Origin of the sequence: Cupriavidus nantongensis, assembly GCF_041726985.1 — a bacterium.
Lineage (GTDB): Bacteria > Pseudomonadota > Gammaproteobacteria > Burkholderiales > Burkholderiaceae > Cupriavidus > Cupriavidus nantongensis_A.
The window spans coordinates 2,312,933-2,425,566 of record NZ_CP168303.1 but is presented as its reverse complement, the minus strand read 5'-3'; the positions used below and the strand labels follow the sequence as shown (position 1 = coordinate 2,425,566).

103 protein-coding genes and 2 tRNA genes (2 of these 105 running past the window's edge) are annotated in these 112,634 nt (G+C 68.0%); 58 read left to right on the top strand and 47 right to left on the bottom strand.

What is annotated here, in order from left to right:
* The 4 genes from ACEI37_RS22430 to dnaG all read left to right on the top strand — a co-directional run.
* Nucleotides 1–905, top strand: the 3' portion of a protein-coding gene (locus ACEI37_RS22430; protein ID WP_373378208.1) for an NAD(P)/FAD-dependent oxidoreductase. It extends 355 nt beyond the left edge of the window; only the last 905 of its 1,260 coding nucleotides appear in the window; the start codon falls outside the window, past its left edge; its stop codon occupies nt 903–905.
* A gap of 134 nt (nt 906–1,039) precedes the next feature.
* Entirely contained in the window at nt 1,040–1,252 is a 213-nt protein-coding gene (gene rpsU / locus ACEI37_RS22425) for a 30S ribosomal protein S21 (protein WP_012353470.1), read from the top strand.
* Nucleotides 1,253–1,376: 124 nt separating this feature from the next.
* Nucleotides 1,377–1,826 carry a GatB/YqeY domain-containing protein gene (locus ACEI37_RS22420; RefSeq protein WP_265921439.1) on the top strand — a complete coding sequence of 150 codons (450 nt, stop codon included), beginning with the start codon at nt 1,377–1,379 and terminating at the stop codon, nt 1,824–1,826.
* Between the two features lie 201 nt (nt 1,827–2,027).
* A complete protein-coding gene (gene dnaG, locus ACEI37_RS22415; RefSeq protein ID WP_062801286.1) occupies nt 2,028–3,839 on the top strand; it encodes a DNA primase in 1,812 nt (603 codons plus the stop codon).
* Nucleotides 3,840–3,945: 106 nt separating this feature from the next.
* On the opposite strand, the gene ACEI37_RS22410 is transcribed toward dnaG, so the two are convergent.
* Entirely contained in the window at nt 3,946–4,353 is a 408-nt protein-coding gene (locus tag ACEI37_RS22410; RefSeq protein WP_231909593.1) for a hypothetical protein, read from the bottom strand.
* Between ACEI37_RS22410 and rpoD the strand changes: the two genes are divergently transcribed.
* Complete coding sequence (gene rpoD / locus ACEI37_RS22405) at nt 4,343–6,616, top strand: RNA polymerase sigma factor RpoD (RefSeq protein WP_373378207.1); 2,274 nt, start codon at nt 4,343–4,345, stop codon at nt 6,614–6,616. The genes ACEI37_RS22410 and rpoD overlap by 11 nt on opposite strands.
* A gap of 10 nt (nt 6,617–6,626) precedes the next feature.
* Nucleotides 6,627–6,705: transfer RNA gene (locus ACEI37_RS22400), tRNA-Ile, on the top strand.
* A 62-nt stretch (nt 6,706–6,767) separates the two neighbouring features.
* Here the strand turns inward: ACEI37_RS22400 and ACEI37_RS22395 are convergent.
* The 5 genes from ACEI37_RS22395 to ACEI37_RS22375 form a co-directional block, all read right to left on the bottom strand.
* Nucleotides 6,768–7,307, bottom strand: a complete 540-nt coding sequence (locus ACEI37_RS22395) for a glycoside hydrolase family 19 protein (protein ID WP_373380301.1) — start codon at nt 7,305–7,307, stop codon at nt 6,768–6,770.
* Nucleotides 7,308–7,358: 51 nt separating this feature from the next.
* Nucleotides 7,359–8,153 carry a DUF4239 domain-containing protein gene (locus tag ACEI37_RS22390; protein ID WP_373378206.1) on the bottom strand — a complete coding sequence of 265 codons (795 nt, stop codon included), beginning with the start codon at nt 8,151–8,153 and terminating at the stop codon, nt 7,359–7,361.
* A 3-nt stretch (nt 8,154–8,156) separates the two neighbouring features.
* Entirely contained in the window at nt 8,157–9,047 is an 891-nt protein-coding gene (locus tag ACEI37_RS22385) for a hypothetical protein (RefSeq protein ID WP_373378205.1), read from the bottom strand.
* A gap of 63 nt (nt 9,048–9,110) precedes the next feature.
* Entirely contained in the window at nt 9,111–10,778 is a 1,668-nt protein-coding gene (locus ACEI37_RS22380) for a S8 family serine peptidase (protein ID WP_373378204.1), read from the bottom strand.
* 128 nt (nt 10,779–10,906) lie between these two features.
* Nucleotides 10,907–11,662, bottom strand: a complete 756-nt coding sequence (locus ACEI37_RS22375) for a hypothetical protein (protein ID WP_373378203.1) — start codon at nt 11,660–11,662, stop codon at nt 10,907–10,909.
* A 125-nt stretch (nt 11,663–11,787) separates the two neighbouring features.
* Here ACEI37_RS22375 and ACEI37_RS22370 point away from each other — a divergent pair, with 125 nt between their 5' ends.
* The 5 genes from ACEI37_RS22370 to ACEI37_RS22350 all read left to right on the top strand — a co-directional run bounded on the left by ACEI37_RS22370 (nt 11,788) and on the right by ACEI37_RS22350 (nt 14,465).
* Nucleotides 11,788–12,069 (top strand): hypothetical protein, encoded by a 282-nt coding sequence (locus tag ACEI37_RS22370; RefSeq protein ID WP_373378202.1) that lies wholly within the window; start codon nt 11,788–11,790, stop codon nt 12,067–12,069.
* Nucleotides 12,070–12,168: 99 nt separating this feature from the next.
* Complete coding sequence (locus ACEI37_RS22365; RefSeq protein ID WP_373378201.1) at nt 12,169–12,444, top strand: response regulator transcription factor; 276 nt, start codon at nt 12,169–12,171, stop codon at nt 12,442–12,444.
* Nucleotides 12,420–12,611 carry a response regulator transcription factor gene (locus ACEI37_RS22360; RefSeq protein ID WP_373380300.1) on the top strand — a complete coding sequence of 64 codons (192 nt, stop codon included), beginning with the start codon at nt 12,420–12,422 and terminating at the stop codon, nt 12,609–12,611. The genes ACEI37_RS22365 and ACEI37_RS22360 overlap by 25 nt, the downstream gene beginning before the upstream one ends.
* A gap of 157 nt (nt 12,612–12,768) precedes the next feature.
* Nucleotides 12,769–13,830 carry a poly(3-hydroxybutyrate) depolymerase gene (locus ACEI37_RS22355; RefSeq protein ID WP_373378200.1) on the top strand — a complete coding sequence of 354 codons (1,062 nt, stop codon included), beginning with the start codon at nt 12,769–12,771 and terminating at the stop codon, nt 13,828–13,830.
* A 56-nt stretch (nt 13,831–13,886) separates the two neighbouring features.
* Entirely contained in the window at nt 13,887–14,465 is a 579-nt protein-coding gene (locus ACEI37_RS22350) for a hypothetical protein (RefSeq protein ID WP_373378199.1), read from the top strand.
* A 110-nt stretch (nt 14,466–14,575) separates the two neighbouring features.
* Here ACEI37_RS22350 and ACEI37_RS22345 read toward each other — a convergent pair whose 3' ends face one another.
* Nucleotides 14,576–15,085, bottom strand: coding sequence for a nucleoside deaminase (locus ACEI37_RS22345; RefSeq protein WP_373378198.1), 510 nt, complete (start codon nt 15,083–15,085; stop codon nt 14,576–14,578).
* 192 nt (nt 15,086–15,277) lie between these two features.
* Between ACEI37_RS22345 and ACEI37_RS22340 the strand changes: the two genes are divergently transcribed.
* The gene (locus tag ACEI37_RS22340) at nt 15,278–15,631 is read left to right on the top strand and encodes a DUF1428 domain-containing protein (RefSeq protein WP_373378197.1); all 354 of its coding nucleotides are present in this window, start codon (nt 15,278–15,280) and stop codon (nt 15,629–15,631) included.
* A gap of 524 nt (nt 15,632–16,155) precedes the next feature.
* Here ACEI37_RS22340 and ACEI37_RS22335 read toward each other — a convergent pair.
* Nucleotides 16,156–16,935, bottom strand: coding sequence for an IclR family transcriptional regulator C-terminal domain-containing protein (locus tag ACEI37_RS22335; protein ID WP_373378196.1), 780 nt, complete (start codon nt 16,933–16,935; stop codon nt 16,156–16,158).
* Between the two features lie 206 nt (nt 16,936–17,141).
* Between ACEI37_RS22335 and ACEI37_RS22330 the strand changes: the two genes are divergently transcribed.
* Together ACEI37_RS22330 and ACEI37_RS22325 are read left to right on the top strand one after the other, a co-directional pair.
* A complete protein-coding gene (locus ACEI37_RS22330) occupies nt 17,142–18,779 on the top strand; it encodes an acyl CoA:acetate/3-ketoacid CoA transferase (protein WP_373378195.1) in 1,638 nt (545 codons plus the stop codon).
* 63 nt (nt 18,780–18,842) lie between these two features.
* A complete protein-coding gene (locus ACEI37_RS22325; RefSeq protein WP_373378194.1) occupies nt 18,843–19,841 on the top strand; it encodes a Bug family tripartite tricarboxylate transporter substrate binding protein in 999 nt (332 codons plus the stop codon).
* 34 nt (nt 19,842–19,875) lie between these two features.
* On the opposite strand, the gene ACEI37_RS22320 is transcribed toward ACEI37_RS22325, so the two are convergent.
* Nucleotides 19,876–20,031: a hypothetical protein gene (locus ACEI37_RS22320; RefSeq protein ID WP_373378193.1), complete on the bottom strand. Its 156-nt coding sequence runs from the start codon at nt 20,029–20,031 to the stop codon at nt 19,876–19,878.
* A gap of 326 nt (nt 20,032–20,357) precedes the next feature.
* Here ACEI37_RS22320 and ACEI37_RS22315 point away from each other — a divergent pair, with 326 nt between their 5' ends.
* On the top strand, nt 20,358–21,881 hold the full coding sequence (locus ACEI37_RS22315; RefSeq protein ID WP_373378192.1) for a DEAD/DEAH box helicase: 1,524 nt from the start codon (nt 20,358–20,360) through the stop codon (nt 21,879–21,881).
* Nucleotides 21,882–21,940: 59 nt separating this feature from the next.
* Here the strand turns inward: ACEI37_RS22315 and gluQRS are convergent, their stop codons facing one another.
* Both gluQRS and ACEI37_RS22305 read right to left on the bottom strand, forming a co-directional pair.
* On the bottom strand, nt 21,941–22,873 hold the full coding sequence (gene gluQRS / locus ACEI37_RS22310) for a tRNA glutamyl-Q(34) synthetase GluQRS (RefSeq protein ID WP_373378191.1): 933 nt from the start codon (nt 22,871–22,873) through the stop codon (nt 21,941–21,943).
* A 10-nt stretch (nt 22,874–22,883) separates the two neighbouring features.
* A complete protein-coding gene (locus ACEI37_RS22305) occupies nt 22,884–23,804 on the bottom strand; it encodes a LysR family transcriptional regulator (RefSeq protein ID WP_111521403.1) in 921 nt (306 codons plus the stop codon).
* 152 nt (nt 23,805–23,956) lie between these two features.
* Between ACEI37_RS22305 and ACEI37_RS22300 the strand changes: the two genes are divergently transcribed.
* Together ACEI37_RS22300 and ACEI37_RS22295 are read left to right on the top strand one after the other, a co-directional pair.
* Complete coding sequence (locus ACEI37_RS22300; protein ID WP_373378190.1) at nt 23,957–24,655, top strand: pirin family protein; 699 nt, start codon at nt 23,957–23,959, stop codon at nt 24,653–24,655.
* Between the two features lie 190 nt (nt 24,656–24,845).
* Entirely contained in the window at nt 24,846–25,850 is a 1,005-nt protein-coding gene (locus ACEI37_RS22295) for a CobD/CbiB family protein (RefSeq protein ID WP_116337499.1), read from the top strand.
* 55 nt (nt 25,851–25,905) lie between these two features.
* On the opposite strand, the gene ACEI37_RS22290 is transcribed toward ACEI37_RS22295, so the two are convergent.
* Genes ACEI37_RS22290 through ACEI37_RS22280 form a run of 3 tightly spaced genes read right to left on the bottom strand, consistent with a single transcriptional unit; the run spans nt 25,906 to nt 28,459 of the window.
* Entirely contained in the window at nt 25,906–26,211 is a 306-nt protein-coding gene (locus ACEI37_RS22290; RefSeq protein ID WP_373378189.1) for a putative signal transducing protein, read from the bottom strand.
* A 32-nt stretch (nt 26,212–26,243) separates the two neighbouring features.
* Nucleotides 26,244–27,215, bottom strand: coding sequence for a ribosome small subunit-dependent GTPase A (rsgA, locus tag ACEI37_RS22285; protein WP_373378188.1), 972 nt, complete (start codon nt 27,213–27,215; stop codon nt 26,244–26,246).
* Entirely contained in the window at nt 27,212–28,459 is a 1,248-nt protein-coding gene (locus tag ACEI37_RS22280; RefSeq protein ID WP_373378187.1) for a M48 family metallopeptidase, read from the bottom strand. Before ACEI37_RS22280 ends, rsgA begins: the two co-directional genes overlap by 4 nt.
* A 221-nt stretch (nt 28,460–28,680) precedes the next feature.
* On the opposite strand from ACEI37_RS22280, the gene orn reads away from it, so the two are divergent.
* Nucleotides 28,681–29,319 (top strand): oligoribonuclease, encoded by a 639-nt coding sequence (orn, locus tag ACEI37_RS22275; protein ID WP_373378186.1) that lies wholly within the window; start codon nt 28,681–28,683, stop codon nt 29,317–29,319.
* An 81-nt stretch (nt 29,320–29,400) separates the two neighbouring features.
* Nucleotides 29,401–30,282, top strand: coding sequence for an AEC family transporter (locus ACEI37_RS22270; protein WP_115680734.1), 882 nt, complete (start codon nt 29,401–29,403; stop codon nt 30,280–30,282).
* A 45-nt stretch (nt 30,283–30,327) separates the two neighbouring features.
* Here ACEI37_RS22270 and mog read toward each other — a convergent pair whose 3' ends face one another.
* Together mog and yjgA are read right to left on the bottom strand one after the other, a co-directional pair.
* Nucleotides 30,328–30,966: a molybdopterin adenylyltransferase gene (gene mog / locus ACEI37_RS22265; RefSeq protein WP_111521409.1), complete on the bottom strand. Its 639-nt coding sequence runs from the start codon at nt 30,964–30,966 to the stop codon at nt 30,328–30,330.
* On the bottom strand, nt 30,963–31,577 hold the full coding sequence (gene yjgA, locus ACEI37_RS22260) for a ribosome biogenesis factor YjgA (RefSeq protein WP_373378185.1): 615 nt from the start codon (nt 31,575–31,577) through the stop codon (nt 30,963–30,965). The genes mog and yjgA overlap by 4 nt, the downstream gene beginning before the upstream one ends.
* A 58-nt stretch (nt 31,578–31,635) precedes the next feature.
* Here yjgA and pmbA point away from each other — a divergent pair, with 58 nt between their 5' ends.
* On the top strand, nt 31,636–33,003 hold the full coding sequence (gene pmbA / locus ACEI37_RS22255; RefSeq protein WP_373378184.1) for a metalloprotease PmbA: 1,368 nt from the start codon (nt 31,636–31,638) through the stop codon (nt 33,001–33,003).
* A 62-nt stretch (nt 33,004–33,065) separates the two neighbouring features.
* On the opposite strand, the gene ACEI37_RS22250 is transcribed toward pmbA, so the two are convergent.
* The 3 genes from ACEI37_RS22250 to ACEI37_RS22240 all read right to left on the bottom strand — a co-directional run bounded on the left by ACEI37_RS22250 (nt 33,066) and on the right by ACEI37_RS22240 (nt 35,204).
* Nucleotides 33,066–33,566 (bottom strand): dihydrofolate reductase, encoded by a 501-nt coding sequence (locus tag ACEI37_RS22250; RefSeq protein ID WP_373378183.1) that lies wholly within the window; start codon nt 33,564–33,566, stop codon nt 33,066–33,068.
* Complete coding sequence (locus ACEI37_RS22245; protein WP_373378182.1) at nt 33,563–34,357, bottom strand: thymidylate synthase; 795 nt, start codon at nt 34,355–34,357, stop codon at nt 33,563–33,565. The genes ACEI37_RS22250 and ACEI37_RS22245 overlap by 4 nt, the downstream gene beginning before the upstream one ends.
* Before the next feature lie 139 nt (nt 34,358–34,496).
* On the bottom strand, nt 34,497–35,204 hold the full coding sequence (locus ACEI37_RS22240; protein ID WP_373378181.1) for a TerC family protein: 708 nt from the start codon (nt 35,202–35,204) through the stop codon (nt 34,497–34,499).
* A 576-nt stretch (nt 35,205–35,780) separates the two neighbouring features.
* On the opposite strand from ACEI37_RS22240, the gene egtD reads away from it, so the two are divergent.
* Together egtD and ACEI37_RS22230 are read left to right on the top strand one after the other, a co-directional pair.
* The gene (gene egtD / locus ACEI37_RS22235) at nt 35,781–36,875 is read left to right on the top strand and encodes an L-histidine N(alpha)-methyltransferase (RefSeq protein WP_373378180.1); all 1,095 of its coding nucleotides are present in this window, start codon (nt 35,781–35,783) and stop codon (nt 36,873–36,875) included.
* Between the two features lie 129 nt (nt 36,876–37,004).
* Nucleotides 37,005–38,258, top strand: coding sequence for an SUMF1/EgtB/PvdO family nonheme iron enzyme (locus ACEI37_RS22230; protein ID WP_373378179.1), 1,254 nt, complete (start codon nt 37,005–37,007; stop codon nt 38,256–38,258).
* 80 nt (nt 38,259–38,338) lie between these two features.
* On the opposite strand, the gene ACEI37_RS22225 is transcribed toward ACEI37_RS22230, so the two are convergent.
* The 5 genes from ACEI37_RS22225 to ACEI37_RS22205 form a co-directional block, all read right to left on the bottom strand.
* Complete coding sequence (locus ACEI37_RS22225) at nt 38,339–40,252, bottom strand: DEAD/DEAH box helicase (RefSeq protein ID WP_373378178.1); 1,914 nt, start codon at nt 40,250–40,252, stop codon at nt 38,339–38,341.
* An 808-nt stretch (nt 40,253–41,060) separates the two neighbouring features.
* Complete coding sequence (locus ACEI37_RS22220; RefSeq protein ID WP_373378177.1) at nt 41,061–41,303, bottom strand: hypothetical protein; 243 nt, start codon at nt 41,301–41,303, stop codon at nt 41,061–41,063.
* 102 nt (nt 41,304–41,405) lie between these two features.
* Nucleotides 41,406–41,678: a hypothetical protein gene (locus ACEI37_RS22215; protein ID WP_115661581.1), complete on the bottom strand. Its 273-nt coding sequence runs from the start codon at nt 41,676–41,678 to the stop codon at nt 41,406–41,408.
* Between the two features lie 85 nt (nt 41,679–41,763).
* Nucleotides 41,764–42,033: a hypothetical protein gene (locus ACEI37_RS22210; RefSeq protein ID WP_373378176.1), complete on the bottom strand. Its 270-nt coding sequence runs from the start codon at nt 42,031–42,033 to the stop codon at nt 41,764–41,766.
* Nucleotides 42,034–42,088: 55 nt separating this feature from the next.
* Nucleotides 42,089–42,358, bottom strand: coding sequence for a hypothetical protein (locus ACEI37_RS22205; protein ID WP_062801216.1), 270 nt, complete (start codon nt 42,356–42,358; stop codon nt 42,089–42,091).
* 408 nt (nt 42,359–42,766) lie between these two features.
* On the opposite strand from ACEI37_RS22205, the gene ACEI37_RS22200 reads away from it, so the two are divergent.
* Complete coding sequence (locus ACEI37_RS22200; RefSeq protein WP_373378175.1) at nt 42,767–44,863, top strand: protein kinase; 2,097 nt, start codon at nt 42,767–42,769, stop codon at nt 44,861–44,863.
* Nucleotides 44,864–44,912: 49 nt separating this feature from the next.
* Here the strand turns inward: ACEI37_RS22200 and ACEI37_RS22195 are convergent, their stop codons facing one another.
* Entirely contained in the window at nt 44,913–45,995 is a 1,083-nt protein-coding gene (locus ACEI37_RS22195) for a formylglycine-generating enzyme family protein (protein ID WP_373380299.1), read from the bottom strand.
* A 435-nt stretch (nt 45,996–46,430) separates the two neighbouring features.
* Between ACEI37_RS22195 and ACEI37_RS22190 the strand changes: the two genes are divergently transcribed.
* The 9 genes from ACEI37_RS22190 to ACEI37_RS22150 all read left to right on the top strand — a co-directional run bounded on the left by ACEI37_RS22190 (nt 46,431) and on the right by ACEI37_RS22150 (nt 59,110).
* Entirely contained in the window at nt 46,431–46,856 is a 426-nt protein-coding gene (locus tag ACEI37_RS22190) for a DUF4399 domain-containing protein (RefSeq protein ID WP_373378174.1), read from the top strand.
* A 58-nt stretch (nt 46,857–46,914) separates the two neighbouring features.
* Nucleotides 46,915–47,343 carry a DUF4399 domain-containing protein gene (locus ACEI37_RS22185; RefSeq protein WP_092307142.1) on the top strand — a complete coding sequence of 143 codons (429 nt, stop codon included), beginning with the start codon at nt 46,915–46,917 and terminating at the stop codon, nt 47,341–47,343.
* Between the two features lie 305 nt (nt 47,344–47,648).
* The gene (locus ACEI37_RS22180; protein ID WP_115680719.1) at nt 47,649–47,915 is read left to right on the top strand and encodes a hypothetical protein; all 267 of its coding nucleotides are present in this window, start codon (nt 47,649–47,651) and stop codon (nt 47,913–47,915) included.
* Nucleotides 47,916–48,098: 183 nt separating this feature from the next.
* Nucleotides 48,099–49,559 (top strand): efflux transporter outer membrane subunit, encoded by a 1,461-nt coding sequence (locus tag ACEI37_RS22175; protein ID WP_373378173.1) that lies wholly within the window; start codon nt 48,099–48,101, stop codon nt 49,557–49,559.
* A gap of 228 nt (nt 49,560–49,787) precedes the next feature.
* Nucleotides 49,788–52,469, top strand: coding sequence for an FHA domain-containing protein (locus ACEI37_RS22170; RefSeq protein WP_373378172.1), 2,682 nt, complete (start codon nt 49,788–49,790; stop codon nt 52,467–52,469).
* Nucleotides 52,466–53,848: an HlyD family efflux transporter periplasmic adaptor subunit gene (locus ACEI37_RS22165; protein WP_373378171.1), complete on the top strand. Its 1,383-nt coding sequence runs from the start codon at nt 52,466–52,468 to the stop codon at nt 53,846–53,848. The genes ACEI37_RS22170 and ACEI37_RS22165 overlap by 4 nt, the downstream gene beginning before the upstream one ends.
* A 78-nt stretch (nt 53,849–53,926) precedes the next feature.
* Nucleotides 53,927–54,679 carry a peptidylprolyl isomerase gene (locus ACEI37_RS22160; RefSeq protein WP_373378170.1) on the top strand — a complete coding sequence of 251 codons (753 nt, stop codon included), beginning with the start codon at nt 53,927–53,929 and terminating at the stop codon, nt 54,677–54,679.
* Entirely contained in the window at nt 54,660–57,773 is a 3,114-nt protein-coding gene (locus ACEI37_RS22155; protein ID WP_373378169.1) for a peptidase domain-containing ABC transporter, read from the top strand. The genes ACEI37_RS22160 and ACEI37_RS22155 overlap by 20 nt, the downstream gene beginning before the upstream one ends.
* On the top strand, nt 57,770–59,110 hold the full coding sequence (locus ACEI37_RS22150) for a sigma-54 interaction domain-containing protein (protein ID WP_373378168.1): 1,341 nt from the start codon (nt 57,770–57,772) through the stop codon (nt 59,108–59,110). Before ACEI37_RS22155 ends, ACEI37_RS22150 begins: the two co-directional genes overlap by 4 nt.
* Before the next feature lie 27 nt (nt 59,111–59,137).
* On the opposite strand, the gene ACEI37_RS22145 is transcribed toward ACEI37_RS22150, so the two are convergent.
* A complete protein-coding gene (locus ACEI37_RS22145) occupies nt 59,138–59,914 on the bottom strand; it encodes a PP2C family serine/threonine-protein phosphatase (protein WP_373378167.1) in 777 nt (258 codons plus the stop codon).
* Nucleotides 59,915–59,980: 66 nt separating this feature from the next.
* Nucleotides 59,981–60,274, bottom strand: a complete 294-nt coding sequence (locus ACEI37_RS22140) for a hypothetical protein (protein WP_115680712.1) — start codon at nt 60,272–60,274, stop codon at nt 59,981–59,983.
* A gap of 313 nt (nt 60,275–60,587) precedes the next feature.
* On the opposite strand from ACEI37_RS22140, the gene ACEI37_RS22135 reads away from it, so the two are divergent.
* Together ACEI37_RS22135 and ACEI37_RS22130 are read left to right on the top strand one after the other, a co-directional pair.
* Nucleotides 60,588–60,662 (top strand) — tRNA-Arg (locus tag ACEI37_RS22135).
* A gap of 181 nt (nt 60,663–60,843) precedes the next feature.
* Nucleotides 60,844–61,122, top strand: a complete 279-nt coding sequence (locus ACEI37_RS22130; RefSeq protein ID WP_373378166.1) for a DUF2188 domain-containing protein — start codon at nt 60,844–60,846, stop codon at nt 61,120–61,122.
* On the opposite strand, the gene ACEI37_RS22125 is transcribed toward ACEI37_RS22130, so the two are convergent.
* A complete protein-coding gene (locus ACEI37_RS22125) occupies nt 61,070–61,402 on the bottom strand; it encodes a multidrug efflux SMR transporter (protein WP_012353408.1) in 333 nt (110 codons plus the stop codon). The genes ACEI37_RS22130 and ACEI37_RS22125 overlap by 53 nt on opposite strands.
* Nucleotides 61,403–61,634: 232 nt before the next feature.
* Here ACEI37_RS22125 and ACEI37_RS22120 point away from each other — a divergent pair, with 232 nt between their 5' ends.
* Nucleotides 61,635–62,153: a hypothetical protein gene (locus ACEI37_RS22120; protein ID WP_373378165.1), complete on the top strand. Its 519-nt coding sequence runs from the start codon at nt 61,635–61,637 to the stop codon at nt 62,151–62,153.
* A gap of 19 nt (nt 62,154–62,172) precedes the next feature.
* Here ACEI37_RS22120 and ACEI37_RS22115 read toward each other — a convergent pair whose 3' ends face one another.
* The gene (locus ACEI37_RS22115) at nt 62,173–63,351 is read right to left on the bottom strand and encodes a benzoate/H(+) symporter BenE family transporter (protein ID WP_373378164.1); all 1,179 of its coding nucleotides are present in this window, start codon (nt 63,349–63,351) and stop codon (nt 62,173–62,175) included.
* Between the two features lie 343 nt (nt 63,352–63,694).
* On the opposite strand from ACEI37_RS22115, the gene ACEI37_RS22110 reads away from it, so the two are divergent.
* Nucleotides 63,695–65,629, top strand: coding sequence for an ATP-binding cassette domain-containing protein (locus tag ACEI37_RS22110; protein ID WP_373378163.1), 1,935 nt, complete (start codon nt 63,695–63,697; stop codon nt 65,627–65,629).
* A 168-nt stretch (nt 65,630–65,797) separates the two neighbouring features.
* Here ACEI37_RS22110 and ACEI37_RS22105 read toward each other — a convergent pair whose 3' ends face one another.
* Complete coding sequence (locus ACEI37_RS22105; RefSeq protein ID WP_373378162.1) at nt 65,798–67,009, bottom strand: MFS transporter; 1,212 nt, start codon at nt 67,007–67,009, stop codon at nt 65,798–65,800.
* Between the two features lie 346 nt (nt 67,010–67,355).
* Between ACEI37_RS22105 and ACEI37_RS22100 the strand changes: the two genes are divergently transcribed.
* From ACEI37_RS22100 to parC, 3 genes are all read left to right on the top strand, one after another.
* Complete coding sequence (locus ACEI37_RS22100; protein ID WP_373378161.1) at nt 67,356–69,347, top strand: DNA topoisomerase IV subunit B; 1,992 nt, start codon at nt 67,356–67,358, stop codon at nt 69,345–69,347.
* Nucleotides 69,348–69,443: 96 nt separating this feature from the next.
* Nucleotides 69,444–70,265, top strand: coding sequence for a lytic transglycosylase domain-containing protein (locus ACEI37_RS22095; RefSeq protein ID WP_373378160.1), 822 nt, complete (start codon nt 69,444–69,446; stop codon nt 70,263–70,265).
* 79 nt (nt 70,266–70,344) lie between these two features.
* Nucleotides 70,345–72,687 (top strand): DNA topoisomerase IV subunit A, encoded by a 2,343-nt coding sequence (gene parC, locus ACEI37_RS22090; RefSeq protein ID WP_373378159.1) that lies wholly within the window; start codon nt 70,345–70,347, stop codon nt 72,685–72,687.
* Nucleotides 72,688–72,853: 166 nt separating this feature from the next.
* On the opposite strand, the gene ACEI37_RS22085 is transcribed toward parC, so the two are convergent.
* Both ACEI37_RS22085 and ACEI37_RS22080 read right to left on the bottom strand, forming a co-directional pair.
* Entirely contained in the window at nt 72,854–74,683 is a 1,830-nt protein-coding gene (locus tag ACEI37_RS22085; RefSeq protein ID WP_373378158.1) for an ABC transporter ATP-binding protein, read from the bottom strand.
* 180 nt (nt 74,684–74,863) lie between these two features.
* Nucleotides 74,864–76,546 carry an L-lactate permease gene (locus ACEI37_RS22080; RefSeq protein ID WP_373378157.1) on the bottom strand — a complete coding sequence of 561 codons (1,683 nt, stop codon included), beginning with the start codon at nt 76,544–76,546 and terminating at the stop codon, nt 74,864–74,866.
* A gap of 413 nt (nt 76,547–76,959) precedes the next feature.
* Between ACEI37_RS22080 and ACEI37_RS22075 the strand changes: the two genes are divergently transcribed.
* Nucleotides 76,960–77,613 (top strand): LysE family translocator, encoded by a 654-nt coding sequence (locus tag ACEI37_RS22075; protein WP_373378156.1) that lies wholly within the window; start codon nt 76,960–76,962, stop codon nt 77,611–77,613.
* A 28-nt stretch (nt 77,614–77,641) separates the two neighbouring features.
* Here the strand turns inward: ACEI37_RS22075 and ACEI37_RS22070 are convergent, their stop codons facing one another.
* The 7 genes from ACEI37_RS22070 to ACEI37_RS22040 form a co-directional block, all read right to left on the bottom strand.
* A complete protein-coding gene (locus ACEI37_RS22070) occupies nt 77,642–78,286 on the bottom strand; it encodes a glutathione S-transferase family protein (protein ID WP_373378155.1) in 645 nt (214 codons plus the stop codon).
* Between the two features lie 49 nt (nt 78,287–78,335).
* Entirely contained in the window at nt 78,336–79,520 is a 1,185-nt protein-coding gene (locus tag ACEI37_RS22065; RefSeq protein WP_373378154.1) for a PLP-dependent aminotransferase family protein, read from the bottom strand.
* 75 nt (nt 79,521–79,595) lie between these two features.
* Complete coding sequence (locus ACEI37_RS22060) at nt 79,596–80,063, bottom strand: RidA family protein (protein ID WP_012353394.1); 468 nt, start codon at nt 80,061–80,063, stop codon at nt 79,596–79,598.
* 11 nt (nt 80,064–80,074) lie between these two features.
* Nucleotides 80,075–81,073: a DMT family transporter gene (locus tag ACEI37_RS22055; RefSeq protein WP_373378153.1), complete on the bottom strand. Its 999-nt coding sequence runs from the start codon at nt 81,071–81,073 to the stop codon at nt 80,075–80,077.
* Between the two features lie 38 nt (nt 81,074–81,111).
* A complete protein-coding gene (locus ACEI37_RS22050; RefSeq protein WP_373378152.1) occupies nt 81,112–81,774 on the bottom strand; it encodes a LysE family translocator in 663 nt (220 codons plus the stop codon).
* Nucleotides 81,771–82,484: an alanyl-tRNA editing protein gene (locus tag ACEI37_RS22045; protein ID WP_373378151.1), complete on the bottom strand. Its 714-nt coding sequence runs from the start codon at nt 82,482–82,484 to the stop codon at nt 81,771–81,773. Before ACEI37_RS22045 ends, ACEI37_RS22050 begins: the two co-directional genes overlap by 4 nt.
* 31 nt (nt 82,485–82,515) lie before the next feature.
* Entirely contained in the window at nt 82,516–83,193 is a 678-nt protein-coding gene (locus tag ACEI37_RS22040; RefSeq protein ID WP_373378150.1) for a VOC family protein, read from the bottom strand.
* A gap of 84 nt (nt 83,194–83,277) precedes the next feature.
* Between ACEI37_RS22040 and ACEI37_RS22035 the strand changes: the two genes are divergently transcribed.
* The 6 genes from ACEI37_RS22035 (at nt 83,278) to ACEI37_RS22010 (ending at nt 90,032) form a co-directional block, all read left to right on the top strand.
* A complete protein-coding gene (locus ACEI37_RS22035; protein WP_373378149.1) occupies nt 83,278–84,831 on the top strand; it encodes a PLP-dependent aminotransferase family protein in 1,554 nt (517 codons plus the stop codon).
* A gap of 118 nt (nt 84,832–84,949) precedes the next feature.
* The gene (gene htpG / locus ACEI37_RS22030) at nt 84,950–86,851 is read left to right on the top strand and encodes a molecular chaperone HtpG (protein ID WP_373378148.1); all 1,902 of its coding nucleotides are present in this window, start codon (nt 84,950–84,952) and stop codon (nt 86,849–86,851) included.
* Between the two features lie 102 nt (nt 86,852–86,953).
* Nucleotides 86,954–87,457 carry a DNA-deoxyinosine glycosylase gene (locus ACEI37_RS22025; protein ID WP_373378147.1) on the top strand — a complete coding sequence of 168 codons (504 nt, stop codon included), beginning with the start codon at nt 86,954–86,956 and terminating at the stop codon, nt 87,455–87,457.
* 231 nt (nt 87,458–87,688) lie between these two features.
* Nucleotides 87,689–88,126 carry a universal stress protein gene (locus ACEI37_RS22020; protein WP_373378146.1) on the top strand — a complete coding sequence of 146 codons (438 nt, stop codon included), beginning with the start codon at nt 87,689–87,691 and terminating at the stop codon, nt 88,124–88,126.
* Nucleotides 88,127–88,350: 224 nt separating this feature from the next.
* A complete protein-coding gene (locus ACEI37_RS22015; RefSeq protein WP_373378145.1) occupies nt 88,351–89,103 on the top strand; it encodes a hypothetical protein in 753 nt (250 codons plus the stop codon).
* Nucleotides 89,104–89,159: 56 nt separating this feature from the next.
* Entirely contained in the window at nt 89,160–90,032 is an 873-nt protein-coding gene (locus ACEI37_RS22010; RefSeq protein ID WP_373378144.1) for a spermidine synthase, read from the top strand.
* Between the two features lie 55 nt (nt 90,033–90,087).
* Here ACEI37_RS22010 and ACEI37_RS22005 read toward each other — a convergent pair whose 3' ends face one another.
* Nucleotides 90,088–91,728: an ABC transporter substrate-binding protein gene (locus tag ACEI37_RS22005; protein ID WP_373378143.1), complete on the bottom strand. Its 1,641-nt coding sequence runs from the start codon at nt 91,726–91,728 to the stop codon at nt 90,088–90,090.
* A gap of 117 nt (nt 91,729–91,845) precedes the next feature.
* Between ACEI37_RS22005 and ACEI37_RS22000 the strand changes: the two genes are divergently transcribed.
* The gene (locus ACEI37_RS22000) at nt 91,846–92,532 is read left to right on the top strand and encodes a tRNA (guanosine(46)-N(7))-methyltransferase TrmB (protein ID WP_373378142.1); all 687 of its coding nucleotides are present in this window, start codon (nt 91,846–91,848) and stop codon (nt 92,530–92,532) included.
* A gap of 62 nt (nt 92,533–92,594) precedes the next feature.
* Here the strand turns inward: ACEI37_RS22000 and ACEI37_RS21995 are convergent, their stop codons facing one another.
* The 7 genes from ACEI37_RS21995 to ACEI37_RS21965 form a co-directional block, all read right to left on the bottom strand.
* A complete protein-coding gene (locus ACEI37_RS21995) occupies nt 92,595–93,797 on the bottom strand; it encodes a DUF2863 family protein (protein ID WP_373378141.1) in 1,203 nt (400 codons plus the stop codon).
* 109 nt (nt 93,798–93,906) lie between these two features.
* On the bottom strand, nt 93,907–94,062 hold the full coding sequence (locus ACEI37_RS21990; RefSeq protein ID WP_165835099.1) for a hypothetical protein: 156 nt from the start codon (nt 94,060–94,062) through the stop codon (nt 93,907–93,909).
* A gap of 217 nt (nt 94,063–94,279) precedes the next feature.
* Complete coding sequence (gene acnA, locus ACEI37_RS21985) at nt 94,280–96,985, bottom strand: aconitate hydratase AcnA (protein WP_373378140.1); 2,706 nt, start codon at nt 96,983–96,985, stop codon at nt 94,280–94,282.
* Between the two features lie 214 nt (nt 96,986–97,199).
* Nucleotides 97,200–97,760 carry a hypothetical protein gene (locus ACEI37_RS21980; protein ID WP_111521456.1) on the bottom strand — a complete coding sequence of 187 codons (561 nt, stop codon included), beginning with the start codon at nt 97,758–97,760 and terminating at the stop codon, nt 97,200–97,202.
* Nucleotides 97,761–97,936: 176 nt separating this feature from the next.
* Nucleotides 97,937–99,145, bottom strand: a complete 1,209-nt coding sequence (gene prpC, locus ACEI37_RS21975) for a 2-methylcitrate synthase (protein WP_373378139.1) — start codon at nt 99,143–99,145, stop codon at nt 97,937–97,939.
* Between the two features lie 61 nt (nt 99,146–99,206).
* Nucleotides 99,207–100,187 (bottom strand): CoA ester lyase, encoded by a 981-nt coding sequence (locus tag ACEI37_RS21970; protein WP_373378138.1) that lies wholly within the window; start codon nt 100,185–100,187, stop codon nt 99,207–99,209.
* 128 nt (nt 100,188–100,315) lie between these two features.
* Nucleotides 100,316–101,299: a malate dehydrogenase gene (locus ACEI37_RS21965; RefSeq protein WP_012353375.1), complete on the bottom strand. Its 984-nt coding sequence runs from the start codon at nt 101,297–101,299 to the stop codon at nt 100,316–100,318.
* Between the two features lie 414 nt (nt 101,300–101,713).
* Here ACEI37_RS21965 and ACEI37_RS21960 point away from each other — a divergent pair, with 414 nt between their 5' ends.
* From ACEI37_RS21960 to livG, 11 genes are all read left to right on the top strand, one after another.
* Entirely contained in the window at nt 101,714–102,628 is a 915-nt protein-coding gene (locus ACEI37_RS21960; protein ID WP_373378137.1) for a GntR family transcriptional regulator, read from the top strand.
* A gap of 278 nt (nt 102,629–102,906) precedes the next feature.
* Entirely contained in the window at nt 102,907–103,317 is a 411-nt protein-coding gene (sdhC, locus tag ACEI37_RS21955) for a succinate dehydrogenase, cytochrome b556 subunit (RefSeq protein ID WP_111518060.1), read from the top strand.
* An 11-nt stretch (nt 103,318–103,328) separates the two neighbouring features.
* The gene (gene sdhD, locus ACEI37_RS21950) at nt 103,329–103,694 is read left to right on the top strand and encodes a succinate dehydrogenase, hydrophobic membrane anchor protein (protein ID WP_012353372.1); all 366 of its coding nucleotides are present in this window, start codon (nt 103,329–103,331) and stop codon (nt 103,692–103,694) included.
* A 3-nt stretch (nt 103,695–103,697) separates the two neighbouring features.
* Entirely contained in the window at nt 103,698–105,476 is a 1,779-nt protein-coding gene (sdhA, locus tag ACEI37_RS21945) for a succinate dehydrogenase flavoprotein subunit (RefSeq protein WP_111517512.1), read from the top strand.
* Nucleotides 105,477–105,510: 34 nt separating this feature from the next.
* Nucleotides 105,511–106,212, top strand: a complete 702-nt coding sequence (locus ACEI37_RS21940) for a succinate dehydrogenase iron-sulfur subunit (protein ID WP_011298473.1) — start codon at nt 105,511–105,513, stop codon at nt 106,210–106,212.
* A 78-nt stretch (nt 106,213–106,290) separates the two neighbouring features.
* Nucleotides 106,291–106,578: a succinate dehydrogenase assembly factor 2 gene (locus ACEI37_RS21935; RefSeq protein ID WP_012353370.1), complete on the top strand. Its 288-nt coding sequence runs from the start codon at nt 106,291–106,293 to the stop codon at nt 106,576–106,578.
* A gap of 43 nt (nt 106,579–106,621) precedes the next feature.
* Nucleotides 106,622–107,923: a citrate synthase gene (gltA, locus tag ACEI37_RS21930; protein WP_018005206.1), complete on the top strand. Its 1,302-nt coding sequence runs from the start codon at nt 106,622–106,624 to the stop codon at nt 107,921–107,923.
* Between the two features lie 535 nt (nt 107,924–108,458).
* Nucleotides 108,459–109,574, top strand: a complete 1,116-nt coding sequence (locus ACEI37_RS21925) for a branched-chain amino acid ABC transporter substrate-binding protein (RefSeq protein ID WP_062800981.1) — start codon at nt 108,459–108,461, stop codon at nt 109,572–109,574.
* A gap of 85 nt (nt 109,575–109,659) precedes the next feature.
* On the top strand, nt 109,660–110,586 hold the full coding sequence (gene livH, locus ACEI37_RS21920) for a high-affinity branched-chain amino acid ABC transporter permease LivH (RefSeq protein WP_012353367.1): 927 nt from the start codon (nt 109,660–109,662) through the stop codon (nt 110,584–110,586).
* A 34-nt stretch (nt 110,587–110,620) separates the two neighbouring features.
* Nucleotides 110,621–111,880, top strand: coding sequence for a high-affinity branched-chain amino acid ABC transporter permease LivM (locus tag ACEI37_RS21915; RefSeq protein WP_373380298.1), 1,260 nt, complete (start codon nt 110,621–110,623; stop codon nt 111,878–111,880).
* 23 nt (nt 111,881–111,903) lie between these two features.
* Nucleotides 111,904–112,634, top strand: the 5' portion of a protein-coding gene (gene livG / locus ACEI37_RS21910) for a high-affinity branched-chain amino acid ABC transporter ATP-binding protein LivG (RefSeq protein ID WP_373380297.1). The gene runs 43 nt beyond the window's last position; the window shows 731 of its 774 coding nt (coding positions 1–731); its start codon is at nt 111,904–111,906; its stop codon lies off the right edge, out of view.

The following is a 112,634-nucleotide window of genomic DNA, read 5'->3' as shown; positions in this document are numbered from 1 at the left end:
TCGCCATGCTGCGCGCCGAATGCGACGCCGGGCAGGTGCACTGGCAGACCGGCTGCGCGGTCGCGGAAGTCCGGCGCGAGGGCGACGACTTCCTGCTGCTCACCGCCGCGGGCACGGTGCGGGCCGGGGCGCTGGTGGTGGCCACCGGCGGCCTGTCGATTCCCAAGATCGGCGCCACCGACTTCGGCTACCGCATCGCCCGGCAGTTCGGGCTGGGCATCGTCGAGACCCGTCCGGCGCTGGTGCCGCTGACCTTCGATGGCAAGGACTGGGCGCCGTTCGTGCCGCTGGCGGGAGTCTCGCTGGAAGTGGATATCGCCACCGGCAGCGGCAAGGCCGCCGGCGCGTTCCGCGAGGACCTGCTGTGGACGCACCGCGGCCTGTCGGGCCCGGCGGTGCTGCAGATCTCCAGCTACTGGCATCCCGGCACGCCGGTCGCCATCGACCTGTTCGATGGCGAGGACGCCGCCGCCTGGTTGCTGGAGCAGAAGGCCGGCAGCCGCAAGCACCTGGGCAACCTGCTGGCGCAACGGCTGCCGTCGCGGCTGGCCGAGGCCTGGTGCGCGGCCGCGGGCGTCGCGGCGACGATGCCGCTGCATGACGTGACCGACAAGGCGCTGCGCAAGCTCGGCGCCGCGCTCAACGACTGGCGCTTGGTGCCGTCCGGCACCGAGGGCTATCGCAAGGCCGAGGTCACGCTGGGCGGGGTCGACACCCGGGCACTGTCGTCGACCACCATGATGGCGCGCGACGTGGCCGGCCTGTATTTCATTGGCGAAGTGGTCGACGTGACCGGCTGGCTCGGCGGCTACAACTTCCAGTGGGCCTGGGCCTCCGCGGTGGCGGCGGGGGAGGCCGCGGCAGAGGCGGCGCGGCACGGCCGGGCCGGGCAATCGGCAGCCTGAACCAGTCTGTAGTTATGATGCTGGAGGCACATTCAGTATGTCCTTAGCACGCCACTTCCGCGCCGGATTGTTGGTGCTACAATCCAGAACTTCGTAACGCCGCCATCCTGAAAATACTTTCATTTTCCGGCCAAATGACTACGATCCGCCTCAAGGAAAACGAGCCTTTTGAAGTTGCACTGCGCCGTTTCAAGCGCACCATCGAGAAGAACGGCCTGCTCCCGGAACTGCGGGCCCGCGAGTTTTACGAAAAACCCACCGCCGCGCGCAAGCGCAAGAAGGCTGCGGCAGAGAAACGCCACTACAAGCGCATCCGCAGCCAGATGCTGCCGAAGAAGCTGTACTGACACCGGCTTCGCGCTTGCCCTGACCCGCTGTGGCGTATGCTCGGCGGGTTTTTGCGTTATGGGCCTTGCAGCAGCGGCATCCCCCGCCATGTGTAAGTGCCCGCCCACTTTCTGGAAGATCACGATGTCCCTCAAAGCCCGTATCAGCGAAGACATGAAGACCGCCATGCGCGCCCGCGAGACCGAGCGCCTTGGCACCATCCGCTTGCTGCTGGCGGCGATCAAGCAGCGCGAAGTCGACGAGCGCGTCGAACTGGACGACAGCGCCGTGCTGGCCGTGGTCGAAAAGCTGATCAAGCAGCGCAAGGACTCGATCGCGCAGTTTCAGCAGGCCGGCCGCAATGACCTCGCCGACAAGGAACTGGCCGAGGTCGATGTGCTGAAGGTCTACATGCCAGCCGCGCTGTCGGATGAGGAAGTGGCCGCCGAGGTCCAGCAGGCCGTGGCCGCCACCGGCGCCGCCGGCCCGCAGGATATGGGCAAGGTCATGGGCGTGCTCAAGGGCAAGCTGGCCGGACGTGCCGACATGACCGCCGTATCGGCCCTGGTGAAGGCCGCGCTTGCACCAAAGTAAATACTGATTTAATCGGTTGTAAGCGCGATGCGCTCAAAATCCTGATGAATTAACAGGAGTTGCGCGCAGATGTGAAGCAATCCGGGCAGCCGTTCCGCGCTGCACTACAATATTCCGATAGCAGCCGGGCGCCGCACCGGTCACGCATTCCAAAAAGGGCCGCCCGCCGTGGGACGCCCAAGCCTCAGGACGGTCAGTCGGGTGATTCCGCAATCCTTTATTCAGGACCTGCTCAACCGTGTCGACATTGTCGATGTGGTGGGCAAGTATGTGCAGCTGAAGAAGGGCGGCGCCAATTTCATGGGACTGTGCCCGTTCCATAACGAGAAATCCCCGTCGTTCACGGTATCGCCGACCAAGCAGTTCTACCACTGCTTCGGCTGCGGCGCCCATGGCTCGGCCATCGGCTTCCTGATGGAATTTTCCGGCCAGTCCTACCCGGAGGCGGTGCGCGAGCTGGCCCAGTCGGTCGGCATGACCGTGCCCGAGGAACGCGATCGCCTGCCCCCCGGCCAGCGCGCCGAGCAACAGGCGCGCTCGGTGGCGCTGTCGGACGCCATGACGCGCGCCACCGACTTCTATCGCCGCCAGCTGCGCGGCGCCCCGCAGGCGATCCAGTACCTGAAAGGGCGGGGGCTGACCGGCGAGATCGCCGGCCAGTTCGGCCTTGGCTATGCGCCGGACGACTGGCAGGGCCTGGAAGCGGTGTTCGGCAGCTACCGCGACGACAACGTGGCCGCACCCCTCGTCGAGGCCGGCCTGCTGATCGAAAGCGACAAGCGCGACGCGGACGGCAAGCCGCGGCGCTACGACCGCTTCCGCGACCGCATCATGTTCCCGATCCGCAACACCAAGGGCGCGGTGATCGGCTTCGGCGGCCGCGTCATGGGGCAGGGCGAGCCCAAGTACCTGAACTCGCCCGAGACCCCGCTGTTCAGCAAGGGCACCGAACTGTATGGCTTGTTCGAGGCCCGCCATGCGATACGGGAAACCGGCTATGTGCTGGTGGTCGAAGGATATATGGACGTCGTGGCACTGGCCCAGCTCGGTTTTGCCAACGCCGTCGCCACCCTGGGCACGGCGTGCACGCCCGTGCACGTGCAGAAGCTGCTGCGCCAGACCGACGCGGTAGTGTTCTCGTTCGACGGCGATTCGGCGGGCCGGCGCGCCGCCCGGCGGGCGCTCGAAGCCTGCCTGCCGCACGTGGCCGACAACAAGACCATCCGCTTCCTGTTCCTGCCGGCCGAGCACGACCCCGACAGCTATGTGCGCGAAGAGGGCACCGAGGCCTTCGCCGCGCAGGTGCGCAATGCCATGCCGCTGTCGCGCTTCCTGCTGCAGTCGGTCACCGAGGAGCTGGACCTGCGCCAGCCCGAGGGTCGCGCCCGCGCCCAGTACGAGGCCAAGCCGCTGCTGCAGGCGATGCCGGCAGGTGGGCTGCGGCTACAGATTGTGCGCGAACTTGCCGATGCCACCGGTACGACACCCGCGGAGATCGAAGCGATCTGCGGCCTGCGCAGCGACCCGGCCCGGGTCGGCCGCTTCGCCCAGCCGCGCCCGCGCGCGCGCCGCCAGGCTCCGACCGGGCTGGAGCAGCGGGTGATCCAATTGCTGATGTGCTATCCGGCGCTGTCGGCACGGCTGGACGAGGATGCCCGTGCGTTGCTGCTGGAAGGCGAGGGCGGCGACAGCGAAGTGCTGGCGCACCTGGTCAGCGCTTGCGACGGGGTCCAGGGCGAGGTGAATTTCGCGGCCTTCAGCGAACACCTGGCCCAGTCGCCGTATGCCGAGGTCTATGCCGCGGCGCGCACGGCGGTATTGCGCGAAGAGATTGAAGAGGCACCTGCAACACAGGAATTCGATGCGGCCATCACCAAGCTGCTGGCCGAGCCGCTGCGGCGCGAGCTCGATAGCCTGCAGGCGGAAGTGGTCGCCGGCACGGCCGACGAGGCGGCCAAGCAGCGCATGCGCTGGCTGGTGGGCGAAATCCACCGGCGGCGCCAACTGGGCTGAGGCGCCGGCGGGCGCCATGGCCTTCAACCGGGAGGCGGCAACAAGCGTTGGACAAGCAGTGGATCAGGGACCGGGCCCGGCCGCGCCGAGCTTAAGCCTTGATTTTTCAGGTGAAAACCTCACCTGACAGGGAGCCGGCTATGCGTGGCGTGCTACAATAGCCGGTTTGGATTGCGAAATCTTTCTCTCCAGTTCTGGTGAAAGTGAGCGTGCCAATGGCAAAGGCCAAAGCAACCGAAAGGGTTACCTCTAAAGCTCCCCAATCAGGGAGCGGCAAGGCGTCTGTGAAAACCACGGCGGCGAAGACATCGACCGCGACCGTCAAGACGCCAGCCCGGTCTGCGCCATCAAAGTCCGTGCGCCGCGCGCAAGCGCCCGCCGTGACGACTCCCACCAGAACCCGCACATCCGAAAAGACAAAGGCCTCGACTTCGGCACGCGAGAGCGGCAAGAGCGCCAGTACGAGCGGCAAGGTCGCCGCATCTGCAGCAGCATCTGCACCAGTGAAAGGCAAGAGTATCACCGTGGCGAAACAGCAGAATACCGAAGTCGAGAGCAAGCGAGCGGCAGCCGCCGGCGCCAAGAGCGGAGGCGCCAAGCAAGGCGCGGCCGCGACGGCCGCCAAGGCGCGTGCCGCGACACCTGCATCCGTTGCATCCGAGCGTCCCGCTGCGCCGGCAATCAAGCCGGAGCCGAAAAAGCGTGGCCGCAAGCCCAAGGCCGAGATGCAGCACGACGACAGCACAACAGACGACGTGACCGAAGAGTTTTACGAGAACGATACGCGCGCGCCGGCAACCCCGGCGGCGCCGAAGACCGAAAAGCAGAAGGCCAAGGACCGCAAGGCCAAGGAAAAGGCCCTGCTCAAGGAGTTCGCCTCGACCCAGCAAGGCACCGAGGAAGAGCTCGAGCTGCGTCGCCAGAAGCTCAAGGCGCTGATCAAGCTGGGCAAGTCGCGCGGCTACCTGACCTACGCGGAAATCAACGATCACCTGCCGGACGACATGGTCGATTCGGAAACGATCGACACGCTGGTCGCCACGCTGAACGACATCGGCATCGCCGTCTACGAACAGGCGCCGGATGCCGAGACGCTGCTGCTCAACGACAATGCCCCGTCCGCCACCAGCGAGGAAGAAGCCGAGGAAGAGGCCGAGGCGGCCCTGTCCACGGTCGACTCCGAGTTCGGCCGCACCACCGACCCGGTGCGCATGTACATGCGCGAGATGGGCACGGTCGAGCTGCTGACGCGTGAAGGCGAAATCGAGATCGCCAAGCGCATCGAGGCCGGCCTGAAGGACATGGTGATGGCGATCTCGGCGTGTCCGGTCACCATCTCCGAGATCCTGGCCCACGCCGAGCGCGTGGCCAACGACGAGATCAAGATCGACGAGTTCGTCGACGGCCTGATCGACCCGAACGCCGATGAAACCCCGGAATCCCCCTCGGCCCAGGCCGCAGCGGCCGACGACGAGGACCTCGAGTCCGACGACGAAGAAGAAGGCGACGAGGACGATGACGACGAAGGCGGCGCCGGCGCCGCCGCGTCCGCGCGCCAGCTGGAAGAGCTGAAGCAGAACGCGCTGGAGAAATTCCGCGTGATCGCCGAGCAGTTCGACAAGATGCGCCGTGCGTTCGAGAAGGAAGGCTACAAGTCCAAGCCCTACGTCAAGGCGCAGGAAGCGATCCAGGCCGAGCTGATGGGCATCCGCTTCACCGCCCGCAACGTCGAGCGCCTGTGCGACACGCTGCGCGGCCAGGTTGACGAAGTGCGCAAGCTCGAGCGTGCCATCCTGAACATCGTGGTCGACAAGTGCGGCATGCCGCGCGCGGACTTCGTCGCCCGCTTCCCGGGCAACGAGACCAACCTCGACTGGATCCACACCGTGGTCGCCGACGGCAAGGGCTACAGCACCATCGTCGAGCGCAACGTGCCGGCCGTGCACGAGCTGCAGCAGAAGCTGATCGACCTGCAGGCGCGCGTGGTGCTGCCGCTGAAGGAACTGAAGGACGTCAACCGCAAGATGTCGGAAGGCGAGCGCCGCGCGCGCGAAGCCAAGCGCGAGATGACCGAGGCCAACCTGCGCCTGGTGATCTCGATCGCCAAGAAGTACACCAACCGCGGCCTGCAGTTCCTCGACCTGATCCAGGAAGGCAATATCGGCCTGATGAAGGCGGTGGACAAGTTCGAATACCGTCGCGGCTACAAGTTCTCGACCTACGCCACGTGGTGGATCCGCCAGGCCATCACGCGCTCGATCGCCGACCAGGCGCGCACCATCCGCATTCCGGTGCACATGATCGAGACCATCAACAAGATGAACCGCATCTCGCGCCAGATCCTGCAGGAAACCGGCAACGAGCCGGATCCGGCAACGCTGGCCGAGAAGATGGAGATGCCGGAAGACAAGATCCGCAAGATCATGAAGATCGCCAAGGAGCCGATCTCCATGGAAACGCCGATCGGTGACGACGACGACTCCCATCTGGGCGACTTCATCGAGGACACCAACACGCTGGCACCGGCCGAAGCGGCGCTGCACGGCTCCATGCGCGATGTGGTCAAGGACGTGCTGGACTCGCTGACGCCGCGCGAAGCCAAGGTGCTGCGCATGCGCTTCGGCATCGAAATGAGCACCGACCACACGCTGGAAGAGGTCGGCAAGCAGTTCGACGTCACGCGTGAACGGATCCGCCAGATCGAAGCCAAGGCACTGCGCAAGCTGCGCCATCCGAGCCGCTCGGACAAGCTGAAGAGTTTCCTGGAAGGCAACTAAACGCTTCCAAGGGCCTCTAGCTCATGCCTGGTTAGAGCAGCGGACTCATAATCCGTTGGTGCCGTGTTCGACTCACGGGAGGCCCACCAATGCAGTGAAATGGGGTTACGGTAAATGCCGTAGCCCCTTTTTTCATGGTGCCGTGCCACCCTCAGCCCAGCGCCGCGGTGGCGACTTTCCAGCGCCGCATCCGGTCTTCCAGTCCGTTGGTCCCGCCGTTGATGCGCCGCGTCAGCCCGATGAAGTCGCCGCTGTCGGCCAGCGCGTTGCAGCCGTGGGCGCGCCACCACCATGCCGCCGAGCGCGCGGCCCAGCCGTCCTGTTCGAGCAGCTCCGGCGCGGCGGTCAGGTCGGCGCCGAGGGCGGCGCCGCACACTGCGTAGTTGGCGCGGCCGGTGATCTGGATCAGGCCGCGGCCACGGAAGCGCTTGCCGTCGCCCGGCCGCACGTTGCCGAGCGCCATGGCCTTGCGCGATGGCGGTTCGTACAGCGCCTGCGCCGGCGTCGGCCCCCACAGCTCATGCGTGAACTGGTAGCCCAGCGACTCATGCCCGGTCTGCGCCAGGAACGCGGCGATGCGCGCCGCGCCGGTGATGTCGTACGCCTGCATCGCTTCGCTCAGGCGCGGGAACCAGCGCGCGCATTGCGGCTCGCTGAGCCCGGTGGCGGCACGGAATTGTTCCGGTGTGATCTGCATGTTGCGGGTCTCCTAGTTGTGGTTGACATTGCCTTGCGGTGCGGCCTAGGGCGCCGGCCACGTGCCATTGGCCACCAGGGTGTCGATGGTGTGCTGCAGCGGCTCGGCGCTGACGCTGAATTCGCCGGCGAACGGCCGGTCGACCGCCAGGAGGAAGAAAAACGCCAGGCCGATGGTGATGGCCCATGCGGTGATCAGCGCCAGGTTGAAGGGCGTGGCCGGCAGCACGTACAGCAGCGCGAACGACAGCGCGCTGACGATCACGATCACGCCCCACAAGGTGTTCGGCATCGCCGCGTGCAGCGTCAGGATCCGTTGTTGGCGGTACTTGACCATCTCGTTGACGCGCATCAGCACCTCGCCCAGCAGCACGGTCTGGCGGCTGTCAAGCGGACGGATCCGGTTGGCCAGGTCGAACATCGTGTCAAAGCGCTGTTCGGTGCGCGGATCGGGCTTGCCCTGGCGCTGCATGCGCGGCCATTCGTCGTGCACCACCATCACCAGGTAGGCACGCAAGGCCGCGGCGGCGGCGTCGGCGGCGCTGCTGTCGAATGCGGCCAGGTCGCGCGCGAGTTCGCCGGCCGCGGTGGCTTCCGCCGCGACGGTGCGGTCGGCGGCGTTGTAGGTGTCCCAGACGTTGATCGCGGCAAAGGCCACCAGCAGCGAGTTGATGGTGGTGATGATCGAGACCATCGACACCGCCATCGCGCGCTGCTCGGCATCGAGCTCGATCAGCGCGAAGCGGCGTGCCACCGCATAGCCGGCCAGCACCACCGCGACGATGGCCGAGACCACGATCGCGGCCATGCCGGTGCTGGGCAGGCTGTAGAGGAACAGCATGGCCTACTCCTTGCGCGGCTCGCGCGGTGCGTTGCCGCGCACCGCAGTTTCGACGATCTCGACGATGCGCTGCAGCAGCCGATGCACCGCGGTCGCGGAGAAGCCGCCCAGCATCGACAAGGCCGGCTTGCCGAAGCTGCGCATGCCGGCCGAGTCGAACAGCTGCGGCGGCAGCATCTCGACCAGGATCAGGCCGGACATGACGCCAAGGATCAGTTGCGCGGCATAGGCGGCGTCGTACTTGGGGTCATAGGTGCCCTTGGCGATATAGCCGTGCACCTGGAACAGCGAGGCAAACGAGGCCCCCAGCCCGGCGCAGAACAGCAGGAACAGCATGTTGAATAGCAGCGTGCGGCCCGACGAGGCCAGGATGCCGGAGCGCATGTTGTCCATCGATACCTCGGCCGGCAAGCCGGTCAGCACTACCGCCAGCAGGCAGCACACCGCGGTGCCGGTCAATGCGCGCACCAGCGGCACCGGCCCCAGGAACGCCAGCGGATGGGTGCGGCGGCGTTCGTCGTCGAGCAGCGTGATGCATTGCGGCGTCGCCGGCGCGATCGCGCCGGCCAGGTCGTGGTGCAGTTGCGCGAGCTGCTGCACGGCAAGGCCCGCACCCGCCGGCGGCAGCGATGCGGGCACGGCCACGCCGGCCGCGGCTGCCTGGTGATCGCAGACGAGCAGCATGGTCCAGCCGCCCGGCATCGGCAGGCCCAGGCGCAGCGCATGGCTGGCCATGGCCTCGCATTCGCGGCGCAGCTGCGCGTCGAGCGGCAACTGGAGGGCCTTGGCCGGGGCCAGTGCCGGCGGCGTGGCCGCGGCGGAATTGGCGGCGCCGGCATTGGCCGCGGCGGCGGCGCGCCGTAGCGGCGCGGCGGTGAAGTCGAGCGTGCGCATGATGTGGGGAAGGAAGAGGGCGGCCCGGTGGCCCGGGCCGCGTTGCCCGCGCAGCGGGAGGCGCTACAGCGGCCGGCCGAGCAGACGCTGCAGGTTCTGCAGCTGCGGCAGGCCGCCGCCGAAGCGGTTCTCGGGGTCGTGTGCCACGATCGGCGAACTGATGGCGCGGATCAGCTGGAACAGCGCCGCGACGCGGCGCGGTCCGCGCGGGCCCATCCAGGCCGCCAGCTGCGGATCGGACAGCAGCAGCGCGGCCAGCCCGGCGATATGCGGCGCGGCCATCGAGGTGCCGGAGTCGGGCATGAAGGCGGCGCCAGGCACCGTCGAGATGATGCCCACGCCCGGGCCGCATACCGCGATCTGCGGACCGAAGCACGAGAACGTCGGCGCGAACAAGCCGGCGCGCGTGGCTGCGTGCTGCACCACCTGGGTACGTTCCCACACGTCGTGCGGCAGTTCGCTCTGCAGGCCTAGCGCCGAGACCGCCAGCACCGACTGCGATGCCGCCGGGTACTGCACCGGCCCGCCCGAGTTGCCGGCCGCGACGATGCAGGCCACGCCGCTGTGCACCGCTTCGATCAGTTTCTGTTCCACCGCCTGCGAAGGCTGCGCTGCGCCCAGGCTCAGGTTGACCACGTCGATGTCGTGGTCGATGCAGTAGTCGAGCGCCCGCAGCAGCGTGCTGAACTGCCCGCCCGGAAAGATCTTGAGCGCATGCATTTCGGCCTCGGGCGCGAAGCCGAGCATGGTGGCCTGGGCTTGGGCCTGCGCGGTGGCGCCGCCCGGTTCGGCCGGCCGCGGCCGGGCGCCGATCACGCCGGCGCAGTGCGAGCCATGGCCGATGGTGTCGAGGCGCCAGGTGTCGCTGGCGCCGGTGCCAGTCAGGTCGATACCATGGCGAATATGCGCCAGCAGCGGGTGCGCCGCGTCGGCGCCCGAATCGACCACCGCCACGCGCACGCCGCGGCCACCGAAGCTGCGCGTGAGCCGGTCCAGCCCCATCAGCCGCTGGCCCCAGCCAAAGCGGCCGTGCGGCGGCACGTCGGGATTCGGCTGCGACAACGGTGTCACGCGTATCACGTTAGGCTGGCCCGACACCACATTGGGCGACAGCAGGTACTTGTTCCAGTAGCCGCTCAGCGGCCGCACGAACAGCGAACGCGCCGGCCCGGGCTGCTGCTGCACCAGCGTCAGCGTCGCTTCGCCGCTGGCGTCGGTGGTGGCGGTCGCGGGGAAGCCGTCGCCGGCCAGCGTGATCGCCACGCCCGGCAGCGGCGTGTCGCCGGTGCCCAGCACCCGCACCCGCACCTCGCGCGAGACCGGGCCGTCGAACGCCGATTGCGGATGCAGCCGGTCGGAGGTCTCGAGTTCGGCCTTGCGGCCATAGCCGAGCGGATGGTCCTCCTCGACGATCATGTGCGGCGGCGCCGTGGCCTGCAGCATCTGCGCGTGCGCGGCGTCGAGCTTGACCACATAGGTATGGGCGGCCTCGTCGGGGCGTACCGAATGCAGGTGCGTGTTCTTGTGCCCTTCGACCACCTGCACCACTTCAACGCCTGGCAGCTGCGTCACCGTGCTGTGCAGTTCCCCGGCCGACATCGGCGTTACGCCCGCCTGCTGGGCCAGCGCATGGCGCCGCGGCGCGATCAGGTACTGCTTGCGGCCGGCCTCCAGCGCCACCGCATCGCCGCTGCCGGCGCGCGCGGCCTCGCCTTTCTTGTCTCGTTCCATTTGCTTTCTCCACCGCGGCGCCAGCGGGCGCGCGTGATCGATGCGGGCAGGCCGGCGCCGTGGCGCGGGCCCGCGGCGAGGCGCCGCCAGGCGCCCCGGGTTGATGCGCAGACCTTATCCGCGCGGGCTCATGCGTAGACCACTTGCGGCTGGGCCGAGAACGGCAGCAGGCCGCCGAGGTGGCCTGCCACGGTGCCGATCTGCTGGCCCACGCCGGCATTGCCCAGCAGGCCGCCGACGGCATGGCCCAGCGTCGGCGCCACGGCGCCGATCAGCGAACCGAACACGCCCTGCGGTGCCAGCGCAACCTGCGGCTGGGCCGAGAACGGCAGCAGGCCGCCGAGGTGGCCGGCCACGGTGCCGATCTGCTGGCCCACGTTGGCATTGCCCAGCAGGCCGCCGACGGCATGGCCCAGCGTCGGCGCCACGGCGCCGATCAGCGAGCCGAACACGCCCTGCGGTGCCAGCGTGACCGCGGGCATGGCGGAAAACGGCAGGTAGCGTGCGCCTTCGCGAACGATGTTGGCGCCATGGACGGCGGCGGTCGGATAGCCCGCGGCGGTGCCGGCCGCCTGGATGAAACCGGGCGCATGCACCGCGATGGCGGTACCGATCGGGCCGGTATGCCCGGGCTCTGGGAACGGGATATGCTGGGCCAGCGCACCGGCGGCTGCACCTGCCGCATGGCCGATCACCGGGTGCACATAGTGCGTGACCACGGCCTGCACGCCGTCTCGCACCGCCGGCGCGACCGCGTTGGTCATCGCGCTTTGGGGCACCAGCATCGGCTGCGCGGCGAACGGCAGCAGGCTGCCGATACCGCTGACGAGATTGCCGAGTACACCTTGCGGCGCCAGGACGGCGGCGTGGATGGGGTAGGTCATGACGACTCCTTCGAGTAACTGCGTGGATTGAGGAAACACGGGCGGCGGGCCGCGCAAGGCGGGCCAGATGCCGCACCTGCCGCGTTGCCGCGCATGGTGCGGCGCCGGGACAGGTGGAATCATTCTTGGTTTTCGGGCTGCGCCGCCGCCATTGGGCAAATGCGGTATTGGCAGTGGATAATGCCGGGCAACAATCAGAATTAAAAATCGCGCAGCATGAATTGGCTTTTAAATCCAAAAGCCAGCACCTAGAATTCGCCTCTGCTGCCCGCATCCGGATATTCCGGATCGCACTGTCGGGAAGTGCGAAATACCTGCCGGCGCAACACCGCAAGAGTTCGAAAACAAAAGCAGTGATCTGGAGCCCGACCGGGCTGTCCCCGGTTCCGCTCGTAGGTCCGCACTAGCCTTGCACGAAGGGTCCTGTGATGCACTGATGCACAGATAGACGCGCGGCTGCCGCTCCTGCGAAGGAACCACTCGTTCCATCGCATGGAGCCTTCCGCATGAACCTCACCACTCGGGAAGAGACGGTGCTCGCCTGCATTGCCCGCGGCCTGAGCGATCGCGAGATCGCCGCACGTCTCGCATTTTCCGTATCCACGGCCCGCAAGCACCGTGAGCATCTGCTCGCGAAAATGCAATTGCGAAAATCCTCGCAATTGACCATGTACTATCTCGCGCGCCAGCATGAGCTGTTTAAAAAAGCGGGTCGCCGGCCGCGGATAATCCATTCTCGCAACGCGAGCGCGAATATCTGGAATGGCTCGGGCGCGGCCTGAGCGACAAGGAAATCGCGCGCGCACTCGGCATCAGCGACCAGACCGCGCGCACGCATCGGGCGCGGCTGTTGCAGAAGGCCGGCGCGGGCAATGTCTGCGCCTTGCTGTTCCTGTGCGTGCAGAAGGGATGGCTGGAACTGCCGCAGGAACAGGCATGCGGTGCGTAGGGGTGATAGACACTGTGGCGCGCTACCGCATTTGCCCAATGGCACGGCGCGGTGGTGGCTCCGGACAATGGACGTGCAGCCGCCGCTTGGCGACCAGCGCGCTGCGGGCCGCGACGCGTCCCGGCTTTCCGATCCCTGTCGCCATGCAGGAGCCATCATGATTCGATGCAAGCCAACCGCCCGCTACGGGGCACTCGCCGCAGCCTGCGCGCTCGGCGCCAGCGCGGGCGCCGCCGCGCAGGCACTGCCCGCGCTGGGCGCGGACCTGGCGCAGACCTCGGTGTCGGGGCTGTCGTCCGGCGCGTTCATGGCCACGCAGTTCCACGTTGCGTATTCCGGCACCATGGTCGGCGCCGGCGTGGTCGCGGGCGGACCGTTCTACTGCGCCGGCCTGTTCGCGCCCACGCCGCCCGCGACCGCCGCCGCGACCCAGTGCATGCAGCCGGTCGGCGATACCGGCCCCGATGCGCAGGCGGCGCTGGACGCGGCACGCACCTTTGCCCGCGACGGCCGCATCGACCCGGTGCAGAACCTCGCGCGGCAGCGCGTCTACGTGTTTTCCGGCACGCGCGACCAGACCGTGCTGCCGCGCGTCGCCGCGCAGGTGGGGCGGTTCTATACGCTGGCCGGTGTACCGGCGTCGCAGCTGCAATACGTGGCCGATGTCGCGGCCGGACATGCCTTCATCACCAGCCAGGCGGGCGACGCCGCGTGCGCGGTCAGTGCGTCGCCCTACATCAACAACTGCGGGCTCGAGCAGGCGCGGCAGATCCTGCAGTGGATCTATGGCGCGCTCAAGCCGGCGGCGCGGCCGACGGGCGAACTGTTGCGCTTTGACCAGCGCGCGTTCGATCCGGGCGGGAAGGCGCTGCTGGCCGACAGCGGTTATGCCTACGTGCCGCGCGAGTGCGGCGCGGCCGCCGAGGGCAATGCCGCGGCTTGCCGCGTGCACGTGGCCTTCCATGGCTGCCTGCAGGGCGCGGGCGCCATCGGCGAACGCTTCGTGCGCGGCGCCGGCTACCTGGAGAGTGCCGAAGCCAACCGCATCGTGGTGCTGTTCCCGCAGGTCGGCGCGTCGCGCCATAACCCGCTCGGATGCTGGGATTTCTGGGGCTATACCAGCGACGACCCGGCCCAGCCGGACTTCTTCTCGCGCGAGGCGCCGCAGATGGCCGCGGTCATGCGCATGGTCCGCCGGCTCGGCGCGGCGTCCCAGTGAACGCCGCCCGTCTGGTCCCACCCGATCCACTGCCCCATCCCGCAAGGAGATCCGCCATGCTGTCCATCCTGCAAGCCCAATGGGAAAGCGCCAGCCGTACCGCGCTGGAACTTGCCCTGTGCCAACTGCAAGCCGCCACCGCGCTCGCGCAGGCGCCCTTTAGCGCTGCCGAGCCCGCTACGGCGCGTGCGCTGTCGCGCCAGACGCTGGCCGTGCTGAACCGGTATGCCGAGCAACGCGGCGCGCAGCAGTCGCAATGGTGGCGCGCGCAGCGCGACCGCCTCGACCTTGCCGGCGTCGCCCACGCGTGGCGCGGCCTGGATGCGATCGAGGCCGATCTTGCCGCGCGCGCATCGCAAGCCATGGCCGGCTATCAAGACGCCGTGCGCGAAGCGCTGGCGCGCTACCTCGAAGACGTGGGCGAGGCGCGCGACGGCAACGATTTCGGCCTGGCGCTGCTGCGCGCGTTGACGGACTGTCAGGAGGCCGGCAAGACCTGCGCTGCGCAAGTTGCGGCAATGAGTGCCGCGATGATGCCGGCCTGGACGCAGTGGCTGCAGTCGGCGCTGGCCGAACCCGGCGCATCGCGCGCCGTCGCGGAAGCGGCGGGGCAGCGCGCGGCGCTGGACGGCTGAACCACACGGCGCAGCTGGTCGGCGTCGCTGCGTGTAGTGGCGATGACAGGCTCCGATGCCTTCCCGATGCCGTCCGCCGGGGAGGCGGATGGCAGACGGCGGATACCGCGCTACTGCCAGAAGCCCGCGTGCGGTGCCGCGGCTTCGTCTTCCAGCACCGGCCCGACCACCTCGACCCTGCGCTGGCCGCGCGCAAACACTTCGCGGCATGGCAGCGAGAAGGTCGGGTTCTCCGGGTGGTCGCCGGTCAGCCCCAGCAGCTTGTGTTCCGACAGCGCATAGACCACGCGCCCGATGCCGGTCCAGTAGACCGCGCCCGCGCACATGCAGCACGGCTCCGCGCTGGTGTACAGCGTGCAACCGCCAAGCCGTTCGGGCGGCAGCGCGCGCGCGGCCTGCGCGGCGGCGACCAGCTCGGCATGCTGGGTCGGGTCGCCCTCGGGCGGCATCGAATTGTTGCCGGCGCTGGCGATGACGTTGCCGTCCGCGTCGGCCACCAGCGCGGCGAACGGATGGCGGCCGCGGGCCCGGGACTGGCCGGACAGCGCAATCGACTGGCGCAGCAGTTCCAGGTCAAGCGGCGACAGTTCGGCGCCGGACGGATCGGTGATTCGGGTCATGCGGGGGTCTCCGGTTACTGCGCAGGCCGCCCGGGGCAGTGGCCGCGGCGGCGCTTGCGCGACCCCATGGTAGGCGAGGTGGAGCGCGCGCGCAGCACATGCGCGCCGCGCCTGTCGCGATCGACTATGGTAGTCAGACGTCTTCGCGTCCGGGCGGACGCGACCCATTACCCAGACCCCAGGAGGATGCCCATGTCCTATATCGATGGCTTTGTGCTCGCTGTTCCCCAGGCCAACCGCGACCGCTATCGCGAGGTGGCGCAAAAGGCCGCTGCCGTGTTCAAGGAATACGGCGCATTACAGGTGGTGGAATGCTGGGGCGACGATGTGCCGGAAGGCAAGGTCACGTCCTTTACGATGGCAGTCCAGCGCAAGGACGATGAAGCGGTGGTGTTCTCGTGGATCCTGTGGCCGTCGCGCGAGAAGCGCGACACCGGCATGAAGGCGGCGATGGCGGACCCGCGGCTGAAGGAGGGCATGGATCCGATGCCGTTCGACGGGCAGCGGATGATCTTCGGCGGCTTCGAGGTGATTGTCGAGGCTTGATCGGGCCGGGCGCCGCTGCGGCCGCGCCCGGGCCGACGGCTCAGATCAGGTGGAAGACCATGCCCAGGGCGATCGCGCCGCCCAGGGTTTCCACTGCGGCAAGGGCGAGAAGGTTCTTCAGTACGAAAGCCTCTTCTTTCTTCGTCACCATGGTCTGTCTCCCGGTCATTGGACTAGTTTTACAGCACCATCGGCGGTGGCAATCCGGCTTGTGGCGGTGCCAGGGGCGTCGATGTGAGACCAGTAGACCGCATCCTGCCGCCTACCGGAAGCTGGCGAAAACCCGCTCGGCGAAAACCCGGATTCCTACAAGCGTGTGACAGGGCCATGATTGACTGGCTTTGCAGGGCGCGCCTGCGGCCTGCCAGCCACGGCCCATGCAATGGCCCACATTCGGGGGATGCCCCAGTCGGCGCGATGCGCCAAGATCGACGGCGTGGGTGGTCGAACCGATTGCCCCGCTACCGCTTGAGCCCCGCTGCCTCCCCGGCACGCGGGGCTTTTCTACATGGGCCCCGCGCGGCTCAGCGCGCCTGCAGGATGGCTTCGATGCGGGCCGCGGCCTCGCGCAGCGGCGCCAGGAAGCGCGCTTCCAGGTGGGCACGGTCGCGGCTGCCCAGTACCATGCTGAAGCCCAGACCGGCCACCACCTTGCCGTCCTGGTCGCGCAGCGGCACCGAGATCCCTGCGTAGCCGTCGACCAGTTCGCTGACCAGCACGCAGTAGCCGTCGGCGCGCACCTGGCGCAGCGTGCGCGCCAGCGTGGTGCGCGAGCTGACCGTGAACGGCGTCAGCTTGCGCAGCGTCGCGCCGGCCAGGTAGGCCTGCAGCGCGCTGTCGTCCAGGCCGGCCAGCAGCACCCGCCCCAGCGAGTGCGCATAGGCCGGCATCCGCCGTCCCAGCGCCATGTCCACGCGCAGCAGCTGGCGCGGCTCCTCGCGCGCCACCAGCACCACCGATTCGGCATCGAGCACGCCCAGCGAGCAGCTTTCGCCCAGGGTCTCGCAAAGCTGCTGCAGGTAGGGCCGCGCCATCTGCGGCAGGCTCATCGAGGCAAAGTAGGCGTAGCCCAGCTCCATCACCCGCGGCGTCAGCGCAAAGTGGCGGCCGTCCTGCGCCACGTAGCCGTTGTGCTCCAGCGTCAGCAGCAGCCGGCGCGCGGCGGCGCGGGTCACGTCGAGCTGGTCGGCGACCTCCTGCATGGTCAGGCGCTCCGCGCCCGCGCCCAGCAGGCGCAGCAGCGCCAGGCCCTTGCTCAGCGATTCCAGCAGTTCTTCCTTCTTGGCGGTTTCGGCTTGCGGCATAGAGGGTCTGTGAGGGAGCGGTCGTGAGATGAACGATCAGGCACGTGCGGATCGGTGCCTTTGAGGAGGGCTTGCGCCGACCGGCAGCATCTCCGTATGATAGCGTTTTCCGAACAAATGTTCGCAAAACGAAGTTCGCAAAAACGAATTCACGGAAAGCGTGCCGCCTGCGATGCGGGACGGCACGACGAAAACCGGAGACAGCAATGAAGGTAATCACCGCGCGTGAAGCGGCGGCGCTGGTGCAGGATGGCTGGACCGTGGCCAGCGCAGGCTTTGTCGGCGCCGGCCATGCCGAGGCCGTGACCGAGGCGCTGGAGCAGCGCTTCCTGCAGAGCGGCCTGCCGCGCGACCTGACGCTGGTGTACTCGGCCGGGCAGGGCGACCGCGGCGCGCGCGGCGTGAATCATTTCGGCAATGCCGGCATGACTGCCACCGTGGTGGGCGGCCACTGGCGTTCGGCCACTCGGCTGGCCACGCTGGCGATGGCCGAGCAGTGCGAGGGCTACAACCTGCCGCAGGGCGTGCTGACGCACCTGTATCGCGCCATTGCCGGCGGCAAGCCCGGCGTGATGACCAAGATCGGCCTGCACACCTTTGTCGACCCGCGCACCGCGCAGGACGCGCGCTACCACGGCGGCGCCGTCAACCAGCGCGCGCGCCGCGCCATTGCCGAAGGCAAGGCATGCTGGGTCGATGCGGTCGAGTTCCGCGGCGACGAATACCTGTTCTACCCCAGCTTCCCGATCGACTGCGCGCTGATCCGCTGCACCGCCGCCGACGCGCGCGGCAACCTCAGCACCCATCGCGAAGCCTTCCACCATGAATTGCTGGCGCTGGCGCAGGCGGCACACAACTCGGGCGGCATCGTGATCGCGCAGGTCGAAAGCCTGGTCGATCACCACGAAATCCTGCAGGCCATCCACGTGCCCGGCATCCTCGTCGACTACGTGGTGGTCTGCGACAACCCCGCCAACCACCAGATGACGTTCGCGGAGGCCTTCAACCCAGCCTACGTCACGCCGTGGCAAGGCGAAGGCGCTGCCGCCGATGCCGCCGCTCCGGCGCCCGAGGCCGGGCCGCTCGACGCGCGCACCATCGTGCAGCGCCGCGCGGTGATGGAACTGGCGCGGCGCGCGCCGCGCGTGGTCAACCTCGGGGTCGGCATGCCGGCCGCGGTGGGCACGCTCGCGCACCAGGCCGGGCTGGACGGCTTCACGCTGACGGTCGAAGCCGGCCCCATCGGCGGCACGCCCGCGGATGGCCTCAGCTTCGGTGCCTCGGCCTACCCGGAGGCGGTGGTGGACCAGCCCGCGCAGTTCGATTTCTACGAAGGCGGCGGCATCGACCTGGCGATCCTCGGCCTGGCCGAACTCGATGGCCAGGGCAACGTCAACGTCAGCAAGTTCGGCGAAGGCGAGGGCGCGCTGATTGCCGGCGTCGGCGGCTTCATCAACATCACCCAGAGCGCGCGCGCGGTGGTGTTCATGGGCACGCTGACGGCGGGCGGGCTGGAAGTGCGGGCAGGCGACGGGAGCCTGGAGATCGTTCGCGAAGGCCGCGTAAAGAAGATCGTGCCGGAGGTGTCGCACCTGAGCTTCAACGGCCCCTACGTGGCATCGCTGGGCATCCCGGTGGTGTACATCACCGAACGCGCGGTGTTCGAGATGCGCCCCAGTGAGGACAGTGAGGGCGGCGAAGCGCGCCTCACGCTGGTCGAGATCGCTCCCGGCGTCGACTTGCAGCGCGATGTGCTCGACCAGTGCGCCACGCCGGTGGCGGTGGCGCCCGACCTGCGCCAGATGGATGCACGGCTGTTCCAGGCCGGCACCATGCGCCTGTAACCGCCGCCGCACCAGAAAACCGATCCTGATTCACCGCGATACACTGGAGGACACAGTTACACCATGCAGAACACCAGCCGCCGTACCTTCCAGCGCCGCCTCGGCGCCGTGCTCCTGAGCGCCACGCTGCCGCTCGCCGCCGCACCGGCTTTCGCCGAGACCTACCCCAGCAAGCCGATCCGGCTGGTGGTGCCGTTCCCGCCGGGCGGCCCGACCGACACCGCCGCGCGCATCATCGGCCAGAAGATGAGCGAGACGCTGAAGCAGCCGGTGGTGGTAGACAACCGCCCCGGCGCCTCCGGCACCATCGGCGCCGAAAACGTCGCCAAGAGCCCCGCCGACGGCTACACGCTGCTGGTGCTGGCCACGCCCACGCTGCTGGCGCCGCACCTGATCAACCGCAAGGGCTATGACCTCTTCAAGGACTTCACGCCGATCGGCGCGGCCTATGACCTGCCGATCGTGATGGTGGTCAATCCCCAGGCGATGCCGGACGTGACCAGCCTGCAGCAATACATCGCCAAGGCCAAGGCCAGGCCGGGCGCGCTCAACTACACCAGCGCCGGCAACGGCAGCTTCGGCCACCTGTCGACCGAGCTGCTGAAGAACCTGGGCCACTTCGACGTGCAGCACGTGCCCTACAAGGGCAGTGCGCCGGCGATCTCCGACCTGCTGGCCGGCCAGGTGCCCATGATGTTCTCGGACATGATCGCGGCGCTGCCGCATATCAAGGCCGGCAAGCTGCGCCCGATCGCGGTCGGCTCGGGCAAGCGGGTCAGCTTTACGCCGGAGGTCAAGACGGTGGCGGAACAGGGCTTCCCGGGCTTCGATGCCACCGCATGGGGCGGGCTGCTGGCGCCGGCCGGCACGCCCAAGGAAGTGGTGGCGACGTTGTCGGCCGAGCTGAAGAAGGCGCTGGCCGATCCGACCGTGCAGCAGAAGATGCTGGGCGCCGGCACCGTGGCCGCCTATATGCCGCCGGAGCAGCTGGCCGCGCGCATGAAGGCCGACTACAGCAAGTGGGGCAAGGTGATCCAGGACAACGGCATCCGCGGCGACTGAGCGTGCGGATGACGAGTCGGCGGCCCGCTGCGGTTCAGGCGGGCTGCCGGCTCTGGGGCTGGTTCGCCGGCAGGGCGGGCCGCGTGGGCATCGGCAGCGTGGCCTGGCGGCCGGCCGCGGCCAATCCCAGGAACTGGCTGGAGGTGCGCAGGAATTGCTGGCAGGTCTGGCGAAACAGCTCGAAGTCCATGTCGGTCTCGGTGTGAAGAAGCCGCGCGGTCCGGGCAGGGCCGCCGCGCCGCCGGCATCTTGCTTGGCCGATATGACAATGTCTTGACAATGCGCGCGCCGGCCCGCCGCTGGCGCCGGCTTGTCGCGCCCGCCGCACGGCCGCGCCGGACCGCCCACTGCGCTGGCAGAGGTGCTAAAATCTAAGTCTTTGATTCTCTTGGCCAAATGCTGTAGGCAGCAGGGCCGCGCCGGAACCCTCCCGGCGCCGGGCGAGATTCAGGGCGAGATGAGTTCCAGACGCGTATCCGTTTGTGCCGGGTTCGCCTCCCGCCAATACCGATACCCATGACCACTACGAACGCACCAGAACCTACCACCGCGGTTCCGACCGCCGTGCAGACCTTCGACAGCTTCGGCCTGGACGCGCGCATCCTGCGTGCCTTGTCCGAGCAGGGCTACAGCTCTCCCACGCCGATCCAGGCGCAGGCCATTCCGGTCGTGCTGCTGGGCAAGGACGTGATGGGCGCCGCGCAGACCGGCACCGGCAAGACCGCCGGCTTCGCGCTGCCGATCATCCAGCGCCTGCTGCCGCTGGCCAATGCCAGCGCTTCGCCGGCGCGCCACCCGGTGCGCGCGCTGATGCTGACCCCCACGCGCGAGCTGGCCGACCAGGTCTACGACAACGTCGCCCGCTATGCCAAGCACACCGACCTGCGCAGCACGGTGGTGTTCGGCGGCGTCGACATGAACCCGCAGACCGACGCGCTGCGCCGCGGCGTCGAGATCCTGGTGGCCACGCCCGGCCGCCTGCTTGACCACGTGCAGCAGAAGTCGGTGAACCTGTCGCAGGTGCAGATGCTGGTGCTGGACGAAGCCGACCGCATGCTCGACATGGGCTTCCTGCCCGACCTGCAGCGCATCATCAACCTGCTGCCGGCGCAGCGCCAGACGCTGCTGTTCTCGGCGACGTTCTCGCCGGAAATCAAGCGGCTGGCCTCCAGCTACCTGAAGCAGCCGGTCACCATCGAAGTGGCACGCAGCAACTCGACCAACGAGAACGTGCGCCAGGCGGTGTACCAGGTCGAGGACGGCCACAAGCAGGCCGCCGTGGTGCACCTGCTCAAGCAGCGCGCCGCGCAGGGCATGTCGCGCCAGTGCATCGTCTTCGTCAACAGCAAGATCGGCTGCTCGCGGCTGGCGCGCCACCTGGAGCGCGAAGGCATCAACGCCGCCGCGATCCATGGCGACAAGACCCAGACCGAGCGCATGCAGACGCTCGACGGCTTCAAGAGCGGCACCATCGATGCGCTGGTCGCCACCGACGTGGCGGCGCGCGGGCTCGACATCCCCGACATGCCGTGCGTGATCAACTTCGACGTGCCGTACAGCGCCGAGGATTACGTGCACCGCATCGGCCGGACCGGCCGCGCCGGCGCCAGCGGCGACGCGCTGTCGATCTACGTGCCGGGCAATGACGAGCGCCTGCTGTCCGATATCGAAAAGCTGATCAAGCGCAGCATCCCGCGCGGCAAGCTGGAGGGCTTCGACCCGACGGGCGAACGTGCCCGCCAGGCCGACGGCGAGCGCCGCCGCGAGCGTAGCGACGTGCGCCGCGAGCGTAGCGACGTGCGCCGCGCGCGCGGCAGCGCCGACAGCGAAGACCGTCCGCGCCGCCATGACCACGGCGCCAACCGCCAGGTCTTCCGCGCTTCGGACGACCCGTTCTTCTCGCGCCCGTATGAGCCCAGCCCCGCCAGCCCGGCGCAGGCCAAGGCCGCCGACGAAGTCGCCGCCGCGCTCACGCGCGGCCGCCAGGCGCCCAAGCGGCCGGTGGCAGCCTTGCTCGGCGGTGTGCCGCGCAAGTCCTGAACGGATTGTCGTTTCGATGAATGGCCCGCCTGCGCGGGCCATTTGTTTTTTTGCGGTGGCTAGACCGATGCTGGCAGGGGCAGCGTGGCGAGCCGCTCGCGCCAGCCGTCGGTGGCCCGCGCCAGCCAGTCCTGGACCGTGCCGGCAGGATTCGACAGACCCAGGTGCGCGCCAGCCTCGCGCAGCGCGTCCAGCGGGGCGCCGGTGTCGATCGCCTGTGCGCCGCTCTGCTTGCTGAGCTTCTCGCCGGCCTGGTTCACCACCACCGGCACGTGCAGGTAAGCCGGCGTGGGCAGGCCCAGCAGGTGCTGCAGGTGGATCTGCCGCGGCGTGGAGTCGAGCAGGTCGGCGCCGCGCACGATATGCGTGATGCCCTGCAGGCCGTCGTCGACCACTACCGCCAGCTGGTAGGCCCACAGTCCGTCGGCGCGGCGCAGCACGAAGTCGCCCAGCTCGGTTTCCAGGTTCTGGCACTGGCGTCCCTGCCAGCGGTCGTCGAAGCACACGACGGCGGCAGGGCCGTCCGGCACGCGCACGCGCCATGCGCGCGGCAGCTTGCCGTTCAGCCCGTGGCGGCAGGTGCCGGGATAGCCGAGGGTCTGGTGGCGCTCGCGCACGTGCACCAGCGAATCGGCGATCTCCTTGCGCGAGCAGCCGCACGGATAGAGCTGCCCCGCGGCATCGAGCCGGCGCAGCGCCTCGGCATAGTGCGGCTCGCGCCGGCTCTGCCACACCGGTGGCTCGTCGGGCGTCATGCCGACGCGCTCCAGCGTGCGCAGGATGTCGTGGTCCGCGTCGCGCACGCAGCGCGGCGTGTCGATGTCCTCGATGCGCACCAGCCATTGCCCGCCATGCGCGCGCGCGTCCAGCCAGCTCGCCAGCGCGGTGACCAGCGAGCCCATGTGCAGGGGCCCGGTGGGCGACGGCGCGAAGCGGCCGCGATAGCCGCCCGCGGCACTCTTGCGCACTGCCGTTGCAGCCCTCTCTGCCATCGGCCCGTCCTCAGCCGGCGAAGTCGGGTTGCTGCAGCAGCGCCTGCGCCAGGCGCGGGTCTTCCAGCTTGCCGGCCCACCACTGCAGCGCCTTGCCGCGGTTGCTGGTGCGCCATGCCACCTTGAAGTTGCCCGGCGCGCGCACCTCGACGGTTTCGCGCGCCTGCAGCACGCCGCTTTCGATATGCGGCTGCGCCATCGGCGCAGGCAGCCAGCCGCAGCCGAGGCCGCGGATCTGCGCTTCGAGCTTGTCGCGCATGGTCGGCACCACCAGCACGTCCTGCCCGGCCAGCACGCCATGGGTGCGGGCCGGCAGGTTGCGCGAGGTGTCGCCCACCGCCACGATGCGGTGTTTGGCGATCTGGATCGTGGTGAGCGGGCCTTCCTCGGTGGCGAGCGGGTGGTGCGCGGCCACGGCGAAGACAAAGGGCACCGACCCCAGCGGCCGGATCTGGAAGCCCTGCGTGCTGGGCGCGTCGTAGGCGCCGCCGATCACCAGGTCGGCGCGGTTGCTGACCAGCGCGTCCCACGCGCCGCCCAGCACTTCCTTGGAAAAGCGCAGCCGGGTCGCGGTGTTTTCGGCGTAGAAGTCGTGGATCACCGGCAGCAGCGCGCGGAAGTTGATCAGGTCGTCGACCACGATGGTGAGGGTGGCCTCCCAGCCGGTGGCCAGGCGCTTGACGCGCCGCGCCAGGTCGTCGGCGGCGTGCAGCAGGTGGCGGCCCTCGTCGAGCAGGGCGCGGCCGGCGGGCGTCAGCTCGGCGCGATGGCGGCGCCGGTCGAACAGCAGCACGTCGAGGTCTTCTTCCAGCTTGCGCACCACGTAGGTCAGCGCGGAGGGGACCTTGCCCATCTCGTGGGCGGCGGCGGCAAAGCTGCCCTTCCGTTCGATGGCGTCGAGGACTTCGAGGGATTCTAGTGACAGGGCCATGTTCAGAAATTCTGAATGACTGCTTCTAAGGTGATCCCCGTAAATATACGCCTGAAGGCCTAAACTGCCTAGCATCCAAAGCGAAAACGCATGCCGCAACACGGTTCTCCAGACGGTGCTGTCGGCGAAAAGGCTCAAGGAGGGCCATCAAAATGATTGAAATCAGAAAGTCCGCAGAGCGTGGTTACGCCGATCACGGCTGGCTGAAGTCCTATCATTCGTTCTCATTCGCCGACTACTACGACCCGCAGCATGTGCAGTTCGGGCCGCTGCGCGTGATCAATGAAGACCGCGTCGCACCGGGCATGGGCTTTGGCACCCATGGCCACCGCGACATGGAAATCATCAGCTACGTGCTCGAAGGCGAGCTGGCGCACAAGGACAGCATGGGCAACGGCAGCGTGATCCGCCCGGGCGACGTGCAGCGCATGAGCGCCGGCACCGGCGTGCGCCATTCGGAGTACAACCACGCCGCGCACGACACCACCCACTTCCTGCAGATCTGGATCGTGCCGGCCGAGAACGGCATCGACCCCGGCTACGAGGAAAAGCACTTCGACGCGGCCGACAAGCGCGGCAAGCTGCGCCTGGTGGCCAGCTCTGACGGCGCCGACGGCTCGGTGCTGGTACACCAGGACATCCGGCTCTACGCCGGCCTGTTCGACGGCGACGAAGCCGCCACGCTGGCGCTGGCGCCGGGCCGCCGCGCCTATGTACACGTGGCGCGCGGCCGGGTCACGGTCAATGGCAAGGCGCTCGAGGCCGGCGACGCGGCCAGGCTGGAAGACGTGGCCGAGGTCGCGCTGTCCGGCGGCGATGGCGCCGAGGTGCTGGTGTTCGACTTGCCCTGACACCGTTCGCGGCCCGATGCGAGAGCCCGCCCCATGGCGGGCTTTTGCTTTTGCGCGGCGCACCGGGGTGCCCGCGCGTAGCGCTGTGCTATCTTCTCGCTATGCATTGCGCCTGCGCCGGCACATCGCTGGCGAGTCGCGTCGGCCAGCCCGAACGGGCCGGCGTGCCCTTGGAGCACCCCGTACCAAGATGACCTTTGTTTCCATTCTCCTGGCGCTGATTGCCGAGCAGTTCCGCGCCCTGGGCCGCAACAACCCGATCTACGAGATCGTGCGCGCGCTCGGCGACCGCGCCGAGCACGCCTTCGACACCGGCCGCCCGCGCGACGCCGCGCTGGCCTGGCTGACGGTGGTGCTGCCCCTGACCCTCGCGGTGATCGTGGTGCACTACCTGCTGGCGTCGATCAGCGTGGCGCTGACGCTCGCGTGGAATGTGCTGGTGCTGTATATGACGCTGGGCTTCCGCCAGTTCAGCCACTACTTCACCGACATCCATGAGGCGCTCAACCGCGACGACCTCCATACCGCGCGCACGCTGCTGCACGAGTGGACCGGGCTCGACACGGTCGAGATGCCGGTGTCCGAAATCGTGCGGCATACGCTGGAAGCGGCGATCATCGCCGTGCATCGGCACGTGTTCGGCGTGTTCTTCTGGTTCCTGGTGCCGGTCGGCCCTGGCGGCGTGGTGCTGTACCGCACCGCCGAATACCTGGGCCGCCACTGGAACCTGCCGTCGACCGAGCGCAGCCCGGCGCTGGGCCGCTTCGCCGCGCGCGCCTTTTACCTGCTGGACTGGATCCCGTCGCGGCTGACCTCGATCGGCTTTGCCATCGTCGGCAACTTCGAGGACGCGGTCTACGCCTGGCGCAACCATGCCCGCAAGTGGAACGATGCCGTCAACGGCATCCTGCTGGCGAGCGGCGGCGGCGCGCTGGGCGTGCGGCTGGGCACGCCGCTGGCCGAGGACGATTCCACGGTGGTGCTGCGCGCCAGCGTGGCCGGCCCGGCGGTGGACTATGCGCCCGGCATGGAAGACGCCGACGGCGCCAACGGCGGCCCGGAACCGGCGCCGCCCGAGTTCGGCACCGAGCCCGGCGTGCGCACGCTGCAGTCGGCGGTGGGCCTGGTATGGCGCGCGGTGGTGTTGTGGATGCTGCTGCTGGCGATGCTGTCGCTGGCGCTGTGGGTGGGTTGAGCAGCGCCTGGCCGTCAAGCGCAGCCGGCGAGTGTGGCCAGTTGAGCAAGTCAGGTTAGCCGCGCGACGCGCCGCAGCGCCAGCATGCGCCGAACTGCGCCTCGTGCCATTCGCCGCAACGGTCGCATTGCCAGCTGGGCCCTGGCACCGGGTTGGCCGCGGCATTGAGCACCGCCCACGCCTGCGCCTCCATCTCGTCATCGACGAGCCACACCTGCGGCGCGCTCTCGCGGAACGGGATCTCGCCGGTCGCGCCGGCCAGCCACGTATTGCGCAGTTCCGCCCGGATGCCGGCCGCGCGCAGGACGTTCTGGCAATGGGCCGCGTGGACGAGGGACGTGGCGGACAGCAACAGTTTCATGACAGCGCACCGGGAAGCCAGGTGCGCTTACCTTACCACGGCTTCTGCTGGCTGGATTCGTGCAGCAGCTGCGTGTAGAGCTGGTGCCGGCGTTCCGAGATATCGCCGGAAGCCACCGCGGCCAGCACGCCGCAGCCGGGCTCGTTGACGTGATGGCAGTTGTAGAAGCGGCACGCCGTCAGCAGCGGGCGGAACTCCGGGAAGGCGCGTTCCAGCATGCCCTCGCTGAGGTGGTAGAGGCCGAATTCCTGGAAGCCCGGCGAATCGATCAGCGCCCCCTGGCGGCCATCGACGGTACCCCAGTCCTGCGGCAGGTGGTAGAGCCGGGTGAAGGTGGTGGTGTGCTTGCCCGAATCGAGCTTGGCCGAGATTTCGCGCGTCTGCGCGTCGACGCCCGGGATCAGCAGGTTCAGCAGCGACGACTTGCCCATGCCCGATTGCCCGATCAGGATGCTGGCCAGCCCCGCCACGCGCGGCCGCAGCGCGGCCAGCGCCTGCGCCGGATCGGCGCGCACCGACAGCTCCAGCGTGTCGTAGCCGAGCCCGCGGTACAGCGCCAGGCGACCGCGAGCCTCTTCCAGGCGTTCGGGCAGGTCGGTCTTGTTGAGCACCACCAGCGGCCGGATCCCGAGCGCCTCGGCCGAGACCAGCGCGCGCCCGAGCAGGTCTTCGGAGAAACCCGGCTCGGTGGCCAGCACGATGATGACCTGGTCGATATTGGCCGCGAGCAGCTTGGACTTGAACTGGTCCGAGCGGTGCAGCAGGTTCTTGCGCGGCGAGACTCCGGTGATCACGCACTGGTCGGCGGCGGCGCGCTCGACGCTGACGTGGTCGCCCACTGCGCAGTCGCTCTTCTTGCCGCGCGGAAAGGCGTGCATGCGCGCGCCGTCCGCCAGCTCGACCACGTAGTGGCGGCCGTGGGCGGCGATGACCAGCGCGGTTTCGGCAGTGGTGCCGGCGTGGCTGCCGCCGCCGGCGTTGCGGTGACGCGTGGCGCGGCTCATGCGTGCGCCAGCAGGCGGTCGATCCGCTGTGCCGCGGGCGGATGCGAGTAGTAGAAGGCGCTGTAGAGCGGGTCGGGCGTTAGCGTCGAGGCGTTGTCCTTGTACAGCTTCACCAGCGCCGACACCAGGTGGCTGGCGTCGGTCTGGTCGGCGGCAAAGGCATCGGCCTCGAATTCATGGCGGCGCGACGACTGGCTCGACAGCGGCCCCAGCAGGAAGGTGAAGACCGGCAGCGTCAGGAAGAACAGCACCAGCGCCAGCGCGCTGTTGGACACGCCCAGGTTGGGCGCCACGCCCAGCCCGGTGTAGAACCAGCTGCGCGTGGCCAGCCAGCCCAGCAGCGCCAGGAACACCAGGCTCAGCGCGAAGGTCACCGCGATGCGCTTGGCCACGTGGCGGCGCTTGAAGTGGCCCAGCTCGTGCGCCAGCACCGCCTCGATCTCGTCGCCCGACAGGCGCGACAGCAGCGTGTCGAAGAAGACGATGCGCTTGGCCGCGCCGAAGCCGGTGAAGTACGCATTGCCGTGCGCGCTGCGCTTGCTGCCGTCCATCACAAACAGCCCCTTGCTGGCAAAGCCGCAGCGTTGCATCAGGCTCTCGATGCGCTGGCGCAGCGACGCGTCGTCGAGCGGCTCGAACTTGTTGAACAGCGGCGCGATAAAAGTCGGGAACACCACCAGCAGGAACAGGTTGAACGCCATCCACACCAGCCAGGTCCACACCCACCACAGCTCGCCGGCGCGATCCATCAGCCACAGCACCGCCAGCAGCAGCGGCAGGCCCAGCGCGCTGGCCACCAGCAGCATCTTGACCACGTCGGCCAGCCACAGTCCGAAGGTCATCTTGTTGAAGCCGAAACGCTGCTCGATGCCGAACTGGCCATACAGCGAGAACGGCAGGTCGACCAGGCCGCCGATCAGCGCCACGCTGGCGACCAGCGCCACGCCGTACGCATAGCCGGGGCCGAAGGCCTCCAGCCAGAACTGGTTCAGCCACTGCAACCCGCCCAGCATGGTGAAGCCGATCAGCACCGCGGCGCCGGCCAGTACCTCCAGCATCGACAGCCGCGTGCGGGCGATGGTGTAGTCGGCGGCCTTCTGGTGCGATTCCAGGCTGATGGTGTCGGCAAAGCGCGCCGGCACGGCATGGCGGTGCTGCGCGACATGGCGCACCTGGCGCGCGGCCAGCCACAGCTTGGTAAGCACCATCAGCACCAGGGCGGCGAGAAAGACAATCGTGAACATCGGCAAGCGCCTTGTGGGTGCGGGCGCCCGCCGTTGCAGGCGACGGGCTGCCCGTGGGGACCGCGCCGCGGGGTGGGGCGGGCGGCGGTCCGGGAATTCCGGAAACGGCGCCGCGCTGGTGCGCAGTCAGCCATCCCGGACGGATATGCGAGAATTATAAATTGTTCGCGCCCGGCGCCGCCGCGGCCGCTTTCCCCAAATCCCTATCTCCCGCAGTCCCGATGACAAGCCAAGCCGCCGCCAAATCCGTCAAAAGCGAAAACAACCTGATCTGGCTGGACATGGAAATGACCGGCCTGCAGCCGGATACCGACCGCATCATCGAAGTGGCGGTGGTGATTACCGACTCCGAGCTCAATATCCTGGCCGAAGGCCCGGTGCTGGTGATCCACCAGAGCGATGCCGTGCTCGACGGCATGGACAACTGGAACAAGGGCACCCACGGCCGCTCGGGCCTGATCGACAAGGTCAAGGCCTCGACCCTGACCGAAGAGCAGGCCGAGGCCGAGCTGCTGGCCTTCCTCAAGCGCTGGGTGCCGGCGGGCAAGTCGCCGATGTGCGGCAACTCGATCTGCCAGGACCGCCGCTTCATGGCGCGCTACATGCCCAAGCTGGAAGCGTTCTTCCACTACCGCAACCTGGACGTGTCGACGCTCAAGGAACTGTGCAAGCGCTGGGAGCCGGCCGTCCACAAGGGCTTCGTCAAGCGCCAGCTGCACACGGCGCTGGCCGACATCCTGGAGTCGGTCGAGGAGCTGCGCTACTACCGCACCCACTTTATCCGCCACGCCGCGCCCGGCGCGTCCGACACGTCCGCGGCGTCCCCCGAGGCGCCGGCCGCCGGCACGCCGGCGCAGTAAGCGGAGCGCGGCTCCCGCAAGCATCCCACCATTCCCGGCGCGCCGCCCCGTGCAGGCGGCGCGTTGCCCGTCCGCCTGCCCATGTTCGAGCGCATCGTTTCCATCATCACGCCGGTCATCCTGATCATCCTGGTCGGGTGGCTGTACGGGCGCAAGGCCCATCCGGACATGGCCGGCATCAACCGCGCCACGCTGGACGTGATCGCGCCGCTGCTGGTGGTGTCGGCCTTCGTCAGCAAGGACTTCGTGCTGGCCGACCAGCTGGTGCTGCTGGGCTGCGCGGTGGCAGTGGTGCTGGGCTCGGGCGTGCTGGCGTGGGGGCTGGCGCGCTGGATGAAGGTCGATCCGCGCACCTTCGTGCCGCCGATGATGTTCAACAACTGCGGCAACATGGGTTTGCCGCTGTCCGTGTTCGCCTTCGGCCCGGCCGGGCTGGCACCGGCGGTGGCGCTGTTCGCGGCATCGAACCTGATGCACTTCACCATCGGCATGAAGATCGTCAACCGGCATGCGTCGCTGGCGCAGATCGCGCGCAACCCGATGGTGCTGGCCACCGTGGCGGGCGTGGCGCTGGCGCTGGCGCGGCCGTGGTTCACGCTGCCGGACCCGGTCTACCAGTCGGTCAAGCTGCTGGGCGATGCCACCGTGCCGCTGATGCTGTTTGCGCTGGGCGTGCGCATGAAGGATGTGAGCCTGCGCAACTGGGGCATGGGGCTGGTCGGAGCGGCGGTGTGCCCGCTGACCGGCATCGCGGTGGCGCTGGCGCTGGCGCAATGGGTGCCGCTGACCGAGCTGCAGCGCGGCCTGCTGTTCGTATTTGCGGCGTTGCCGCCGGCGGTGCTGAATTTCCTGGTGGCCGATCACTTCCGGCAGGAGCCGGACCAGGTGGCGTCGATCGTGCTGCTCGGCAATATCGCCGCCGTGGTGTTCGTGCCGGTGGGACTGTACCTGGGCCTGCGCTGAGGCGGCATGCCCGCGTGGCGCGTGCCGGCGGGCGGGCAGTTCGAATCAGGCCGCGGGTTTGGCCCGCACGGCGTTCTTGGGGCGCCAGGCCTTGACGATGGTCTCGTCGGTTTCCATGTAGGGGCCGCCGATCAGGTCGATGCAATACGGCACCGCGGCAAAGATGCCTTGCACCACCGGCTTGCCATCGGCGTCGCGCAGGCCTTCCAGGGTTTCGCGGATCGCGCGCGGCTGGCCGGGCAGGTTGATGATCAGCGCTGCGCGGCTGGCGGTCTCGCGGATCACCGCGACCTGGCGCGACAGGATCGCGGTCGGCACGAAATGCAGGCTGACCTGGCGCATCTGCTCGCCAAACCCCGGCATTTCCTTGGTACCCACTGCCAGCGTGGCCTCGGGCGTCACGTCGCGGCGCGCCGGGCCGGTGCCCCCGGTGGTCAGCACCAGGTCACAGCCGGCCACGTCGACCAGCTCGATCAGCGTGCGCGAGATCTGCGCCTGCTCGTCCGGGATCAGGCGCTCCACCGCCTGCCAGGGCGAGGTCAGCGTGCGCCCGAACCAGTCGCGCAGCGCCGGGATGCCCTCGTCCTGGTAGGTGCCGGCCGAGGCGCGGTCCGAGATCGATACGAAGCCGACGACGAGTTCGTCGGGATGGTGGCGGACAACCGGCTGGGTGGTCTGGGTCATGCCTCGGGCTCCGGATGGTCGGGGGTGGGTTCCTCGGCGGCGCGGCCCTTGCCGTCCTTCAGGTCCAGCGCCGTCTTGATCGCCTGGAACAGCTCGCGGAAATAGCGCGGCGGCTTGCCCAGCTCTTTTTCCTTGCGCGCGTTGCGGATGGTGTTGCGTAGCGCCTGCACGTCGATGCCGGGATGCTCGCCGAGAAAGCGCGTCAGCGCCGCGTCGTCGGCCAGCAGCAGCTCGCGCCAGCGCTCGATCAGATGCATGCGGGCGGTTTCGGCCTTGCTGGTGCCCTTGAAGCCTTCCAGCGCTTGCCGGATCACCTCGACCTCTTCGTCCTCGAGGCCGCGCATGATCTTGCCGACGTACTGCATCTGGCGGCGCTTGCCTTCGTGGCTGTTGATGCGGCGCGCCTGATGGATGGCATCGGCGAGCGCCTCGGGCATCGGCACGCGCGCCAGGCGGTCCTTGGCCAGCGCTTCGAGTTCGGCGCCAAGGTCCTGCAGGGCGGTCATGTCGCGCTTGCGCTGCGACTTGCTTTTCGGTTCGTCGTCTTCCGGTTCGGGCGCAAAGCCTCCGGGAAAGCGCGAGCCTTGTGAGTTACGGGAATTTCGCGTCATGCCCGGCATTTTATCTTGCTATGATTGCCGCTTGGACTTTTGATGACACCCGCCCAGCATGGACCAGATCGCCGAACAGACCGCGCATTTCACCTACACCCAGGCCCAGCTCAGCGAGATGGCCGCCGATGTGCTGCGGGTGGCACGCGAACTGGGGGCGACCGACGCCGCCACCGAGATCTCGGAAGGCAGCGGCCTGTCCGTGTCGGTGCGCAAGGGGCAGGTGGAAACCATCGAGCAGAACCGCGACAAGGTGGTCGGGGTCACGGTGATGATCGGCAAGCGCCGCGGCAACGCCAGCACCTCGGACTTTTCGCCGGCGGCGCTGCGCGCCACTGCCGAGGCGGCCTACAACATCGCCCGCTTTACCGCGGAAGACGACTGCGCCGGCCTGGCCGAAGAGGAACTGCTGGAGCGCGCGCCGCAGGACCTGGACCTGTTCCACCCGTGGGCGCTCGACGCCGAAGCCGCCATCGACATCGCCACCCGCGCCGAGGCCGCGGCGTTTGCGGTATCGCCGCGCATCCGCAACAGCGACGGCGCCAGCGTCTCGGCCCAGCATTCGCAGTTCGTGCTGGCGACCACGCGCGGCTTCAACGGCGGCTATCCGTATTCGCGCCATTTCATCTCGTGCGCGCCGATCGCCGGCAGCGGCAGCGGCATGCAGCGCGACGACTGGTATTCGTCCAAGCGCTCGCCGCTGGCGCTGGCCGCGCCCGAGGACATCGGCCGCTACGCCGCCGAGCGCGCGCTGGCGCGGCTGCAGGCACGCAAGCTGTCCACGCGCCGCTGCCCGGTGCTGTTCGAGGCGCCGCTGGCAGCGGGGCTGCTGGGCGCCTTTGTGCAGGCGGTGTCAGGCGGCGCGCTGTACCGCAAGTCCACCTTTTTGTGCGATTCGCTGGGCCAGGCCGTGTTCGCCCCGCATATCCAGATCCATGAGCAGCCGCATACCCCCGGCGCCATGGGCAGCGCCCCGTTCGACGAGGAAGGCGTGCGCACGCGCGAGCGCGACGTGGTCAAGGACGGCGTGGTGCAGGGCTATTTCCTGTCCACCTACTCGGCGCGCAAGCTTGGCATGCAGACCACCGGCAATGCCGGCGGCTCGCACAACCTGACGCTGTCGAGCAGCCTGACCCAGCCCGGCGACGACTTCCCCGCCATGCTGCGCAAACTCGGCACCGGCCTGCTGGTGACCGAGCTGATGGGGCAGGGCGTCAACTACGTCACCGGCGACTATTCGCGCGGCGCGTCGGGCTACTGGGTCGAGAATGGCGTGATCCAGTATCCGGTCGAGGAAATCACCATCGCTGGCAATATGGCCGAGATGTTCCAGCAGATCGTCGCGATTGGCGCGGACGCGCTGGTGCGCGGGACCAAGGAAACCGGCTCGATCCTGCTCGAGCAGATGACGATCGCGGGGAACTGAGCGGCATCGCCCGGTCAAAAAAGAAAGCGGGCCGCGGCCCGCTTCTTTATTTCATGCGCCGGTCACGATTCTTCCGAAGGCGGCCGCTCATACGTGACGAAGGCGTAGTCGAAGCCGTTCGCCGCCGAATGATGGGTCTCGCGCGCGGTTTCGATCCACTGCGTGCGGTCGATCTCCGGGAAGAAGGCATCGCCTTCCACGTCGGCGTCGATCTCGGTCACCACCAGCCGGTCCGCGCTCGGCATGGCCTCGGCATACAGCTGCGCGCCGCCGATCAAAAAGATCTGCTCGGCGCCCACGCACAGGCGCTGGGCTTCTTCCAGCGAAGGCGCCACCTCGGCCCCCTCGATGCGCAGGTCCGGGTTGCGGCTCACCACGATATTGCGGCGCCCCGGCAGCGGGCGGCCGATCGAATCCCAGGTCTTGCGCCCCATGATCACGGGCGCGCCCATGGTGGTGCGCTTGAAGTGCGCCAGGTCTTCCGGCAGGCGCCACGGCAGCGTGTTGTTGCGGCCGATGGTGCCGTTGCGGGCGCGCGCTACAACCAGTGTCAGCAGCGTCATACGGCCACCGGTGCCTTGATCGCGGGGTAAGACTGGTAGCCGGCCAGTTCGAAGTCTTCGTAGCGGTAGTCGAAGATGCTGTCGGGCTGGCGCAGGATCTTCAGCCGCGGCAGCGCCATCGGCTCGCGCGCCAGCTGGGTCTGCACCTGTTCGAAATGGTTGTTGTACAGATGGCAGTCGCCGCCGGTCCAGACGAAGTCGCCCACTTCCAGTCCGGTCTGCTGCGCCATCATGTGGGTCAGCAGCGCATAGCTGGCGATATTGAACGGCACGCCCAGGAAGATGTCGGCGCTGCGCTGGTACAGCTGGCACGACAGTCGCCCATCGGCCACGTAGAACTGGAAGAACGCATGGCAGGGCGGCAGCTTCATGCGCGGGATGTCGGCCACGTTCCACGCCGACACGATCAGCCGGCGCGAATCCGGGTTGGCGCGGATCTGCGCTACCAGCTCGGAGATCTGGTCGATATGGCGGCCGTCCGGCGCCGGCCACGAACGCCATTGCGAGCCGTAGACCGGGCCCAGTTCGCCGTGCTCGTCGGCCCACTCGTCCCAGATGGTGACGCCGTGCTCCTGCAGCCAGCGCACGTTGGTCGAGCCCTGCAGGAACCACAGCAGTTCATAGATGATCGACTTCAGGTGCAGCTTCTTGGTGGTCACCACCGGGAAGCCTTCGCGCAGGTCGAAGCGCATCTGGTAGCCGAACACCGAGCGCGTGCCGGTGCCGGTGCGATCGGCCTTGTCGGTGCCATGCTCGTAAACATGGCGCATGAAGTCGAGGTACTGTTTCATCGGCGCGGGGCGGGATGGAAGGTGGCGCGGGCGCCTGGGCCCGCGAAGCTGGCATTTTAAAGCAAGACGGGCCGCCCCTCAGGGCGGCCCGTCTTTTGCGGCAGCGCCAGGGCACAGGGCCCTGGCGCAGGCGGCAGGCTTAGTGGCTGCCGGCCGGCTCCTGCTGCTGCACGCGGCGCTTCTGCACCAGGTAGCCGGCGCCCAGCACGCCGCCGACGATCAGCACGTACAGGCCCCAGTTGACCACCGGGTTGGCTTCGAAGAACGCCTTGATCAGCGGCTCGTGCACGATCATCTTGACCGCGGTGAACGCCAGCACGCCGGCGCCCAGGTAGATGATGACCGGGAAGCGGGCCATCAGCTTGAGCACCAGGCTCGAGCCCCACACCACGATGGGGATGCTGATCAGCAGGCCCAGCACCACCAGCAGGAAGCTGCCGTGCGCGGCACCGGCCACGGCCAGCACGTTGTCCACGCCCATCACCGCGTCGGCGATGATGATGGTCTTCATGGCGCCCCACAGGGTCGCGGCGCCGGCGCCGTGCCCTTCTTCGCCGCTGTCGTCGGACAGCAGCTTGTAGGCAATCCACACCAGCGCCAGGCCGCCCACCAGCATCAGCCCCGGAATCTTCAGCAGCCAGACCACGCCGATCGTCATGGCCGAGCGGACCACCACGGCACCCACGGTACCCCAGATAATGGCCTTCTTCTGCAGGTGGGGCGGCAGGTTGCGTGCCGCCAGCGCGATCACGATGGCATTGTCCCCGGCCAGCACCAGGTCAATGACGACGATGGACAGCAGCGCTGTCAGGAACTGCATCGTGAACAGATCGGTAAACCACTCCATGAACTCTCCTCAGGTACGAATCAGCGCATGCGCGCGCATTGGGTTCGCCTGGATTCACGTGCACGGGAGCGTGGGGGCGCCTTTGCAAACCATGAAGTCCAGGTTGCAAAGGTCTTGCTCGACCACTGGCGCGGTATGCGCGCCGGTTGTCAGCACAACCGGGGACTGCGGTCCCGGAATGACGATTGTGCTAAGGGCAAAGCCCCGGAGCTACTCCCCTTTGAGGGACACGGCCCGTTCAGGGGCCGCGCTGGGCGGGATTATAAACGAACTGCAAGCGACATGCCGAATTAGGAAAGATACTGACTCAAGTTCGCCGGGGTGCCGTAATCGTCTCGCCCAGGCGCGCCATGCCGCCGCTGAGCTGCGACGTGGCTGGAGGGCGATTTTGTATCGGGCCTTGCCAGGGGCTGCGCGATCCGACGGATCGGCCTATCCTTGAGGTTCGGCTCCGACCGATGCGTCCCGGACAGCACAGGCGCGCATTGCGGAGACCGGCGCGCACGACATGCACAGCGCGGCCTTGGGGAATACGCAGTGAAGCAGTGCCCATTTGCGACCACACAAGGAAACGACATGCCGGTTGTCCCGAACCCGCCCAACCCGCCCTCGCACCACAAAGCCCCGCAGACCCCCCTCCCGCCCCTGAACCACCATAACGGCCATGCCGTGGCGCCGCCCGCGCTGGTGGCGCTGGCCAACGGCCGCGCGCAGCGCCCGCCGCAGCCGGAGTTGGTGCAGCAGTACCGCGAAGACAGCGGCGCGCTGCGCGAGCAGGTGCTGTCCGGCCTGCGCGCCACGCAGGCGGCCATCAGTCCCAAGTTCTTCTACGACGTGCTGGGTTCGCGCCTGTTCGAAGCCATCACCGACCTGCCGGAGTACTACCCGACCCGCACCGAGGCCGCCATCTTTGCCAGCGCGGCGCCCGCCATCGCCGCGCGCGCGGGCAGCGGCTGCGTGCTGGTGGACCTGGGCGCGGGCAACTGCGAGAAGGCGGCGCGGCTGTTCGGCAGCCTGCGCCCGGCGCAGTACGTGGCGGTGGATATCTCGGTCGAGTTCCTGCGCGCGACGCTGTCGTCGCTGCAGCAGCAGCATCCCGAGATCCCGATGCTCGGGCTGGGCGCCGACCTGTGCGCACCGTTCGACCTGCCGGCCCGGGTCAGGCGCGGCAGGCGCCTGTTCTTCTATCCGGGCTCGAGCATCGGCAATTTCGCTCCCGTCGAAGCCCTGGCGCTGCTGCAGCGCCTGCGCGGCGCGGCCGGTCGCGGCGACGGCGTGCTGATCGGCGTGGACCTGCACAAGGACGAAGCCACGCTGGTATCGGCCTATGACGATGCGCTGGGCGTCACCGCGGCCTTCAACCGCAATGTGCTGCGCAATGTGAACCGCATCGTCGGCACCGATTTCGCACTGGACGACTGGCGCCACCGGGCCAGCTTCGACCGCGCGGCCTCGCGCATCCAGATGCACTTGCAGGCATGCCGCGACGTGCGCGTGCAATGGGACGGCGGCGCGCGCGAATTCGCCGCCGGCGAGCGCATCCATACCGAGGATTCGTACAAGTACCGCCCGGAGGACTTCGCGCTGCTGCTCGAAGCCGCCGGTTTCGACGACCCGGTGTACTGGTCCGACCCGCGCGGCTGGTTCGCAGTGTTCCACGCGCGCGGCTGACCGGCCCGCAGGTCGGCTAGTGTCATAATGGCCGCAGTCCGGCGCGGCATGCCATGGCGCGCCATGTCCGGGCCACGGCTGCCCAGATCGCTGCCTGTCCACCCTCCATTCCCTGCGCGGATTTCCCCGATGAGCGGCTTTCCCATGCTTCCCGATCTCTACTTCACCGGCGGCAAGGCGACGTGGTCGGACCCGCGCAGGCTGCCGCGCGAAGGGCTGGCGCAGGCCCTGGTCGACACGCGCAGCCGCACGCTGGCGTGGCTGGCGCCGTTCGGGCAGACCCGCCGCGCCTGGGACGTGCCGCGCCAGTACGATGCCGACCCGCCGCTGTGGACGCTCGGCCACGTCGCCTGGCATGCGGAGTGGTGGTGCCTGCGCGGCGTGCGCCAGGTCGAGCGCGGCGGCGTGCCGGTGCCGGTGGCGTCCGAGCCTTCGTTGCTGGACGGCGCCGACGAGTGGTTCGACCCCGACCGCATCGGCCCCGACGAGCGCTGGGAGATCGCGCTGCCCGATGTCGCGGTGGTCAAGCGCTATGCGGCCGAGGTGCTCGACGGCGTGCTGCGCCGGATCGCGCTGCTGTCCGACGACACCGACCTGACCCTGTACCCGTACCGCCGCGCGCTGCTGCATGAAGACGCACAGGGCGAAGGCGTGGCCGCGCTGCTGCAGGCGCTTGGCATGGCCCCCGCGGAGGCGGCCGGCGCTGCGCCAGCGCCTGCCGGACATGGCGGCACGCTGCATTTCCCGGGCGGGCGCTTCACGCTCGGCTGGAGCGATGCCGACGGCTTTGCCTGGCCAGACGAATTGCCGCCCCAGCCGACCTACGTGCCCGCATTCGAAATCGACATGGCGCTGGTCAGCAACGCGCAGTTCCTGGAGTTTGTCGAAGACGGCGGCTACGAGCACCCGGCCTGGTGGTCGTCGGCGGGACGGCAATGGCTGATGACGCAGGAACGCTCTGCGCCGCGCTATTGGTCGCGCCATCCGGAGTCGCGCGCGTGGATGCTGGAACGCTTCGGCACGCTGCGCACGCTCAATCCCGATGAAGCGGTGCGCCATGTGACGCTGTACGAGGCGCAGGCGTGGTGCCTCTGGGCCGGGCGGCGCCTGCCGGCGGAATCGGAATGGGAACTCGCCGCGACCCAGAACCGCGGCCTGCAGTGGGGCGCGCTGCGCGAGTGGACGGCCACGCCGTACGAGCCGTATGCGGGCTTTGTCGCGGCGCCGTCCGACGGCGACATGGTGGGCCGCTTCGGCACGCACCAGGCGGTGCGCGGCGTGTCGCTTGCCAGCCCGGCGCGGCTGCGGCATGTGCGCGCGCGCTGGGCGCGGCTGCCCGAGGACGACCTGTCCTTCATGGGCTTCCGCACCTGCGCGATGTAGCTCCGCGCCGGCACAAAAAAACAGGGCACCCGAAGGTGCCCTGTGTTGTTTCCGGCCGGTGCGCTCAGCGCACCGTGCCATCAACGCTCGTAGCGCGAGCGGCTGTTGCGGTTGCCGCCGGCGTTGCCGCCATTGCCGCCGAAGCCGCCGCCAAAGCTGCGGTTGCCGTCACGGTTGCCGTCACGGTTGCCGTCGCGGTTGCCGAAGCTGCGGCCTTCGCCGTTGCCGCGATAGCCGCCGCCGGTGCCGCGGTTGGCGTCGCCGAAGCCGCGGTTGCCATCACGGTTGCCGAAGCCGCCGCGGTTATCGTCGCCAAACGTGCGGCCGCCTTCACGGTTGCCGAAGCCGCGGGCGCCGTCGCTGGCGCCGCGGTAGCCGGTACCCTGGCCGCCCTGGCCACGGTAGCCGCCTTCACGGTTGCCAAAGCCGCCGCGGTTGTCGTCGCCGAACGGGCGCGCGCCTTCCGTGCGGTTGCCGAAGCCGCGGCTTTCGCCGCTGAACTTGCGCTCGCCGAAGCCGGTGCGGTTGTCGCCGCCGAACTTGCGGTCGCCGAAGCTACGTTCGCCGCCACGGTAGCCGCCATTGCCGCCGCCGTTGCCACGGAAGTCCCCGCGGCCGCCGCCCGGCTTGCCGCCGAAGTTCGAACGCGGCTTGGGCGAGCGGCGCGGCTCCAGGCCCTCGATCACCGAAGCGTCGATGCGCTGGTTAGTAAAGCGCTCGATGCGCTTCCACTGGAACATGTCGTTGTGGTTGACCAGGTTGATCGCGGTGCCCGAGCGGCCGGCGCGGCCGGTACGGCCGATGCGGTGCACGTAGTCCTCGGCCTGCTTGGGCAGGTCGAAGTTGACCACGTGGGTGATATCGGGCACGTCGATGCCGCGCGCCGCCACGTCGGTGGCCACCAGCACGCGCAGGTTGCCACGGCGCAGCGCGGTCAGGGTGCGGTTGCGCGCGCCCTGGGTCATGTCGCCGTGCAGCGCGCCGGCCGAGAAGCCGGTGTCGGACAGGCGCTCGGCCAGCGAATCGGCATCGCGCTTGGTCGCGGTGAAGACGATCGCCTGCTTCAGCGACGCGTCGCGCAGCAGGTGGTCCAGCAGGCGCTCCTTGTGCGACATGTCGTCGGTGAAGTGCAGGCGCTGCTCGATATGGCTCTGGTCGGCGCGGGCCGCGGCGATCTCGATGCGCTGTGGATCCTTCAGCTGGCGCGAGGCCAGCTGGGCGATGCGCGCATCCAGCGTGGCCGAGAACATCAGCGTCTGGCGCGAAGCCGGGGTGGCGTTGACGATGGCGTCGATGTCGTCGGCAAAGCCCATGTCGAGCATGCGGTCGGCTTCGTCGAACACCAGCATCTGCAGCGCCGACAGGTCGATGCGGCCGGCATCGATATGGTCGAGCAGGCGGCCCGGCGTCGCCACCAGGATGTCAGGCATCTTGGCCAGCGCGGCCAGCTGCTTGGGGTAGGGCATGCCGCCCAGGATGCTGGCGCAGACGATGCGGCGCAGGTTGCGGCCGTACTTGGCGGCGGCCTCGGTCACCTGCAGCGCCAGTTCGCGCGTCGGCGTCAGCACCAGCAGCGCCGGCTGGGCCGGGGCCGGACGCGGGCGCTTGCCCTTCATGCGCTTGGCGGGCTCGGTGGCGCGCTGCGGCGCCGGCATTTCGCTGATGCGCTGGATCGCGGGCAGCATGAACGCCGCGGTCTTGCCCGAGCCGGTCTGGCTCGAGACCAGCAGGTCACGGCCGGCCAGGAACGCCGGGATGGCCTGGGCCTGCACCGGGGTGGGCGTGTTGTAGTTCAGTTCGGAGAGCGCGCGCAGGATGGCCGCGTCGAGGCCAAGCGCGGCGAAACCGCTTTCCACGGCCGGGGCTTCCACTGCCGGGCTGGGGTTGAGCAGGGCGTCGAGCTTGTCGAGCGGGCTCTGGGCAGCGTCGGAAGTGATCGAAGCGTCGGTCGCGGAGGCAATAGCTTGCTCCGCACGAATGTCGTGCTGGGTCATGTCGGAATGGTCAAATAAATGCATGGCACCCCGGAACGCAGAATGGGGTGGGCGCAGTGCAAAGTCTTAAAAAGGCTTCGGCGCCAATCGGTGAGGCCGTTACGACAGACACAGCTGGCAGTACGGCGGCAGGCAGGGGGGTGGCTGGTTACCGCGGAGCGGTCCGGCCATGTCCCTGGCAGGCAAACAGCTCAGTTCAGGCTGTTCAACAGGATCGGAGACGAGGCGACGTCAGGTGAGCGGTGCGTTCTGCTGGGCGGCTGGGGCCATATGTGATGACTAGGCGTCCGGCAGCGAGGAAACAGAGCTTGGGAGGGCAGCGGATTCGCCGCGGCAGGAAGCCGGGCGCTTGGCGGATCTCACAGTTGCGAAACTCACGGCGCGGATTATAGCAGAGTGCCAGAATTTTGTTGCACTGCGAAAACGTAACCGGATATGTCAGCGCTGCGCCACCTGCGCGGCCGCCGCGGGCGGTCTGGTTGAAAGCCGAAATGCCCCGCCTATACTTGAGGCGCGAGCACACAGGATGCCCGCACGGGGCGGACGAAAACGCTCCCGCTTGACCTCCTCCAGCGGCATGGCGCCGCTGTTCGCGGCAAGCACTGCGGTCATTGGCTCCAGGCGCCAGGTGTTCCTGCGACTCTCCGGGTGGTCCGGATGGGCGTCCGCGTCATGGGCGGAATCATGGGAAGCCTGCATGGATACAGAATGACCGAACTGCTGACCGCGTGACCCAGGCGGTCCGGGCCCGTCCGCATCCAAAGCCCGCCAGAAATGGCGGGCTTTTCATTTGGGCCGGCGGGTCGCTTCAGGCCTCGGCATCCTTGCCTGCGGACTTGCGCGGGAGCCGGCCGAGCGGTGCCTCGCGCGGCATCACCTGGCGATTGCCGGGCAGGCCGCCGGGGTAGTCGACGATGCGCGCGGCGCCCGGGCGCCGCAAGCCATGCCATGCCTGGCCGCCGCCGGTGCGCCCGCCACCGAGGATGGTGGTCATGGCCTGCCGGTCGAGATCCATGCTGTCGGGCAAATCCTTGATGACGATCACTGCCATGGCTGTCTCCGGTCAAGCGGGACCACGGCCTTGCGGCCGCGGGACCGCTTCAGTATAGGCGAGGCGGTCCCGCGCTCCTGCCCGCGGGCCGCCGCGCTGCGCTCAGACGGCGGCAAAGTTGCCGGCCCATTGCGACGGGTTGACGTTGACGCGCACCGGGCCGACGCCGGGGCCGACAAAGCTGTTGTTGAGCGTGTTGACGTTGATGCTCTGCAGCTGCGCGATGTTCTGGTTGACGTTGACGGTGACATTGGCGAGCGGGCCGACATCGCCGACGCCGCGACTGAGCCACGAGCTGCCGCCGCGTACGGCGCACAGCGAGGCACGGTCGAGTTCCTTGCTCAGGGCAAGGTCGCGGACGAGGATGGTTGACATGATGGTGCTCCTTGAATCGGTGTGGGGTGGCAGGCGCGGAGATTGCTGCGGTCAGGCAGGCGCTCCGCGCGCTGCGCATCGGCTTTCAGCCGAAGATGTTGTTGGTGGCGTTCTGGTTGGTGTGCACGTCGGACTTGACGTGGTCCAGGAAGGCCGAACCATTGCCGTTCAGGTTGGTCACGGACTGCATCTGCGCGATGCTCTGCACGGCGCTGATGCTCTTGTCCACCGACGCCTTGATCGGCGTATAGACGGCGGCAAAGGGCAGGTACGACATGCCGCCGCGCACGGCGTGCATGCGCTTGCGATCGAGGGTTGCGGCGGCGGACAGGTCCTGGATGGTCAGCGTGGTCATGATGGTCTCCGGTATCGGTAGTCAGTGTCTGGATTCAGTCAGCTGGGCGCGATGCTCAGCCGAAGATGTTGTTGGTGGCGTTCTGGTTGGTGCGCACATCGGACTTGACGTGGTCCAGGAAGGCCGAGCCGTTGCCGTTCAGGTTGGTCACGGATTGCATCTGCGCGATCTCCTGCACGGCGGTGATGCTCTTGTCGACCGACAGCTTGACGGGGCTGTAGACGGCGGCGAAGGGCAGGTACGACATGCCGCCGCGCACGGCGTGCATGCGCTTGCTGTCGAGGGTGGCGGCGGAGGACAGGTCCTTGATGGTCAGCGTGGTCATGATGGTCTCCAGTAGCGGAAGGTGTTGCCTTGGGTTTGGGGTTCGAGCATCGGGTTGGTGTCGCGCTCGGGAGGGACAATCGCAGGGACTGTGCCAGCGCCATCGGCATTCGCTCCGCGCACGCGCAAGTGCCTGAAAACAAGGGGGATTTGCAGCCGATGTCGGCTCGCGCGCACGGCCTGCGCGGCGCTGCTGGCGGCGCGGTATGACGGGCCGCGGCCAACACCGGCGGCGCCGGTGTTGGCGCCGCTGCGACAGTGGCGCGCGCAGGCGGCCATGACGCATGCAAAGCGCGCCGGGGTGCGCTCGCATGCCGCCCCCGCATGGTTTGCGCATGCCTTGGGTGCGCACTAGTATCCAGCGAGGAGAGGGCATATCCGCAGGGTGGGACAGGCCCTGCCAGCAACCATGTCAGGGCATCCCGTGGCCAGTCTCAAAGACCTGATCCGCAAGTTCCAGAACGGTGGTCTCTCCGACGACGAGTTCGTCGCGTCATTCGAAACGGCGCTGGCGCAGGACCCCACCACGCCGAGCCAGGCGGCACGGGTGGTGATCGAGGAAAACACGCGCTTTCCGTTTCCGCCCGCGGTCTATGCCGAAGTCATGCGGCGCATCGAGCGCCGCGGCGCCACCCAATACGACGGCGATGGCGACGGCGCCAGCGACGCCACGCGCCTGGCCGGTACCGAGACCGGCTCGATGTATGCAGCCTCGCCCGAACCCGGCACGCTGCCGCAGACGCCGGCCACCAAGGGCGTGGGCGATACGCTCAACGGTCGCTTCGTGCTGGAGGAATGCCTGGGTGTCGGCGGCATGGGCACGGTCTACAAGGCGCTCGACCTGCGCAAGCTGGAAGCCTCGGACCGCCGGCCCTACATCGCCATCAAGGTGCTGAACCTGCAATTCAGCGGCCATCCCAAGTCGCTGATGGCGCTGCAGCGCGAGGCGCGCAAGGCGCAGACGCTGGCGCACCGGAACATCGTCACGGTCTATGACTTCGACCGCGACGGGCCGGTGGTCTTCCTTACCATGGAGTACCTGTCGGGCTCGTCGCTCAACCATGTGCTCAAGGCCCCCGGCTTTGCCGGCATGCCGATGGCGCGCGCCATGCCCATCATCCAGGGCATGGGCAATGCGCTGGCGTATGCGCACGAGCGCGGCTTCGTGCACTGCGACTTCAAGCCCGCCAATGTCTTCCTGACCGCCAACGGCGAGGTCAAGGTGATCGACTTCGGCATCGCGCGCGGCTTCCTGCCGCCGGCCGACGAGTCCGACCGCACCGTATTCGATCCCGGTTCGCTGGGCGGCATGACGCCCGCGTATGCCAGCCCCGAGATGTTCGAGCACCGCGAGCCCGACCCCCGCGACGATATCTACGCGCTGGCCTGCGTGACCTACGAACTGCTGAGCGGCAAGCATCCCTACCAGCGGCTCTCGGCCAACCAGGCGCGTGAAGCCGGGCTCAAGCCGGCGCCGCTGCCGCAGCTGGGCCGCACGCAATGGAAGACCCTGCGTGAAGCACTTTCGCTTGACCGCGAGACGCGCACGCCGACGGTCGCGCGCTTCCTGCAGGGCATGAGCGTGGCGCCGGCGGCGACCAGCGGCCCGGTGCGCCGCTCCGGGCCGCTGGTGGCCGGCGGCGTGCTGACCGCGCTGGCCGGCGTGGCGGCACTCGGTTATTACGCCTGGCAGTCGCAGCGGCCAGCCGAAGCCCCGGCCGCGGATGCCGGCGCGACCGCGCCGCTGAGCGCCGCCGCGCCGGCTGCGGAGCCGCCCGCCGCACCTGCGCGTGCGCCTGCGCCGCCCGCGCCAGCCGCACCGGCGGAGCTGTCGATGGCCGAGGTCGGCAAGCTGCTGGCCGCCGTGCCATGCTCGCTGCTTGCCGGCGCGCGGCAGGACCAGACGCTGCACGTGCGCGGCTACTTGGCGGAAAGCGTGGGCGCCGCGCGCCTGCGCGAACAGCTCAGCGGCTTGCCCGGCGCCAAGGCGCTGCGCGAGGTGGTGGTCGACGCCCAGCCGCTCGCCGCCGACAAATGCGAAGTGGCCAGGATGATCGCGCCGTACTGGTCGGGCAACCGGCAGGGCGAAACGGCGTCGTCGCTGCAGTTGCGCGGCAAGGGCACGCAACTGACCGAGGGCGCGCCGATGGTGCTCGACCTGCGCACGCCGGCGCAGGATTCCTATGTCTACGTCGACTACTTTGCCGCGGACGGCAAGGTGGCGCATATGGTGCCGAGCCAGCGCATTCCGGCCCACCAGGCGCCGCCGGCGCATCACGCCACCATCGGCGACAGCGGCGACTGGATCGTTTCGGCGCCCTTCGGCAACGAACTGGTGGTGATGCTGACCACGCCGGCACCGCTGTTCGCGTCGCGCCGTGCCGAGGTCGAGTCGCGCCAGGAGTATTTGCGTGCGCTGGAAAAGCCGCTGGCGCAGATGGCGCGCACCTATGGCCGCGACCGCATCAGCGCGGACATGGTGCAGATTTCCACGCGCGCGCGCTGACGGCGCTGACCACGGTGGGCGGGCTTGCGCTTTACGCCGCAGCGGCTTGCTACTTCATGTCGCGTGCCACGCGAAAGCCGTTCTGCGACTGCCGCACGCTCGGGCTGTACTTGAAGCGCGTCGACGACACCATGTAGCTGGCGCCTTCGCGCCAAGAGCCGCCGCGGATGACACGCGCGCCGCAGGCGTTCTCGTTCCATGCGCGCCCGTCGGCGGGTGCGCCCTTGTACGAGCTGTGCCAGCAATCGGCCACCCATTCCCACACGCTGCCGTTGACGTCATGCAGGCCGTAGGGATTGGCCGCGAACGAACCCACCGGCGCCGGCGCATCCTGGCTCCACGGATCGCCGCAGTCCTTGCAGTTGGCATTGCCCTTGCGCATCTGGTCGCCCCACCAGTAGGTGGTGGCACTGCCGCCGCGCGCCGCGTATTCCCATTCCGCCTCGGTAGGCAGCCGGTAGCTCTTGCCGGTGGTCTTGCTGAGCCAAGCCACGTACTGCTGCGCGTCGTCCCAGCTGACGTCGCGTACCGGTGCGTTCTTCGCGCTGTCGGCGACGGTGGGAATGCGCTGGCAGCCGCCGGCGTCGGCACAGGCATTCCATTGCTCGACCGTGACTTCATAGCGGCCGATGGCAAAGGGCTGGGCGATCGAGACTTGATGGGGCGGCTTTTCGGCCGGGTCGCTGGCGCTGCTGCCCATGGTGAAGCTGCCGGCCGGCACCGTGACCAGCGCCGGGCAGGCCGGGCAATCGCGGATCTCCGCGGTGCGCAGCGTGGTACCGGCCACGCCGTCGCCTGCCGTGCCGGCCCGCGGCGCCGCGGGCGCTGGTGCTGAAGGACGCGCGGCCGCGGGGGCGGCCGGTGCCGCCCTGGCCGGGGGCGCCGAAGCCGTGGCAGGCGCAGGGGATCGCGAGGCCTGTCCGCTGGGGGCGGCGCCGGGGCGTGGCGCGGGCGCCTGCGCCTTGGGCGCGGGGGCGCTGCCCGCCAGGCGCTCGAGCCGCGCCTTGGCCAGTCCCGCGAATCTGCCGTTGGGGTACTGCTTCAGGTAGGCCTCGTAGTCGGCGGCGTAGTTGCTGTTCTTGATCGATTCCCAGAAGCTCAGCTCATACTGCTCGTCCGTGTTCTTCGGCATGATGCCGGCGAGCAGTGTCCGGTCTTGCGCTGCCGAATCTTGCGTCGATTCTCCAGCCGCGGGCATTGCCGTGGCGAGCAGCGCTGCCGTGGCGGCCATCGGGATCATCGCAGCCACGCGTACCACTGGTAGGTTGCGCCACATCTTTCACACCTCGCTGGAGCCGCCGCGATTCCATTGCATGCCGTCGCCGCCGGCATGCGCAGGGCACATTGGGGTGTGGCCAGGACGCCGACCGGCTTGCTTCAAGATAGCACAGCGCGTGTGGATGCGGCGGAGCATTGCCTGGCCGACGCCGCACGCCGGGGTCGCGTTTTCCGCGCTTGCGTTCTAACCTGAATGACGAATCGCCGAGCGCTGACCAACAAGCAACAACAAGGGGCTTTCGGGACAACGTGATCGGGTTTCGGGATAGATCTCGGGGAGGCGACGCGTATGTCCAGACGATTCCTGCTCCGCGTGCTGGCGGCTGTCACGCTGGCTGCCGCGCCTTCGCTGTCGTTGCCGACGGCTGCCCCGCCCAATGCCGAGGTTTATATCATCTGGCCGCACGACGGCGCAGTCATCGGCGGCGGCAAGTTCTGGGTGCGCATGGGCCTGCGCAATATGGGCGTATGCCCCAAGGGCATCGAATCGCCGCGCTGCGGACACCATCACCTGTTGATCGATACCGAACTGCCGCCGCTCGACAAGGAAATCCCCTCGGACAAGAACCACCTGCACTTCGGCGCGGGCGAGACCGATGCGCGCATCGAACTGCCGCCGGGCAAGCACACGCTGCAATTGCTGATGGGCGACGCCAGGCACGTTCCGTTCGAGCCGCCGATCTATTCGAAGAAGATCACCATCACGGTGAAATAGCGACGCAGCATGCGCCGCGCACGCCGGCAGAGCCGATCAACAAACAGGGGAGAGCGCCATGTCCCGACTACTCGCCGCGGCTGTCTTCGCCGTCAGCCTGTTGCTGTCCGCGTGGGTGCAGGGCGGGCCCACGGCTGCGCCGCCCAATGCCTATCTGTATATCGGCTGGCCCAATGACGGGCAGACCCTGCCCGCCGGCAAGCCGTTCAAGGTGTGGTTCGGGCTGCGCAACATGGGGGTGGCGCCCAAGGACGTGAAGTTTCCGAATACCGGGCACCATCATCTGTTGATCGACGTGGAGTTGCCGCCGATGGACAAGGAGATTCCCAACGACCGCAATCACCTGCATTTCGGCGCGGGCGAGACCGAGACCATGATCGAGCTGGCGCCGGGCAAGCACACGCTGCAGCTGCTGATGGGCGATGACAAGCACATACCGACCAACCCGCCGGTGTATTCGAAGCGGATCACGATCTACGTGAAGTAAGCCTGCCGCAGGCGGGCCAGTGACCTGACGCGGAATCGGGCCAGGTTGTTGGCCTGATCCCAACACGCATCCTCCGATCTGTTGGCGCCCTCCCGCCACCACGACGCGCGTCAATCGCGCCGCAGTCCTTCCCGGCCACGCTCCCGAAACGAAAAAACCCCGTGTTTACAGGCACTTCAGCGATCTGCCCCGGCATCGCGGGCGCGCTGGCACAGTCCCTGCGTTTGTCCCTCCCGAGCGCGACACCGACCCGATGCTCGAACCCTGAAACCCAAGGCAACACCCGTCCTCTACCGGAGACCATCATGACCAAGCTGACCCTCACCGACCTGACCACCGTCGAAACCCTGGACCGCAAGGGCATGCACGCCGTGCGCGGCGGCCGCGCGCTGCCGTTCGTGGCCGTGTTCCAGCCGCTGAACCTCTCGTTCGACAAGAGCATCACCGCCGTGCAGGAGATCGCACAGATGCAGTCCGTCACCAACCTGAACGGCAACGGCTCGGCCTTCCTCGACCATGTCCGTTCGCATGTGGATACCAACCAGAACGCCAGCAACAATATCTATCGTTGAGAGGATGGTTGAGATGGCGCAGCGCCGCGGGGGCGTCCCCGCGGCGCTTTTGCCGACCCCGTACTGATCGGGGTTGGAGCGCGCGCCCGCGCGCACCACAATACAGACAGACGCGGCTGCCCCGCTGGACCAGCGAACCGGTACAGCCCCGCCGACCGCCGCCGTCGCACGCAGGAACACATCGTGCCCGAATTCCCCATCGCCCCGTCCGCGCTCGCGGTGATCCGCTCGCCGCGCCGTGCTGCCTGGCTTGCCGCGCTGGCGGGCCTGGCCCTGCTGGCGGGTTGCGCCGATTTCCGCCCGCCGGTGTACCAGCGCCCCGAAACGCCGGCCAAGGCCGAATGGTCGCGCCAGGACTCGATCACGGTATCGCCCGCCGAAGCGGTGCAGCCGAACTGGTGGCTGGGCTTCAAGGACCCGTACCTGAACCAGCTGATCGAACGCGCACTGGCCGGCAACTACGACATCAAGGTGCTGGCGGCGCGCATCCGCCTGGCCAACGCGCAGATCGGCGAGGCCCGCGCCGGCGGGCTGCCGGTGATCGACGTCGGCGCCGGCGCAAGCTTCGACAAAAGCACGGGGCAGAAGTCGACCTGGACCTATAACGCCGGCGCCCAACTGAACTGGGACATCGATATCTGGGGCAAGGTCGAGAAGGGCGTGCAGGCGCAGACCGCCGAGTTCCGCGCTACCGAGGCCGACTGGCGTGCCGGCTACCTGACGCTGGTGGCCAATGTCTCGACCACGTACTTCCAGATCCTGCAGTTCGACGAGCAGATCGAGCAGCAGTCGCGCACCGTGGCCAGGAACGGGCAGATCCTGTCGACCTACCAGGCCATGTACCAGAACGGGCTGGTACCGAAGATCCGCGTGATGCAGCAGCAGGCCGAAATCAACCGGCTGAACAAGGACCTGCTCGAGCTGCGCCGTTCGCGCGATGTGGCGGAGAACGCGCTGGCGACGCTGGTGGGCGTGCCCGCCGGCAATCTCAAGGTGCCGGCAGGGCGCCTGCAGGACCGCGTGCAGCCGCCCCCCGTGCCGGCGGGGCTGCCGTCGCAGTTGCTGGCGCGGCGCCCGGACGTGGTGGCGGCGGAGTATCGCGTGCTGGCCGCCTACAACATCGTCGGCCAGGCGCGCCTGGCGCAGCTGCCCAGCATCAGCCTGACCGCGCGCGGCGGCACCGCCAGCTTCGCGCTGAGCGACCTGCTCAAGTCCTTCACCTTCGGCTTCATGCCGAGCATCAACCTGCCGATGCTCGACCCGGGCGTACGCGCGCGGGTGAAGACCACCGAGGCGCAGGTGGGCGTGGCGGAAAACGAATATGGCCGCACCGTGATGACCGCGTTCGAGGAAGTCGAGACCGCGCTGGTCAACGTCGACGCCCACAAGAAGCAGCGCATCGAGCTGCAGCAGCAGGTGGAACAGCTGCGCGTGGTATCCGCGCAGATCGAGGCGCAGCTGAAGGAAGGCGTGGTCTCGCAGCTCGAAGTGTTCGAAACCGAGCGCTCGCTGCTGGCGGCGCAGCTGCAGTTGTTGGCGGTCCACCAACAAATCCTGGGCGACACCATCACGCTCTACAAGGCGCTCGGCGGCGGCTGGCCCGAAGCCGATGTGCGCAACACCGCCCTGAATCCACCGCAGTAAGTGGTGCCGGCGATGCCGTCTCGGCGCGAAGGTGATGCCGGCGCAAGCAACGCGGTGCGCAATGCCTGCGCGCGCGCAGGCCGCTGGCTTCAAGCTGATGCCGCTGCCACCCCAACCACGCTTGCCGTGGCCGATTGACTAGCCTAGGCCGTCGCCTACTATGTTCTTAGTCGCTTCATCCCCCCTGGCCCGCCGCCGCGGCAGCCGCGCTGTTGGCTCGCTGGAAACATGGCTCCTGACGAAGCACTGATCATGGAAATGCCGGTGAAAATGGCCCAGGGATCCGCACGGGAACTCGCGCAGCATGCGGCGCCGAATGTGGCGCAGAACGCGGCGCAGGAATTCGATGTATTCCTGACGCCGGTGGCGCGCCCCGAGCTTGGCGAGATCCGCATCGACGAAGCGCTGTTCGCGGTCGGCCGCAGCGAGCTGCCGTTCGCCGCCTACCCCGAAGCACTGTCCGCACCGCTGTCGCGGCGCCATGCGCGCATTTTTGCCGAGCACGGCGCGGTCTATGTGGCGGACCTCGGCAGCAAGAACGGCACGCGCGTAAATGGCGTGGCAGTGGCGCGCCAGCCGGCGCGGCTCAGCGATGGCGATGAAGTCGCGTTCGGGCCGATGCTGTCGTTCCGGGTGCGGCTGTCGCCGCGCGCGCCGCAGCCCGAGCCGCCGCGCGTGGCGCTGACGCTGGTGCCGGAACGCCATGACGTCGGGCTGCAGCCGCTGCATGTGGAGCAGTTCCCGTACCTGATCAGCAAGGGCGACGATGCCTTCGCGCGCTTTCGCGACAGCTATCCGCACCAGGTCAACTACCTGTCGCGGCGCCATGCGCATATCTACCTCAAGGGCGGCATTCCCTTCGTCGAGGACCTTGGCAGCACCAATGGCACTTTCGTCAACGGCAAGCGCCTGGCCGACCACGGCGTGCCGCTCGACGATGGCGACCTGATCGCGTTTGGCGGCAACCACTTTGTCTACCAGGCCCAGGTGCGGTCCGATGGCGGCGATGCCACGGCGACGCGTTCGCTGCTGCAGCTTCCAGACACGCCTGACACACCCGACACGCCCGCATCGTCTGCCGCAGTGGCTGCCACATCCGCCACGCCGCCCGCCCGCGACGACGGTGACCGCACCACCTTTGTCGGCGCGCCCGATTCCTTCCTCGATATCTTCTGCGTCGACTACGCCGCCCACCAGGAGGACGAGGTCAACACTGAAGCCGAGGCGCAGGCCGCGGCAGCCACCGCCGCTGCTGACGGCGCGCGCGCGGGGGGGCACCGCGCGCGCGGCCGTGCCGCGCTGCTGCTGGCGGAAGGGGCCCGGCTGTTCGGACTGGACCAGCCGGCGCGCACGCGGCGCGCGGCGCGCTGGGGCGGGGCCTTGCTGCTGCTCGCGCTGGTGGCGGGCGCCGCGGTCTACTGGCGTGGCGCGCCGGAGCGCGCGGTGCAGTCACGCTTCGCCGCCGGCGACCACGACGGCGCGGCGCAGGCCGCCGACAGCTACCTGGCGCGGCATCCCGACGACGTCGAAGTCCAGGCCATCGGTACCGAAGCCTTGTTGCGCGCCTATGTGCCCGACTTTGCCGCAAGGCTGAAGGCAGGCGACATGGCCGGCGCCGATGCCGTGCTGGCGCGCCTGCGCCAGCTCAGCACGCACAACGCGGAAGCGCGGCCGCTGGTGGCCGAGCTCGACTGGGTCGGCAGGCTCGAGCGCTTCACCGCGACGCGCGCCGCCGATGCGCCGATCCGGCTCTACACCGACGAAACGGCGATGCGCCAGCTGCTGGCGTACTGGAACCAGGACACCGCCGCGCACCAGCGCGCGCTCGGCCGCATCGCCGCCGACGTGCCGGCGTTCCGCGACCTGTATGCCGATGCGCTCAGCGATGTGCGCCGGCTGCAGAACGATGCCTCCGTCTATCTGGCGGCGATCGACCGGCTCAATGCCACCATCGCTGCCGAGCTGGGCCGCGACCGCCCGGAGGCCTTGCAGCCGGTGCTGGCCGAATACCGCGACAAGTATCCGCGCCTGGCCGGACTGGACCGGCTGCAGTCGGACCTGGAGCGCTACACCGGCCTGCTGCAGGCATTGCGCGCGCGCCGGCCGGGGCAGCTGGTGGCGCGGCTGGCCGACAGCCGTTTCGCCACGCCGCCGTTCCAGGCGCAGCTGGCCAGCCTGGACGCGCGCCTGCCGCCGCCGGAGGTGGCGCGCGCGTATGCGACCGCAGCCGGGGCGTGGCAACGCGGCGACAGCACCGCCGCGCTGGCCGCGCTCGGGCAGATCCGCGGCGGGCCGTGGGCCGATGACCTGGCGCGCGACGTCGCGCACAAGCAGCAGGTCGCGGCGCAGTACGCCGCATTGCAGTCCGCGCGCGGCAGCCGTGGCTATGAGGACCGCCTGCTGGATTTCTACGCCATGCTCGAGGCGGAGGAGGACGGCTATTTCGCCAAGGCGGTCGAGGCCGATGTCAACGGCGTGCGCGACAGCGCCCTGCGCCGCGCGCGCGAGCTGATGGCGAGCGCGCTCGCGGCGTGGAAGCAGTATCGTGCCAACGGCGTGATCGGCGGCGAGCAGCGGCTCGAGCCCGGCATCTCGCCGAAGTTCCGCGCGCAGGCGCGGCTGCTGTCGCAGGCGCAGGACGACGCGCGCCGCGGCATGCGCATCTTCACGCAACTGCGTGCCGGCGAAAGCGCCGACCTGGCGCAGCTTGCCAAGGTCGAACAGGAGATCCGCGCCGAGGCCGAGCAGCAGCGGCACGCGTTGCGCGAGCTGGGCACGGTGCTCGATCCCGCCGTGCTCAAGGCCAAGCTCGCGCTGATCGGCGGTGAAGACACCGGCAATGCGCCCGAGTCCGTCGCGGCTGCGTCTGCGGCCACGGTCCCGCCACTGGCGCCACAGGGGAAGCCATGAAGGACGATGCCCGCCAGGCCGGCCTCAAGCCACTGTCCGAGGCGCTCGAAGACCACGGCGCCGAAGGCATCGGCCTGCTCAGCGCCGAGCCGTCGCGCCTGGGCCTGCTGACCATCGTCACCACCTTCGCACTGGTGCTGTGCGGGCTGGTCTGGTCCTTCGTCGGCCATGCCGATGTCGTCGTCACCGCGCAGGGGACACTGGCGCCGGAGTCCGAGGTGCGGCGCTTCTATGCCCCGGTGGACGGCGAGCTGGCCGACCTTTACGTGGCGGAGGGGCAGCCCGTGTCCAAGGACGATGTGCTGGCACGCCTGAATGCGCGTGGCGCGATCGAGGCCGCCGCTAACGCGCTGGAGGCGCAGCTCAAGCTGGAAGACTCCGAACGCGAGTGGAAGCAGTTCCCCGACAAGAAGGCGCTGATGGAACGCCGCGCGGCGGCGCTCAAGCAGCAGATCGACGTGGCCACGCGCCAGCACGAGACCCGCATCGCCGAAGGCACCACGCGCCTGGCCGAGCAGCAGCGCGCCCAACTGCAGGAAGCGCGCAGCAACCTGGACAACGCGCGGCGCGCGCGCGAGTTCGCGCGCCAGGAGCAGGAGCGCTATGCGCGCCTGCTGGCGCTGCCCGGTGGCGGCGGGGTGTCGCAATCGCAGGTCGACGCCAAGCGTGCCGCGGCGCAGGACGCGGACAACAACCTGCGTGTGGCGCAGTCACGGCTGGGCGAACTGGAGGCGCGCCTGGGCCGCGAGCTGACCCAGGCCAGCTCCGAGTTGGAAAGCAGCGGCCAGGACCTTGCGGGGTTGCGCGTGCAGTATGACGCGGCGCTGCGGGAGATCTCCAATACCGAGGACAAGCTGCGCCTGCAGGTGCAGACCGCCCGCCTGGTCGCGGACGCCGCCGCGCGCATTCGCTTCGAGAACATCGACAAGGACAACTTCCTGCTGATCCTGGCGCCGGTGTCCGGCGTGATCACTGACGTCACCTCGACCCAGCGCGGCGACAAGGTGCAGGCCAATACGCCGCTGGGCGGCATCGCGCCGAAGGATGCGCGCCCGGTGGTGAAGATCGTGATTGCCGAGCGCGACCGTGCCTTCCTGCGCGAGGGGCTGCCGGTCAAGCTCAAGTTCAATGCGTTCCCGTACCAGCGCTACGGGATCATCGATGGCACGCTGGAATTCATCTCGCCCGCGACCAAGCCGGGCGGGCCGGACAAACAGCCGGTCTACGAGGGCCGCGTGCGCCTGGCGCGCGACTATTACACCGTGGCCGACAACAAGTATCCGCTGCGCTATGGCATGACCGCCACGGCGGAGATCGTGGTGCGCGAACGGCGCCTGATCGACCTCGGGCTCGATCCCTTCCGCGAGGTGGCGGGCTAGCGCCGCGGTCGAATACTGGAACAGCATCTGGACAGCCTTGGTGCACCGCCGCGCCAGGCCGCCAAAGGAGTCGGAAAAATGACTGGCATCGTGCGTATCGACGACGAGGTGCTTGGGGTCGAGGAATTCGTGCGCCTGCTCAAGCTGACCGGGCAGTTCGAAGGGCTGGTCGAGCAGATCGTGCGCGACAAGCTGACCGTGCACGCCGCCAGGCGGCAAGGGCTGGTGGTCACGCCTGAAGAGATCCAGGAACGCGCCGACCAGTTCCGCCGCGTGCAGGGCCTGCACCGCGCCGCCGACATGAACCACTACCTGGATGCGCTCAACGTCAGCCTGGACGAGTTCGAGGCCTTCATCACCGACAGCCTCTATCAGGAGCGCATGATGGCGCAGGTGTGCAGCGAGGCGGCGGTGCAGGAATACTTTGCGCTGAACTCGCCGCGCTTCGACAGCATCGAGGTCAGCCATATCGTGGTCGACAGCGAGGGCAAGGCCAGGGAGCTGATCTCCTACCTGCAGGACGACCCCGACGCCTTTGCCGAGATGGCGCGCGAGCATTCCATTGCCGACACGCGCGAGCGCGGCGGCGAGATCGGCAAGGTGCTGCGCGGCTCGCTCAAGACCGAGATCGAGGCCAAAGTCTTCAACGCCGAGCCGGGCGACTTGCTGGGGCCGTTCCCGGCCGCCGACCGTTCGTTCTTCGAGGTCTTCCTGGTGCGCGCCAAGCACCCGGCCACGCTTGACAGCGAGGTGGCGGTCGAAGTGCGCCGCCTGCTGCGTGAGGACTGGCTGATGGCCAGGGCGCAGGAACATGTCATCGAAGCCCGCTAGCGAGGCCGGAGCGGCCGACGCCGCCACCGCCGCGCCGCAGCAACCGGAGCCGGGGTCGGCGCTGGCCGCGTTCCTGGCGTCGGTCGAGATCCTGTCGGTGCTGACGCCGGAAGAGCTGGCGCGCCTGGCCGACGCCGCGCAGGTGCTGAGCTTCGGCTTTGGCGACACCGTCTGCAATGCCGGCGAAGCCGCGCCGGGCCTGTTTATCGTCAAGTCCGGCTCGGTGCGCGTGTTCAACGAGGAGCACGGCAAGGAAATCAGCATGGGCGTGCGCAAGACCGGCGAGGTCTTTGCCGATCTCGCGCTGCTGCGCGAATACCGGCACGAGTCGTCGGTGCGCGCCTCGGGCAAGACCGAGCTGCTGATGATCCCGCGCAGCGTGAGCGAGCCCGTGGTGGCCGGCAACCCCGCGGCGCTGGCCTTCATCACCAGCTATGTCGCGATCAGCTCGGCCGGCGGCTTTGTCGCGCGGCTGTTCGACCTGCGCGGCAAGCTCGACAAACAGGAGCTGGAAGACGCGGTGCGCAGCGTCGGCGTCAAGCGCGTCGCGGCCGGCCGGGAAATCCTGAAGCAGGACGGGCGCGAGGACCGGCGCCTGTATGTGGTGCGCCAGGGCACGGTGCGCATCGTGCGCAGCGAAGAGGGCAGCGAGTTTCCGCTGGCGACGCTGGGCCAGGGCGACATCTTCGGCGAGCGCGCCTGCGTGATGCGGCAGGAGCAGCTGGCGTCGGCCATTGCCGAGACCGACGTGCGCCTGCTGGTGATTCCCGAGAAAACCGTGCAGCTGGTCCTCGAGCGCAATCCGCGCCTGCGCGAGGTGCTGGAGGAGCGCATCCGGGTGCTGGACCGCGAGCTGCACCGGCAGAAGAAGCTGGCCGAGCGGCGCAAGCGTCCGGTACTGCTTGACCTGGCCTCCCGGCCCGAGCTCGGCGAGAAGCTGATCCGCCGCTTCGCGCTGGTGGAGCAGGCCGAGGAGATGGATTGCGGCGCGGCCTGCCTGGCGATGATCTGCCGGCACTACGGCATCCCGATGACGCTGGGCAAGCTGCGCGAGCTGGCCAACGTCACCACGCAGGGCGCCACGCTCGACAGCCTGGCCCGGGCGGGCGAGTCGCTGGGGTTCACCACGCGCGGGGTGCAATGCACGCGCGATTCGCTGATGGGCTTCGAGCTGCCGTTCATCGTGCATTGGGAGGGCTACCACTACGTGGTGGTGTACGGGATCTCGTCGCGCTGGGTGTGGGTGGCGGATCCCGCCATCGGCTTCCGCAAGATGAGTGCCGAGGAATTCGAGCGCGGCTGGAGCGGCACCTGCCTGCTGTTCACGCCGGGCGAGAGCATGACGCAGCTGTCGGTGCAGCGCTCGCCGTGGCTGCGCTTTATCGGCTACCTGGCGCCGTACAAGAAGATCCTGGCGCACCTGTTCCTGGCGACCTTCGTGATCCAGATGCTGGGGGTGGTGCCGCCGCTGATCATCCAGAACATCCTCGACGGCGTGGTGGTGCACCAGAACGTCGGGCTGCTGCACCTCTTGATCGCGGGACTGATCATCTCCAGCGTGTTCTCGCAGCTGATGTCGACGATCCGCGCGTACCTGGCCAACTTCATGGTGCGCAACATGGATTTCGCCATGATGTCGCACTTCTTCAGGCACACGCTGTCGCTGCCGTTGTCGTTCTTCGCCAAGCGCAAGACCGGCGACATCTTCGCGCGCTTCCAGGAGAACCAGACCATCCGCGCCTTCCTGACCGAATCGACGGTGACCACGGCGCTGAACCTGCTGATGGTGTTTATCTACTTCACCATCATGTTTCTCTACAACGTCAAGCTGACGCTGCTCTTGATCGCCTTCGTGATCCCGATCGCCGCGCTGACGGTGGTGGTGACGCCGCGCGTCAAGACCTATGCGCGCGACGTGTTCGCGACCTCGACCGATGCCAAGGCCTACCTGATGGAGACGCTGGGCGGCGCCGAGACCGTCAAGGGCATGGGCATCGAGCGCCCGGTGCGGCTGCGCTGGGAGCGCAAGTACACCAAGGCGCTGGAATCGCAGTACAAGGCGCAGCAGTTCCATATCCTGGTGGGGCTGGCGAGCCAGCTGCTCAATGCCGCCACCACCATCGCGGTGCTGTGGGTGGGCGCGACGCTGGTGCTGGAGCGCGAGCTGACCATCGGCCAGCTGATGGCCTTCAACGCCTTCATGGGCAGCGTGCTGGCGCCGCTGATGGGGCTGGTGGCGCTGTGGGGCCAGCTCAACGACGCCGGCGTGGCGATGGAGCGCCTTGGCGACGTGCTCGATCTGGAGCCGGAGCAGAAGCCGCAGGACGTGCTGTCGCGCGTGATGCTGCCCGACCTGCAGGGCGAGATCGTGATGAAGGACCTGTACTTCCGCTACGGCGGCGAAGACACGCCCTATGTGCTCGAGAACATCAGCTTCGCCATCCGGCCCGGCGAGATGGTGGCCATCGTCGGCCGCAGCGGCTCGGGCAAGACCACGCTGGCCAAGCTGCTGGTGGGCTTCTACAAGCCCACCGAGGGCTCGATGACGGTCGACGGCTACGACCTGAACGTGATCGACGCGGCGTTCTACCGCGCCCAGGTCGGCTACGTGATGCAGTCCAACCTGCTGTTCTCCGGCACCATCGCCGAGAACATCGCCTGCGGCGACGACAGCCCGGACCGGCGCCGCATCGAGGAAGTGGCGCGCATGGCCGACGCCCATGCCTTTATCAGCAAGCTGCCGCTGGGCTACGAGCAGGTCGTCGGCGAACGCGGCATCGGCCTGTCGGGCGGGCAGATCCAGCGGCTGTGCATTGCGCGCGCGCTGTACCACGACCCGCGCCTGCTGGTGTTCGACGAAGCCACCTCGGCGCTGGACACGCAGTCCGAGAGCAACATCCTGGCCAATATGCAGGAAATCCTGCGCGGGCGTACCGCGGTGATCATCGCGCACCGGCTCAGCACCATCATGCAGGCCGACAAGATCCTGGTGCTGTACGAAGGCGCCATCGTCGAGCAGGGCCGGCACGAGGAGCTGCTGGAGCGCAAGGGCATGTATTTCCAACTGGTGCAGAAGCAACTGAGTGCCGCATGAAGCTATACAACCAGGGTGCCACCCCCGTCTCGGTGACTTCGCCGGTGTCGTTCGCCGGGCTGATCGAAAAGATCGAGATCCTGCGCTCGACGCTGCGCTGGGCATCGAAGCTGGACCGGCCCGAGATCGAGAAGCTGCTCAAGCAGGCCACCACGCTGCGCGACGAGGTGATGGGGCTGTCGCACAAGGAGCGCTTCGTGCAGGCGGCATCGTCTGCCGACACCGCGGCCGGATCCACGGCCGAAGATGCGGCGCCGCCGGAGGTCGAACGCCTGCCGCGCGAGCGCCGCCAGGCGCTGATGGAGCGCAGCTTTATCTTCGAAGGGACCTTCGGCGACAATCCCCGGCTGCTCGAGGCGCTGGAAATCGCCGAGAAGGCCGCGCCGACCGACCTGCCGGTGCTGATCGACGGCGAGAGCGGCACCGGCAAGGAGCTGATGGCCAAGGTGATCCACGCCAACGGCGCGCGCACCGACAAGCCCTTCATCTCGGTCAACTGCGGTGCCATTCCCGACAGCCTGCTCGAATCCGAGCTGTTCGGGCACAAGAAGGGCGCCTTCACCGGCGCCAGCAACGACCGGCGCGGCAAGTTCGAGAGCGCGCATACCGGCACCATCTTCCTGGACGAGATCGGCGAACTGCCGCTGACCGGGCAGGTCAAGCTGCTGCGCGTGCTCGAGGCGCACGAGATCCAGCGGGTCGGCTCGGACGAGATCATCTCGGTCGATGCGCGCATCGTCGCGGCGACCAACAAGGATCTGCGCCGCATGAGCCAGGCCGGCACCTTCCGCGAGGACCTGTTCTATCGCCTGAGCGTGATCCACGTCAGCCTGCCGGCGCTGCGCGAGCGGCGCGACGAGATCCCGCTGCTGGTGTCGTACTTCAGCGACGAGGCCGCCGGCATGCTACGGCGCGCGCCGATCAGGCTGACGCCGCGGCTGCGTGACTTCCTGCTGCACTATGACTACCCCGGCAATATCCGCGAGCTGCGCAACCTGCTGTACCGGCTGAGCTGCCTGGCCGGCGATACCGCCGACCTGCCGCACCTGCCGCAGGACATCCGCCCGAAGCCCGCCGCGCTGGCGGTCGTCGGCAGCGGCGCGGCCGGCGCGGACATCGCCACGGCGACCTCGCTCAGCGAAGCCAAGCGCGCGGCCAGCGACGAGGCCGAGCGCGCCTTCCTCGAGCGCGGATTGCAGGAGGTGGGCGGCACCGTCGCCGAACTGGCGCGGCGCTTCGACATGAACCGCTCGCACCTGCAGATGCTGCTGAAGAAGCACGGCATCCACTCGAAGGACTTCCGCGCCAGCCGGCAGGCCGAAGCCGGCAAGGGCTAGGGCGCGGCGGGTTTCTGGCATGAGGCGTCAGGTGTCGAGCTCGGGGTTGACCAGGGTGCGGTCCGAGCCGCAAGGGTCGGCCGCGCGCAGCACCACCACCGAGATGTTGTCGCGCCCGCCCGCATCGAGCGCCTTCTGCACTAGCGTCAGCGCGGCCTGCGCCACGTCCTGCTGCGCCAGCACCGCGGCGATCGCGTCATCGTCGACTTCGTTGCTCAGGCCGTCGCTGCACAACAGGTAGACGTCGCCGTCGGCCACGTCGGTCAGCAGTTGCTCCGGCGCCAGCGTCGGCGCCGCGCCGACGGCGCGCGTGATGGTGTTCTGCGCGGGATGGTGGCGCGCCTGCTCCGGCGTGATCAGTCCGCGCGCGAGCAGGCGCTCGACCTGGTTGTGGTCGCGCGTGAGACGCGCCAGCTGGCCGCCGCGCAGCCGGTACAGCCGGCTGTCCCCGGCCCACAGGCAGGCACAGCGGCTGTCGCCGGCTAGCATGACTACCACCGTGCTGCCGATGCAGCGCACGCCCAGGCGCGCGGCTTCGTCGACCAGCGCCAGGTTCACGCCCTGCAAGGCCGCGCGCGTGGCGTCGATGCGGTCTTCCAGCCGCGCCTGCGGCGGCAGCGCCGCGAGTGCCCGCACCACTGCCTGGCTGGCGAAATCCCCCACGGCATGGCCGCCCATGCCGTCGGCCACGGCCCACAATTCCTGTCCGGGCAGGTCCAGGCAGGCGTCCTCATTGCGCTCGCGCACGCGCCCGACGTCCGTGCACGCCGCCGAGGTCCACCGGAAATGCGAGTCGAAACCCAAGCTGTTCTCCGCTGCGATCCGCAACGATCCACGCCAGCGCCGGAGGGCGCCCGGGCTATTGCCGGATCAGACCAGCCGGCCGTCGTTCCTGGCACCCTGATCGCCCCGGACATTGATATTGGCGTTCGGCGCGTTGTTGCGGATATCGATGTTCTGGAACTGGTTGTTTATCTGATCAGCATAGAAGCTGTAGTTGATCTCGTAAAAGTTGATCACCGTGCCGAGCGGCGCCGGCGACGACGGCACGAACGGCCGGATCCAGCCGAATACCCATTGCCCACCCGCGCCGCGTACGCGCGCCATGGCGGCGGGAGCCAGTTCGCGGCAGCCGGCAAGGTCATTGATCGAGAGGGTGGCCATATGCGGTCTCCGGTGGAAGGCGCCGATGCGCGGCGGTACGGACGGTTGAGCAAGCGGCATGCCACCGACGGGCAGAGGACCGGCGCAGGCCGGTTTCCCGGGCCTGACGCGGGTTTCGGGCAGGGCGGGGACCAGCCGCCACTTGCCGCGGGCGCCGCCGCGTTGGATGCGCGCCGACACTCCGGCATGCCGGTGTCGGCCAACACCCACCACCCCGGGCGGCGCCGGGCCGCCGGCGTGCGGATTTTGATATACTCCCGCCCGTCTCCAGGATCACCGCGCCTGCGGCTTACCGATCCCGGCAGTCCTGTCCCTCGCCGTAGTTCAATGGATAGAACGAGCGCCTCCTAAGCGCTAGATACAGGTTCGATTCCTGTCGGCGGGACCACAGATTCATTTGGCAACCGTCTGCCAAAATCCTTCCTCCCGCGTCGCTCCAGGATTTTTCAGCGGCATTATCGTCTGCCGCATCTCGTGGTCCGCCGTTGCAAATCCGCCTCGTCGGACAAAATCCGATACCGACCAGCGGGCCGACTGCAGATACTCACTCCGTCAGCTTTGGAGCAGTCATGTCGGACGTTCACGTTTTGCGGATCGAGGGACTTCAGTGGGTGGTGGAGCGCGCGTGCGGCAACGAGGGCCGTCTGCTCTTCCCCAGCCGGGAAGCGGCCATTGCGGCCGGCACGGCGAAGGCGGAGCAGGAGCGCGTCGACTTGATTGTGCACACGCGCGATGGCCGTATCGGCCGGCGCATTTCCTTTGGCAGGGATGGGAAGAACCAGGGCGCGATGCTGGTCAATGGGCGCTCGTCTTCGAAAACAGCTGGATCACCGCCACCCCGGCAATGATCAGCCCGATGCCGACACAGGCCGCCAGATCCGGCACCTGCCGGTACAACACCACCGCGATCAGCGATACCAGCACGATGCCCGCGCCGCTCCAGATTGCATAGGCGATGCCGACCGGGACGGTGCGCATCACCAGCATCAGCAGATAGAAGGCGGCGACGTAGCCGGTGACCACCAGCACGCTGGGCAGCAGCCGCGTAAAGCCCTGCGAGGCTTTCAGGCTGCTGGTGGCGATGACCTCGGCGACGATGGCGAGGGCGAGTAGCAGATATCCGTTCATGGCATGCAGAAAAGGTTGGCCGGCAATGGGCCTGAGCCGGCATCTTAGCGTCCCGTGCATGTTGCGCCAAAGCCGCGTCCCTCCCTCGCGGTGGTTGTGCGGGGCGGCAAGGGCAGGTTGAATGTGACGCGCAGAACCATAACAGGCGGGTCCACGCTGGCCCGCGACAACGCCTGACCAAGCCGGCACAAGATGACGATGCCGGCGGCGGGCATGGGGATAGGGGAGCGGTATGCAGCACACTGGCATCGACGGCGCCGCCGTGCCGGCATCGTCGACAACATCGGGGTCAGGGGACACGGCCATCGCCCCGGACGCCAATCCATGGCAGGACACCATTGCGGCGGCGGACCACGCGCTGGAAGAGGCCGCGCGCATCCAGCGCGGCGTGCAGCACAACCTGAAGCTGTTGCAGGACGTGCGCGCGCTGCGCGAAGAGCTGCGCAAGGCCCATGCGGAGATCGACCGCTACCGCGGCATGCATGCCCGGGTGGTGGTGAGCATGCGCCAGCTGGAGGAAGAACAAACCAGCGCGATGAGCCGCCTGCATGCCGACAACGAGATGCTGCGGGTGCGGCACCGGGTCTACCGGCTGCTGGCCGAGCACTACGCGCGCGTGGCGCTGCGGCTGGATCCGGAGACCTTCGCCGGCGACCGCGACCGCGTGATGCAGCACATCCTGTTCCAGCGCCGCAAGGGTGTGCCGCCCGAAGAGATCGGCCTGTCCGACCTGGCTTTCCTGCTGCTGTAGCCCCGCGCCGGGCCTGCCGTCAGGCTGCCCGGCGGCGCAGCACGTGGTAGGCGAGCATGCCGCCCACCACGCCCCAGAATGCCGAGCCGATGCCGGCCAGGGTCATGCCCGAGGCCGTGATCATGAAGGTCAGCAGGGCAGCTTCGCGCTCGGCCGGCGTTTGCATGGCGACGGTCAGGCCGTTGGCGATCGAGCCCAGCAGCGCGAACGCGGTCACGCCCACCACCAGCGCCTGCGGGAAGGCGGCGAACAGCGCGGCGATGCTGGCGGCGAGCGTGCCCGCGACCAGGTAGCCGACGCCGCAGACCACGGCCGCGGTATAGCGGCGATGGCGATCTGCATCGGCCTGCGGGCCGGTGCAGATCGCGGCGGTGATGGCCGCCAGGTTGATCCCGTGCGAACCGAACGGCGCCAGCGCGGCCGAGGCCAGCCCGGTGACGGTGATCAGCCGCGAGGCCGGCACGTGGTAGCCATCGGCCTGCAGCACGGCCAGCCCGGGGATGTTCTGCGACGCCAGCGCGACGATGAACAGGGGGATGGCCAGGCTGATGAAGGCTGGCATCGAGAATGCCGGCGTGGTCCACACCGGTACGGCCAGTTCGAGCCGCACGCCCGAGAAATCGAGCTGGCCGAGCACGCCCGCCACCACCACGCCGGCCAGCAGCACCCCAGGCACCGCGTAGGCCGGCCACAGCCGCCGCCCCAGCAGGAAGGCGGCGAACATCGCCAGCAGCAGCACGGTCTGGTGCTGCGCCTGCACGAACACGTCGACGCTGATGCGGAACAGGATGCCGGCCAGCAGCGCCGAGGCAATGCTGGCGGGCAGGGCGCGCATCAGCTTGTCGAACCAGCCGGTCATGCCGGCCGCGGTCATCAGCAAGGCGGCCAGCAGGAAGGCGCCGATTGCCTCGGCATAGGGCACGCCGGGCAGGCTGGCGATCAGCAGTGCCGCGCCGGGCGTGGACCATGCCACCACGATGGGCACGCGCAACGCCAGCGACAGGCCGATGGTGGTGATCCCCATGCCGATCGACAGCGCCCAGATCCACGACGAGATCTGCGCGTCGGTCAGGTGGGCGGCGTGTCCCGCCTGGATCATCAGCACCAGCGAACTGGTGTACCCGGTCAGCGTGGCGACCAGCCCGGCGACGAGCGCCGACACGGACAGGTCGGAAAATTTGAGGGAAGCGGTGGTCATGGGGACGGGCAGCAGGCACTTGGGTACGGCCGCCATCTTCGCACGAGTGCCTTGCCCGTACCAATTTGGCCGGGTTCGGCGGGCTGCGGCGCGCCAACCGCCGTTGACGGGGCTTTCCCTTACGGACTTGTCCGACTGGAGCGGGGCGTGGGCCGTTGTTATGCTGGATTCGTGCCTTGCGAGCAGGGCACCGAGGAGAGACTCTTGGGCCCGCAGTGCGCGGGCCCTTCTTTTTTTGTGCAGCCGGCTCCCGCTGCCGGTCGTCTACAATGCGGGCTGCCGCCGGGCGCGCCCGCGCCGCCGGCCCGTCCCCTTCTTTCCTCGCTGTCTCGCCTTCCTTCCCATGGCCCTGTTTTCCATTACCGACGCCCAGCTTGCCTTCGGGCACGTGGCCCTGCTCGATCACACCGACTTTTCGCTGGAGGCCGGCGAGCGCGTGGGGCTGATCGGGCGCAACGGTTCGGGCAAGTCCTCGCTGCTAAAGATCGTGGCCGGGCTGTCGGCACCGGATGACGGGCTGATTGCCCGCCAGAGCGGCGTGACCAGCGCCTACGTGCCGCAGGAGCCGCAGTTCGCGCCCGGTATCACCGTGTTCGACGCGGTGTCGCAGGGCATGGGCGACGCGCACGACCTGCTGGTGCGCTACGAGGCCGCCGCCGACCGCGTTGCCGAGCACCATGACGACGAAGCGGCGCTGGCCGAGCTGCACCGGCTGCAGTCCGAGCTCGACGCGGCCGGCGCCTGGCAGTTGCGCACCCGCGTGGAAACCACGCTGGCGCGGCTGGGGCTGGATTCGCACACGCGCGTCGACGCGCTCTCGGGCGGGCTGCAGAAGCGCGTGGCGCTGGCGCAGGCGCTGGTGGCCGAGCCCGACATCCTGCTGCTGGACGAACCCACCAACCACCTCGACGTGGAGGCGATCCGCTGGCTGGAAGACCTGCTGCTGCAGTTCCGCGGCAGCGTGCTGTTGATCACCCACGACCGCGCCTTCCTCGATCGCGTCGCCACGCGCATCGTCGAGCTCGACCGCGGGCGGCTGGTGTCCTTTCCCGGCAACTTCGCCGCCTACCAGGCGCGCAAGGAAGAAATGCTGGCCGCCGAGCAGGTCGAGCAGGCCAAGTTCGACAAGCTGCTGGCGCAGGAAGAGGTGTGGATCCGCAAGGGCGTGGAAGCGCGCCGCACCCGCAGCGTGTCGCGCATCCAGCGGCTGGTGGCGATGCGCAACGAGCGCGCCGCGCGCCGCGAGGTGCAGGGCAACGTCAGGCTGGAGGTGTCGCAGGCCGACCGCTCCGGCAAGATCGTGGCCGAGCTGACCGACGTGAGCAAGGCGTATGGCGACAAGGTAGTGGTGCGGGATTTCACCGGCACCATCATGCGCGGCGACAAGGTCGGCCTGATCGGCCCCAACGGTGCTGGCAAGACCACGCTGCTGCGGCTGATCCTGGGCGAACTGGCGCCGGACAGCGGCACCGTGCGGAACGGCAGCAACCTGCAGGTGGCGTATTTCGACCAGATGCGCACCGCGCTGGACCTGGAAAAATCGCTGGCCGACACCATCAGCCCGGGCAGCGACTGGGTCGAGGTCAACGGCCAGCGCAAGCACGTGATGAGCTACCTGGGCGACTTCCTGTTCGCGCCCGAGCGCGCGCGCTCGCCGGTCAAGTCGCTGTCGGGCGGCGAGCGCAACCGGCTGCTGCTGGCGCGGCTGTTTGCGCGGCCGGCCAATGTGCTGGTGCTGGACGAGCCCACCAACGATCTCGACATCGACACGCTGGAGCTGCTGGAGGAACTGCTGCAGGACTACGGCGGCACCGTGTTCCTGGTGTCGCACGACCGCGCCTTCCTCGACAACGTGGTGACCTCGACGCTGGCCGCCGAAGGCGATGGGGTCTGGCGCGAATCGGTGGGCGGTTATTCCGACTGGGTCGAGCAATCAGCACGCAGCGCGGCGCTGCAGGCGGCGCGCAAGCCGGCGGAGCAGAAGCTGGCGGAGCCGGCCAAAAGCAAGGAGTCGCGCGAGGCGCGCGGGGCCAACCGGACGGTCAAGCTGTCGTACAAGGAACAGCGTGAGCTGGACGGATTGCCCGAGCGCATTGCCGCGCTGGAGTCCGAGCAGAAGACGATCTCGGCACAGCTGGAGGATGGCTCGCTCTATGTCAGCGATGCCGGCAAGGCGGCGCAGCTGGGCACGCGGCACGACGAGATCGAGATGGAACTGCTGGAAGCGCTGGAGCGCTGGGAAGTGCTGGAGGCGAAGTCGAAGGGCGAAGGCGCCTGAGGCCTGAGGGTCCGGCAAGCGCCGGCCCTCACCCGCACCACGCCAGCACCATATTGGTCAGGTCGACCATGAAGCCCGGCCGCAGGTAACCGACGAACCCGAGCGCCAGCACCCCGGCCAGCACCGCGAGCCCAGCTGCCTTCGCCATGCGCGCCTGGGCCGTGCCCATCACGCCGCCGCCGGCTGCGCCCGCACCACCGCCTGCTCGCGGATCGGCAGGTTGACCAGTGCCGCCAGCACCCCGAGCGCGATCGCGATCAGCCACACCGTGTTGTAGCCCCCGGTGCGGTCATACAGATAGCCCCCCAGCCATGCGCCCAGGAAACTGCCGATCTGGTGCGAGAAGAACACCACTCCGGACAGCATCGACAGGTATTTCACGCCGAACACCTGCGCGATGATGCCGTTGGTCAGCGGCACCGTCGACAGCCACAGGAAACCCATCACCGCCGCGAACACCCAGGTGCTGGCGACGGTCAGCGGCAGCAGCAGGTAGGCGGCGATCACCACCGAGCGCGCCAGGTAGATCGCCGCCAGCAGGTAGCGCTTGGGCAGGCGCTGGCCCATTGCGCCGGCGGTATAGGTGCCAAAGACATTGAACAGGCCGATCAGCGCCAGCGCCACCACGGCCACCTTGGGATCGGTCAGCCCTTGGTCCTTCAGGTACGGCGCCAGGTGCACGCCGATAAAGACCACCTGGAAGCCGCACACGAAGTAGCCCAGCGTCAGCAGCTGGAAGTTGCGGTTGCCGAAGGCTTCATGGATGGCCTGGCCGATGGTCTGGTGGTGGCCGCCGGTGTGGGCGGCCTCGCGCGGCTCGCGCAGGGTCAGCGCCAGCGGCAGCATCACGCACGCCATCAGCGCCATCACGTACAGCGCGTTCTGCCAGCCCAGGCCGGAGATCAGCCCCTGTTCCACCGGGATCATCAGGAACTGGCCGAACGAGCCCGCGGCGGCGGCGATGCCCATGGCCCAGACCCGCTTTTCCGGGCTGGCCACGCGGCCGATTACGCCATAGACGATGCTGTAGGTGGTGCCGGACTGGGCGATGCCGATCATCACCCCGGCGCCGGTGGCGAAGGCGGTGCCGCTGGTCGCCAGCGCCATCACCACCAGCCCTGCGACGTACAGCGCCACGCCCACCAGCATGATGCGCAGCGCGCCGTACTTGTCGGCCAGGGCTCCGGCGAAGGGCTGGCTGGCGCCCCACATCAGGTTCTGCAGGGCCAGCGCAAAGGCGAAGGTTTCGCGGTTCCAGCCGTGCGCCTGCGTGATCGGCAGGTTGAACAGGCCGAAGCCATGCCGGATGCCCATCGAAAGCGTGACCAGCAAGCCACCGCACACAAGCACGGTGGTCAGGGAGAGTTGTCGGTTCTGCATGTCTTGGCTCGGTGTGCGGCGGCCGCGCCGGGTGGGGCGGCGCCGACAGGATTGTCTGTGCTTGTTGTTTTACCGCGCCGGAACGGCAATCAGGCTTGCCGGGGCCGGGTGGTGGGCAGTTTACTCCGCCTCGGCAAAACGCGTACGGCGTCGCCCGCACCCGCGGCGCCCCGGCAAAAACTATCGGCGGCCCGGCAAGCCGGACCGGCACGGGCCGCGGGGCAGGTGCGCTTTTTCTGCGGGATTGGCGTCGCGCGCTTCCATTACAATGCAGTGCCCGGTGCCCCGGCGCGTGCACAGTTGTGCGCCTCGCGGCAGCCGGGACCATCACTTTCGTAGCGACTCCATGGCGAGCAAAACCAGTCAGTACAGCGAATCTTCCATCCGGGTCCTGAAGGGCCTGGAGCCGGTCAAGCAGCGCCCCGGCATGTACACCCGGACCGACAACCCCCTGCATATCGTGCAGGAGGTGATCGACAATGCCTCCGACGAGGCCCTCGGCGGCCATGGCTCCGAGATCCTGGTGACCCTGCATCGCGACGGCAGCCTCAGCGTGGAAGACGACGGCCGCGGCATCCCGGTGGGCATCCACCCGGAAGAGGGCGTGCCCGTGGTCGAGATCGTCTTTACCCGGCTGCATGCCGGCGGCAAGTTCGACAAGGGCAAGGGCGGCGCCTATGCCTTTTCCGGCGGCCTGCATGGCGTCGGCGTGTCGGTGACCAATGCCCTGTCGACGCAGCTGGACGTGACCGTGTGGCGCGACGGCATGTGCTCGACGCTGACCTTCTCGGGCGGCGACGTGACCGTGCCGCTGGCCTCGCGCAAGCTCGAGCGCGGCGAGAAGAAGAACGGCACGCGCGTGCAGGTGTGGCCGGACGCCAGGTATTTCGATTCGGCCGCGATCCCGCTGGCCGAGCTGCAGCGCCTGCTGCGCAGCAAGGCCGTGCTGCTGCCGGGCGTCAAGGTTACGCTGGTGACCGAAAAGACCGGCGAGCGCCAGACCTGGCAGTACGACCAGGGCCTGAAGGGCTATCTGGTCGAAGCGCTGGCCCAAGGCAGCGGCTCTGAACTGGTGATCCCGATGTTCGAGGGCGAGCACTTTGCCGACCCCGACGCCAACCCCGGCGAGGAAGGCTTTGCCGACGGCGAAGGCGCCTCATGGGTAGTGGCCTGGACCGAGGACGGCGCGCCGGTGCGCGAGTCCTACGTCAACCTGATTCCCACGCCGGCCGGCGGCACGCACGAGTCCGGCCTGCGTGAAGGGCTGTTCCAGGCGGTCAAGAGCTTTATCGAGATGCATGCGCTGCAGCCCAAGGGCGTCAAGCTGATGAGCGAGGACGTGTTCGCGCGCGCTTCGTTCGTGCTGTCGGCCAAGGTGCTGGACCCGCAGTTCCAGGGCCAGATCAAGGAACGCCTGAACAGCCGCGACGCAGTACGGCTGGTGTCCACCTTCAGCCGCCCGGCGCTGGAGCTGTGGCTGAACCATCATGTCGAGTACGGCAAGAAGCTGGCCGAGCTGGTGATCCGCCAGGCCCAGGCGCGCACGCGCGCGGCGCAGAAGGTCGAGAAGAAGAAGGGCTCCGGCGTGGCCGTGCTGCCCGGCAAGCTGACCGACTGCGAGTCCACCGACGTGACCCGCAACGAGCTGTTCCTGGTCGAGGGCGACTCCGCCGGCGGCTCGGCCAAGATGGGCCGCGACAAGGAATTCCAGGCCATCCTGCCGCTGCGCGGCAAGGTGCTGAACACCTGGGAGACCGAGCGCGACCGCCTGTTCGCCAACAACGAGGTGCACGACATCGCCGTGGCGATCGGCGTGGACCCGCACGGCGCCAACGACGAGCCCGATCTGTCCAACCTGCGCTACGGCAAGATCTGCATCCTGTCCGACGCCGATGTCGACGGCGCGCATATCCAGGTGCTGCTGCTGACGCTGTTCTTCCGGCATTTCCCCAAGCTGATCGAGACCGGCAACGTCTATGTGGCGCGTCCGCCGCTGTTCCGCGTCGATGCCCCGGCGCGCGGCAAGAAGCCGGCGCAGAAGCTGTACGCGCTGGACGAGGGCGAGCTCGAAGCGATCCAGGACAAGCTGCTCAAGGACGGCGTCAAGGAAAACTCGTGGCAGATCTCGCGCTTCAAGGGCCTGGGCGAGATGAGCGCCGAGCAGCTGTGGGAAACCACCATGAACCCCGACACGCGACGCCTGCTGCCCGTGATGCTGGGCGAATACGACCTGCCGCAGACCGTCGAGATGATGAACATGCTGATGGGCAAGGGCGAGGCCGCCCAACGCCGCAGCTGGCTGGAAGAGAAGGGCAACGAGGTCGAGGCCGATATCTGAGCCCGGGCGCCGCGCCGCGGCTGCGGCCGCTCCGGTGCCAGCCCGCCCCGATTGGCGCATAATGCCCGCTCCGGTCCGCCTACTCTGGAACGCACGATGAAGACGAGAACCCCCGGCAATCCCTGGCGCAAGGCTACCGCAGTCCTGCTGGCGCTGGCCGGGCTCGCCTGCGTGCCGGCGGCGCACGCCGAGCTGTGGGGCTTTATCGATGCCGATGGCGTGGCGCACTTCGCCGACCAGAAGCTCGACGCGCGCTACAAGCTGTTCATGAAGGACGGCGGCAGGCTGGACACGGGGCGCCTGGCCGCGCGGCAGGCGCAGGCGGCGCGCGGTGACATCGACCTCGACATCGACCTCGAGCAGCACAAGCTGTACCGCTACGTCCTCAACCATCCCAATATCAAGACCGTCGAGCCGCTGATCCACCAGATCGCCGGCAAGCAGGATGTCGATCCCGCGTTGGTCAAGGCGGTGATGGCGGTGGAGTCCGGCTTCAACCCGGCGGCGGTGTCGCCCAAGGGCGCGATCGGCCTGATGCAGGTGATTCCCGACACCGGCGCGCGCTTTGGCGTCAGCGCCGATGCGCGCCGCACCATCGAGCAGAAGCTGGCCGATCCGCGCACCAACATCACGGCCGGGGTGCGCTACCTGAGCTGGCTGATGCGGCAGTTCCCCGGCAACCTCGAGCTGGTGCTGGCGGCGTACAACGCCGGCGAGGGCGCGGTGCAGCGCTACAACAATCGCATCCCGCCCTATCCGGAGACGCGGCAGTATGTCAGCACCGTGCTGCAGTTCTACCGGCTGTACCAGCCGCAGCAGGGCGTGGTGCTCACGCGCGCCAGCGCCGGCGCCGGCCCGGGCGATGGCGCCGGCCCGCGCGTGAAGATGGTGATCGGCGCGCGCCGGCCCATGCCCTGACCGGCACCCAAGAATCACAAGCAACCGGTGCGCCGGCCGTCGAGGTCCGACGCGTGGCGCGCCGAATCCTTGCCTATCCATGGAACAACAAGACATCACGTTTCAACCTGAAGAGCCGGCCGATTCGCTGACGCTGGCCCGCTACGCCGAGCGCGCCTACCTGGACTACGCCGTCAGCGTGGTCAAGGGCCGCGCGCTGCCCGAGGTGGCCGACGGCCAGAAGCCGGTGCAGCGGCGCATCCTGTTCGCGATGCACGAGATGGGGCTGCGCGCCGACGCCAAGCCGGTCAAGTCCGCGCGCGTGGTCGGCGACGTGCTGGGCAAGTTCCACCCGCACGGCGACCAGTCTGCGTACGACGCGCTGGTGCGGCTGGCGCAGGACTTCTCGCTGCGCTACCCGCTGATCGACGGCCAGGGCAACTTCGGCTCGCGCGATGGCGACGGCGCCGCGGCGATGCGCTACACCGAAGCCCGCCTGACGCCGATCTCGCGGCTGCTGCTCGACGAAATCGACGAAGGCACGGTCGACTTCATCCCCAACTACGACGGCTCGATGCAAGAGCCGAAGCTGCTGCCGGCGCGGCTGCCGTTCGTGCTGCTCAACGGCGCCTCGGGCATTGCGGTGGGCATGGCCACCGAAATCCCGCCGCACAACCTGCGCGAGGTCGCCGCCGCCACCGTGGCGATGATCCGCAACCCCAATATCGCGCTGACCGAGCTGCTGGCGCTGATGCCGGGGCCGGACTATCCCGGCGGCGGCCAGATCATCTCGCCGGCGGCGGACATTGCCCAGATCTACGAGAACGGCCGCGGCAGCCTGAAGGTGCGCGCGCGCTGGACCATCGAGGAAATGGCACGCGGCCAGTGGCAACTGGTGGTGACCGAGCTGCCGCCGAATACCTCGGCGCAGAAGGTGCTGGAAGAGATCGAGGAAATCACCAACCCCAAGATCAAGACCGGCAAGAAGGCGCTGACGCCGGACCAGCAGCAGCTCAAGGCCACCGTGCTGGCGGTGCTCGACGCGGTGCGCGACGAGTCCGGCAAGGACGCGCCGGTGCGGCTGGTGTTCGAGCCCAAGAGCAAGAACATCGGCCAGCAGGAGTTCATCCAGACGCTGCTGGCGCATACCAGCCTGGAATCCGGGGCGCCGATCAACCTGGTGATGATCGGCACCGACGGTCGTCCGCGCCAGAAGGGCCTGCGCGAGATCCTGGGCGAGTGGATCGCGTTCCGCTTCGATACCGTCACGCGCCGCACCCGCCATCGCCTGGGCAAGGTCGAGGACCGCATCCATATCCTCGAAGGCCGGATGCTGGTGCTGCTCAATATCGACGAGGTGATCCGCATCATCCGCGAGAGCGACGAGCCCAAGCCCGCGCTGATCGAGGCCTTCGGCCTGAGCGACCGCCAGGCCGAGGACATCCTGGAAATCCGGCTGCGCCAGCTGGCGCGCCTGGAAGCGATCCGGATCGAGAAGGAACTGAAGGAGCTGCGCGAAGAGCAGGCCGACCTGGACGTGCTGCTCAAGTCCGAGACCATGATGCGCCGTCGCATCATCAAGGAGATCGAGACCGACGCCAAGCAGTTCAGCCCGGAAGACAAGGACCCGCGCCGCACGCTGATCCAGGAAGAGCGCCGCGCCGCGGCCGAGGTGCGCGTGATCGACGAGCCGGTGACGGTGATCATGTCGCAGAAGGGCTGGGTGCGCACGCGCCAGGGCCATGGCCACGATCCGCAGCAGTTCACGTTCAAGGCGGGCGATGCGTTGTACAACACCTTCGACTGCCGCACCGTCGACGTGCTGCTGGTGTTCGGCACCAACGGCCGGGTCTACTCCGTGCCGGTCTCGAGCCTGCCAGGCGGGCGCGGCGACGGGGTCCCCATCACCACGCTGATCGAGCTGCAATCCGGCAGCCAGGTGGCGCACACCTTTGCCGGCAGCGCCAGCCAGCGCGTACTGATCGCCACCGCGAGCGGCAACGGCTTCCAGACCACGGTGGGCGACATGACCGGCCGGCAGAAGGGCGGCAAGTCGTTCCTGACGCTGGACGACGGGGATACCCCGCTGCCGCCCGCGCCGATCGGCGACGAGGCCACGCACGCGGCCTGCCTGTCCGGCAACGGCCGCCTGCTGCTGGTGGCGCTGGATGAAGTCAAGGTACTGTCCGCCGGCGGCCGCGGCGTGATCCTGATGGAGCTGGAACCCAAGGAGAAACTGCTGCAGGCCGTCGCCGTAGGTGCGCCAGGACTGGTGCTGTCCGGCGCGGGCCGCGGCGGCAAGCCGTCGTCGCAGAAGCTGGCCGGGCAGGCGCTGCTGCCATACGTGGGCAAGCGCGCGCGCAAGGGCAAGCCGCTCGAGGCGAAGCTGAAGGAGCCGAGGATCGATCCGGTGCGGGTGGAGGTGCCGGGCGGCGGCAACTGACCGAGTTTGCCGAAGCGAGTGTTGTCTCCCCTCTCCCATTTATGGGAGAGGGGCGGGGGAGAGGGCCGGCGAGTCCACGAAGTGACGCGCTTTCATGCTTGCCGGAGTCCTGCCCTCTCCCCCGGCCCCTCTCCCGCACGCGAGAGAGGGGAGAAAACAAGCGGGGTCAGTCGACCCCCACGAACCCTCCCGTCTGATGCGCCCACAGCCGCGCATACAGCCCTCCATGCGCGAGCAATTCCGCATGCGTGCCGCTTTCCACGATATGCCCGTGGTCCAGCACCACCAGCCGGTCCATCCTTGCGATGGTCGAGAGCCGGTGCGCGATGGCGATCACGGTCTTGCCCTGCATCAGCGTTTCCAGGCTTTCCTGGATCGCGGCTTCCACTTCGGAGTCCAGCGCGGACGTGGCTTCGTCCAGGATCAGGATCGGCGCGTTCTTGAGCAGCACCCGCGCGATCGCGATGCGCTGGCGCTGCCCGCCTGACAGCTTGACGCCGCGCTCGCCGACCTGCGCCTCGAGCCCGGTGTTGCCGTGGGCATCGACCAGGTGCGGAATGAACTCGTCGGCGCGGGCGCGGTGCAGCGCGGCGGCGAGTTCGGCATCAGTGCTCGAGGGCTTGCCGTAGAGCAGGTTCTCGCGGATCGAGCGGTGCAGCAGCGAGGTGTCCTGCGTGACCATGCCGATTTGCGCGCGCAGGCTTTCCTGCGTCACCGTGGCGATGTCCTGGCCATCGATCAGGATGCGTCCGCGCTCGACGTCGTAGAGCCGCAGCAGCAGGTTGACCAGGGTCGACTTGCCGGCGCCCGAAGGACCGACCAGACCGATCTTCTCGCCCGGGCGCACCGTCAGGTTGACGCCCTCGATCACGCCCGAGCCCTTGCCGTAGTGGAACCCCACCTGCTCGAAGCGGACTTCGCCGTGCGTGACGCGCAGCGGCTGCGCGTTGGCGCGGTCGGTGACCTGCCGCGGCACCGCGATGGTCTTCATGCCGTCCTGCACCTGCCCGACGTTCTCGAAGATGCCGTTGACCACCCACATGATCCAGCCCGACATATTGTTGATGCGGATCACCAGCCCGGTGGTCAGCGCGATCGCGCCGGTGGTGACATGGCCGGTGCTCCACAGCCACACCGCCAGCCCGGTGGTGCCGGCGATCAGCGCGCCGTTCATCGCGGTGATGGTGACGTCCATGCCGCTGACCATGCGCCCGGCCTGCCGCGTCTTCTCGGTCTGCTCGGCCATGGCGTCGCGCGCGTAGTCTTCTTCCTGCCGGGTATGGGCGAACAGCTTGAGCGTGGTGATATTGGTGTAGCCGTCGACGATGCGCCCCATCAGCCGCGAGCGCGATTCGGTGGCGACCACGGAGCGCTGCTTCACGCGCGGCACGAAGTACAGCAGCGCGGCCACGTAGCAGACGATCCACAGCAGCAGCGGGATCATCAGGCGCCAGTCAGCCTGCGCGAACAACACCAGCGAACTGACCGCGTAGATCGCCACGTGCCACAGCGCGTCGACCGCCTGCACCGCGGAGTCGCGCAGCGAAAAGCCGGTCTGCATGATGCGCTGGGCGATGCGCCCGGCAAAGTCGTTCTGGAAGAACGACAGGCTCTGCTTGAGCACGTAGCGGTGGTTCTGCCAGCGGATCAGGTTGGACAGGCTGGGGCTGATCACCTGGTGCACCAGCACGTCGTGCAGGCCGAAGAAGATGGGGCGCAGCAGCACCGCGACCACCGCCATCCACACCAGCTCGTTGCGGTGCCGGCTGAAGAACTCGGCGCCGGGCGTGGTCTGGGCCATGTCGACCAGCCGGCCGAGGAAGCTGAACAGCGCCACCTCGATCAGCGCGCCGACCAGGCCCACCAGCAACAGCAGCACGAACACGCCCCACACCTCGCGCAGGTACCACGTGTAGAAGCGCAGCACCTGGCCCGGCGGCTCGCGGTCGGGCATATGGCGGAAGGGATCGATCAGTCTTTCCAGGCGACGCAACATGGCGGGGTTCCCGTTGTGTGCCACGGCACGCCCGCTCGTCCTGGTGGGATGCCGGGCGCTTGCGGCGGATCAGACGCAACATGATACGCGCCTTGCCCAACGGAAAAGCCCCGCCGGGGGCGGGGCCTTGTCTGAAACGCCATGCCGAAAACCCTGACGCGGCAGGGGCGTGGAAGCGCGTCAGGGGTGGTGGATCACCATATGCGTGAACGGTGGCACGTAGGCCTGCAGCGTCACGAACAGGCCCACCAGGATTGCCAGCACGATCGAGTGGAAGAACACGTAGCGCAGGATGTCGCCCTCGTGGCCGTACCACTTGGTCGCGGTCGAGGCCACCACGATCGACTGCGCGTCGATCATCTTGCCCATCACGCCGCCCGAGCTGTTGGCCGATGCCATCAGCACCGGCGACAGCCCCAGCTGTTCGGCGGTGGTCTTCTGCAGGCCGCCGAACAGCACGTTCGAGGCCGTGTCCGAGCCAGTCAGCGCCACCCCCAGCCAGCCCAGCATGGTGCCGAACAGCGGGTAGAACACGCCGGTGTGGGCAAAGGCCAGGCCCAGCGTGGCGTCGAGGCCCGAGTAGCGGGTCAGGTAGCCGACGCCGAACATCGCGCAGATGGTCAGCAGCGAGTAGCGCACCAGCTTGACGGTTTCCCAGTACTCCTTGAACAGCCGTGGCACCGAGTAGCCCATCAGCAGGCCGCCGGCGATGGCCGAGACGAAGATGCCGGTGCCGGCCATCGACAGCACGTTGAAGTTGAACACCGCGCCTTCGATGACTTCCTTGGGCACCACCGGCGGCACCTTGACGATGGCCTTGTCGAGGCCCGGCACCGGGAATTTCCAGGCCCACAGGCTGTCCATCAGCTTCTTGAACTCGGGAATGCCCCAGACGAACACGAACACCGTCAGGATCACCCACGGCATCCAGGCCTTGGCCACCGAGATCCCGGCCGAGGCGGCGCTGGCGCGGGCGTCGGCTTCGAGCGCCTCGGGGTGGTCGACCTTGGAGTCGTCGTGGCGGCCCAGGATCTTGGTCGAGGTCCAGATTTGCTTCGGATGCCAGACCTTCAGGAACAGCGTCAGCGCGCCCATCGACACCAGCGCGGCGATCACGTCCACCAGCCACGGGCCGTGGAAGTTCGACACCAGGTATTGCGGGATGGCGAAGCTCACGCCCGCCACCAGGATCGCCGGCCAGATCGCCAGCATGCCGCGGAAGCCGGCGAAGGCCCAGATCAGCCAGAACGGCACGATCACCGAGAAGAACGGCAGCTGCCGGCCGATCATCGCCGACAGGTCGAGCAGGTCCAGCCCGGTCACCGACGCCAGCCCGATGATCGGCGCGCCCAGCGCGCCGTACGCTACCGGCGCGGTGTTGGCGATCAGCGCCAGGCCCGAAGCCGCCAGCGGCGAGAAGCCCAGCCCGATCAGGATCGCGCCGGTCACGGCCACCGGCGTGCCGAAGCCGGCCGCTCCCTCGAAGAAGGCGCCGAAGCTGAACGCCACCAGCAGCAGTTGCAGGCGGCGGTCTTCGGTGATGCCGGAGATCGAGTTCTGCAAGACCTTGAACGATCCGTTCAGCGTGGTCAGCCGGTGCAGGAAGATGATGTTCAGCACGATCCAGCCGATCGGGAACAGCCCGGAGACGATGCCCAGCCCCGCTGCCTTGCCCGCCATGGCCGCCGGCATGCCGAACACGGTCGAGGCCACCACGATGCCGATCAGCAGCGCCAGGCCCGCGGCCAGGTGGGCCTGCATATGAAAGAACGCCAGCGCTGCCAGCAGCACGGCGACGGGAATGCCCGCGGCAATGGTCGACAGCGCCATATTGCCTAGCGGGTCATAGACTTGACTCCACACGATCGAAATCCTCCTCTGGTTTGGCTCGGGCGCCCTGGCGATCTGCGTGCCCTGGAACTCCCCGCATGCGCTTTGCACCGGCGTGCGGTATCCGCCGCGCCGGCAAAGAACAAGGATTTTAAAAAAGGGCTTGCCGGCGCCCGCCGTACATCGCGTCATGATCGCGATGAGCCACATTCAGGGATCAGGGTTTGCCCGGAGAGCATGGCGGTGCACATGGGGCCCTTGCGGCACACCCGGCCAGAGTACTCTAAACGGCGCCCGTTGCAAAAGTATGCAAGTCAGCCGTGCGCCCGCAGGACTGGCGTTGGCGACGATTGCCGCCCGCTGGCGCGGGCGCGGCCATGGCGCCATACTGGCGGGCAGCGCGCCGGCACACCGCCGGCGCCATCCCACTTCGAGGCGAGGTTCCCATGACTGAATTCCTTCCGCCGTGGCCGCTGCTGACGGCCTTCGTGGTGGCCAGCCTCGCGCTGGCGATCACGCCGGGCCCGGCCGTGGTCTATATCGTTACGCGCACGCTGGCGCAGGGCCGGCAGGCCGGGCTGGCCTCGATCGGCGCGGTGGCGCTGGGCAACCTGGGCAATGCCATCGGCGCCTCGCTGGGGCTGGCGGTGCTGTTCTCGGTCTCGGCGCTGGCCTTCACGGTGGTCAAATACGCCGGCGCGGCCTACCTGATCTGGCTGGGCCTGCGCGCGCTGCGCGGCGCCGGCACCAGCGCCGCTGGCGACAGCCCGGAAGTGTCGCCGCGCAGCCTGCGCCAGGTGGTGCGAGATGGCTTCGTGGTGGCGCTGCTGAACCCCAAGACCGCGATCTTCTTCGCGGCCTTCCTGCCGCAGTTCATGAACCCGGCGGGCTCGGCGCTGGCGCAGAGCCTGGCGCTGGGCGTGGCCTTCGTGCTGATCGCTGCGACCACGGACGCCTGCTACGTGATGGCCGCCGCCGCGGTGATGCCGGCGCTGCGCCGCGCCGGCCGGGCGCGCGCGCTGGGCCGCTACCTGACCGGCGCGGCCTTTATCGGGCTGGGGGTATTCACGGCGGCGTCGGGTTCGCGCGCGCCGAAGTAGCAGGGCGGGGTAAAAAAACTGCCGCGGCTCAGCGCAGCGGCAGTTCCAGGATGCCGCCCGCGGCGGGGCGGGCGCGCATGGCGTTGAGCCAGCGCTCCAGCTCGGGGCGCGGCTGGTGCTGGCGCGGCAGTCCCATCCAGCGGTGCGCGGCGCAGGCCAGCGAGATGTCGGCCATGGTAAAGCGGTCGCCGCCGATGAATTCGCGCCCGGCCAGCGCGCGGTCCAGCAGCGCTGCCAGCGGCTCGGTGCGCTCGCACGAGTCCTCGATGGCGGCCGGGTCGCGCTCGGCTTCGGGCTTGCGCACCAGGTTCAGGAACGCCGTCACCATCGCCGGGCTGAAGGCGGTGGTCTGCCAGTCCATCCAGCGGTCGGCCGAGGCGCGTGCCTTGACGTCCTCGGGCCACAGCGTGCCCTCGCCGTAGCGCGCGCACAGGTAGCGCACGATCGCATTGGACTCCCACAGCACGAAGGGCTCGCCGCCGAGATCCGTGCCGCGGAAATCCTCGATCACGGGGATCTGGCGGTTGGGGTTCAGGCGCACGTAGGCCTCGGTGTCGAGGTCGCCCTTGGTCACGCCGATATCGATGCGCTCATGGTCCAGGTGCAGCTCGCGCGCGCACCAGACCACCTTCTGCACGTTGATGGAGGAAAGCCGGCCCCAGATACGCAACATGTCGTCTCCCAAGTCAGGTGCGCCCGCGTTTGCCCGTTTATCCGTGGCTTCAGGCCGCGCGCGGCTGGCGCGCCGCGGCAATGGCTTCGCGGAACAGCTCGCCGAGGATCGCCACGCCCTGTTCGATGCGCTCCGCCGGCACCGTGACGAAGGCCAGGCGCAGCGCGTTGCGCTTCGGGTTGTTGGCGTAGAACGGCGCGCCCGGCACGTAGGCGACGTTGCGCCTGACCGCTTCCTCCAGGATCACCATGCTGTCCAGCCCCTCGGGCAGTTCCATCCAGATGAACATGCCGCCTTCGGGGGTATTCCAGCTGACGCCCTCGGGCATGTGGCGCGCGAGCGCATCCAGCATGGTCTGGCACTGCTTGCCGTAGAGCTCGCGGATGGTCGGGATGTGCGTGTCGAGCAGGCCGTCGCGCACGGTCTCGTAGGCCACCCGCTGCGTGAACGTGGGCGTGTGCAGGTCCGAGGCCTGCTTGGCCTGGCACAGCTTGAAATGCAGCTCGGGCGGGGCGATCACGTAACCCAGGCGCATGCCGGGGGCCAGTACCTTCGAGAACGAGCCCATGTAGATCACGCCGTCCGGGTTCATCGACAGCAGGCTCGGCAGCTGGTCGCCGGTGTAGCTGAGCGCGCCGTAGGGATCGTCCTCGACCAGCAGCACGCCCAGTTCCTGCGCGCGCGCCACCAGCGCCTGGCGGCGTTCCAGCGGCAGGCGGCGCCCGGTCGGGTTCTGGAAGTTGGGCAGCGCGTACAGGAAGCGCGCGCCGGCGGTCAGCTCGGGTGTCAGCGCCTCGGGCAGCAGGCCCTTGTCGTCGCTGGGGATCGAGACGAATTCCGGCTCGAACAGCGAGAACGCCTGCAGCGCGCCGAGGTAGCTGGGGGTTTCCACCATCACCTTGCTGCCCGGGTCGATCATCACCTTGGCGATCAGGTCCAGCGCCTGCTGCGAGCCGGTGGTGATCAGCACGCGCTCGACCGACACGTCATGGCGCCGGGCGACGAACTCGCGCAGCGGCAGGTAGCCTTCGGTCGCGGCGTATTGCAGCGCCGCCTGCGGGTTGTCGGCGAACACGCGGGCCGTCGCGGCTTCCATCGCCGCTACCGGGAACGACGCCGGCGACGGCAGGCCGCCGGCGAACGAAATGACTTCCGGTCGCTCGGTCACCTTCAGGATTTCGCGGATGGCCGAGCTGGTGAGTTGCTGCGCCCGGCGGGAGATGGCCCATTTCATGATGTGTCTCTAGTCTGCGGTGATTCTTGGGAGAGCGGCACGGCAACGACCTGCCGCTCAGTCAACGATAAAGCTTCAGCCCTGCACTTCGGCGATGAGTTCGATCTCGACGCACGCGCCCAGCGGCACCTGCGCCACGCCGAACGCGCTGCGCGCGTGCTTGCCCTTGTCGCCGAAGACCTCGGCCAGCAGCTCGGAGGCGCCGTTGGTGACCAGGTGCTGCTCGGTGAAGTCGGTGGTCGAATTGACCAGGCTCATCACCTTGACGATGCGGGTGACGCGGTTCAGGTCGCCGACATGCGCATGCAGCGTCGCCAGCAGGTCGATGGCGACGGCGCGGGCGGCGGCCTTGCCGGTGTCGGTGTCGATGTCCTGGCCCAGCTTGCCGGTCCATACCTTGCCGTCCTTGCGCGCGATATGGCCGGACAGGAACACGGTGTTGCCGGTCTGCGCGGCCATCACGTAGGCGGCGGCGGGGGCGCTGACGGCCGGCAGTTCGATGCCGAGGCGGGCAAGGGTATCGTAGACCGAGGTTTGGGACATGTAGGCTCCAGTCAGTGAATGCGTCCGGGAAGGATCGGTGAGGGTTCCGGCGCAGGTGCGGGTTGCTGCACGGCGGCGCGGCGGCCCAGGGCCACGACGGCAATCACCGCCACCGCGAAGGCGATGGTGGCAGCGTCGAGCGGCTCGGACAGGATCAGCGCGCCGCCCGCCAGCGTCAGGAACGGCTGCAGCAATTGTATCTGGCCGACGCGGGCCACGCCGCCTTTTGCCAGGCCGGCGTACCAGAAAAGGAAGCCGACGAACATCGAGAACACCGAAACATAGGCCATGCCGCCCCAGGCCCGCGGCGACGCCGCGGCGATCGCCGGCAGGTCGCGCAGCATCAGCCAGGCCACCACCGGCACCAGCACCGGCAGCGATACCACCAGCGCCCAGCTGATGGTTTCGAGCCCGCCCAGCTCGCGCGACAGCTTGCCGCCCTCGGCATAGCCGAGCGCGCCCAGCAGCACCGCGCCGAACAGGAACCAGTCGGCATGCTGCAGGCCGCCGGCTCCCTGCCACACGGCAAAGCCCACCACCAGCGCGCTGCCGGCCAGCGCCGACAGCCAGAACGCCGGCGACGGCCGCTCGCGCCCGAACCACGCGGCGAACACCGCGGTCGCCAGCGGCAGCAGCCCGATCACGATGGCGCCGTGGCTGGCCGGCACCTCGCGCATGGCCAGCGAAGAAAACAGCGGAAAGCCCGCCACCACGCCCAGGGCGGTCACGGCCAGCCGCGCCCATTGCCCGCCGCTGGGGCGCCGGCCCGCGCGCAGCGCGCCGCGCCAGGCCAGCAGCGCCAGCGCCAGCAGCGCGGCCAGCACGGCTCGCGCCAGCGCGACGAAGACCGGGTCCAGCTCCGCCACCGCCATGCGCGTGAAGGGCAGGGTCTGGCTGAAGATCGCCACGCCGATCAGGCCCAGCAGCATGCCGCCGGAGGCCGGCACGGCGGGAGCCGGCGGTAGCGTCGATGACAAGGGCGTTTGCGGAGCGGGGCGGCTGGCGGGCATGGTTGGCCTCGGTGTTGTCAGGGGTGTCGAGCGCGTGCTCAGGCTGGCGCGGGAATGCCGGGGCGGGCGCCGACCGCAATCCACAGCGCCGTCAGCGCCAGCGCTGCGCCCATGGCGCGGTTGAACCAGCGCACGCGCTGGCCGTGCTGCAACCACTGCCGCAGCGACGCGCCCACCGCGCCATAGAGGCCGTTGCTGACGAAGCCCAGCACGCCGAACACGCCGCATACCAGCAGCACGCGCTGCACCGGCGACGCCGCGCCCGCCATGTACGACGCCGCCACCGCCAGCGCCAGCATCCAGGCCTTGATATTGGCGTACTGCAGCGCCGCGGACTGCCACACGCTGAGCGGGCGCAGCACCTGCTTTTCGGCCAGCGCCGCGCTGCGCGCGATCTTCCACGCCAGCCACAGCAGGTAGGCGACGCCGGCTGCGTGCACCGCGGCGGCCAGCGCGGGCTGGCCCAGCACCAGCGCGCCCACGCCCAGCGCGCACAGCGCCAGGATGCTGGCAAAGCCGAAGGCGACGCCGACGCAATGCGGCAGCGTTGCGCGCAGGCCGAAGTTGGCCCCGCTCACCGCGGCGATGGTGGTGTTGGGTCCGGGCGTGAACAGGCCGACCGTCAGCAGCGTCAGCAGCGCCGCGAACTGCGCCCCGCTCAGGCCGGTGAGCAAGTCCGTGAGCAATGCCGAAGCGGTCATGCGAACGCCACCGCCACGCGCCGGTTGGTGCGGCTCTTCTTTTCGATCTTCGTCACCACCACCGCGCCGATTTCGCCGGTGTTGGCCACATGCGTGCCGCCGCACGGCTGGCGGTCGACGCCGGGGATCTCGATGATGCGGATGCTGGCCGTGCCCGCCGGCGGCGCGGCGCCGATGGTGCGCACCAGGTCGGGCTGGGCGGCCAGCTCTTGCGGCGTGATCAGGGTGGTGCGCACCGCGGTGTTGGCGCGGATCAGCGCGTTCAGGCGCTCGGTCAGATCGGTCTTGTCGAGCGTCGATTCGGGCAGGTCGAAGTCGATGCGCGCGCTGTCCGGCGAGATGCCGCAGCCGGTCACCGGCACCGGGATCAGCGAGCCCAGCAGGTGCAGGCAGGTGTGCAGGCGCATCAGCCGGTGGCGGCGGTCCCAGTCGATCGCCACGGTGACGCGCTCGCCGACGCGCGGCAGCGGCGCCCCGGTGGCCGGCACGTGCAGGATGCGGCGGCGGTCGTCGGCGTCGACCGTGTCGACGATGGCCACGGAGCGCCCGTCGGCCAGCGTCAGCGTGGCGGTGTCGCCGGCCTGGCCGCCGCTGCGCGCATAGCACACGGTCTCGTCGAGCTCGATGCCCTCGGGGCTGACGGCCAGCACGGTGGCGGCGCAGTGGTCGAGGTACGGGTCTTCGTCGAAACGCTTGCGGGTGGCGGACATCGGGGGCTCCCTGGACTTGTTATGAGGATGGCTAGCGCAGGGTGCGGATGCCCTGCGCGGTTTCGATTTCGGCAGTCAGTTCAGGCTGGCCGTCGTGCTGCTCTACGGCGATCAGAGGACCGGCGCCGAGCCAGTCCAGCCCCTGGCGCAGCAGTTCAGCGCGGGGATGGCGCGCGCACAGCCGGCGCAGCGCCAGGTCCTGCCGCGGCAGGCTGGCGCCGGGGTAGGCGGCCACGTCCCACTGGATCAGGCTCGGCAGCGCGCCGTCGCCGGCGCTGCCGGCTTCGCCGGGCCAGGCCGGCAGGCTGCCGTCGGCCGGTACGGTGATGCGCCAGTGCAGGCCGCCGCGGCTCATGGGGATGACGGGGGCGATGCGTTCGGGATACTGCGCCTGCCAGCGGCTCAGGTCGGCTGGCCGTTCCACGCGCGCGGCCCAGTGCAGCAGGAACGGGCCGTCGCGCAGCCGTTGCTGGACCGCTTCGCTGTCCAGGCCGAACCAGCGTGGCCGCGCCGGCGCGGCGGCGGCCGGATCGATCGCGATCACTTCCAGGTAGATGCCGCCGAACAGGCCCAGCACGCGGTTGTGCGTGCCCATGGCCGCATGCGCGCCGCCGCCCTGGGGCGCAATGCCCAGCACGCCGGCAACGTAGTCCGTGCCGGTGTCGAGGTCAGGGGCGGCAACGACGAGGTGATCGAGGGCTAGCTTCATCTTGGCTTGATGGTAGACAAGGTACTCGGTACAGTACCGGTACAGTTGAGCGGATCGTCTTCAGTACAGTTGCAGGAGCAGCACATGGATGCCCAATCCAGCAAGGGCGACGCCGGCGGCGACAGCGCCGCCGCGGCCCGCCAGAAGGATAGCCGAGGCGGCACGCAAGCCCCAGCCGGCGCCGCGCCGGCGCGCGCGCTGCAGCTGGTGCTGCCGTCCTCCACCGCGCGCTTGCCGGACCCGGTGCCGTCGGCGCAGATGACGCTGGTCGAGCAGCTGACCGAATGGGCGCGCATGCGCATCGACGAGCGCGTGTTCCGCGCCGGCATGCGCATGCCGTCGATCCGGCAGCTGGCGCAGGAGAAGGGCATCTCGCGCTTTACCGTGGTCGAGGCCTACGAGCGGCTGGTGGCGCTGGGCTACCTGGAATCGCGCCGGGGCTCGGGCTTCTACGTGCGCGAGCGGGCCCCGGCCGCGCCGGCGGCCCCGGTCTCGCCCGATGCGCCGGCGGCGCGCAAGATCGACGTGACCTGGCTGCTGCGCAGCATGTTCCATACCGCCGAGGCGCACAAGGCGCCGGGGCTGGGCTTCCTGCCCAACGACTGGCTCGACGGCGAGCTGATCGCCAGCGCGCTGCGCGGGCTCGGCCGCCAGCCCGGCAACCATTTTCTCGCCAGCGGCACGCCGCAGGGCTTCCTGCCGCTGCGCCAGCAGCTGCGCACCCGGCTGGAAGAACTGGAGATCCGCGCCGGCGCCGAGCAGATCGTGCTGACCTCGGGCATCACCCAGGCGCTCGACCTGATCGCCCGGCTCTACCTGCAGCCCGGCGACGCGGTGCTGGTGGGCGACCCGGCGTGGTTCGTGATGTTCGGCCGCTTTGCCGCGCAGGGCGCGCAGGTGATCGGCGTGCCCTACACCGGCGAAGGGCCGGACCTGGAGGCGCTGGAGCGCATCGTGCAGGCGCGCCGCCCCAAACTGTTCGTCATCAACTCGGTGCTGCACAACCCGACGGGCACCTCGCTGTCGGCCGCCAAGGCGTTCCAGCTGCTGCGCATGGCCGAGCAGTACGACTTCCTGATCGTCGAGGACGACATCTACTGCGACCTGTGCCCGCCCGGCCACGCCGCCACCCGGCTGGCCAGCCTGGACCAGCTGCGCCGGGTGATCTACCTGGGCAGCTTTTCCAAGACGCTGGCAGCCAACCTGCGCGTCGGCTTTGTCGCCGCGCATCCGGAGACGGTCGCGGCGCTGACCGACAGCAAGCTGCTGGCCGGGCTGGCTACGCCAGAGATCAACGAGCGGGTGCTGTACAAGGTGCTGACCGAAGGGCATTACCGCAAGCACGTCGAGCGCGTGCGCACCCGGCTCGACCGCGCCCGCGACGAGACCCGGCGCGAGCTGGAGCGGCTGGGCCTGCGCCTGTTCCCGGGGCAGCATGCCGGCATGTACCTGTGGGCCGACACCGGGCGCGATTCCAACGCCATTACCACCGCCGGCCACGAAGAGGGCTACCTGTTCGCGCCGGGCAGCCTGTTTTCGCCGTCGCAGATGCCGTCGGGCTGGATGCGCTTCAACGTCGCCAGCAGCGGCGACCCCGACATGCTGCGCTTCCTGGCGCGGCAGCTCGAACGGCTGTAGTCGGGGCGCTTGCCGCAACCCCGGGTCTTGAAAATGGCCCGGACGTCCCTATTTTTGCCGGCACGGCCCCGGCGGCCACCCAACCCATCCAGATTCGCCTGTTTTCAAGAGGAGAACCATGAACGCACCGCACGAGACGATGAGCTTCCAGGCGGAAGTGAAGCAGCTGCTGCACCTGATGATCCACTCGCTGTACAGCAACAAGGAAATTTTCCTGCGCGAGCTGGTCTCGAATGCTTCGGACGCCACTGACAAGCTGCGCTTCGAGGCGATTGCGAATCCGTCCCTGCTCGAGAACGACGCCGACCTGGCCATCCGCATCGAGGCTGATTCCAAGGCGCGCACGCTGAAGATCACCGACAACGGCATCGGCATGAGCCGCGACGAGGCTATCCGCAACCTCGGCACCATCGCCCGCTCGGGCACCAGGGAATTCTTCCAGCAGTTGTCCGGCGACCAGCAGAAGGACGCGGCGCTGATCGGGCAGTTCGGCGTCGGCTTCTATTCGGCCTTCATCGTCGCCGACAAGGTCACCGTGGAAACGCGCCGCGCCGGCCTGGGCGCCGAGGAGGCGGTGCGCTGGGAAAGCGCCGGCGACGGCGAGTTCACCGTCGACGCGATCGCGCGCGCCGAGCGCGGCACCACCATTACGCTGCACCTGCGCGAGGGCGAGGACGACTTCCTGTCGGCGTGGCGCCTGAAGAGCATCATCCAGAAGTACTCGGACCATATCTCGCTGCCGATCCGCATGCCCAAGGAAGTGTGGGACGCCGAGGCCAGCAGCTACAAGCGCACCGACGAGTGGGAGAGCGTGAACCAGGCCAGCGCGCTGTGGACCCGCGCCAAGTCCGACATCACCGACGAGCAGTACACCGCCTTCTACCAGCATATCGCGCACGACAACGAGGCGCCGCTGGCGTGGACCCATAACCGCGTCGAAGGCCGCAGCGAATACACCCAGCTGCTGTACATCCCGGCGCGCGCGCCGTTCGACCTGTGGGACCGCAACCACAAGGCCGGGCTCAAGCTGTACGTGAAGCGCGTCTTCATCATGGACGACGCCGAGCAGCTGCTGCCGGGCTACCTGCGCTGGGTCAAGGGCGTGGTGGATTCGTCCGACCTGCCGCTGAACGTGTCGCGCGAACTGCTGCAGGAAAGCCGCGACGTCAAGGCGATCCGCGAGGGCTGCACCAAGCGCGTGCTGTCGATGCTGGAATCGATGGCGGACAGCGAGGACGAAGCCGAGCGCGCCAAGTACGACACCTTCTGGCAGCAGTTCGGCCAGGCGCTCAAGGAAGGCGCCGGCGAAGACCAGGCCAACCAGGAACGCGTGGCCAAGCTGCTGCGCTTCGCCTCGACCCATAACGACACCGCCGAGCAGAACGTGTCGCTGGCGGCCTATGTCGGCCGCATGAAGGAAGGGCAGGACAAGATCTACTACGTGACGGCCGACACCTGGTCCGCCGCCAAGAACAGCCCGCACCTGGAAGTGTTCCGCAAGAAGGGCATCGAGGTGCTGCTGCTGACCGACCGTGTCGACGAGTGGATGCTGTCGTTCCTGCGCGAGTTCGAAGGCAAGGAGCTGGTGTCGGTGGCGCGCGGCGACCTCGACCTGGGCAAGCTCGCCGACGAGGCCGAGAAGGCCGAGCAGGAAAAGGCCGAGGCCGACTGGAAGGACGTGGTCGAGCGCGCCAAGGCCGTGCTCGCCGGCAAGGCCAAGGATGTGCGTGTGACGCTGCGCCTGACCGAGTCGGCATCGTGCCTGGTCTCGGACGAGGGCGACATGAGCGGCTACCTGCAGCGCCTGCTCAAGCAGGCCGGCCAGAAGGCGCCGGACGCCCAGCCGATCCTGGAACTGAACCCGGAACACGCGCTGGTGAAGAAGCTGCGTGACCTTCCGGAAGGCGACGCCTTCAGCGACCGCCTGCAGGTGCTGTTCGACCAAGCGCTGCTGGCCGAGGGCGGCATGCTGGAAGATCCCGCGGCCTACGTGCAGCGCGTCAACAAGCTGCTGGCCTGACGAAGGCGATTGTTCGCTCCCCTCTCCCGCTTGCGGGAGAGGGAGACCACCATCGCAGTTTTTGCACTGTCAGCAGCCCGAGCGAGGCCCTGCGTTCTTGCCATGCCCGACACCTCCCTACCTCAACCCGACCTCCACCAGGGCCTGCCCCCCGTCATCGACACCCATACCCGCGTGCTGGTGCTGGGCAGCTTTCCCGGTGCCGCGTCACTGGCCGCACGCCAGTATTACGCTCATCCCCGCAACCAGTTCTGGCCGCTGCTGGGCGCGCTGACCGGCGAGCCGCTGGCGGAACTCCCCTATGCCGAACGGCTGGTGCGGCTGCTGGCGCATCGCATCGGCGTGTGGGACGTGCTGGGCGCGTGCCAGCGCGAAGGCAGCCTGGACAGCAATATCCGTTATCCGCAGGCCAATGATTTCACGCGCCTGCGCGCGCTGGCGCCGTCGCTGCGGCGCATCGGCTTCAATGGCGGCACCTCCGGCCGCTTTGCGCCGCAGTTTGCCGCGCAGGGCTACGAGACCGTGGTGCTGCCATCGTCCAGCCCGGCGCATGCCGCGCGCAGCTTCGAGCAGAAGCTGGCGCTGTGGCGCAGCCTGCTGGACTGAGAGGCTTGTCGCCGCATTGCGTGTATGGAATCGGCCTGCCCGGAAGTGACGCGTTCCGGATTGCCGTGGGCCATCGCGCACCTATACTGGAATCGGGCCGGCCCATGATTCCAAACCGGGAGTATCGGCCGCTCCTTGTGCGCCTTGCGGGCTCGCACTTTCTGACGCATGGCGCGAATGCATCGGAAGTGAGTTGCCTGAGCCGGCAAAGTTGCAGGCAAGGAGGCAATCATGTTCAAGCATCTCCTGCTGGCGGTCGATGGCTCCGACCTGTCTGAATCGGCGTTCCGCAAGGCGCTCGCGCTGGCGCGGGACATGGGGGCGCGTACCACCGCGGTGCGCGTCTGTCCGAACTACCACGTGCTGACCTACCAGGTCGAGATGCTGGAGGACACGCGCGAAACCTACGTCAGGGAAGCCGCGGCCGGCGCCACGCAGTACCTGCGCGAGCGCGCCGAGGAAGCCAGCGCAGCGGGCGTGCCGTGCGACACCGCCTATGCCGTCAACGACCACCCCTACGAAGCCATCATCAAGACCGCCGAGGACAAAGGCTGCGACCTGATCGTGATGGCATCGCACGGGCGGCGCGGCATTCAGGGCATGCTGATCGGCAGCGAGACGCTGAAGGTGCTGACGCACAGCAAGATCCCGGTGCTGGTCTATCGCTAGCACCTGCGACGCGCGGCAAACCAGCAGGCCCCGGGGCACCGGTTGCGACACCGGCGCGGCCGGGGCCGCTTTTTTGCCGCCGCCAGGCGCTTCTGGCATCCTGAGGGCCTGTCCGCAGCCTTGTCCGCAGCCCTGTCCGGCGCCTGCGCCGGCCCGCCGCCGCACCTTTCTGTCACAATGCCGGCGGCTGGCGCACCCGCCATGGTTTCAAAGGTGATCTCCCTATGCGTATCTTCGGCATCAGCATCCATATCATCGTTGCACTGTTCTTTGCCGTGCACGCGGTGCGCACGCACCAGAACATGTACTGGCTGCTGATCCTGTTCCTGTTCCCGGGCCTGGGCAGCGTGGTCTATTTCTTTGCGATCTACCTGCCCGAGCTGCGCCAGTCGCGCGGGGCGCGCGCGGCGACGCGCGCCATCACGCAGCTGGTCGATCCCAACCGCGCCGTGCGCGAGGCCCGCTCGGATTTCGACCGGGCCCCGACGGTGGCGCACCGCATGCGCCTGGGCGCGGCGCTGCTCGCCGCCGGCAAGCCGGCCGAGGCGCTGCAGCACTACCAGGCGGCCGCCAACGGCCCGTTCGCGACCGATCCCGCGCTGCTGCAGGGCCTGGCGCAGGCGCAGTTCGCCACCAGCGATGCGCCCGGCGCGCTGGCCACGCTGGAGAAACTGTTCGCGGCCCAGCCGCACGCGCGCCAGCAACCCGAGCCGGCCCTGCTGTACGCGCAAGCGCTGGCCGCCACCGGCGCGGCCGGCACGCGCGCCGCCTTCGAGCAGGCGCTGACCAGCGCCAGCGACGCCGCGCCACGTTGCCTGTTCGCCGACTGGCTGGCCGCCCAGCCCGACCCGGCCGACCGCGAGCGCGCGCAGCAGCTCTATGCCGAAATCATCCACGATGCCCGCCACTGGCCGCGCCATGCACGCGACCACAACCGCGCCTGGCTGCAGCGCGCGCAGGCGGCGCTGGGCAAGTAAATCCGCGTTCGTTCCCATTGCCCCCGGCGCGGGCGGCGAACGCCTTTCTCGACGACATGACCCTACTGAAACGCAAATCGATTGAAGCCGTGGCCTCGCGCCGTCCGGCACGCGGCACCCGCACCCGCGGCGAGGCGCCGGCCCGCGAAGAAAAACGCATGACGCCGCGCTTCGCGCCGGTGACGTTCTCGGAAATGGAAGGGGTGCGCTACCTGCACTTCGGCACGGAATGGGTGCAGGGCGCGATGCGGCTGCGCAAGCCGGACGCGATCGAGCTCGAATACGCGCAGCAGATGATGGCCTGGCTGCTGTTCCTGTCGCCGTCGGTCGATGAGTTCCACGTGGTGCAGCTGGGCCTCGGCGCCGCGGCGCTGACCAAGTTCTGCCATCGCCAGTTCAACCGCGCGCGCGTGACCGCGGTCGAGCTGAATCCCGCCGTGATCGTCGCCGGGCGCAGCATGTTTGGCCTGCGCGCGGACGACGCGCGCCTGACCGTGCGCGAGCAGGACGCCTGGGACTACGTCATGGACGGCGCCCACGCCGGCGCCATCGACGTGCTGCAGGTCGACCTGTACGACGCCACCGCGCGCGGCCCGGTGCTGGACACCACCGCGTTCTACCGCGCCTGCCGCCGCACGCTGAAGGCCCCCGGCGTGATGACGATCAACCTGTTCGGCGACCACGACAGCTTTCCGAAGAACATCGAACGCATCTGCGACGCCTTCGACAACCGCGTGCTGGTGTTCCCGGAAGTGCATGACGGCAACATCATCGCGCTGGCCTTCAACGGGCCGGAAATCGATGTGTCGTGGGCGGTGCTGGAAGCGCGCGCCGACGTGGTCGAGGACACCACCGGGCTGCCGGCGCGGGACTGGGTGCAGAAACTGCGCGCGGCCAATGCGCGGCAGGAACAGCGGTTGAGGATTTAAGCGCCTCTCTCCCGCCCGCGGGAGAGAGGAGAAAACCCTCGGTGCGCGGACGCCTTCACTCCTTGTGAAAGAACTGCGCCAGCGACCACTCGTCCGTCCGCGCCTCGTACTTCAGTCCCTTCTTCATCGCCCACATCGCCAGCTGGCTGTGCGACGGGATGATCGCGTGGTCGGCCAGTGCAAACTTTGCCGCGATGCGGGCATTTTCCTCGCGCGCCTTGTCGCTGCTGACCGTGGTCAGCGACTTCTCGATCAGCTGGTCCAGCTGCGGGTTGCTGTACTTGCCCCAGTTCCAGGTACCGTAGCCGGTCTTCGGGTTGGGCGTGCCGGTGATCGAGCGCAGCGCCACGTCGGCGGCAGCCGAGCCCCAGCCCAGCATCTGGAAGGCAAACTCGCCCTGGCGCGCGCGCGTGAAGTAGGCGGCCACCGGCATGGTTTCGACCTTGGTCTGGATGCCGATGCGGGTCAGCATGCTGGCGGTGGCCTGCGCCACCGCGGCGTCGTTCAGGTAGCGGTTGTTGGTGGCGTGCAGCGTCAGGCCAAAACCGTCGGGGTAGCCGGCCGCGGCCAGCAGTTTCTTCGCGCCTTCCGGGTCGTAGGCCTCGGGCTTGGTGCCGGGATGCCCGAAGATTTGCGGCGACACGATCGACGACGCCGGCACGGCCAGTCCCTCCATGATGCGGCTGACGATGGCGTCGCGGTTCAGCGCCTTGCTGACCGCGGCGCGCACGCGCGCATCCTTGAACGGATTCTTGCCCAGCGGCTTGCCGGCCTTGTCGGTGACGAAGGGCGGGTTGTCGCGCGACTGGTCCATCTGCCAGAACACGGTGCGCCACGACACCTGCTGCTCGATCTTGAACTTCGGGTTCTGCTTGAGCTTGGCCACGTCGGCCGAGGGCACGCTCTCGATCACGTCGACATCGCCCGCCAGCAGCGCCGCGCTGCGCGCGCCGTTGTCGGTGATGATGCGGAACACCGCGCGGTCCCACTCCGGCTTGGGGCCCCAGTAGTTGGGGTTGCGCTCCATCACGATTTCCTGGCCGCGGGCAAAACGCACGAACTTGAACGGGCCGGTGCCGATCATGGCCTTGCCCGAATCGAAATCGTTCTGCGTCAGCGTGGCCGCGATCTTCTTCGGCATGATCGGCACGCTGTTCAGGTCGTTGGCCAGGTTGGCGTAGTTGGGCACGCTCATGGTCAGGCGCACGGTCAGCGGGTCGGGCGTGTCGATGCGGGCGATCGGCTTGGTGTAGCTGGTGAACGAGCCCGGGCTGTTGACCAGCTTCTCCGGGCGCTCCAGCGAGGCCTTGACGTCTTCGCTGGTGAAGGGCGAGCCATCGTGCCATTTCACGTTGGGACGCAGCTTGATCTCCCAGGTGATGGCATTGACCGGCTTCCACGACAGCGCCAGGCCGGGGATGTAGCGGGCGTTCTTGTCCATGAACACCAGCGACTCGAACACATGCAGCGCGATGGCGTTGTTGGGGCCGGCATTGTTCCAGTGCGGATCCATGGACGTGACGTCGGCGGCCAGGCCGATGCGCAGGTCTTCGGCATGCGCGGCGCCGGCCGGCAGCAGGGTGAAGGCGGCGCTGCCGAAGACGAGCGCCGCGGCGGCACGGAGCACCGCGCGGCGCGCAGGGACGGAAGGGCTGCGCGGCGGACGTTGCGGCGGCAAGGCGTGGATCATGGTCATCGGGCAGGCTCCTCGTACGGGTCCGCGCCGGCGCGGACGGGTTCTCAGGCGGGTTTGTCCTGCATTGTGCCGCTAAAGTGGCATGGTTGCAGCTTGCCGGCAGGGCTGCCCGGTAAAATGGCGTCCATGTTCGCCAATTCCCGCACCATCGTCTCGGCGCAGTCCGATGTCCATGAACACCTGGCCGCGCGCGTCGCGCGCCACCTCGCCGAGCCGTTCCGCAAGCCCATCGGCGAGCCCAGCCGGCGCGAGCTGGCCGCGGCGCTGCAGCGCTGGCAGCAGGCCGGCGGCGCGCCGCTGATCCTCGATGCCGGCTGCGGCGTGGGTGAAAGCACGCTGCGCCTGGCCACGCAGTTTCCCGACCATTTCGTCATCGGCGTCGACCAGTCCGAAAAGCGCCTGGCCGCCGGCAAGGACTGGTGGGGCGACGCACCGATGCCGGCCAATTTCTGCTGGGCCCGCGCCGACCTGGTCGATGTCTGGCGCCTGCTGCAGGCGGATGCGGTGCCGGTGGCGCGCCACTACGTGCTGTACCCTAACCCGTGGCCCAAGATCGGCCACGTGGGGCGGCGCTGGCAAGGGCATGCGGTGTTTCCGGCGCTGGCGGCGTGCGGCGACTACCTCGAGTGCCGCAGCAACTGGCGCATCTATATCGACGAGTTCGCGCAGGCGCTGGAACTGGCGGGACGGTCGGCGCGGGTCGAGGCCTGGGCGCCGGCGCAGCCGATGACGCCGTTCGAGCGCAAGTACGCGGCCTCCGGCCATGGCTTGTGGCGCTGCGTCAGCGAGCGGCAGCCTGGCTGAACGCCCGATGAAAAACGGCCCGCAGTGCGGGCCGTTTCGCTGTCTGGCGCGGCCGGCGCGCCTCAGTGGAACAGCGGTTGCTGCGTGGGCGCGTCCTCGGGCAGTTCGGCGTGCACGATCTCGCCATTGCGATCCGCGTACAGCGGGGTGCCGCAGTCTTCGCAGTATTCCGGATCGAACAGCGCGGCGTGGCGGAAGATGTCCTCGACGCCGGCATTGCGCAGTTCCTCGCAGATCTGCTCGAGCGGATTGCCTTTTTCGTCGGCATCGACCTCGCCGGCTTCGCGGCCGTAGACCGGCCACACGATGCCGTAGATCACATCCTTCTCGCCGCGCATGGTGAAGCCGACGCGGTATTCCTCGACCACTTCCTCGCCGAAGGCGGCCACCACCGCGGCCAGCTGCCCCGCGGAGATGTCCAGCGTGCCGCACAGGTAGTTGACGGCGGCGCGCACGGTCAGCGGGCGGATGCTCTTGTCGGATTCGCGGCAGGACAGGAAGAACGCGTCCGGCAGCAGCAGCTCGAACTCGCAGCCCGGCAGCAGCAGCGCCACCGAGGGCTGCACCTGGGTGCGCCATTGCTCCAGGCAGGTCGAGCGCTCGGCGTGATGGTCCTTGGCGTCTTCCTGCCAGCGGAACAGCGCCTGTTCGCGCGGCGCCACCACCACCGCCAGCAGGTAGCGCGGGTCGGCCAGGATCGGCGCGGTCTCGGGCAGGTCGCGCAGGTCGACCTTGGGCACCGCGCCGGCCAGGGCGGCCGCGGCCAGCTTGTGCGTCAGCGCGAAGGTGTCGCTGTGCGTGCGCGGCAGCTGGTCGATGCTGTACAGGTAGGGCGACAGCGCGACCTTGGTGCCGTTGGCGAGTACATGTGCCTGCAGGTGCACCGCCAGCGTCTGCGCCAGTTCGGGCTTGAGCGCGCCGGACGGGATCGCGTAGCGGGTGTGCGCCAGGATCGGCGCGGCGATCAGCAGCGCGTCATAGTGCTGGCCGTCGACCTCGATCGAGGCGGATTCGGCCAGCGTCTCGGCCTGCTCGGCGAGCACGTCGGAGGCGTCGGCATTGTGCTTGAACAGGTGCTCAAGCGCCGCATCGAGCGCGGTCTGGCTACCGTTTTTCAGCAGGCGGCCAAGGCGCTGCGAAAGCCGCCGCTCCCAGTATCCGTCCTCCATGCGGCTGCCCGATGCGTCGAGGGCGAGCGCATCGGCCACCAGACGCTCGGCGTCGGGAGAGAGTCGCGGGGAAGCCTTGGGGCGAAAACCTGCCATAGAAAGAAACCGTCCGTTTTTTGCGTAAAACGGTATTCTACTCGTTGCGTTGACAGGGAGACCGCTATATGCGTGCGACCTGTGTGAACGCTGCTGCCTGCGAGGGATTTTATTTCTCGGCCGGGGCGGAGGCTGCAGGGGCTGCGGGCGCGTGGCTTTCGACGCTGTGCGACTCGCCGGAAATGGAAACGTCGCTGCCGCCCTTGGTCAGCAGGTAGAGGGCCGCGCCGGCGACCACGATGAATGCGATAAGAATCTTGACCATGGTGTCTCCTGGTTCTGGGTGATGCCGGGGTCCGGCTTGCGGCTGTTCGACCGCGTTCTTGTGCGACACAGTTTGACAGCCATGGCTTGCGTCAAACTTACACGCGTCGGGCCGGGCCGCAGGTGATGCCGGGGACGCAAGCGCCAGGAAAAAAAACGCCGCTCGCCCCGCCCCTGGAAAAGGGCACGGCGGGCGGCGTCGATGGCGCGGATGGCGCTCAGGCGGCCAGCAGCTGGCGCAGCACGAACGGCAGGATGCCGCCGTGGTTATAGTAATCGACCTCGATCGGCGTATCGATGCGCAGCAGCACCGGCACGCGCTGCACGTCGCCGTTGGCGCGCTTGATCACCAGCACCACGTCCTGCTGCGGCTTCAGGTCGCCCTCGATCCCCTCGATGTCGAAGGTCTCGTTGCCGGTGATGCCGAGCGTCTGGGCGCTGTCGGCGCCCTTGAACTGCAGCGGCAGCACGCCCATGCCAACCAGGTTGGAGCGGTGGATGCGCTCGAAGCTGCGCGCAATCACGGCCTTCACGCCCAGCAACTGGGTGCCCTTGGCGGCCCAGTCGCGCGACGAGCCGGTGCCGTACTCTTCGCCGCCGAACACCACCGTGGGCGTGCCCTCGGCGACATACTTCATCGCCGCGTCGTAGATCGACATCTGCTCGCCGCTGGGCTGGTGGATGGTGATGCCGCCTTCCACGCGTGCGCCATCCGCCGTCGGCGGGATCATCAGGTTCTTGATGCGCACGTTGGCGAAGGTGCCGCGCATCATCACCTCATGGTTGCCGCGGCGCGAGCCGTAGCTGTTGAAGTCGGCCTTGAGCACGCCGTGGGACAGCAGGTACTTGCCCGCGGGCGAGGTGTCCTTGATCGAGCCTGCCGGCGAGATGTGGTCGGTGGTTACCGAATCGCCGAAGATGCCCAGCGCGCGCGCGCCGCGCACGCTGGCCGTGGCCGCCGACGGCTCCATGCTGAAGTCCTGGAAGAACGGCGGCTCGGCGATATAGGTGGAGCGCGGCCAGTCGTAGACCTGGCCCTTGGTGCCCTGGATCGCGCCCCACAGCTTGCTCGGTTTCTTGACCTGCTCGTAGTTGCCCTTGAAGGTCTTGGCGTCCATCGCATACTTCATCAGCGCGTGGATCTCGTCCGAGCTTGGCCAGATGTCGCCCAGCCAGATGTCGCGGCCATCCTTGCCCTTGCCGACCGGCTCGGTCATCAGGTCGCGCGTGACATTGCCGGCGATGGCATAGGCCACCACCAGCGGCGGCGATGCCAGGAAGTTGGCGCGAATGTTCGGGTGGATGCGGGCCTCGAAATTGCGGTTGCCCGACAGCACCGCGGCCGCGACCAGGTCGTTGCTGGTGATGGCCTCGTTCAGCTCCGGCGTCAGGTCGCCGGCATTGCCGATGCAGGTGGTGCAGCCGTAGGCGGTCACGCCGAAGCCCAGCTTTTCCAGGTACGGCAGCAGGCCCGCGGCCTTCAGGTATTCGGTGACCACGCGGCTGCCCGGCGCCAGCGAGGTCTTGATATGCGGCGCCACGCTCAGCCCGGCTTCCACCGCCTTCTTGGCCAGCAGGCCGGCACCCAGCAGCACGCTGGGATTGGAAGTGTTGGTGCACGAAGTGATGGCGGCGATCAGCACGTCGCCGTTGCGCACTTCGATGCCGTCTGCGGTGCTGTAGCTGCGGCCCAGTTCGGCGGCATCCTTGTTGAAGCCGTTTTCGGCCACCGGCTTGCTGAACAGCGAGGCAAAGGTGCTCTTGACGTTGCCGATCTCGATGCGGTCCTGCGGGCGCTTCGGCCCCGCCAGCGACGGCGCCACCGTGGCCAGGTCCAGCGTCACCACCTTGCTGTAGTCGATCTCGCCGGCCGCGGGGATGCCGAACATGTTTTGCGCGCGGAAATAGCCCTCGAACGCGGCGATTTCCTCGTCGGTGCGGCCGGTGCCGCGGAAGTATTCGATGGTCTTCTCGTCCACCGGGAAGAAGCCCATGGTGGCGCCGTATTCGGGGGCCATGTTGCCGATGGTGGCGCGGTCGGGCAGGGCCAGGCTGGCGGTGCCTTCGCCGAAGAACTCGACGAACTTGCCCACCACCTTCTCCTTGCGCAGCATCTCGGTGATGGTCAGTACCAGGTCGGTGGCGGTGACGCCTTCGCGCAGGCGGCCCTTGAGTTCCACGCCAACCACGTCCGGCGTCAGGAAGTACACCGGCTGGCCCAGCATGCCGGCCTCGGCCTCGATGCCGCCGACGCCCCAGCCGACCACGCCGATGCCGTTGATCATGGTGGTGTGCGAATCGGTGCCGACCAGCGTGTCAGGGTAGTAGACGCCGTCCTTCCGGTGCACGCCGCGCGCCAGGTATTCCAGGTTGACCTGGTGCACGATGCCGAAGCCCGGCTGCACCACGCCAAAGGTGTCGAAGGCCTGCATGCCCCACTTCATGAACTGGTAGCGCTCGTTGTTGCGCTGGAATTCCAGTTGCATGTTCAGGTCCAGCGCCTTCTTTTCGCGGAAGTGGTCGATCTGCACCGAGTGGTCGACCACCAGGTCGACCGGCACCAGCGGCTCGATCTGCTTGGGATTCTTGCCCATCTTCTCGGCGACGTTGCGCATCGCCGCCAGGTCGGCCAGCAGCGGCACCCCGGTGAAGTCCTGCAAGACCACGCGTGCCACCACGAACGGGATCTCGTCGACGCGCTCGGCGTTGGGCTTCCAGTTGGCCAGCTGGCGGACGTGTTCCTCGGTGACCTTCTTGCCGTCGCAGTTGCGCAGCACCGATTCCAGCACCACGCGGATCGACACCGGCAGGCGGCCGATGTCCAGGTCCAGTGCCTGGCCCAGCTGGGGCAAGGAGTAATACTGGCCCTTGCCGGAAGAGCCGATGCTGAATTCTTTTAGCGTGTTCTTGAGGTTGTGGGGCATTGCCGTACTCCGATCGAAGGATGATGCGATGGCATTGGCTCGGACCTGAATCGAGACCCCGGTGCGCTGCCACGGCGTTTGACCGCGGTCCGAGGCAGGCAGCGCACTGCAACTGCATACTCTAACCGGGGTGCGGCTTGGCCGCCACCCGGCACGGCAAGGAAAAAGGGCGCTGGCGGCCGCAAGGCAGCGGCCGCCAGCGCCCCGGTACGGCTTACTGCTTGGGCGCGGCGGTTTGCTGGGTGCTTCCCGGCTGAATCGTCTGGCCGTCCGGCGGGGTGACCAGCAGCGGGCTCGTGGCCGGCGCGCGCAGGCCACCGGCCTGGGTCGGGGCCGCGGCGCCGGCCTGCATGGCGGCGCTCTGGCAGTCGTCGGCGAGGCGCTGGCCCAGGTTCTTGTTGAACAGCATGGCCTTGCTCGGGATCACCACCAGGTCCAGGCCGGTGCGGGCGTCGTAGTAGCGGTCGGCGCCGGTCACGGTGGCCTGGCGCGGCAGCTTGTAGTCGCGGCCTTGCCAGTGCACGGTCAGGACCTCGTCGCGCAGCATGTCGCCGGCGATATACAGGCTGTTGCCCAGCTCGCACTGCCACTTCTCGCCGCTCGGGGCCACCGCCGCAGCGGTGCCGGCCGCGGCGGCCGCGCCTGCGGCGGCCTTCTTCTTGGTCGACGACTTCTTCTTGGTGGTGGTCTTCTTGGCCGGCTCCTGCGCCATCACGGCAGTGGCGGTGGTCAGGCTGAAGGCGCCGATGCAGGCGGCAAGGACAAGATGTTTCATTTTGTGAGTGCCTTTCGGATACTGGAATCGAGTTATGGTCATGTGCCGCCGGCAGGCGGGCGGCGCTGGGATCATTGCCGCCGCTATTCTCTACGATTTGGCCGGGGCGGCGTAGTGCTCAGGGCTTTGGTTACATAATCGGCGCCGCTGTTGGGCCGGCTTCACTTGGGCCGGCTTCACTTGCGCTTGCCGATGGGCACGAACTTCAGGTTCTCCGGCCCGGTGTAGTTGGCGCTGGGGCGGATGATCTTGTTGTCGATGCGCTGCTCGATGATGTGCGCGGCCCAGCCCGAGGTGCGCGAGATCACGAACAGCGGCGTGAACATCGCAGTGGGCACGCCCATCATGTGGTAGCTGACCGCGCTGAACCAGTCCAGGTTGGGGAACATCTTCTTGATGTCCCACATCACCGTTTCCAGGCGCTCGGCGATGTCGAACATCTTCATCGAGCCGGCGTCCTTCGACAGCCGCCTGGCGACTTCCTTGATCACCTGGTTGCGCGGGTCGCCGGTGGTGTACACCGGGTGGCCGAAACCGATCACGACTTCCTTGTTCTCGACGCGGCGGGTGATGTCGGCCTGGGCCTCGTCCGGGTTGTCGTAGCGCTTCTGGATCTCGAACGCGACCTCGTTGGCGCCGCCGTGCTTGGGGCCGCGCAGCGCGCCGATCGCGCCGGCGATCGACGAGTACATGTCGGAACCGGTGCCGGCGATCACGCGTGCGGTAAAGGTCGACGCGTTGAACTCGTGCTCGGCGTACAGGTTGAGCGAGGTGTTCATCGCGCGCTCCCACAGCGCCGACGGCTTCTCGCCGTGCAGCAGGTGCAGGAAATGGCCGCCGATCGAGTCGTCGTCGGTCTCGACTTCAATGCGCTTGCCGTTGTGGCTGTAGTGGTACCAGTACAGCAGCATCGAGCCGAGGCTGGCCATCAGCCGGTCGGCGATGTCGCGCGCGCCCGGGGTGTTGTGGTCTTCCTTCTCCGGCAGCACCGTGCCCAGCACCGACACGCCGGTGCGCATCACGTCCATCGGATGCGCGCTGGCGGGCACCCATTCCAGCGCCGCCTTGACATTGGCGGGCAGGCCGCGCAACGACTTCAGCCTGGCCTTGTAGGCGGCCAGTTCGGACCTGGTCGGCAGCTTGCCGTGCACCAGCAGGTGGGCGATTTCCTCGAACTCGCAGGTCTCGGCGATATCGAGGATGTCGTAGCCGCGGTAGTGCAGGTCGTTGCCGGTGCGGCCAACGGTACACAGCGCGGTGTTGCCGGCGGTCACGCCCGACAGCGCGACGGATTTCTTGGCTCGCGGAGCGGCCGGCGCGCTGGCCCCGGAGTCGGGTGCGGGGCCGAGCGAGGGGGCGGTTGCAGCAAGCTTCGAGGCAGGCATCCGTGTCTCCTTGGGCACTGCGGATGATGATGGGATGGATGGGACCGGTTCGGGGCCGGCTTCAGCCGAAGAACAGTGCTTCCACGTTGGCCGGCAGCGGCGTGCCGGTGGCCTGCGCGCGCTGCAGCAGCGACCAGTAATAGCGGTAGCTGGCGCGGTCGTGCAGCTGCCCTTCATGGCGGATCGGCGCCCAGTTGTTCTCGTGCGCGGCGAGCAGGATCTGGCTGGCCGCGCCGATCTCTTCCGCGCCGGGGCGGAACGCCGCCACGATCGGGGCGATCTGGCCCGGATGGATGCTCCACTTGCGCAGGTAGCCGAATTCGCAGCGCGCGCGCTGCGCATCGTCGCCGGCGCGCTGCGGCGCCTGCACGTCGGTGCTGACGTTGTGCGACGGCACCTTGCCGTGGCGGTGGCAGGCAGCGGAGATTTCCAGCATGGCGCGGCGCACCAGCGGGTGCTCAAACTGCTGCGGCGAGCGCATGGCGTCGCCGGGAATCGCGCCATGGTGGGCCGAGACAAAGTCCATCAGCCCGAAGCTCAGGCATTCCACCTGCACCAGCGCGGCGATATCGAAGGCCTGCTCCAGCGCGGCGTGGGTTTCGATCAGCACATGGATCGGGATATGGCGGGCAATGCCGGCGCTGCGCGCGACCTGGTTGACATGGTCGGTCACGCGCGCGACCTCGACCACGTCGGTGACCTTGGGCACCACCACATAGGCCAGCCGCGCGCCGGCGGCGCGCACCAGCACGTCGACGTCCTGGCGCCAGCTGGGATGGGCCGGGTCATGGATGCGCACGCCCACGCGGTTGTGGGCATTGAGCGGACCGTTGACCAGTTGCGCGCACAGCTCGGCGTGCTCGCGCTCATGGCCCACGGCGGCGCCGTCCTCGCAGTCGAAGGTGATGTCGAAGACCGGGCCAAGCTCTTGTTGCAGGGCCAGCGACTTGCGCATCAGCTTTTCGCTGCCCGCGTAATGGTCACACACCGGCAGCTGGACCGGGATGGCTTCGCCCTGGAACAAGACCTCGGAAGGATGCACGTGAATTCGGAAAGTTGAAGTTGGCGGACAGGGCAGGGCCGCACGGCCGCTGCCTATGAAAAAACCGGGGTCCGCGCCGATTCTTGAATCGTTGCGGAACCCCGGTCTTTCGTCGAGCGTTGGGAAGATCAGCCCAGCAGATGCTGCACGCCGGCCTTTTCTTCTTCCAGTTCCTTCAGGGTGATATTGATCTTTTCCTGGCTGTAGGCGTCGATCTCCAGACCCTTGACGATTTCGTACTTGCCGTTGGCGGTGGTCACCGGGTAGCCGAACATGGTATCGGCCGGGATGCCGTACTCACCGTTGGACGGGATGCCCATGGTGACGACCTTGCCGTTGCTGCCCAGCACCCAGTCGCGCACGTGGTCGATGGCGGCATTGGCGGCCGAGGCGGCCGACGACAGGCCACGCGCCTCGATGATGGCGGCGCCGCGCTTGCCGACGGTCGGCAGGAACACGTCGTTGTTCCACACCGGGTCGTTGATCAGGTCCTTGACGCTCTGGCCGTCGACGGTGGCGTAGCGGTAGTCGGCGTACATGGTCGGGCTGTGGTTGCCCCACACGAACAGCTTCTCGATCGACGACACCGGCTTGCCGGTCTTGGCGGCGATCTGCGACAGCGCACGGTTGTGGTCCAGGCGCAGCATCGCGGTGAAGTTCTCGCGCGGCAGGTTCGGGGCCGACTTCATGGCGATGTAGGCGTTGGTGTTGGCCGGGTTGCCGACCACCAGCACTTTGACGTTGCGGCTGGCGACTTCGTCCAGCGCCTTGCCCTGCACCGTGAAGATCTGGGCGTTGGCTTCGAGCAGGTCCTTGCGCTCCATGCCCTTGCTGCGCGGACGGGCGCCCACCAGCAGGGCCACGTCGGCGTCCTTGAAGGCAACCTTGGGGTCATCGGTGATGACCACGCCGGCCAGCAGCGGGAACGCGCAGTCTTCCAGTTCCATCACCACGCCCTTGACGGCTTGCTGGGCTTGCGGGAGGTCGAGCAGTTGGAGGATGACCGGCTGGTCTTTGCCCAGCATGTCGCCGTTGGCGATGCGGAACAGCAGGGAGTAGCCGATCTGGCCAGCGGCGCCGGTCACTGCGACGCGCATTGGGGCTTTAGCCATGAGTAAATCTCCAAACGATAGAAGGGGGGATGCCGGTCGGTGGCGCGCCGGCGCCATGCAGGGGCGCGCGGTGTGTCACCGGGTGCTGGTTGTCGCCACAGCGGGGAGCGGCCGTCCGCCGGAGCCAGGTGGCGGGGCCGGTGGGGGAGAGCCACAACGGGTCATGGTGATGCAACAAAGCGTTAGTCTACTGCGAAGCGAGGCGCCTTTTCCAGACCGGGCCGCGGCGGGCGCGGTACATTTTCCGCCGCAGGGCGGCGGCTGGCAGGCCATGGACGCGGGCGATCGCGGGCGTGGACCAGCGCGAGTGTAGGCCCGGCCTCTCCATCCTGTCAATTCATATGTCTTATATAAGACATAAGACAATTAACGTAAGGCTGGACGTTACTCGCCCTTTTGTGGTGAAATCGCGCTATGTCCTCCCTGCCTACGTCCCTGACCGGCGCAGCCACACCCGGCGCGCAGGAATCTGGCGCCGCCACGCCTGGCGCCGGGACGCAGCCGCTTTCGTCGCCGGCGCCCGCGCCGGCCGCCGCGCCGCAGGCCGCCCCCTCAACTGGTGGCTCCGCCGGTGCCGCTTCCGGTCCCGCTCCTGGTCTGCAGTCAGTGCCATCGCCCACCTTCAGCCCGCTTTACCAGCAGATCAAGGCGCTGATCACGCGCAGCCTGCAATCCGGCGAATGGAAGCCGGGCGAGATGATTCCCAGCGAGATGGAGCTGGCGTCGCGCTACAAGGTCAGCCAGGGCACGGTGCGCAAGGCCATCGACGAACTCGCCGCCGAGAACCTGGTGGCGCGCCGCCAGGGCAAGGGCACCTTCGTGACCACGCACCATGAAGACGTGGTCAAGTTCCGCTTCCTGCGCCTCGTTCCGGACGAGGGCGAACCCCATTATGGCGCCAGCCGCGTGCTCGAGTGCAAGCGCCTGCGCGCCCCGGCCGAAATCGCGCGGCTGCTCGATATCCGCACCGGCGACAGCGTGGTGCAGATCCGCCGCGTGCTGACTTTCTCCGGCGAGTCGACCGTGCTGGACGAAATCTGGCTGCTCGGCGCCAACTTCAAGGGCCTGACCGCGGAAAAGCTGACCGAGTGGAAAGGGCCCATGTATGCATTGTTCGAGGCCGAATTCGGTACGCGCATGATTCGCGCCTCGGAAAAGATTCGCGCCGTGCCCGCCGACGAGACGGCGGCCGAGCTGCTGTCCGTGCCAGAGGGCGCGCCGCTGCTGTCGGTCGAGCGCGTGTCCTACACCTATGGCGACCGCCCCGTGGAAGTGCGCCGTGGGCTCTACGTCACCACCCGGCACTATTACCAGAACGACCTGAGCTGAAACGGCGGCGCCGCGCAAGGTGCGCGCGCGCCGATTATTGTGGGTCCGGCCATGGTGTTGCCGGCTGTTGCGCGACGCGCTGGTTGTCGCGTGAAGCGGCGCGCCGGAGGTGCGAAGTGTGCGATTGTCGGGCGGCGCTTGTCGGGCCGTGATAGCAGAAAATTATTGGTGCAGCGCGCAACAAAGGCGCTAAAATCTCATGGATTTGCCCTAATGCATCCCGTTGCATGCAGGCAATGGCAGTTTCGTTTCTTTGTTTACCGCTAATGGGGTCTCGCATGGCTGAAGCCGTCAAACAAGCCAGGCCGGAGTTCCGGAATATCGGTATTTCGCAGATCGCGAAATACCGGTTGCCCTGGGCCGGCAAGGTATCCATCCTGCATCGCGTGAGCGGTGCACTGATGTTCCTCCTCCTTCCCTTCGTCCTGTATCTGTTTGAGCAGAGCATCACCTCCGAACTGAGCTTCGCAAAGTTCTCGGCCCTTCTGTCCGGCGGCTTTGTCAAGCTGGTTGTGCTGGCCCTGATCTGGGGTTATCTGCATCACTTCTGCGCCGGGATCCGCTTCCTGCTGCTGGACGTGCACGTTGGTGTCTCCAAGCCCGCCTCGGCCAAGTCTGCCGTCAGCGTGCTGGTTGTCAGCCTGCTGCTTACCCTGATTTTCGGCCTGAAGCTGTACGGCCTGTTCTGAGGAGAATCAAGGTGGCAAATAACAATATCGGTCCCAAGCGTCTTGTCGTCGGTGCGCACTACGGTCTGAAAGACTGGCTCGCGCAGCGCGTCACCGCCGTGGTCATGGTGGTCTTCACCGTGATCCTGGCGATTGCCTTCCTGCTGTCGAACGGCGCTTCGTATGAAGCGTGGGCAGGGCTCTTCGCCAACCAGTGGATGAAGATCATCACGTTCCTGACCATCCTGTCGCTGCTGTATCACGCCTGGATCGGCGTGCGCGATATCTGGATGGACTATGTGAAGCCGATGGCGGTGCGCCTCGTGCTGCAAGTTCTTACGATTCTGTGGCTCGTCGGTTGCGCGGGCTACGCTGCTCAGATTCTCTGGAGGGTGTAATAAATGGTCGCAGTCAAGACTGGATTGCCGCGTCGCCGCTTTGACGTGGTCATCGTCGGTGCTGGCGGCGCCGGGATGCGCGCATCCCTCCAGCTCGCGGAAGCCGGCCTGAACGTGGCCGTGCTGTCCAAGGTGTTCCCGACCCGCTCGCACACCGTGGCGGCGCAGGGCGGCATCGGTGCCTCGCTCGGCAATATGAGCGAGGACAACTGGCACTATCACTTCTACGACACCATCAAGGGCTCGGACTGGCTGGGTGACCAGGACGCGATCGAGTTCATGTGCCGTGAAGCGCCGAAGGTCGTGTACGAGCTCGAACACTTCGGCATGCCGTTCGACCGCAACCCCGACGGCACCATCTACCAGCGCCCGTTCGGCGGCCACACCGCCAACTACGGCGAAAAGCCGGTGCAGCGCGCCTGCGCCGCGGCTGACCGTACCGGCCACGCGCTGCTGCACACGCTGTACCAGCGCAACGTGCGCGCCAAGACCCACTTCTTCGTCGAATGGATGGCGCTGGACCTGATCCGCGACCAGGACGGCGACGTGCTGGGCGTGACCGCGCTGGAAATGGAAACCGGCGAGGTCTACATCCTCGAGGCCAAGACCACGCTGTTCGCGACCGGCGGTGCCGGCCGCATCTATGCCGCTTCCACCAACGCCTTCATCAACACCGGTGACGGCCTGGGCATGGCGGCGCGCGCCGGCGTGCCGCTGGAAGACATGGAGTTCTGGCAGTTCCACCCGACCGGCGTGGCCGGCGCGGGCGTGCTGATCACCGAAGGCGTGCGCGGCGAGGGCGGTATCCTGCGCAACAAGGACGGCGAGCGCTTCATGGAGCGCTACGCGCCGACGCTGAAGGACCTGGCGCCGCGCGACTTCGTGTCGCGCTCGATGGACCAGGAAATCAAGGAAGGCCGCGGCTGCGGCCCGAACGGCGACTACGTGCTGCTCGACCTGACCCACGTCGGTGCCGAGACCATCATGAAGCGCCTGCCGTCGATCCGCGAGATCGGCCTGAAGTTCGCCAACGTCGACGCGATCAAGGAACCGATCCCGGTGGTCCCGACCATCCACTACCAGATGGGCGGCATCCCGACCAACTACCACGGCCAGGTGGTGGTGCCGAAGAACGGCAATCCGAACGAAGTGCTCAACGGCTTCTACGCGATCGGCGAATGCTCCTGCGTGTCGGTGCACGGCGCCAACCGCCTGGGTACCAACTCGCTGCTCGATCTGGTGGTGTTCGGCCGCGCCGCCGGCAACCACATCATCGCGCAGAACCTGAAGCAGAAGGAACACAAGCCGCTGCCGGCGGACGCCGCCGACCTGGCGCTGTCGCGCCTGGCCAAGCTGCAGGCTTCGTCGTCGGGCGAGTACACACAGGACGTCGCCAACGACATCCGCAAGAACATGCAGTCGCATGCCGGCGTGTTCCGTACCCAGAAGCTGATGGACGAAGGCGTCGAGCGCATCCTGGAAGTGACCGAGCGTGCCGCCAACATCCACCTGAAGGACAAGTCCAAGGTCTTCAACACCGCGCTGGTGGAAGCCCTGGAAGTGGCCAACCTGGTGGAAGTGGCCAAGGCCACCATGATCTCGGCCGCGGCGCGCAAGGAATCGCGCGGCGCCCACGCGCACAGCGACTTCCCCAACCGCGACGACCAGAACTGGCTCAAGCACACGCTGTTCTACAGCGAAGGCAACCGCCTCGACTACAAGCCGGTGAAGATGGAACCGCTGACGGTGGAAAGCGTGCCGCCGAAGGCCCGTACGTTCTGAGCACCGCATCGTAGAGATAACAGGACCCACAGAAATGAAGCGTATTTTCGAAGTCTACCGCTACGATCCGGACAAGGATGCGGCGCCGCGCATGCAGACCTACGAGGTCGAGCTGGACGGCCACGAGCGCATGCTGCTGGACGCGCTGGTGAAGCTGAAGAAGCTGGACGAGACCATCTCGTTCCGCCGCTCGTGCCGCGAAGGCGTGTGCGGCTCGGACGCGATGAACATCAACGGCAAGAACGGCCTGGCCTGCCTGACCAATATGCGCGAGCTGCCGGACCGCATCGTGCTGCGTCCGCTGCCCGGCCTGCCGGTGGTGCGCGACCTGATCGTCGACATGACGAACTTCTTCAAGCAGTACAACTCGATCAAGCCGTTCCTGATCAACGACGAGCCGCCGCCCGAGAAAGAGCGCCTGCAGTCGCCGGAAGAGCGTGACGAGCTGGATGGCCTGTACGAGTGCATTCTCTGCGCCAGCTGCTCGACCTCGTGCCCGTCGTTCTGGTGGAACCCGGACAAGTTCGTCGGCCCGGCCGGCCTGCTGCAGGCTTACCGCTTTATCGCGGACAGCCGCGACCAGGCCACCAGCGAGCGCCTGGACAACCTGAACGACCCGTACCGCCTGTTCCGCTGCCACAGCATCATGAACTGCGTCGACGTGTGCCCGAAGGGTCTGAACCCGACCAAGGCCATCGGCAAGATCAAGGAGCTGATGGTCCGCCGCGCGGTCTGACCCTGCGGCCGTCCAAGTAGTAAGCGGCGCGTCAGCCAGAGCGGCTATATCTGGCGGGCGCGCCGAAAGTAGGAAGCCATGACTGAGAGTCCTGCCACCACCTTCTCCCATCAGGCCGATCCGCACAAGCGCGCCCGGTTGCGCTGGCGTGCCCGCCGCGGCCTCCTGGAGAACGACATCATCGTCGAACGTTTCTTCAACCGTTACGAGGAGAGCCTGTCCGACGAGGATGTGGCTGCGCTGAGCCAGCTGTTCGAGCTCAGCGACAACGAGTTGATGGACCTGCTCCTTGCGCGCAAGGAGCTGGACGGTGAGCTCGACACGCCCCCGATGCAGCGAGTCATCGCCCTGCTGCGTACGGTCTGAGTTTTGGTCAACATTATTATTCACAGCATTTGAAGGATCCGACATGACGCCGTCCGATGTGAAAGCCACGCTATCGTTCTCCGATGGTTCCCCCAGCGTTGAGCTGCCGATCTACAAGGGTACGGTTGGCCCGGACGTGATCGACATTCGCAAGCTGTACGGACAAACCGGTAAGTTCACCTACGACCCCGGTTTCATGTCGACGGCTTCGTGCAATTCCAAGATCACCTATATCGACGGCGACAAGGGCGAGCTGCTGTACCGCGGCTACCCGATCGAGCAGCTGGCGCAGAAGTGCGACCACCTCGAGACCTGCTACCTGCTGCTGAAGGGTGAGCTGCCCAACGCCAAGCAGAAGGAAGAATTCGTCGGCCACGTGATGAACCACACCATGGTCCACGAGCAGCTGCAGTTCTTCATGCGCGGCTTCCGCCGCGACGCGCACCCGATGGCCGTGCTGACCGGCCTGGTCGGCGCCATGAGCGCGTTCTACCATGACGCGATGGACATCGATGATCCGCACCAGCGCGAGATCTCGGCCATCCGCCTGATCGCCAAGATGCCGACCATGGTCGCCATGGCGTACAAGTACAACATCGGCCAGCCGTACATCTACCCGCAGAACGACCTGTCCTACTCGGGCAACTTCCTGCGCATGCTGTTCGCGACGCCGTGCGCCCCGTACACCGTGAACCCGGTGCTGGAGCGCGCGCTGGACCGCATCTTCATCCTGCACGCCGACCACGAGCAGAACGCGTCGACCTCGACCGTGCGCCTGGCCGGTTCGTCGGGCACCAACCCGTTCGCGGCCATCGCCGCCGGCGTGGCCTGCCTGTGGGGCCCGGCCCACGGCGGCGCCAACGAAGCCGCGCTGAAGATGCTGGAAGAGATCGGCAGCGTCGACAACATCCCCGAGTTCATCAAGCAGGTCAAGGACAAGAACTCGGGCGTGCGCCTGATGGGCTTTGGCCACCGCGTGTACAAGAACTACGATCCGCGCGCCAAGCTGATGCGCGAAACCTGCCATGAAGTGCTGAACGAACTGGGCCTGCACAACGACCCGCTGTTCAAGCTGGCCATGGAGCTGGAAAAGATCGCGCTGGAAGACGAGTACTTCGTCAGCCGCAAGCTGTACCCGAACGTCGACTTCTACTCGGGCATCGTGCAGCGCGCGCTGGGCATCCCGACCTCGCTGTTCACCTGCATCTTCGCGCTGGCCCGCACGCCGGGCTGGATCTCGCAGTGGGAAGAGATGATCACCGATCCGGAATACAAGATCGGCCGTCCGCGCCAGCTGTTCGTCGGCGCCGCCACCCGCGACGTGCCGGACGTGGCCAAGCGCTAAGCAGGTCCGCCGCTGCGCAGTGCAGCAATTCCAGACGCCCCGGCCCCGCCGGGGCGTTTGTCTTTGTGGCGCGGGCGCAGTTGTGCGCTGCGGCGGCGGCAAGGGCAGGAAATTGCACCCCGAATGGTCCGGAGCTCAATTTGTGGAGGATTGTGTCGCGTTTTCCCAAATCGGTTCCGCATATATTGTGCGATAGTCGCGTGCGGCAGGAAATTTGACCCTATAATGCGGGCTGCTTTGCCGACGGCAGCCGGGCCACCCTTCCGGCATGCGGTGCGGCAAGCGGGGCAGGCGAATCGCTTGCGCAATAGAGAACGAATCAAACGTTGTCTTTCCGAACCTTGGTCCCCATACCTCAGCGGGACTGACACTTGCCGGGCCCCGCATACGCTGTCTCTTCCTTGCAGGCCCGTCTTCCGCGTCTCGGGTGGCGCTGGTCGCCTATCCCGATCCCAGTCGTCCGCGGGTGTTGTTCGATTGCGCAGGTCATACCGTTTCTGCCCGGATGACCCAAACATAAATCGAGGAGCTCCTGATGACGCTGTCCCGTCTTTCCACCATTTCGCTGGCTGCCATGCTGGCTACCTTTGGCGCCGCCGCCAATGCCGAAACCGTGAAGATCGCCATTGCCGGCCCGATGAGCGGCTCGGTGGCGCAGTATGGCGACATGGTCAAGGCCGGTGCGCTGACCGCCGTCGAACAGATCAACGCAGCCGGCGGCGCCGGCGGCAACAAGTTCGAGGTGGTACTGATGGACGATGCCTGCGAGCCGAAGCAGGCCGTGGCCGTGGCCAACAAGATCGTCAGCCAGAACATCAAGTACGTGATCGGCCACGTGTGCTCGGGCTCGACCATCCCGGCCTCGGACATCTACGAGAACGAAGGCATCGTGATGGTCACGCCGTCGGCCACCGCGCCGCAGCTGACCGAAACCAAGAAGCGCAACTTCATCTTCCGCACCATCGGCCGCGACGACCAGCAGGGTCCGGCCGCCGCCCAGTACATCATCGGCAAGGTCAAGCCGAAGAAGGTCGCGGTGCTGCACGACAAGCAGTCGTACGGCCAGGGCATCGCCAGCTCGGTGAAGAAGGACCTGGAAGCCGCCAAGATCCCGGTGGCCGTGTTCGAAGGCATCAACGCCGGCGACTCGGACTACTCGGCCGTGATCACCAAGCTCAAGTCGCAGGGCGTGGACTTCGTCTACTTCGGCGGCTACCACCCGGAAATGGGCCTGCTGCTGCGCCAGGCGCGGGAGCAGGGCGTGAAGGCCACCTTCATGGGCCCCGAGGGCGTAGGCAACAAGGACGTGACCGCGATCGCCGGCCCGTCGTCGGAGGGCATGCTGGTGACGCTGCCGGCCGACTTCTCGGCCGATCCCGCCAACGCCGGCCTGGTCAAGGCCTTTGCCGACAAGAAGCGTGACGCCAACGGTCCGTTCCAGATGCCGGCCTATGCCGCCGTCAAGATCATCGGCGACGCCATCGCCGGGGCCAAGAGCACCGATCCCACCAAGGTCGCGGCATACATGCACAAGAACGCCTTCACCACGCCGATCGGCAAGGTCGAGTACGACGCCAAGGGCGATCTGAAGTCCTTCAAGTTCGTGGTCTACACCTGGCACAAGGACGCCAGCAAGACCGCCGCGAACTAAGCAGGCGCTCCCTCCCGCACACGCCCCGCCCGTACCCCGGGCGGGGCGTTCTGGTATCGGGCTTCAAGTTCCTGAGGCTTCCCCAATGAATGAATTCCTTCCACAGTTCACCCAGCAGCTGGTCAACGGCCTGACGCTGGGTGCGATCTATGCGCTGATCGCCATCGGCTACACAATGGTCTACGGCATCATCGGCATGATCAATTTCGCGCACGGCGAGATTTACATGATCGGTGCCTATGTCGGCCTGGTCACGCTCACCGCCATCGGCGCCCAGGCAGGCTACCCGCTGCCGCTGGTGCTCGGCGCCGCCTTGCTGGTGTCGGTGATGGTCACCGGCGTCTACGGCTATGCGGTCGAGCGGGTGGCATACCGCCCCTTGCGCGGCGGGCCGCGGCTGGTGCCGCTGATCTCGGCCATCGGCATGTCGATCTTCCTGCAGAACTATGTCCAGATCGGGCAGGGCGCGCGCGATGTGTCGGTGCCAGTGCTGATCTCGGGCGCCATCGAGTTCCAGATGGGCGGCGACTTCACCGTGACGGTGCCGTACTCGCGCCTGCTGATCGTCGGCGTGACGCTGGCGCTGATGGTGGCGCTGACGCTGTTTATCGGCCGCTCGCGCATGGGCCGCGCCTGCCGCGCCTGCGCCGAGGACATGCGCATGGCCAACCTGCTGGGCATCGACACCAACAAGGTGATCTCGTTCACCTTCGTGCTGGGCGCGATGCTGGCGGCGGTGGGCGGCGTGCTGATCGGGCTGACCATCGGCAAGCTCAATCCCTTCATCGGCTTCATTGCCGGCATCAAGGCCTTTACCGCGGCGGTGCTGGGCGGCATCGGCAGCATCCCGGGCGCGATGCTCGGCGGCGTGCTGCTGGGCCTGGCGGAAACCTTCGCCTCGGGCTACATGCCGGCCGAATACAAGGACGTGGTCGCTTTCAGCCTGCTGGTGCTGGTGCTGCTGTTCCGTCCGACCGGGCTGCTGGGCAAGCCCGATGTCGAAAAGGTCTGAGGGGAGGCGAAACATGACCAACCAAGTTTCTGCGATGTCCGCCGGGCAGGCCGTGCGCGGCGCCACGCCGGGCCAGTCGCTCAAGAATGCGATCACGGCGGCGGTGGTGACCGCCATCCTGACCATCCCCATCCTGGGCCTGCAGCTCAAGCTGGAAGGCTACAAGGTAGTGCTCGAACCGCACTGGCGGCCGGTGTGGCTGGCCGTGGCGGCGGTGTTCCTGTTCCAGCTGTTCAAGCCGGTGCTGTCGCGCGCCGGCAGCGCGGTGCGCCTGCCGGCGCTGCCAGCCCTGGGCGCGCAGCAGCAGCGCGTGGCGGTGTGGGTGCTGCTGGCGGTGGGGCTGGTGTGGCCGTTCTTCGGCTCGCGCGGCGCCGTCGACGTGGCCACGCTGGCGCTGATCTACGTGATCCTGGGCCTGGGCCTGAACATCGTGGTCGGCTATGCCGGCCTGCTCGACCTGGGCTATGTCGGCTTCTATGCGGTGGGCGGCTACACCTACGCGCTGCTGAACCAGTACTTCGGCCTGAGCTTCTGGGAATGCCTGCCGATCGCGGCGGCGTTGTCGGCGGGCTTCGGTTTCCTGCTCGGCTTTCCGGTGTTGCGGCTGCGCGGCGATTACCTGGCGATCGTCACGCTCGGCTTCGGCGAGATCATTCGCCTGCTGCTGAACAACCTGACCAGCCTGACCGGCGGCCCCGACGGCGTCTCGGGCATCCCCAAGCCCAGCGTGTTCGGCATCGAGATGGCGCGCAGCGCCAGCGTCGAGGGCACGCGCACCTTCCACGAGCTGATCGGCCTGGACTACGCCAGCCAGCACATGGTGATCTTCCTCTACCTGATCGCGCTGCTGCTGGTCGGCTTCACGCTGTTCGTCACCAGCCGGCTGATCCGCATGCCGATGGGCCGCGCCTGGGAGGCGCTGCGCGAGGATGAGATCGCCTGCCGCTCGCTGGGCCTGAACCCGACCCGCATCAAGCTGTCGGCGTTCACGCTGGGGGCATCGTTCGCCGGCCTGGGCGGCGCGTTCTTTGCCGCGCGCCAGGGCCTGGTCAATCCGGAATCGTTCACCTTCATCGAATCGGCGCTGGTGCTGGCCGTGGTGGTGCTGGGCGGCATGGGCTCGCAGCTGGGCGTGATCCTGGCGGCGATCCTGCTGACGGTGCTGCCCGAAGTGGCGCGCGGCTTTGCCGAATACCGCATGCTGATCTTTGGCCTGGTGATGGTGCTGATGATGATGTGGCGTCCGCAGGGCCTGCTGCCCGCGAGCCGCCCGCACGTGGAGCTGCCCCGATGAATGCGCCGATGATGAATGCGCCGATCAATGCATCGGCAGAACTGCTCAGGGTGTCGGGCCTGCAGATGCGCTTCGGCGGCCTGCTGGCCGTCGACGGCATCGATTTCGATGTGCGCAAGGACGAGGTCTTCGCCATCATCGGCCCGAACGGCGCCGGCAAGACCACGGTGTTCAACTGCGTCGGCGGCTTCTACAAGCCGACCGCGGGCGAGGTCACGCTCGACGGCCACGCCATCGCCGGGCTGCCGAGCCACATGGTGGCGCGCAAGGGCCTGGTGCGCACGTTCCAGAACATCCGCCTGTTCAAGAACCTGACCGTGGTCGAGAACTTGCTGGTGGCGCAACACCGCCAGGTGCAAGCCGGCCTGCTGCGCGGGCTGTTTGCCACGCCGGCCTACCGTCGCGCGGAGCGAGAAGCGCTTGAGCGCGCGGCGGTCTGGCTCGAGCGCATGAACCTGACCTCGGTGGCCAACCGCGAGGCCGGCACGCTTTCCTACGGCCACCAGCGCCGGCTCGAGATCGCGCGCTGCATGATTACCCAGCCGCGCCTGCTGATGCTGGACGAGCCCGCCGCCGGCCTGAACCCCCAGGAAAAGCTCGAGCTGTCGCAGCTCATCGACCAGTTGCGCAAGGAGTTCGGCATTGCCGTGCTGCTGATCGAGCACGACATGAGCCTGGTGATGGGCGTGTCCGACCGCATCCTGGTAATGGAGCACGGCAAGCCCATCGTGATCGGCAAGCCCGAAGAAGTGCG

Bases quoted from the DNA above. Each gene is read 5' to 3' on its own strand.
- rpsU (WP_012353470.1), top strand. From the start codon at position 1,040: ATGACTACGATCCGCCTCAAGGAAAACGAGCCTTTTGAAGTTGCACTG.
- ACEI37_RS22420 (WP_265921439.1), top strand. From the start codon at position 1,377: ATGTCCCTCAAAGCCCGTATCAGCGAAGACATGAAGACCGCCATGCGC.
- ACEI37_RS22390 (WP_373378206.1), bottom strand. From the start codon at position 8,153: ATGCTGTTCCTCTACAGCCTGCCCAGCACCGGCATGGCCGCGATCGTG.
- ACEI37_RS22385 (WP_373378205.1), bottom strand. From the start codon at position 9,047: ATGCGCACGCTCGACTTCACCGCCGCGCCGCTACGGCGCGCCGCCGCC.
- ACEI37_RS22380 (WP_373378204.1), bottom strand. From the start codon at position 10,778: ATGGAACGAGACAAGAAAGGCGAGGCCGCGCGCGCCGGCAGCGGCGAT.
- ACEI37_RS22375 (WP_373378203.1), bottom strand. From the start codon at position 11,662: ATGACCTACCCCATCCACGCCGCCGTCCTGGCGCCGCAAGGTGTACTC.
- ACEI37_RS22365 (WP_373378201.1), top strand. From the start codon at position 12,169: ATGAACCTCACCACTCGGGAAGAGACGGTGCTCGCCTGCATTGCCCGC.
- ACEI37_RS22355 (WP_373378200.1), top strand. From the start codon at position 12,769: ATGATTCGATGCAAGCCAACCGCCCGCTACGGGGCACTCGCCGCAGCC.
- ACEI37_RS22350 (WP_373378199.1), top strand. From the start codon at position 13,887: ATGCTGTCCATCCTGCAAGCCCAATGGGAAAGCGCCAGCCGTACCGCG.
- ACEI37_RS22345 (WP_373378198.1), bottom strand. From the start codon at position 15,085: ATGACCCGAATCACCGATCCGTCCGGCGCCGAACTGTCGCCGCTTGAC.
- ACEI37_RS22340 (WP_373378197.1), top strand. From the start codon at position 15,278: ATGTCCTATATCGATGGCTTTGTGCTCGCTGTTCCCCAGGCCAACCGC.
- ACEI37_RS22335 (WP_373378196.1), bottom strand. From the start codon at position 16,935: ATGCCGCAAGCCGAAACCGCCAAGAAGGAAGAACTGCTGGAATCGCTG.
- ACEI37_RS22330 (WP_373378195.1), top strand. From the start codon at position 17,142: ATGAAGGTAATCACCGCGCGTGAAGCGGCGGCGCTGGTGCAGGATGGC.
- ACEI37_RS22325 (WP_373378194.1), top strand. From the start codon at position 18,843: ATGCAGAACACCAGCCGCCGTACCTTCCAGCGCCGCCTCGGCGCCGTG.
- ACEI37_RS22320 (WP_373378193.1), bottom strand. From the start codon at position 20,031: ATGGACTTCGAGCTGTTTCGCCAGACCTGCCAGCAATTCCTGCGCACC.
- ACEI37_RS22315 (WP_373378192.1), top strand. From the start codon at position 20,358: ATGACCACTACGAACGCACCAGAACCTACCACCGCGGTTCCGACCGCC.
- gluQRS (WP_373378191.1), bottom strand. From the start codon at position 22,873: ATGGCAGAGAGGGCTGCAACGGCAGTGCGCAAGAGTGCCGCGGGCGGC.
- ACEI37_RS22305 (WP_111521403.1), bottom strand. From the start codon at position 23,804: ATGGCCCTGTCACTAGAATCCCTCGAAGTCCTCGACGCCATCGAACGG.
- ACEI37_RS22300 (WP_373378190.1), top strand. From the start codon at position 23,957: ATGATTGAAATCAGAAAGTCCGCAGAGCGTGGTTACGCCGATCACGGC.
- ACEI37_RS22295 (WP_116337499.1), top strand. From the start codon at position 24,846: ATGACCTTTGTTTCCATTCTCCTGGCGCTGATTGCCGAGCAGTTCCGC.
- ACEI37_RS22290 (WP_373378189.1), bottom strand. From the start codon at position 26,211: ATGAAACTGTTGCTGTCCGCCACGTCCCTCGTCCACGCGGCCCATTGC.
- rsgA (WP_373378188.1), bottom strand. From the start codon at position 27,215: ATGAGCCGCGCCACGCGTCACCGCAACGCCGGCGGCGGCAGCCACGCC.
- ACEI37_RS22280 (WP_373378187.1), bottom strand. From the start codon at position 28,459: ATGTTCACGATTGTCTTTCTCGCCGCCCTGGTGCTGATGGTGCTTACC.
- orn (WP_373378186.1), top strand. From the start codon at position 28,681: ATGACAAGCCAAGCCGCCGCCAAATCCGTCAAAAGCGAAAACAACCTG.
- ACEI37_RS22270 (WP_115680734.1), top strand. From the start codon at position 29,401: ATGTTCGAGCGCATCGTTTCCATCATCACGCCGGTCATCCTGATCATC.
- mog (WP_111521409.1), bottom strand. From the start codon at position 30,966: ATGACCCAGACCACCCAGCCGGTTGTCCGCCACCATCCCGACGAACTC.
- yjgA (WP_373378185.1), bottom strand. From the start codon at position 31,577: ATGACGCGAAATTCCCGTAACTCACAAGGCTCGCGCTTTCCCGGAGGC.
- pmbA (WP_373378184.1), top strand. From the start codon at position 31,636: ATGGACCAGATCGCCGAACAGACCGCGCATTTCACCTACACCCAGGCC.
- ACEI37_RS22250 (WP_373378183.1), bottom strand. From the start codon at position 33,566: ATGACGCTGCTGACACTGGTTGTAGCGCGCGCCCGCAACGGCACCATC.
- ACEI37_RS22245 (WP_373378182.1), bottom strand. From the start codon at position 34,357: ATGAAACAGTACCTCGACTTCATGCGCCATGTTTACGAGCATGGCACC.
- ACEI37_RS22240 (WP_373378181.1), bottom strand. From the start codon at position 35,204: ATGGAGTGGTTTACCGATCTGTTCACGATGCAGTTCCTGACAGCGCTG.
- egtD (WP_373378180.1), top strand. From the start codon at position 35,781: ATGCCGGTTGTCCCGAACCCGCCCAACCCGCCCTCGCACCACAAAGCC.
- ACEI37_RS22230 (WP_373378179.1), top strand. From the start codon at position 37,005: ATGAGCGGCTTTCCCATGCTTCCCGATCTCTACTTCACCGGCGGCAAG.
- ACEI37_RS22225 (WP_373378178.1), bottom strand. From the start codon at position 40,252: ATGACCCAGCACGACATTCGTGCGGAGCAAGCTATTGCCTCCGCGACC.
- ACEI37_RS22220 (WP_373378177.1), bottom strand. From the start codon at position 41,303: ATGGCAGTGATCGTCATCAAGGATTTGCCCGACAGCATGGATCTCGAC.
- ACEI37_RS22215 (WP_115661581.1), bottom strand. From the start codon at position 41,678: ATGTCAACCATCCTCGTCCGCGACCTTGCCCTGAGCAAGGAACTCGAC.
- ACEI37_RS22210 (WP_373378176.1), bottom strand. From the start codon at position 42,033: ATGACCACGCTGACCATCCAGGACCTGTCCGCCGCCGCAACCCTCGAT.
- ACEI37_RS22205 (WP_062801216.1), bottom strand. From the start codon at position 42,358: ATGACCACGCTGACCATCAAGGACCTGTCCTCCGCCGCCACCCTCGAC.
- ACEI37_RS22200 (WP_373378175.1), top strand. From the start codon at position 42,767: ATGTCAGGGCATCCCGTGGCCAGTCTCAAAGACCTGATCCGCAAGTTC.
- ACEI37_RS22195 (WP_373380299.1), bottom strand. From the start codon at position 45,995: ATGCCGAAGAACACGGACGAGCAGTATGAGCTGAGCTTCTGGGAATCG.
- ACEI37_RS22190 (WP_373378174.1), top strand. From the start codon at position 46,431: ATGTCCAGACGATTCCTGCTCCGCGTGCTGGCGGCTGTCACGCTGGCT.
- ACEI37_RS22185 (WP_092307142.1), top strand. From the start codon at position 46,915: ATGTCCCGACTACTCGCCGCGGCTGTCTTCGCCGTCAGCCTGTTGCTG.
- ACEI37_RS22180 (WP_115680719.1), top strand. From the start codon at position 47,649: ATGACCAAGCTGACCCTCACCGACCTGACCACCGTCGAAACCCTGGAC.
- ACEI37_RS22170 (WP_373378172.1), top strand. From the start codon at position 49,788: ATGGCTCCTGACGAAGCACTGATCATGGAAATGCCGGTGAAAATGGCC.
- ACEI37_RS22165 (WP_373378171.1), top strand. From the start codon at position 52,466: ATGAAGGACGATGCCCGCCAGGCCGGCCTCAAGCCACTGTCCGAGGCG.
- ACEI37_RS22160 (WP_373378170.1), top strand. From the start codon at position 53,927: ATGACTGGCATCGTGCGTATCGACGACGAGGTGCTTGGGGTCGAGGAA.
- ACEI37_RS22155 (WP_373378169.1), top strand. From the start codon at position 54,660: ATGTCATCGAAGCCCGCTAGCGAGGCCGGAGCGGCCGACGCCGCCACC.
- ACEI37_RS22150 (WP_373378168.1), top strand. From the start codon at position 57,770: ATGAAGCTATACAACCAGGGTGCCACCCCCGTCTCGGTGACTTCGCCG.
- ACEI37_RS22140 (WP_115680712.1), bottom strand. From the start codon at position 60,274: ATGGCCACCCTCTCGATCAATGACCTTGCCGGCTGCCGCGAACTGGCT.
- ACEI37_RS22130 (WP_373378166.1), top strand. From the start codon at position 60,844: ATGTCGGACGTTCACGTTTTGCGGATCGAGGGACTTCAGTGGGTGGTG.
- ACEI37_RS22125 (WP_012353408.1), bottom strand. From the start codon at position 61,402: ATGAACGGATATCTGCTACTCGCCCTCGCCATCGTCGCCGAGGTCATC.
- ACEI37_RS22120 (WP_373378165.1), top strand. From the start codon at position 61,635: ATGCAGCACACTGGCATCGACGGCGCCGCCGTGCCGGCATCGTCGACA.
- ACEI37_RS22115 (WP_373378164.1), bottom strand. From the start codon at position 63,351: ATGACCACCGCTTCCCTCAAATTTTCCGACCTGTCCGTGTCGGCGCTC.
- ACEI37_RS22110 (WP_373378163.1), top strand. From the start codon at position 63,695: ATGGCCCTGTTTTCCATTACCGACGCCCAGCTTGCCTTCGGGCACGTG.
- ACEI37_RS22105 (WP_373378162.1), bottom strand. From the start codon at position 67,009: ATGCAGAACCGACAACTCTCCCTGACCACCGTGCTTGTGTGCGGTGGC.
- ACEI37_RS22100 (WP_373378161.1), top strand. From the start codon at position 67,356: ATGGCGAGCAAAACCAGTCAGTACAGCGAATCTTCCATCCGGGTCCTG.
- ACEI37_RS22095 (WP_373378160.1), top strand. From the start codon at position 69,444: ATGAAGACGAGAACCCCCGGCAATCCCTGGCGCAAGGCTACCGCAGTC.
- parC (WP_373378159.1), top strand. From the start codon at position 70,345: ATGGAACAACAAGACATCACGTTTCAACCTGAAGAGCCGGCCGATTCG.
- ACEI37_RS22085 (WP_373378158.1), bottom strand. From the start codon at position 74,683: ATGTTGCGTCGCCTGGAAAGACTGATCGATCCCTTCCGCCATATGCCC.
- ACEI37_RS22075 (WP_373378156.1), top strand. From the start codon at position 76,960: ATGACTGAATTCCTTCCGCCGTGGCCGCTGCTGACGGCCTTCGTGGTG.
- ACEI37_RS22070 (WP_373378155.1), bottom strand. From the start codon at position 78,286: ATGTTGCGTATCTGGGGCCGGCTTTCCTCCATCAACGTGCAGAAGGTG.
- ACEI37_RS22065 (WP_373378154.1), bottom strand. From the start codon at position 79,520: ATGAAATGGGCCATCTCCCGCCGGGCGCAGCAACTCACCAGCTCGGCC.
- ACEI37_RS22060 (WP_012353394.1), bottom strand. From the start codon at position 80,063: ATGTCCCAAACCTCGGTCTACGATACCCTTGCCCGCCTCGGCATCGAA.
- ACEI37_RS22055 (WP_373378153.1), bottom strand. From the start codon at position 81,073: ATGCCCGCCAGCCGCCCCGCTCCGCAAACGCCCTTGTCATCGACGCTA.
- ACEI37_RS22050 (WP_373378152.1), bottom strand. From the start codon at position 81,774: ATGACCGCTTCGGCATTGCTCACGGACTTGCTCACCGGCCTGAGCGGG.
- ACEI37_RS22045 (WP_373378151.1), bottom strand. From the start codon at position 82,484: ATGTCCGCCACCCGCAAGCGTTTCGACGAAGACCCGTACCTCGACCAC.
- ACEI37_RS22040 (WP_373378150.1), bottom strand. From the start codon at position 83,193: ATGAAGCTAGCCCTCGATCACCTCGTCGTTGCCGCCCCTGACCTCGAC.
- ACEI37_RS22035 (WP_373378149.1), top strand. From the start codon at position 83,278: ATGGATGCCCAATCCAGCAAGGGCGACGCCGGCGGCGACAGCGCCGCC.
- htpG (WP_373378148.1), top strand. From the start codon at position 84,950: ATGAACGCACCGCACGAGACGATGAGCTTCCAGGCGGAAGTGAAGCAG.
- ACEI37_RS22025 (WP_373378147.1), top strand. From the start codon at position 86,954: ATGCCCGACACCTCCCTACCTCAACCCGACCTCCACCAGGGCCTGCCC.
- ACEI37_RS22020 (WP_373378146.1), top strand. From the start codon at position 87,689: ATGTTCAAGCATCTCCTGCTGGCGGTCGATGGCTCCGACCTGTCTGAA.
- ACEI37_RS22015 (WP_373378145.1), top strand. From the start codon at position 88,351: ATGCGTATCTTCGGCATCAGCATCCATATCATCGTTGCACTGTTCTTT.
- ACEI37_RS22010 (WP_373378144.1), top strand. From the start codon at position 89,160: ATGACCCTACTGAAACGCAAATCGATTGAAGCCGTGGCCTCGCGCCGT.
- ACEI37_RS22005 (WP_373378143.1), bottom strand. From the start codon at position 91,728: ATGACCATGATCCACGCCTTGCCGCCGCAACGTCCGCCGCGCAGCCCT.
- ACEI37_RS22000 (WP_373378142.1), top strand. From the start codon at position 91,846: ATGGCGTCCATGTTCGCCAATTCCCGCACCATCGTCTCGGCGCAGTCC.
- ACEI37_RS21995 (WP_373378141.1), bottom strand. From the start codon at position 93,797: ATGGCAGGTTTTCGCCCCAAGGCTTCCCCGCGACTCTCTCCCGACGCC.
- ACEI37_RS21990 (WP_165835099.1), bottom strand. From the start codon at position 94,062: ATGGTCAAGATTCTTATCGCATTCATCGTGGTCGCCGGCGCGGCCCTC.
- acnA (WP_373378140.1), bottom strand. From the start codon at position 96,985: ATGCCCCACAACCTCAAGAACACGCTAAAAGAATTCAGCATCGGCTCT.
- ACEI37_RS21980 (WP_111521456.1), bottom strand. From the start codon at position 97,760: ATGAAACATCTTGTCCTTGCCGCCTGCATCGGCGCCTTCAGCCTGACC.
- prpC (WP_373378139.1), bottom strand. From the start codon at position 99,145: ATGCCTGCCTCGAAGCTTGCTGCAACCGCCCCCTCGCTCGGCCCCGCA.
- ACEI37_RS21965 (WP_012353375.1), bottom strand. From the start codon at position 101,299: ATGGCTAAAGCCCCAATGCGCGTCGCAGTGACCGGCGCCGCTGGCCAG.
- ACEI37_RS21960 (WP_373378137.1), top strand. From the start codon at position 101,714: ATGTCCTCCCTGCCTACGTCCCTGACCGGCGCAGCCACACCCGGCGCG.
- sdhC (WP_111518060.1), top strand. From the start codon at position 102,907: ATGGCTGAAGCCGTCAAACAAGCCAGGCCGGAGTTCCGGAATATCGGT.
- sdhA (WP_111517512.1), top strand. From the start codon at position 103,698: ATGGTCGCAGTCAAGACTGGATTGCCGCGTCGCCGCTTTGACGTGGTC.
- ACEI37_RS21940 (WP_011298473.1), top strand. From the start codon at position 105,511: ATGAAGCGTATTTTCGAAGTCTACCGCTACGATCCGGACAAGGATGCG.
- ACEI37_RS21935 (WP_012353370.1), top strand. From the start codon at position 106,291: ATGACTGAGAGTCCTGCCACCACCTTCTCCCATCAGGCCGATCCGCAC.
- gltA (WP_018005206.1), top strand. From the start codon at position 106,622: ATGACGCCGTCCGATGTGAAAGCCACGCTATCGTTCTCCGATGGTTCC.
- ACEI37_RS21925 (WP_062800981.1), top strand. From the start codon at position 108,459: ATGACGCTGTCCCGTCTTTCCACCATTTCGCTGGCTGCCATGCTGGCT.
- livH (WP_012353367.1), top strand. From the start codon at position 109,660: ATGAATGAATTCCTTCCACAGTTCACCCAGCAGCTGGTCAACGGCCTG.
- ACEI37_RS21915 (WP_373380298.1), top strand. From the start codon at position 110,621: ATGTCCGCCGGGCAGGCCGTGCGCGGCGCCACGCCGGGCCAGTCGCTC.